The 115343-nt window shown below is 62.2% G+C and carries 95 protein-coding genes, 4 tRNA genes and 1 other annotated feature (2 of these 100 running past the window's edge); of the genes, 40 read left to right on the top strand and 59 right to left on the bottom strand.

Translation table 11 applies throughout. From position 1 onward, the window contains the following. From C7I56_RS08295 to C7I56_RS08280, 4 genes are all read left to right on the top strand, one after another. Positions 1 to 658, top strand: partial view of a sensor histidine kinase gene (locus C7I56_RS08295; protein ID WP_106640099.1) — the 3' portion only. Its footprint begins 470 nt before the window's first position; the window shows 658 of its 1128 coding nt (coding positions 471–1128); the start codon falls outside the window, past its left edge; it ends in the stop codon at positions 656 to 658. After that, entirely contained in the window at positions 655 to 1407 is a 753-nt protein-coding gene (locus C7I56_RS08290) for a LytR/AlgR family response regulator transcription factor (protein ID WP_106640098.1), read from the top strand. The genes C7I56_RS08295 and C7I56_RS08290 overlap by 4 nt, the downstream gene beginning before the upstream one ends. Positions 1408 to 1600: 193 nt before the next feature. Then, entirely contained in the window at positions 1601 to 9043 is a 7443-nt protein-coding gene (locus C7I56_RS08285) for an autotransporter outer membrane beta-barrel domain-containing protein (RefSeq protein WP_158703056.1), read from the top strand. A gap of 146 nt (positions 9044 to 9189) precedes the next feature. Beyond that, positions 9190 to 9266, top strand: a tRNA-Arg gene (locus tag C7I56_RS08280). Positions 9267 to 9673: 407 nt separating this feature from the next. On the opposite strand, the gene C7I56_RS08275 is transcribed toward C7I56_RS08280, so the two are convergent. From C7I56_RS08275 to C7I56_RS08255, 5 genes are all read right to left on the bottom strand, one after another. Further along, a complete protein-coding gene (locus tag C7I56_RS08275) occupies positions 9674 to 10648 on the bottom strand; it encodes an alpha/beta hydrolase (RefSeq protein WP_106640096.1) in 975 nt (324 codons plus the stop codon). Beyond that, the gene (locus tag C7I56_RS08270; protein WP_106640095.1) at positions 10648 to 12879 is read right to left on the bottom strand and encodes a TonB-dependent receptor; all 2232 of its coding nucleotides are present in this window, start codon (positions 12877 to 12879) and stop codon (positions 10648 to 10650) included. Before C7I56_RS08270 ends, C7I56_RS08275 begins: the two co-directional genes overlap by 1 nt. 123 nt (positions 12880 to 13002) lie before the next feature. Further along, positions 13003 to 13368 (bottom strand): helix-turn-helix domain-containing protein, encoded by a 366-nt coding sequence (locus C7I56_RS08265; protein ID WP_106640094.1) that lies wholly within the window; start codon positions 13366 to 13368, stop codon positions 13003 to 13005. Between the two features lie 165 nt (positions 13369 to 13533). Beyond that, positions 13534 to 18777, bottom strand: a complete 5244-nt coding sequence (locus C7I56_RS08260) for a beta strand repeat-containing protein (protein WP_158703055.1) — start codon at positions 18775 to 18777, stop codon at positions 13534 to 13536. Positions 18778 to 18801: 24 nt separating this feature from the next. Continuing rightward, entirely contained in the window at positions 18802 to 20538 is a 1737-nt protein-coding gene (locus C7I56_RS08255) for a ShlB/FhaC/HecB family hemolysin secretion/activation protein (RefSeq protein WP_158703054.1), read from the bottom strand. Between C7I56_RS08255 and C7I56_RS12340 the strand changes: the two genes are divergently transcribed. Then, positions 20532 to 20762 carry a hypothetical protein gene (locus tag C7I56_RS12340; RefSeq protein ID WP_158703053.1) on the top strand — a complete coding sequence of 77 codons (231 nt, stop codon included), beginning with the start codon at positions 20532 to 20534 and terminating at the stop codon, positions 20760 to 20762. The genes C7I56_RS08255 and C7I56_RS12340 overlap by 7 nt on opposite strands. Before the next feature lie 39 nt (positions 20763 to 20801). Here C7I56_RS12340 and C7I56_RS08250 read toward each other — a convergent pair. Then, positions 20802 to 20878: transfer RNA gene (locus C7I56_RS08250), tRNA-Arg, on the bottom strand. Positions 20879 to 20934: 56 nt separating this feature from the next. Here C7I56_RS08250 and C7I56_RS08245 point away from each other — a divergent pair. Then, positions 20935 to 21663 carry a queuosine precursor transporter gene (locus C7I56_RS08245; protein ID WP_106640091.1) on the top strand — a complete coding sequence of 243 codons (729 nt, stop codon included), beginning with the start codon at positions 20935 to 20937 and terminating at the stop codon, positions 21661 to 21663. Positions 21664 to 21730: 67 nt separating this feature from the next. Continuing rightward, positions 21731 to 22150 (top strand): hypothetical protein, encoded by a 420-nt coding sequence (locus C7I56_RS08240; protein WP_106640090.1) that lies wholly within the window; start codon positions 21731 to 21733, stop codon positions 22148 to 22150. Positions 22151 to 22247: 97 nt separating this feature from the next. Here the strand turns inward: C7I56_RS08240 and C7I56_RS08235 are convergent, their stop codons facing one another. From C7I56_RS08235 to purS, 3 genes are read right to left on the bottom strand one after another with little or no spacing between them, the layout of a single operon-like run. Beyond that, a complete protein-coding gene (locus C7I56_RS08235; RefSeq protein ID WP_106640223.1) occupies positions 22248 to 22991 on the bottom strand; it encodes a Crp/Fnr family transcriptional regulator in 744 nt (247 codons plus the stop codon). Continuing rightward, positions 22936 to 23601, bottom strand: coding sequence for a phosphoribosylformylglycinamidine synthase subunit PurQ (gene purQ / locus C7I56_RS08230; RefSeq protein WP_106640089.1), 666 nt, complete (start codon positions 23599 to 23601; stop codon positions 22936 to 22938). Before purQ ends, C7I56_RS08235 begins: the two co-directional genes overlap by 56 nt. A 14-nt stretch (positions 23602 to 23615) precedes the next feature. After that, positions 23616 to 23852, bottom strand: a complete 237-nt coding sequence (gene purS, locus C7I56_RS08225) for a phosphoribosylformylglycinamidine synthase subunit PurS (protein WP_106640088.1) — start codon at positions 23850 to 23852, stop codon at positions 23616 to 23618. A 213-nt stretch (positions 23853 to 24065) separates the two neighbouring features. Between purS and erpA the strand changes: the two genes are divergently transcribed. The 3 genes from erpA to C7I56_RS08210 all read left to right on the top strand — a co-directional run bounded on the left by erpA (position 24066) and on the right by C7I56_RS08210 (position 25905). Next, a complete protein-coding gene (gene erpA / locus C7I56_RS08220; RefSeq protein WP_106640222.1) occupies positions 24066 to 24401 on the top strand; it encodes an iron-sulfur cluster insertion protein ErpA in 336 nt (111 codons plus the stop codon). 140 nt (positions 24402 to 24541) lie between these two features. After that, positions 24542 to 25321 (top strand): exodeoxyribonuclease III, encoded by a 780-nt coding sequence (gene xth / locus C7I56_RS08215; protein WP_106640087.1) that lies wholly within the window; start codon positions 24542 to 24544, stop codon positions 25319 to 25321. A 77-nt stretch (positions 25322 to 25398) separates the two neighbouring features. Then, entirely contained in the window at positions 25399 to 25905 is a 507-nt protein-coding gene (locus C7I56_RS08210) for a DUF2239 family protein (RefSeq protein WP_106640086.1), read from the top strand. Between the two features lie 4 nt (positions 25906 to 25909). Here C7I56_RS08210 and C7I56_RS08205 read toward each other — a convergent pair whose 3' ends face one another. The 6 genes from C7I56_RS08205 to lptF form a co-directional block, all read right to left on the bottom strand. Beyond that, on the bottom strand, positions 25910 to 27046 hold the full coding sequence (locus C7I56_RS08205; RefSeq protein WP_106640085.1) for a GNAT family protein: 1137 nt from the start codon (positions 27044 to 27046) through the stop codon (positions 25910 to 25912). A 282-nt stretch (positions 27047 to 27328) separates the two neighbouring features. Beyond that, positions 27329 to 28213, bottom strand: coding sequence for an AraC family transcriptional regulator (locus C7I56_RS08200; RefSeq protein ID WP_106640084.1), 885 nt, complete (start codon positions 28211 to 28213; stop codon positions 27329 to 27331). Between the two features lie 72 nt (positions 28214 to 28285). Then, positions 28286 to 29083, bottom strand: a complete 798-nt coding sequence (locus tag C7I56_RS08195; protein WP_106640083.1) for a MipA/OmpV family protein — start codon at positions 29081 to 29083, stop codon at positions 28286 to 28288. 74 nt (positions 29084 to 29157) lie between these two features. Then, positions 29158 to 29874 carry a sterol desaturase family protein gene (locus tag C7I56_RS08190; protein WP_106640221.1) on the bottom strand — a complete coding sequence of 239 codons (717 nt, stop codon included), beginning with the start codon at positions 29872 to 29874 and terminating at the stop codon, positions 29158 to 29160. A gap of 208 nt (positions 29875 to 30082) precedes the next feature. Next, positions 30083 to 31177 (bottom strand): LPS export ABC transporter permease LptG, encoded by a 1095-nt coding sequence (gene lptG / locus C7I56_RS08185; RefSeq protein WP_106640220.1) that lies wholly within the window; start codon positions 31175 to 31177, stop codon positions 30083 to 30085. Continuing rightward, positions 31177 to 32382, bottom strand: coding sequence for an LPS export ABC transporter permease LptF (lptF, locus tag C7I56_RS08180; protein ID WP_106640219.1), 1206 nt, complete (start codon positions 32380 to 32382; stop codon positions 31177 to 31179). The genes lptG and lptF overlap by 1 nt, the downstream gene beginning before the upstream one ends. 132 nt (positions 32383 to 32514) lie before the next feature. Between lptF and C7I56_RS08175 the strand changes: the two genes are divergently transcribed. Genes C7I56_RS08175 through C7I56_RS08165 form a run of 3 tightly spaced genes read left to right on the top strand, consistent with a single transcriptional unit; the run spans position 32515 to position 34873 of the window. Continuing rightward, entirely contained in the window at positions 32515 to 33009 is a 495-nt protein-coding gene (locus C7I56_RS08175) for a DUF2141 domain-containing protein (RefSeq protein ID WP_106640082.1), read from the top strand. A 2-nt stretch (positions 33010 to 33011) separates the two neighbouring features. Then, positions 33012 to 33983 carry a diacylglycerol kinase family protein gene (locus tag C7I56_RS08170; protein WP_106640081.1) on the top strand — a complete coding sequence of 324 codons (972 nt, stop codon included), beginning with the start codon at positions 33012 to 33014 and terminating at the stop codon, positions 33981 to 33983. Beyond that, on the top strand, positions 33980 to 34873 hold the full coding sequence (locus tag C7I56_RS08165) for a hypothetical protein (protein ID WP_106640080.1): 894 nt from the start codon (positions 33980 to 33982) through the stop codon (positions 34871 to 34873). The genes C7I56_RS08170 and C7I56_RS08165 overlap by 4 nt, the downstream gene beginning before the upstream one ends. Here the strand turns inward: C7I56_RS08165 and C7I56_RS08160 are convergent. The 6 genes from C7I56_RS08160 to C7I56_RS08135 all read right to left on the bottom strand — a co-directional run bounded on the left by C7I56_RS08160 (position 34830) and on the right by C7I56_RS08135 (position 41572). After that, positions 34830 to 36839, bottom strand: coding sequence for an ATP-binding protein (locus C7I56_RS08160; protein ID WP_106640079.1), 2010 nt, complete (start codon positions 36837 to 36839; stop codon positions 34830 to 34832). The two genes, C7I56_RS08165 and C7I56_RS08160, sit on opposite strands and share 44 nt — an antisense overlap. Positions 36840 to 37045: 206 nt before the next feature. Continuing rightward, positions 37046 to 38248, bottom strand: coding sequence for a serine palmitoyltransferase (gene spt / locus C7I56_RS08155; RefSeq protein WP_106640078.1), 1203 nt, complete (start codon positions 38246 to 38248; stop codon positions 37046 to 37048). A gap of 130 nt (positions 38249 to 38378) precedes the next feature. Then, the gene (locus C7I56_RS08150; RefSeq protein WP_106640077.1) at positions 38379 to 38630 is read right to left on the bottom strand and encodes an acyl carrier protein; all 252 of its coding nucleotides are present in this window, start codon (positions 38628 to 38630) and stop codon (positions 38379 to 38381) included. Positions 38631 to 38826: 196 nt separating this feature from the next. Then, positions 38827 to 39732, bottom strand: a complete 906-nt coding sequence (locus tag C7I56_RS08145) for an NAD-dependent epimerase/dehydratase family protein (protein WP_106640076.1) — start codon at positions 39730 to 39732, stop codon at positions 38827 to 38829. A 28-nt stretch (positions 39733 to 39760) separates the two neighbouring features. Further along, entirely contained in the window at positions 39761 to 40795 is a 1035-nt protein-coding gene (obgE, locus tag C7I56_RS08140) for a GTPase ObgE (protein WP_106640075.1), read from the bottom strand. A 183-nt stretch (positions 40796 to 40978) separates the two neighbouring features. Further along, complete coding sequence (locus tag C7I56_RS08135) at positions 40979 to 41572, bottom strand: TetR family transcriptional regulator (protein WP_106640074.1); 594 nt, start codon at positions 41570 to 41572, stop codon at positions 40979 to 40981. A 43-nt stretch (positions 41573 to 41615) separates the two neighbouring features. Between C7I56_RS08135 and C7I56_RS08130 the strand changes: the two genes are divergently transcribed. After that, a complete protein-coding gene (locus C7I56_RS08130) occupies positions 41616 to 42473 on the top strand; it encodes a metal-dependent hydrolase (protein ID WP_106640073.1) in 858 nt (285 codons plus the stop codon). 103 nt (positions 42474 to 42576) lie between these two features. Here the strand turns inward: C7I56_RS08130 and C7I56_RS08125 are convergent, their stop codons facing one another. The 4 genes from C7I56_RS08125 to hspQ all read right to left on the bottom strand — a co-directional run bounded on the left by C7I56_RS08125 (position 42577) and on the right by hspQ (position 44655). Further along, positions 42577 to 43134, bottom strand: a complete 558-nt coding sequence (locus C7I56_RS08125) for a GNAT family N-acetyltransferase (RefSeq protein ID WP_106640072.1) — start codon at positions 43132 to 43134, stop codon at positions 42577 to 42579. 172 nt (positions 43135 to 43306) lie between these two features. Further along, on the bottom strand, positions 43307 to 43576 hold the full coding sequence (gene rpmA / locus C7I56_RS08120) for a 50S ribosomal protein L27 (protein WP_106640071.1): 270 nt from the start codon (positions 43574 to 43576) through the stop codon (positions 43307 to 43309). Positions 43577 to 43620: 44 nt separating this feature from the next. Then, entirely contained in the window at positions 43621 to 44058 is a 438-nt protein-coding gene (gene rplU, locus C7I56_RS08115; protein ID WP_106640070.1) for a 50S ribosomal protein L21, read from the bottom strand. A 216-nt stretch (positions 44059 to 44274) separates the two neighbouring features. Then, complete coding sequence (gene hspQ / locus C7I56_RS08110) at positions 44275 to 44655, bottom strand: heat shock protein HspQ (protein ID WP_245409637.1); 381 nt, start codon at positions 44653 to 44655, stop codon at positions 44275 to 44277. A 116-nt stretch (positions 44656 to 44771) separates the two neighbouring features. On the opposite strand from hspQ, the gene C7I56_RS08105 reads away from it, so the two are divergent. The 6 genes from C7I56_RS08105 to C7I56_RS08080 all read left to right on the top strand — a co-directional run bounded on the left by C7I56_RS08105 (position 44772) and on the right by C7I56_RS08080 (position 49662). Next, a tRNA-Ser gene (locus C7I56_RS08105) sits at positions 44772 to 44861 on the top strand. A gap of 66 nt (positions 44862 to 44927) precedes the next feature. Then, positions 44928 to 45323, top strand: a complete 396-nt coding sequence (locus tag C7I56_RS08100) for a DUF2946 family protein (protein ID WP_245409636.1) — start codon at positions 44928 to 44930, stop codon at positions 45321 to 45323. Between the two features lie 128 nt (positions 45324 to 45451). Then, positions 45452 to 45790, top strand: coding sequence for a TonB-dependent receptor (locus C7I56_RS08095; protein ID WP_106640069.1), 339 nt, complete (start codon positions 45452 to 45454; stop codon positions 45788 to 45790). An 8-nt stretch (positions 45791 to 45798) separates the two neighbouring features. Further along, positions 45799 to 47130 carry a PepSY-associated TM helix domain-containing protein gene (locus C7I56_RS08090; protein WP_245409635.1) on the top strand — a complete coding sequence of 444 codons (1332 nt, stop codon included), beginning with the start codon at positions 45799 to 45801 and terminating at the stop codon, positions 47128 to 47130. A gap of 195 nt (positions 47131 to 47325) precedes the next feature. Then, entirely contained in the window at positions 47326 to 48336 is a 1011-nt protein-coding gene (locus C7I56_RS08085) for a hypothetical protein (protein WP_106640067.1), read from the top strand. Between the two features lie 312 nt (positions 48337 to 48648). Further along, positions 48649 to 49662 (top strand): hypothetical protein, encoded by a 1014-nt coding sequence (locus tag C7I56_RS08080; protein ID WP_158703052.1) that lies wholly within the window; start codon positions 48649 to 48651, stop codon positions 49660 to 49662. A gap of 69 nt (positions 49663 to 49731) precedes the next feature. On the opposite strand, the gene C7I56_RS08075 is transcribed toward C7I56_RS08080, so the two are convergent. Next, entirely contained in the window at positions 49732 to 50847 is a 1116-nt protein-coding gene (locus C7I56_RS08075) for a helix-turn-helix transcriptional regulator (RefSeq protein WP_106640065.1), read from the bottom strand. Between the two features lie 254 nt (positions 50848 to 51101). On the opposite strand from C7I56_RS08075, the gene C7I56_RS08070 reads away from it, so the two are divergent. Then, positions 51102 to 56951 carry an autotransporter domain-containing protein gene (locus C7I56_RS08070; RefSeq protein ID WP_106640064.1) on the top strand — a complete coding sequence of 1950 codons (5850 nt, stop codon included), beginning with the start codon at positions 51102 to 51104 and terminating at the stop codon, positions 56949 to 56951. Between the two features lie 89 nt (positions 56952 to 57040). Here the strand turns inward: C7I56_RS08070 and C7I56_RS08065 are convergent, their stop codons facing one another. From C7I56_RS08065 to C7I56_RS08010, 12 genes are all read right to left on the bottom strand, one after another. Continuing rightward, complete coding sequence (locus tag C7I56_RS08065) at positions 57041 to 57751, bottom strand: type II secretion system protein N (protein WP_106640063.1); 711 nt, start codon at positions 57749 to 57751, stop codon at positions 57041 to 57043. Then, positions 57751 to 58236, bottom strand: coding sequence for a type II secretion system protein GspM (gene gspM, locus C7I56_RS08060; protein WP_106640062.1), 486 nt, complete (start codon positions 58234 to 58236; stop codon positions 57751 to 57753). The genes C7I56_RS08065 and gspM overlap by 1 nt, the downstream gene beginning before the upstream one ends. Then, the gene (gene gspL / locus C7I56_RS08055; RefSeq protein ID WP_106640061.1) at positions 58233 to 59318 is read right to left on the bottom strand and encodes a type II secretion system protein GspL; all 1086 of its coding nucleotides are present in this window, start codon (positions 59316 to 59318) and stop codon (positions 58233 to 58235) included. The genes gspM and gspL overlap by 4 nt, the downstream gene beginning before the upstream one ends. Beyond that, positions 59315 to 60313: a type II secretion system minor pseudopilin GspK gene (gspK, locus tag C7I56_RS08050; RefSeq protein ID WP_106640060.1), complete on the bottom strand. Its 999-nt coding sequence runs from the start codon at positions 60311 to 60313 to the stop codon at positions 59315 to 59317. Before gspK ends, gspL begins: the two co-directional genes overlap by 4 nt. Further along, positions 60310 to 60978, bottom strand: coding sequence for a type II secretion system minor pseudopilin GspJ (gene gspJ, locus C7I56_RS08045; RefSeq protein WP_280951959.1), 669 nt, complete (start codon positions 60976 to 60978; stop codon positions 60310 to 60312). Before gspJ ends, gspK begins: the two co-directional genes overlap by 4 nt. Beyond that, positions 60975 to 61310, bottom strand: coding sequence for a type II secretion system minor pseudopilin GspI (gspI, locus tag C7I56_RS08040; protein ID WP_245409634.1), 336 nt, complete (start codon positions 61308 to 61310; stop codon positions 60975 to 60977). Before gspI ends, gspJ begins: the two co-directional genes overlap by 4 nt. 100 nt (positions 61311 to 61410) lie before the next feature. After that, complete coding sequence (gene gspH / locus C7I56_RS08035) at positions 61411 to 61866, bottom strand: type II secretion system minor pseudopilin GspH (RefSeq protein WP_158703050.1); 456 nt, start codon at positions 61864 to 61866, stop codon at positions 61411 to 61413. Beyond that, positions 61838 to 62299 carry a type II secretion system major pseudopilin GspG gene (gspG, locus tag C7I56_RS08030; RefSeq protein WP_425352386.1) on the bottom strand — a complete coding sequence of 154 codons (462 nt, stop codon included), beginning with the start codon at positions 62297 to 62299 and terminating at the stop codon, positions 61838 to 61840. The genes gspH and gspG overlap by 29 nt, the downstream gene beginning before the upstream one ends. 27 nt (positions 62300 to 62326) lie before the next feature. Further along, positions 62327 to 63553, bottom strand: coding sequence for a type II secretion system inner membrane protein GspF (gspF, locus tag C7I56_RS08025; RefSeq protein ID WP_106640055.1), 1227 nt, complete (start codon positions 63551 to 63553; stop codon positions 62327 to 62329). Continuing rightward, on the bottom strand, positions 63546 to 65084 hold the full coding sequence (gene gspE, locus C7I56_RS08020; RefSeq protein WP_106640054.1) for a type II secretion system ATPase GspE: 1539 nt from the start codon (positions 65082 to 65084) through the stop codon (positions 63546 to 63548). Before gspE ends, gspF begins: the two co-directional genes overlap by 8 nt. Next, positions 65081 to 67225, bottom strand: a complete 2145-nt coding sequence (gspD, locus tag C7I56_RS08015) for a type II secretion system secretin GspD (RefSeq protein WP_106640053.1) — start codon at positions 67223 to 67225, stop codon at positions 65081 to 65083. Before gspD ends, gspE begins: the two co-directional genes overlap by 4 nt. A gap of 3 nt (positions 67226 to 67228) precedes the next feature. After that, positions 67229 to 67972 carry a type II secretion system protein N gene (locus tag C7I56_RS08010; RefSeq protein ID WP_106640052.1) on the bottom strand — a complete coding sequence of 248 codons (744 nt, stop codon included), beginning with the start codon at positions 67970 to 67972 and terminating at the stop codon, positions 67229 to 67231. A 276-nt stretch (positions 67973 to 68248) separates the two neighbouring features. Between C7I56_RS08010 and C7I56_RS08005 the strand changes: the two genes are divergently transcribed. Continuing rightward, positions 68249 to 69736 (top strand): MFS transporter, encoded by a 1488-nt coding sequence (locus C7I56_RS08005; RefSeq protein ID WP_199792372.1) that lies wholly within the window; start codon positions 68249 to 68251, stop codon positions 69734 to 69736. Beyond that, the gene (gene trhO, locus C7I56_RS08000; protein WP_106640051.1) at positions 69733 to 70551 is read left to right on the top strand and encodes an oxygen-dependent tRNA uridine(34) hydroxylase TrhO; all 819 of its coding nucleotides are present in this window, start codon (positions 69733 to 69735) and stop codon (positions 70549 to 70551) included. Before C7I56_RS08005 ends, trhO begins: the two co-directional genes overlap by 4 nt. Positions 70552 to 70642: 91 nt before the next feature. Here the strand turns inward: trhO and C7I56_RS07995 are convergent, their stop codons facing one another. The 7 genes from C7I56_RS07995 to C7I56_RS07965 all read right to left on the bottom strand — a co-directional run bounded on the left by C7I56_RS07995 (position 70643) and on the right by C7I56_RS07965 (position 78759). After that, positions 70643 to 71074, bottom strand: a complete 432-nt coding sequence (locus tag C7I56_RS07995; protein WP_106640050.1) for a VOC family protein — start codon at positions 71072 to 71074, stop codon at positions 70643 to 70645. A gap of 65 nt (positions 71075 to 71139) precedes the next feature. Continuing rightward, positions 71140 to 71379: a hypothetical protein gene (locus C7I56_RS07990; RefSeq protein WP_106640049.1), complete on the bottom strand. Its 240-nt coding sequence runs from the start codon at positions 71377 to 71379 to the stop codon at positions 71140 to 71142. Next, a complete protein-coding gene (gene eda, locus C7I56_RS07985; RefSeq protein WP_106640048.1) occupies positions 71376 to 71990 on the bottom strand; it encodes a bifunctional 4-hydroxy-2-oxoglutarate aldolase/2-dehydro-3-deoxy-phosphogluconate aldolase in 615 nt (204 codons plus the stop codon). Before eda ends, C7I56_RS07990 begins: the two co-directional genes overlap by 4 nt. After that, complete coding sequence (gene glk, locus C7I56_RS07980) at positions 71987 to 72958, bottom strand: glucokinase (protein ID WP_106640047.1); 972 nt, start codon at positions 72956 to 72958, stop codon at positions 71987 to 71989. Before glk ends, eda begins: the two co-directional genes overlap by 4 nt. Beyond that, complete coding sequence (gene edd / locus C7I56_RS07975) at positions 72955 to 74778, bottom strand: phosphogluconate dehydratase (protein WP_106640046.1); 1824 nt, start codon at positions 74776 to 74778, stop codon at positions 72955 to 72957. Before edd ends, glk begins: the two co-directional genes overlap by 4 nt. A 159-nt stretch (positions 74779 to 74937) precedes the next feature. Beyond that, positions 74938 to 76398, bottom strand: coding sequence for a glucose-6-phosphate dehydrogenase (gene zwf / locus C7I56_RS07970; RefSeq protein ID WP_106640045.1), 1461 nt, complete (start codon positions 76396 to 76398; stop codon positions 74938 to 74940). Positions 76399 to 76731: 333 nt separating this feature from the next. Then, positions 76732 to 78759, bottom strand: coding sequence for a glycoside hydrolase family 97 protein (locus C7I56_RS07965; RefSeq protein WP_106640044.1), 2028 nt, complete (start codon positions 78757 to 78759; stop codon positions 76732 to 76734). Positions 78760 to 78845: 86 nt separating this feature from the next. Here C7I56_RS07965 and C7I56_RS07960 point away from each other — a divergent pair, with 86 nt between their 5' ends. Then, the gene (locus tag C7I56_RS07960) at positions 78846 to 79862 is read left to right on the top strand and encodes a LacI family DNA-binding transcriptional regulator (protein ID WP_199792362.1); all 1017 of its coding nucleotides are present in this window, start codon (positions 78846 to 78848) and stop codon (positions 79860 to 79862) included. An 11-nt stretch (positions 79863 to 79873) separates the two neighbouring features. Here C7I56_RS07960 and C7I56_RS07955 read toward each other — a convergent pair whose 3' ends face one another. Both C7I56_RS07955 and C7I56_RS07950 read right to left on the bottom strand, forming a co-directional pair. Then, a complete protein-coding gene (locus tag C7I56_RS07955) occupies positions 79874 to 81502 on the bottom strand; it encodes an alpha-glucosidase family protein (protein WP_245409649.1) in 1629 nt (542 codons plus the stop codon). Between the two features lie 5 nt (positions 81503 to 81507). Then, a complete protein-coding gene (locus C7I56_RS07950; protein WP_106640042.1) occupies positions 81508 to 83340 on the bottom strand; it encodes an alpha-amylase family glycosyl hydrolase in 1833 nt (610 codons plus the stop codon). Positions 83341 to 83724: 384 nt separating this feature from the next. Here C7I56_RS07950 and C7I56_RS07945 point away from each other — a divergent pair, with 384 nt between their 5' ends. From C7I56_RS07945 to C7I56_RS07925, 5 genes are all read left to right on the top strand, one after another. Next, positions 83725 to 86433 carry a TonB-dependent receptor gene (locus C7I56_RS07945; protein ID WP_199792361.1) on the top strand — a complete coding sequence of 903 codons (2709 nt, stop codon included), beginning with the start codon at positions 83725 to 83727 and terminating at the stop codon, positions 86431 to 86433. 171 nt (positions 86434 to 86604) lie between these two features. Beyond that, a complete protein-coding gene (locus C7I56_RS07940) occupies positions 86605 to 87915 on the top strand; it encodes a sugar MFS transporter (protein ID WP_106640041.1) in 1311 nt (436 codons plus the stop codon). Positions 87916 to 88021: 106 nt separating this feature from the next. Beyond that, positions 88022 to 90541: a CHASE3 domain-containing protein gene (locus tag C7I56_RS07935; RefSeq protein WP_106640040.1), complete on the top strand. Its 2520-nt coding sequence runs from the start codon at positions 88022 to 88024 to the stop codon at positions 90539 to 90541. Then, positions 90541 to 90909 (top strand): response regulator, encoded by a 369-nt coding sequence (locus tag C7I56_RS07930; protein WP_106640039.1) that lies wholly within the window; start codon positions 90541 to 90543, stop codon positions 90907 to 90909. The genes C7I56_RS07935 and C7I56_RS07930 overlap by 1 nt, the downstream gene beginning before the upstream one ends. A gap of 288 nt (positions 90910 to 91197) precedes the next feature. Further along, a complete protein-coding gene (locus C7I56_RS07925) occupies positions 91198 to 91470 on the top strand; it encodes a hypothetical protein (RefSeq protein WP_245409632.1) in 273 nt (90 codons plus the stop codon). 4 nt (positions 91471 to 91474) lie between these two features. On the opposite strand, the gene C7I56_RS07920 is transcribed toward C7I56_RS07925, so the two are convergent. Further along, positions 91475 to 92971, bottom strand: coding sequence for a SulP family inorganic anion transporter (locus C7I56_RS07920; protein WP_106640038.1), 1497 nt, complete (start codon positions 92969 to 92971; stop codon positions 91475 to 91477). A gap of 64 nt (positions 92972 to 93035) precedes the next feature. After that, positions 93036 to 93091 (bottom strand) — a sequence feature (sul1 is cis-regulatory element that is thought to sense ions involved in sulfur or methionine metabolism; They are found in Alphaproteobacteria). Positions 93092 to 93438: 347 nt separating this feature from the next. Here C7I56_RS07920 and C7I56_RS12335 point away from each other — a divergent pair. From C7I56_RS12335 to C7I56_RS07905, 4 genes are all read left to right on the top strand, one after another. After that, positions 93439 to 93606 carry a hypothetical protein gene (locus C7I56_RS12335; RefSeq protein WP_158703049.1) on the top strand — a complete coding sequence of 56 codons (168 nt, stop codon included), beginning with the start codon at positions 93439 to 93441 and terminating at the stop codon, positions 93604 to 93606. Between the two features lie 100 nt (positions 93607 to 93706). Further along, complete coding sequence (gene pspA / locus C7I56_RS07915) at positions 93707 to 94381, top strand: phage shock protein PspA (RefSeq protein WP_106640213.1); 675 nt, start codon at positions 93707 to 93709, stop codon at positions 94379 to 94381. Between the two features lie 23 nt (positions 94382 to 94404). Beyond that, positions 94405 to 94773: a PspC domain-containing protein gene (locus C7I56_RS07910; RefSeq protein ID WP_342587704.1), complete on the top strand. Its 369-nt coding sequence runs from the start codon at positions 94405 to 94407 to the stop codon at positions 94771 to 94773. Between the two features lie 30 nt (positions 94774 to 94803). After that, the gene (locus C7I56_RS07905) at positions 94804 to 95037 is read left to right on the top strand and encodes a hypothetical protein (RefSeq protein ID WP_106640037.1); all 234 of its coding nucleotides are present in this window, start codon (positions 94804 to 94806) and stop codon (positions 95035 to 95037) included. 173 nt (positions 95038 to 95210) lie between these two features. Here C7I56_RS07905 and C7I56_RS07900 read toward each other — a convergent pair whose 3' ends face one another. Further along, positions 95211 to 95696: a SixA phosphatase family protein gene (locus tag C7I56_RS07900; protein WP_158703048.1), complete on the bottom strand. Its 486-nt coding sequence runs from the start codon at positions 95694 to 95696 to the stop codon at positions 95211 to 95213. A 146-nt stretch (positions 95697 to 95842) separates the two neighbouring features. Between C7I56_RS07900 and C7I56_RS07895 the strand changes: the two genes are divergently transcribed. From C7I56_RS07895 to C7I56_RS07885, 3 genes are read left to right on the top strand one after another with little or no spacing between them, the layout of a single operon-like run. Beyond that, complete coding sequence (locus tag C7I56_RS07895) at positions 95843 to 97114, top strand: 3-methyl-2-oxobutanoate dehydrogenase (2-methylpropanoyl-transferring) subunit alpha (protein ID WP_106640035.1); 1272 nt, start codon at positions 95843 to 95845, stop codon at positions 97112 to 97114. A gap of 5 nt (positions 97115 to 97119) precedes the next feature. Beyond that, positions 97120 to 98124 carry an alpha-ketoacid dehydrogenase subunit beta gene (locus C7I56_RS07890; protein WP_106640211.1) on the top strand — a complete coding sequence of 335 codons (1005 nt, stop codon included), beginning with the start codon at positions 97120 to 97122 and terminating at the stop codon, positions 98122 to 98124. Between the two features lie 5 nt (positions 98125 to 98129). Further along, complete coding sequence (locus C7I56_RS07885) at positions 98130 to 99437, top strand: dihydrolipoamide acetyltransferase family protein (protein ID WP_106640034.1); 1308 nt, start codon at positions 98130 to 98132, stop codon at positions 99435 to 99437. 14 nt (positions 99438 to 99451) lie between these two features. Here C7I56_RS07885 and C7I56_RS07880 read toward each other — a convergent pair whose 3' ends face one another. Beyond that, on the bottom strand, positions 99452 to 100105 hold the full coding sequence (locus tag C7I56_RS07880; RefSeq protein WP_106640033.1) for a YoaK family protein: 654 nt from the start codon (positions 100103 to 100105) through the stop codon (positions 99452 to 99454). Positions 100106 to 100150: 45 nt separating this feature from the next. Then, entirely contained in the window at positions 100151 to 100453 is a 303-nt protein-coding gene (locus tag C7I56_RS07875) for a hypothetical protein (protein ID WP_106640032.1), read from the bottom strand. A gap of 213 nt (positions 100454 to 100666) precedes the next feature. On the opposite strand from C7I56_RS07875, the gene C7I56_RS07870 reads away from it, so the two are divergent. Both C7I56_RS07870 and C7I56_RS07865 read left to right on the top strand, forming a co-directional pair. Continuing rightward, positions 100667 to 101089: a hypothetical protein gene (locus tag C7I56_RS07870; RefSeq protein WP_106640031.1), complete on the top strand. Its 423-nt coding sequence runs from the start codon at positions 100667 to 100669 to the stop codon at positions 101087 to 101089. Between the two features lie 180 nt (positions 101090 to 101269). After that, the gene (locus C7I56_RS07865; protein WP_106640030.1) at positions 101270 to 103585 is read left to right on the top strand and encodes a transketolase family protein; all 2316 of its coding nucleotides are present in this window, start codon (positions 101270 to 101272) and stop codon (positions 103583 to 103585) included. Here C7I56_RS07865 and C7I56_RS07860 read toward each other — a convergent pair. Next, the gene (locus C7I56_RS07860) at positions 103582 to 104631 is read right to left on the bottom strand and encodes an AI-2E family transporter (protein WP_106640029.1); all 1050 of its coding nucleotides are present in this window, start codon (positions 104629 to 104631) and stop codon (positions 103582 to 103584) included. The two genes, C7I56_RS07865 and C7I56_RS07860, sit on opposite strands and share 4 nt — an antisense overlap. A gap of 80 nt (positions 104632 to 104711) precedes the next feature. On the opposite strand from C7I56_RS07860, the gene C7I56_RS07855 reads away from it, so the two are divergent. Next, positions 104712 to 104912: a hypothetical protein gene (locus tag C7I56_RS07855; RefSeq protein WP_106640028.1), complete on the top strand. Its 201-nt coding sequence runs from the start codon at positions 104712 to 104714 to the stop codon at positions 104910 to 104912. 59 nt (positions 104913 to 104971) lie between these two features. Here the strand turns inward: C7I56_RS07855 and C7I56_RS07850 are convergent, their stop codons facing one another. From C7I56_RS07850 to C7I56_RS07825, 6 genes are all read right to left on the bottom strand, one after another. Next, the gene (locus C7I56_RS07850; protein WP_106640027.1) at positions 104972 to 108421 is read right to left on the bottom strand and encodes a TonB-dependent receptor; all 3450 of its coding nucleotides are present in this window, start codon (positions 108419 to 108421) and stop codon (positions 104972 to 104974) included. A 182-nt stretch (positions 108422 to 108603) separates the two neighbouring features. Then, positions 108604 to 110664 (bottom strand): transglycosylase domain-containing protein, encoded by a 2061-nt coding sequence (locus C7I56_RS07845; RefSeq protein ID WP_106640026.1) that lies wholly within the window; start codon positions 110662 to 110664, stop codon positions 108604 to 108606. Positions 110665 to 110749: 85 nt separating this feature from the next. Next, a tRNA-Thr gene (locus tag C7I56_RS07840) sits at positions 110750 to 110825 on the bottom strand. Between the two features lie 16 nt (positions 110826 to 110841). Then, complete coding sequence (locus C7I56_RS07835; RefSeq protein ID WP_106640025.1) at positions 110842 to 111693, bottom strand: hypothetical protein; 852 nt, start codon at positions 111691 to 111693, stop codon at positions 110842 to 110844. A 43-nt stretch (positions 111694 to 111736) separates the two neighbouring features. Next, entirely contained in the window at positions 111737 to 113044 is a 1308-nt protein-coding gene (locus tag C7I56_RS07830; protein WP_106640024.1) for a mechanosensitive ion channel, read from the bottom strand. Continuing rightward, positions 113041 to 114387, bottom strand: a complete 1347-nt coding sequence (locus tag C7I56_RS07825; RefSeq protein WP_425352380.1) for a replication-associated recombination protein A — start codon at positions 114385 to 114387, stop codon at positions 113041 to 113043. The genes C7I56_RS07830 and C7I56_RS07825 overlap by 4 nt, the downstream gene beginning before the upstream one ends. A gap of 94 nt (positions 114388 to 114481) precedes the next feature. On the opposite strand from C7I56_RS07825, the gene C7I56_RS07820 reads away from it, so the two are divergent. Further along, the gene (locus C7I56_RS07820) at positions 114482 to 115030 is read left to right on the top strand and encodes a PadR family transcriptional regulator (RefSeq protein WP_245409631.1); all 549 of its coding nucleotides are present in this window, start codon (positions 114482 to 114484) and stop codon (positions 115028 to 115030) included. Between the two features lie 168 nt (positions 115031 to 115198). Here the strand turns inward: C7I56_RS07820 and C7I56_RS07815 are convergent, their stop codons facing one another. Next, positions 115199 to 115343 carry the final stretch of a glycosyltransferase family 4 protein gene (locus C7I56_RS07815; protein WP_106640022.1) on the bottom strand. It continues 1034 nt past the right edge of the window, so the window shows 145 of its 1179 coding nt (coding positions 1035–1179); the start codon falls outside the window, past its right edge; its stop codon occupies positions 115199 to 115201.

Below are 115343 nucleotides of genomic sequence, written 5' to 3'. Positions count from 1 at the left end.
GGAACGGGAAAGGCAGCTTCTGGAGGCGCGGAGCATGGCGCAGGAAGCGCAGCTCGCTGCCCTTCGCCTTCAGCTCAATCCTCATTTTCTGTTCAATACGCTCAACGCGATTTCATCGCTCATTGTCACCGAGCGGACGAAGGATGGGGAGGCCATGCTCGGCAAGCTTTCGACATTCCTGCGCACGGCACTCTCGGCCGACGAAAGTGGTGAAATCGCGCTGGAGCAAGAGCTCGACACGCTCCAAACCTATCTTGAGATCGAGGCGGTCCGGTTCGGCGACCGGCTCGCCATAGACTTCCACATTCCCCGCGAATTGAGCGACGCCCTGGTCCCGAGTTTTATTCTGCAGCCGTTGGTTGAAAATGCAGTGAAACATGGCGTGGCGCGCACGTCCGATCCCGTGTTGATCGAGGTGTCCGCCGAACAACAGGGCAATGATCTCGTCATGAAGGTGCGCAACACAGGCGGGCCCGCGGTGCCGGAACCCATCCAGAAATTATCATCGTCCCGAAAAGGGATCGGTCTTGTCAATCTCGCAAAACGGCTCGATGTCCTGTACGGGCCGAAAGGAACAATCCACGCCCGCGCGATTGGGGGCGGCTTCGTCGTCGAGGTGAGGCTCCCCATTCTGCGCGCGTTTGAGGAGGCCGAGTGAGAATTCTTCTTGTCGACGATGAGCCGCTCGCGCTCGAACGGCTCCGTGCCTTGTTTCGTGATGTTCCGAATGCCGAAATCGTCGGCGAGGGATCCAATGGACGCGAAGCGCTCGATGCGATTGCGGCTTTGAAGCCGGATCTCGTGATGCTCGACATCCAGATGCCGGATTTCGACGGGTTGACCGTCGCAAGGATGATGCCTGCCGAGGAGCGGCCCGAAATCATCTACATCACCGCGTTCGGGCAATATGCCGCCGATGCGTTCACTGTAGAGGCCAGCGATTATCTGCTCAAACCCGTCCAGCCGGACCGGCTGCGGCAGGCGATCGAGCGAGCGAAAAGGCGGCGTTATCTACGTTCGCTCGATGATGTACCCGCGCAGGCGCCGCCTTCCGTTGTTCCCGCGAAGGACGACCGTGCCGATGAAGGCATTTGGGTGCCGACGCGGGATGCGGCGTTGTTCGTGCCCTTTGCATCGGTCGACTGGATCGAGGCGCAGCGCGATTATGTGATCCTGCATACGTCCACCCGCAGCCATATCGTCCGGATTGCGATGCGTGCGCTGGAACAGCGCCTCGCGGGCGACGATTTGATGCGCGTCCATCGCTCCGCCTTTGCACGGCCAAGCAACGTGCGAGAGGTGCGTCGGCTTGGCCGTGTGATCAACGGTCTGGTGATGCGGGATGGTGCGGTCGTGCCTGTCGGGCCCAATTATGCCAGCGATGTGGCGCAGAAACTGGGCTTCTAGCAACTGCCGTCGCGAAACCTTTAACCCGTTCGGCTTTTCAATCGCTTAGCGGGTAACCCGGGTTCGGGCTTCGTCGCTTATATTATGCCTTCGTCGCAAGCAGCCTCACAACCAAATCCGTTGGGCTAGGTGCGGTCTGATCCCTCGTGCCCGAAGCACGAGTCATATTCAGACCAGACTAAGGGGCCCCACCGTGAACACTTCCAGCGCTTCTTCCGTTCGTCCGTCCGCCCGTGGCCGCTCGGCCCTCCTTCTCGGTGCGGCTCTGCTGCCTCTTGCTATGGGTTCTGCTGCGCATGCGCAGAGCACTGCGATCGTGCTGGAAGAAGGCACGAATGCGGGAGACGTCGTTCTGGACGGTGACGATAATTTGGTTGTCGATATTTCGCGCGTGACCCCGGAAGATGCGATCCTCCATTATGACAGTGATCCTGCTCTTGCGGACTCGATCACGAATGCGGGCGGCAACGACAAGATTTGGCTCCGCGCCACTGAAACGCAGACCGTGCAGATTGTTCGGCCGCGTACAGCAGGAAATCAGCCCAATCCGGTGCATACTGCGGATGGTCTCGCTACGTTCAACGGCGGCACAGTTTATGAAGCGCGCGGCGTGGGAACGGTCCTGACGCTGCAAAACAAAAATTCATCTGGCCAGGATGTTTCTGCGGACCTGCTAACCCCGATACGGATCGCAGGCGATGGAACCGTGGACATCACTTTCTCTATCACCTCAGCCAATCAGGCGGGAAATGAAGATCAGGCGCTTTATGTCGAAAAAAATCTCGACAATGATGAGCGTACGCTAAATGTCATCCTTACGGATCTGATTGTATCGGGCGGGATTAGCGACAAGGCGGCCATCGACGTCACGAATGCTAAAAGCCTGACATTGCGGGGCGAAAAAGACACGCTCTACATAAGGACTGGAACTTCCGTCGGCATCGAAGGCGGCGAGGCTGACATCTACATTGACAAAGATGTGGTTCTTCAAGCCTTTGGCAGCAATTCGACTCACGCGATGATCCGCAGTTCCGGCAAAGTGGTTAGCCGGACGAGGAGCTTTAATGCGGCAAATGGCGGCGTAAATCAGCGCGCGGTGGGTGTTGAGCTCATCGGTGGGCAATTCTATAATTTGAACGCTGAAAATAATGCTGGAACAGATGGGTATTTAGCGGAAGTCCTTGCGACCGGAAGCGCAGTTGCGATGACCAGCGACGACAATTATGTCGAGAATTACGGACTTCTTCAAAGCAGCTATGATGCCGCGATCTCAAGCTATGACGGCACTGCCGTCACGCGTAATGGTATCTATAAAGTCACGAATGGCACAAAGACCTTTGCAGGTCAGATTGTCGGCGGCATGGTGGGCGGTCAAAAGGTCGCCTATCAGGACAAGGGTAGCGCGGTCGACTTCCTCGTCAATTCGGGCACGATCGACGGCCATATCGATTTCGGCTTCGGCGACGACATGTTCCTTTATACCGGCGCCACCAATGGTGTGACCGGAACCATCGATGGTGGCGATAACGGCTATATCGACGGCTATGGTAAGTCATTTAGCGCCACTGCGACGCATGCTCTCGACAACAATATTCTCGGCAACGGAAATATTGGCTTCGAAATGCATGGCATCGAGGCGCGGGGTCTCGGCACGACGGTCACTGTTACCAGCCCAGCCGGCACGCCGCTGAGTGCCGGTTTGATGCTCATCGGCGACGGCACGGTGATAAATGAAGCGAGTATTACCGCATCAGATTTTTACGGCATGTATTTGCGTTCGATCGCGAATGTTCCAAGTGCGCTTCGCGTCGTCAACAAAGGTGACATCAGCACAGAAGATGATGGCGTTTTCAGTGAAGGCGGCGTCGCCAGTTTCCATAACGAGGCACTGATCAGCGCGATTGGGAGCGGCTCCAGTGGCGTGGAATTTTCGATTATACCAACCAGTCAAGTGCCTACGCTAACTTTTAACAATAGCGGCACGATTGAAGCGACCTGGGTAGACGGCGAGATAGCCGCTTACTTCGCAATCGAGGATAACAGCGATGCTGTGGCACTTAATTTCGTGAATTCGGGAACGATTAGAAGCACCGGCCGTGCGTCATCTTATAGTGTTTACGGCGGAACAGCCGTCAGAATAGACGACTATAGCAGTAACGGGGCCCGCGTCCGCTTTGTGAACAGCGGAACCATTCAGGCGAATGGCAGGGGGTCTAGCGCACTGGACCTGGGCGGGATCGTCGATGCTGCCAATACCAGCCTGATTGAGGCCAACGGTATCGGCTCAGGCGCCGTGGGTTTTGGGGCTTCTGCGGATAATGCAACCTCCACCTTCTTGAACAGCGGTACAATCAACGCGAACGGCGGCATGTGGATTGAGGACTTTGGGCGTGGGCGTAGGGTGGCGACCGCCATTTACACTTACGCTGCCGGGGAAGGAAGCAAGTCGGCCGTGACCAACGAGTCGACTGGGGTTATTTCAGCGACCGGTGCTGGTTCCACGGCTATTCATGCCAGGGGCAATTCTGAGGACGGCGTATTCACGCTTGTAAACCGGGGCAGGATTCTCGGCGCAGCCGATTACACATTCAATCTTGGCGGCTCTCAAGGCGATATTATCAGTGGTGTGACGATCGACGGCAATGTCCTTGCTGGGGCGATCCACACCAATAGCTCGATCGACATCGTACGAAACGAAAGCGGCGGCCTGATCCAGGGCAATGTCGATCTCGAGGCGATGAACGACGAATTCTACAATTATGGCCGCGTCGAAGGTGACGTCCGGCTTGGTGATGGGGCCGATAAATATATCTATGCAGCTGGCGGTGAACTGACTGGCACCGCTTATGGTGGTGTGAATGGGGGCAGCGATAGCATCCGTGTTGATTTCTCTGTTGCAGGAACGCGGAAGATCGATGCCAGCAAGTTCCTCGGGTTTGAATTTGTAGCCGCAACAGACGACCTGCTGCACAATGAATCCGTTTCGCTTCACGGCGCGATCAACAGTAGTGGATGGAATATCCGCGATATTATCGTGAATATTGACCAGGGCGACACATTATCGTCTGTGGGTGGTGCTAACACCTATACACTTTCGGGCAGCGCAGGGCAGGAAACTGTCAATAATTACGGTACGATCGCGGGTGGCCTGTCATTGGCTGGGGGCGATGACACGGTAACCAATACGGGCTCCATTGGCGGCCCCATCTTCATGGACGAGGGTAACGACCGCGTTACAAATAGCGGGCTTATCAACGGCAATGTGGAAATGGGCGACGACAATGACGCGTTGACCAATAATGTAGGCGGCACCATCAATGGCTATGTCCAATTGGGCAACGGCGATGACGTGGCCACCAATGCCGGTACGATCAAAGATGGGATTGACGCCGGCAATGGCAACAACATCGTAACCAATTCGGGCACGATCAAGGGGGATCTCATCCTCGGCGACGGCAATGACATCGTTACCAATTCAGGTACGATTGATGGCAATGTGGATCTCGGCGACGGCAACGATCGCTACGAAGCTCTGGGTGGCCTGGTCACGGCTAATCACACGATCGACGGTGGCGCCGGTGACAACGACATCTTCATCTTCCGCATGAATGGCAACGATGGCTCGATTCCTGGCGGCTTCACCAACTTCGAATCTTTCGGCGCCTACGGTCCAGGCACACTGACGCTTGCCTTGAATGAAAACTACAACACTATCGAGCTGCTCGAAAACGCCAATCTGACGCTTCAAGACGGCACCGGCACCGTTAGCCTCATCAAGGGCGATGCCACCTCGCAGGTCGTGAAGATCGAGGATGCGGATTTCAATGGCAGCGTCGATCTCGGCGCTGGCGATGATACGCTTGAAATCCTGCTGTCGGGTGCGCTCACCGGACAGTTGGACGGTGGCCTCGGCACCGATACGCTGAAGCTCAACCTCACGGCTGCTTCGTCGATAAACGATCTCTACAATTTCGAGATCGTGAACGTCGCTGGCGCGTCGCCGCTGACGCTGACCGGCAAGCTCGGTCAAGGGCAGCAGATCAATTTCGATGCGGGCGACAATACCTTTATCGTCGATACCGGCGCGATCTTCGAAGGCACGGCCAATGGCGGTGCGGGCAACGACACCATCCAGATCAACACGGGGGCGACCAACAGCCGCACGATCGTCGCGGGCCAGATCGTCAACTTCGAAAATCTGGACGCCAACGGCGCGGGCACGCTCGAGCTCAATGGCGAAGCTTACAGCTTCAAGACGGTTGACGTTGAAGGCAATTTGTCGATCGGCAACGGTGCTTCGCTGGCGTCCGAAGGCGGGGTTGTCTTCAGCGGCAACGGCAACCATCGCCTGACGTTGAACGGCACCGGCAATGTTACGAGCGCGGTCACGGGCGGTACTGGCGTCGACACGCTCGAGTTCGCGCTTGCCGAAGGTCAGACACGCAATATCAGCACGGTCGGCGAAGTCACAGCATTTGAACGGCTCGCGGCGTCCGGCGCTGGTACGCTTAATATCGACCAGAACACGACTTATCAGCAGATTTTCGTGGAAGGCGGCCATATTAATGTCGCGGCGAATAAAACGCTAACGGCTACCATCGGTTTGTATAGCAACAATGACGACAGCTCGCTCTCGATTGAAACCGGGGCCAGCATCATCGGCAATATTGAATTCGGTGATGGCAACGATGTCGTCACTAATGCCGGCACGATCGGCGACCTTTCCCTAGGCCTGGGCGACGATTTCTACTTCGCCCTTGCTGGCAGCCAAGCCGACTCGATCGATGGCGGCGTGGGCGGCAATGACACGTTCGTCTTCCGTCTCGCGGGCGGCGAGGGCGTGATCCCGACCGATGTGACGAACTTCGAATCCTTCGGCGCCTACGGCCCGGGCACGCTGACGGTGAACCTAGATGCCAATCAGGACTATACCGACCTTCGTCTGTATGATCAGGCGAACCTTGTCATCAACGGCTCCAACGGATCGGTTTCCAACGTCATTGGGGACGACAGCGCCCAGATTGTTACGATCAACGGCAACCTGACGGGCGGCGTCGATCTTGGCGGCGGTAACGATACGCTGAACATGAGCCTCGGCGGCATTCTCTCCGGCGCGCTCAAAGGCGGTCTCGGTCAGGACACGATGAACCTCGTCCTGACTGCTGCTTCGACCGTAAACGGTATGAGCGGCTTCGAAGTCATCAATATCGATGGTGAATACAGCTTCACCCTTGCGGGCGATCTGGCTGCCGGTCAGGAGGTCAACTTCCTGGGTGAAGATGACAACGAACTCATCATCGCCGCTGGCGTGAAGTTCGAAGGCAAGGTGAATGGCGGCGCGGGCAGCGATCTGCTGCGTGTCCAGTCCGGTAGCGCCGACAGCCGCACCGTCGTCGCGTCCCAGATCGCCTCGTTCGAGCAGCTGATCTCGGAAGGCGCCGGTACGCTGGCGCTGACCCAGGGCGCTTACACCTTCGATTCCGTGGAAGTGAATGGCGGCAATTTCGAACTGGGCGCGAACACCACGCTCAATTCGGAAGGCGGCGTGACTTTCGACGGCGCGAACAACCGCTTCACGCTGGGCAGCGGTGCTGTCGTCAACGGCGGCGTCGATGGCGGCGCGGGTCAGGATACCCTGGCCCTCGTTCAAGGCGCAGGCACGGTTCGCGTGCTCAGCGCACTCGACCAGCAGGGCTTCGAAACGCTCGAAACCTCGGGTGCGGGCGAGCTCCGGATCGACGAGAATGCTACCTTCACCGGCGGCGTCTTCATTGACGGCGGTACGACGACGATCACCTCGGCTGCGGCGCTCACCGCCGATGTGCAGGGCGGGGCGAATAGCGATACTCTCGCGGTGCTCGGCACGCTCGACGGTAATGTCGACCTTGCCGGCGGCGACGACACGCTGGTCGTGAGCGGTTTTGGCAACATCACTGGGTCGGTCACCGGCGGTGCTGACGGCAATGACAGGCTCGTGTTTAACACGGCTGGCACCTATGAGGTGCCGACTGTCGTGAATGCCGCCGGTCTCGCTTCGTTCGACAGCTTCGAAAGCTTCGGTGTTAGCGGCGGCGTAGTCGCGCTGGAAGGTGCAACCGATTGGACCAACGTGACCGTCACCGGCGGCCGCCTGATCGGTCTTGCCGGTTCGACGATCACATCGGAAACCGCGATCGAGGTTGCACATGGAGCGACCTTCGGGTCGGCTGGCACTGTCAATGGCGACATCAACGTGGCGGGAACGCTCTCGCCGGGTGCGTCGCCGGGCACGATGACCGTCAACGGCGATGTGAACTTCCTGGCGGGCTCGAACCTACTGCTGGAACTTACGCCGGAAGTCAGCGACCTCCTCAACATCTCGGGCAAGATGACGATCGCCAATGGCGCCGCCGTCGATATCACGGGTGTTCTGGAAGGTACGCCGGGCAACACGCTCGACCTCGTCGTCGCGGAAGGCGGCATCGAAGGCCGGTTCACGACGATCAACAAGTCGTCGACCGTGTTCGGCTTCGTCGTCCAGAACGGCAACCGCCTGCAGATCCAGAGCGAGTTCCTGGCCGAGGGTGACTTCCCGAGCAACGTCCAGACGGCGGTCGATTATTCGAACCAGGTTCTGCGCGCCGGTTACGGCATCCAGGCCTTTACCGCCGCTCTCCCGGTTCTCGTGGATGCGCAAGGCAATATCAACGAGGCCGCCTTCGCGCAGCTGACGCCGGAAGCCTATGGCTCGGCCACGCAGATCGGCATCGAGAACAGCTTGCAGGTTGTCGACAACGCCCGCACGCTGGTTGCGACGACGCCCGCCAAGACGGGCCTCTACGGCTTCGCTCAGGCCATGATGACCGGTGCGGAGATCAAGGGTCAGCCCGATACCGGCGCATCGAAGGCGCGTTTTGAAGGCGAAGGCTATTTCGGCGGCGTCGGTTACGGCTTTGCCGAAGGTACGCAGGTTGGCGCCTTCATCGGCAAGATCGACACCGATCAATCGCTGGACCGTCTCCGCACGGAAACGACCAGCAATGGCTTCGTGGCTGGCGTATACGCCGATGCGAAGGTCAGCGGCATCGGCATCCACGGTCTCTTCGCCTATAATGGCAGCGAAGCCGAAACCCGCCGGACAATCGCTGCTGCGCCGAGCAGCGCGCAGGCCAAGTATGACGTGAAGAGCTGGGTCGCCGACCTCAGCGTCGACTATGCCTTCGAAGCCGATGGCTGGAGCGTCGGTCCGAAGGTGGGTGTCACTTACGTCAACACAAAGCGTGACGGCGTGGTGGAAGAGGGCGCCGGGGACTTCGGCCTCACGGTTGAGAGCGGCAGCAAGGACAGCGTGTTCGCCGATGCGAGCGTCGCGGTGTCCCGCACCTTCGCCGTCGAAGGCATGGGCGTGACGCCGTTTGCCGAAGTTGGCGTACGTCAGATGCTGAACGATGGCGACGTACTCGTCACCGGCGGCTTTACCGGCGCCGATGCGACAATGGTTGTGAACGGCGTCGAACGCGACAAGACGGTCGGCCGCTTCAGCGTCGGCTTCGGCCTTGACGTCACCAAGGACGTTCGCTTCCACGCGGGCTATACCGGCGAGTTCGCGGACACCAAGCGTGACGCTTTCCGCGCCGGAGCGGTCATCCGCTTCTAAGGAGGATCCGGGACGATCCGGGCGTTTCGCCCGGATCGTCCCGAGACGCCATCGCCCGATGCGCCGTGTCCCTACACGGATATCAAATAGTTAAAGAAAGCCACTGGCCCCCGCGTGCAGCCTTTGCTAAGCGCCGGGACGGCCCGGCACCCGTAGCTCAGCTGGATAGAGCGCTGCCCTCCGAAGGCAGAGGCCAGAGGTTCGAATCCTCTCGGGTGCGCCATTTTCGTTCAGTTTTGGGCGCCGCTGCTTTCCACTTGGGAACGAACCCCATTTCGTCAGGCTGCACCGAGGGCCTACTAACGATAATCACATCATTAAGCCCGGTTGGCGCGCAGCGTATTCATCGCATTGCAGCCAAGGAATTCCATATGGCGATCCGTTCGGGGCGGAAAATCGATGCTGCTTCGAGGCGTGGGGCCTCCAGATCGTCGCCATTGCGCTGCGTAGCGCCGGGCAGATCCTTACGGATTTAACGATAGCCACCCAAGCGGTCAGACCTAAGTTCGGCCTTGCCGCGGCGCATGTCATATTCGATTGCTTGGAGCTCGCCTCTGCGGTCGTGACCGGTAGCGTGTATTGAAGCCGGTTCGGTTAAAATAAGTGAAGGGGGCCCCACACCCCCTTCACTTAAGTCGCCGTGACGGGTTCGACCCTGCGAACCCACGCGCCGATATTCGAGATTATGTGCTGACCGAGCGCCAATGCCCCCGCGAACAGCACGAAGCCGTGTATCGTGCCCTCCGCGCAAATATATTCGGTGGGGACGCCGGCCGCTTTGATCCGTTCGGCATAAAGGCGGCCCTCATCGACAAGCGGATCGAGCGATGCGGTAACGATCAGTGTAGGCGGAAGCCGGCGTAGCGTTTCATTGTCGGCAAGGAGGGGCGACCCACCGGCTTTTTCCTTCGCGTCGGACCCCGCGAAATATTCCTCTTCCGCCCGCAGGATGTCGAATTCACGCAGGAAGAAGCGTCCGTCGCCCAGAGCCTTGCGGGACGCAAATTCCTGGCGGCTGCTCGCGGTGCAAACCGGATAGACAAGGATCTGCCCGGCGAGCGGTACATCCGTCTGCTGCGCTACGAGAGCGGCCAAGAAGCCGCCCGCGCTGTCGCCGGTAATGATGATCCGGCGCGGGTCGCCGCCAAGCATCTCTGCATTCTCGGCGACCCAGGACAAAGCAGCCATGCAATCATCCAGCGCTGCGGGATGCTTATTCTCCGGCGCGAGGCGATAATCGACATCGACGACGATGCATTGGCCGGCGGCGCTATAAGCGCGCGCCACCCGCTCGTAGCCATCCGGCCCGCCAAGCACCCAGCCACCGCCATGGAGGTTGACGAGGATGGGGTAGGGCGCTCCCCTTTCCTGCGGCCAGTATATGCGCAGCGGGATCGGTCCACCGGGCCCGTCAATCGCGCGGTCTTCGATCTTGCCAACGGGTTCAGGTTCGGGCCCATAAAGCAAGGCCGCCTTGTCGAGCGCGGCGCGCCGCTCCGCCACGTTGGGGTTGAGCGGCGCGTCGGCGAAGTCGACGACCATCCGGTTCAGCAGGGCGGCGGTGTCAGGCTCCGCCACCCGCTGATCGAAGTCGGCCTCGACCATCAGAAGCGCGTACCAAGGGTGACGCGGAAGGTCCGCGGCGCGCCGTAATAAGCGAGCTGATAGCCAAGCGAGTCGGACAGGTCGAAGCCCTGTTCACGATAACGCTTGTCGGTGAGATTCTTGACACCGGCCTGGACGTAATAATGATCGTCCTTGTCGCTCCAGCGCACGAAGGCATCGACCAGCGCATATTTATCTTGCGCCAGCACTTCGCTGCTCGACACAACGGGATAGGTCTTCGAACGGTAGCTGACGTCCGCGCCCGCAGTCAGATCGCCATTGTTGCCGAGGTCGAACACATAGGTCGCGCCAAACCGGGCGCTCCACTTCGGCGCATTGACGAGTTCACGTTCATCGCTGATGTCCACGCCGCCGGGGCCGATATATTCGTCATAATGGGCGTCGAGGTAGCCGAGCGTCATGTTCAGGTTGAGCGCCGGAACGGGCCGCGCCTGAAGCTCTAGCTCAGCCCCGCGAATCGTCGCCGCGCCGGCGTTTGTGAACAAGGCCGTGAAGCCGCCATTCTCGTCCGCCGTGAAGCTCGAAAGCTGAAGGTCTTTATAATCGTTCCAGAAGAGAGCGAGGTTGGCGATCAGCTTGCGGTCGAGCAAGGTGCTCTTCACGCCCACTTCATAGGCCCACAAGGTTTCGGGATTGTAGGGAACCGCACCGTCTTCATTGTTCGCGCGGCCATCAAAACCACCCGATTTAAAGCCGCGGCTGACGCTTGCATAAGCAAGCACGTCGTCGCTTGCTTTGTAATCAATGCCGATCTTCGGCGTCAGCGCGTCCCAATTGTTATCGGTATCGATGCGCGTCACCTCCGCGCCCGTGCCATAGGGAACCGGATAGGGCGCGGTCGCCGCGAAGAATTCCTGCGTGCGGAAGAAATCCTTCTTCTCATAAGTGTAGCGCAGGCCGCCGGTTAGCGAGAGCTTGTCGGTCAGCTCATAGCTGCCCTGTCCGTAGACCGCGACGCTGCGATTATGCTGATCGTTCAATGAGGCGCTGATAAATTCGATCACCGGCCCAAAAATGCCGCTGATCGTCACGTCTTTCTCGTCGAAATAGTAAATGCCAGCGACCGCGTTGAACCGGTCGCCACTGTAATTCAGCTGGAATTCCTGGCTGTACTGGTGCTGCTGTTCGTCCACATAGGTGCCGAAGATGGCGAGCGGCGTGGCGTCGAGATCGAGCTCGGTCGCATAATCCATTTCGCGATAGGCGGAGATCGACTTCAGCGTCAGCGCGTCCGAAACATCCCATTCGCCGGTCAGGGAGACGCCGAACGTGTCGAGATCACTGAGGCCGTTGAAATTGGCATCTACTTCGAACGGGTCGTCGAGCGTTGCCGGGTAAAGGCCAAATACGCTCGTGGCCCGGGCCGGTGTGCGCGAATGATCAGGGCGGTCGCGCGACGCATCGACGTTAAGGCGGAAACGCACGTCGCTGCTCGGCCGGAATTCGAGCGCGAGGCGGCCGGCGAGCTGGTTTTTGTCGCCATCGTCGCTGCCGTCGAACGCATTGTCGCTATAGCCGTCGCGGCGGCTGTAGGAGATGGCGGCCTTGGCAAGCAGCACGTCATCGACGAGGGCGCCGCCCACGCTGCCCTTCAGTTCGAGCTCGTCGTAGCTACCGTAGGTTGCCTCGGCGCGGTAGTTGAGTTCATTGCTGAGCGGCGAGGATACGAACTTCACCGCGCCGCCGATAGTGTTGCGGCCGTAAAGCGTGCCCTGCGGCCCGCGCAGCACCTCGATCCGGTCGACATCATAAACGGACAGGAAAGCGCCCTGCGCGCGGCCCAGATAGACGTCGTCGATATAAATGCCGACGCCGGGATCGGCAAACGCAAGGCTGTCGACCTGACCGACGCCGCGCACGTAGACGACGGCGTTCGATGCATCACCTTCATGGATAGTGAGGTTCGGAACCGATCCTTCCAGGTCGCCTACGTCGCTCGCCTGCAAATTTTGCAGCGCGGTTTCGGAAAGCGCGGTAACAGCAATCGGCACGTCCTGCAGCCGCTCGTCGCGGCGCTGGGCGGTAACGACGATATCCTCGACTGCCGTACCGCTATCATCTTGGGCCACGTCCGCATTGGCGGTTGTCTCGACCGCAGCCTCTTGTGCTGCGGCGGGAGCGCCGATCAGAATGGACAGGGATAGGAATGAGGTTCCGAGCAGCAGCCTGGAACGGGAAATGGCGGCACCAAGGCCAATAGCTTCTTTCATGGACAACCCCTCCGCGGATCCGCTTCATGCGGCTCTCGTGACGTCAAAGAACACCATGAGCGCGTGCTTGCGAATAGCGAAGAGTTGCAGGAGAAATTGTCCGCAGAATCTGCCGGGATCTATTCAGCTCAACCCGGCTCGCACCGCGGCGAGCGTGCGTTCGAGATGGGCCCGCATCCGTTCTTCCAGCATCGGCGTGGGTTTGATGATCGTCGCACGGCCATCGTCCGCTGTGCGCTCCTTCACCAGAAAGCCGTCGTCCACCGCTCGCTTGATCCGTTCTTCGCGTGTGCGGTTGGAGCCGCTTTTCATCGCCTGACAGGCGGCGCTGATCGTCATCGGTCGGCCACGCCAGTTGGCGATCATGCAGCCGACGAGCAGGTACCAGAATTCCTGCGTGAAATAATCCGGCCGGTTTTCGAACGTGGCGTCCCAGTCGCGGGCGTAATCCTCCAGCGCTTGGGCCCACATGATGATGTCATCATTCATGGCGCCTTGTTAGCGCGTTCCGGGGGAGGAAATCCATCCCGGGAAGGCCGGGAGAAAGTTTGAGCCGTTGCCGCGCCCTGTTCGACGCGGCAACGGCCCATCTTGTTCGATAAATTGGCATTAAAGCGGCTGCCGGCGGATACGTCCGGCAGCCACTCCAGTCTCTTACTGACACTGCCCGCTAAGCTGGGTCGTGCCCTGGCAATCGAAGGCCGCGGCCCACGTGAGGGCACGTGGCTCGTTGCGGAGAACCGCCGCGCGGCCGCCCAGTTCAAAGTTCCGATACAGATCCGGAACCTGCGCCCAGGACGGAATCGACCCGATTTCCAGCGTGTAGGTGCCGCCTTCAAAGGTCATGTCGTAGTTGGGAGACAGGCTGAGCGTGCCGATGCCGATGGCATATTCGCCCGGAGTATAGCCCGGCTCCCGCGCAAGGGCGCCGGTGAAGGCATCGCCCGGCGCAAGGCTGCCGTTCGTGATCGTGTAGGTGAGGCCAGCGGGTGAGAAGATCGTGCCCGTCGCATCATTGGCGCGAATGGCGATCGTGCGCTTGGCGATATCCGCTGTCGCGCCCGGTGCCACCACGGTTTCATAATTGCCCGCATCGTCCCCAGCGAAGGTGAAGCCGCTGGCCGTCGCCGCCTTGTCCTGACCGGCATTCTTGTCGGTGAAGGCGAAGGTGCCGCCGGTGACTTCAAGGTCATCGCCTGCGATCACCCCTTCCATATCGGCAATCCGACCGGTGGCGGAAGTCGTGCCGTCATAGGTCTTGTCATCGACAATGATGCTGACCGTGACGGCCTTCTTCATGATCTCGGCCAAAATCGTTGCCGGGATCGTCACCTCGTAATTGGCGAGATCGTCACCCGAAAGCTGGATACCACTGACGTTCACGGTCTTGCCCTTGCCGGCATTCTTATCGGCGAAGGCATAGCTTCCACCAGTGGCCTCGACATCGTCGCCCGCAATAAGTCCGTCGATGCCGTTGATGCGGCCGGTGGCGGTGGTGGTCTGATCATAAGTCTTGTTGTCGACCGAGACGTTGACCGTCACCGCCTTCTTCAAGATGTCAGCCAGCACCGAGGCGGGGATCGTCACCTCGTAATTGCCAGCATCGGCGCCGCCGATCACGATGTTGCTGATCGTAACCAGCTTGCCCGTCCCCGCATTCTTGTCGCCGAAGCTATAGATGCCGCCGGTCGCGGTGAGATCGTCGCCCGCAATCTTGCCGTCGATGCTCGCGTGACCAGTGGCGTTCTTGGTACCGTCATAGGTTTTGTCGTCGACCGCGACCTGCACCGATACCGCCTTCTTGAAGATGGTGGCGGAGAGCTGATCGGGCACGCTGATCGTGACCGTATAATTGCCCGCATCTGCGCCAGCGAGGCCAAGATTTTCGACCGTCACTTTCTGCGTCCCGGCGTTCTTGCTGGCGAAGGTCAGCTTGCCGCCAACTTCGACGACATCGCCCTGCACTAGGCCGTTGAGGCTGGAGAAGCTGCCAGTCGCCTGCGTCGTGCCGTCATAGGTCTTGTCTTTGATGGCGACGGTCGCGGTCAGCGCCTTTTTGGCGACCGTCACGCGGCCCGCATTGTTGAACGCGAACTTGTAGCCAGCGTTCGATACCAACGAACCCTGCCCGATCTCGATGACGTAAGGACCGCCAGCAACGGAAGCCCGCGCCGTCGCGCCGAGCGAAGTGAGCAGCGGACTGCCCGAAATCACGTCCGCGAGCGTATCGCCCAAGAACGCGCCTGCAACGCCTTCATGGAGGCCCGACACTGTATAGCGCCCGGCAAGTAAAGCGGCGATATCATCTCCATAGGTCTTCGCGTAATCGATCGAAGTGAAGGTCAGCGTCGGCCGATATTTGAAAACATAATGACTACCGCTGCCGACGGCGTCACTATTTTCCCAGCCCCAGATTGCGGTGTTACCACTGTCGAGACCCCCATAAACATTCCCTTCAGGCGTATTAGAATAAATGCGCCAATAGCCGTCTACAACAACTGCATCTGCGCCGGCATTATTGATGAAATTTTGGAAAGCACCGAGATGGACGTAACGCCCAAAGACAGAACTCCCAGCGGCTAGCGTCAGATTTCCATCCGTTGATAACAAAATGTGCTGACCGAGCGCCGAAATATCACCGGAGACGAGCAAACCATCCCCGATATTTTTGATATAGGAGTTACCGGAAGCGGCGAAGTCGCCAATCTCCTTGATCTTGTTGCTACCCTCCAAATTCACGGATCCCAGATTACGACCGGTCAGCTTATCGAGAGTAACCGACGTATCCGTCTGCTGCACCACCTTCGCGCCTTCGAGGTCCAGCGTGGCCGCCTTGATATTTCCGCCCAGCGCCAGCAAGCCGCCTGTGCTCGTGGACAGCGAAATATCGTGTGCATCAAGTGCGCCTAAGTCGGCTCCATATCGGCCAAAGATTTTGATGTTGCCGTTGGTCTGATTGGCCGTGATGGACGTACCATCCGCCATCTCCACTCCGCCGTGCGAGCTGATATCAACGTTTCCGCCAGCCTTGATATTGCCGCTGATCTCCACGTTACCCCCACCGGCGAGGCTGACATTCAAATTCCGGCCGGCCTCGGCACCGCCCATTCTGATGTTGCCACTTCCACTTGCGGACGGTCCGGCCAAGGTGATGTCCGTCGCCGCAAACAAATTCCCCATCGTCAGGGAGTCATTTGCGGTGATGGAGATACTTCCGTTCGAAGATCGCACATCGCCAGCATAGAAGTTGGAGCCTGTGGCGGTAACGTTGCTGCCCGCCGCGATATTGCCTTGGACACTAACATAGCCGTCTAGCGAAACACTTCCGCTGGCCGAAACATTACCGTGAATTTCCAGCCCATTATTGGCACCCGCCAAATTAACGGATCCGGCTGATACCTTGATGTTGCCAGTCTCAATGGACCTAGCGTTGATGTTCAAGTCCATCCCAAGGTCAGCATTACCTATAACGACAGAGGCAAGAGATGATTGCCGGAAGAAAAGCTGGTATGCACGCACGTTGCCGAGTTTGATGGATTGCTGAGGCGTACCCCCTTCGATGGCGAGCCCGCCATATCCGTCGCCGTCATCTCCACCCACGATCTGGGTGGTTCCGTCCGCGAAGAAAATATCGGCTGCCGAGTCCATGGTGAGCCTCCCGCCCAGGCCACGATTCCTGTTCGCCTGAAGTGTCAGCCCCTCGCCGCCGACGATGCTGCCAACGGTCGACTTAAGCGTGATGGCATTGCCAGCCCGCTGCACTTCAGCGTCGGCATCGCCGCCAAGCGAAATGGCGAGCGCGGTTATGTCATAATTATTGCCCACATCGACATTGCCATCGACACGCGCAGAGCCACTTGCGCCTATACCGAAATCGCCGCCAGTCTTGACGTCGCCGGTCACGACCACATTGCCTGATCCGCCGGTGTTGATTGCCGCGCTGCCCTTGGCGTCGATGCCCTGAACATTCGCGTCGCCATTATAGGCACGGACTACGACGGTGCTGCCGGTCGAGGTGAGCTTCTGCGCGGTAACATTTTGACCATCAAGGAAGATGCTCGCCGCCGTCATGTCGCCCGCAAGAGCTACGTTTGAGGCCGCCACTTCCGCGTCCCCGCCCGCCGTAATCAGGCCCCCCGTAAAGGTGCCAGATCCGGCAGCCGTAAAATCGCGGACAGCTGCAACATTGCCAACCGTTATATTTCCCGAACCCCCTGTGGTGACACTAATCGAGTTACCTGACAAATCCCCCAACGTGGCATTTCCATCTCGTGCGAATACATCAAGCGTGCCCGTAGCGGACAATTTCTTGCTTGTTACATTCTTGGCATCGATAGATATACTGGACGCGCTTAAGTCCGTATCAATCTGCACTAAATTATTAGCAGACAGTTCAAGATTATATGTGGCAGCTACGTCTGGTCCGGACAAATTTATGTTGTTGGCCACAAGGGAGCCATAGCCTACATTTAATCCACGGATCGTCATGTCGCCCACAGCGGTCATATCGAATAACCAGCTTTTCAAGCTATCAATATCGATGTTTGACCCAGATTTTATTAGGACCTTATTGCTTCCACCATCGATGGTAGAGATGGAAACACTTCCAGGAACGTCAATCTGAATACCGAATCTTGCAGTTAGAGATCCGCCAGAAATATTCTGTGCAGTTTGCGGTGAAAGAGTTGATATAATAACGTCATCTCTAGACGCTATAGCGCCGAAAGAAAGAGACTCATCATAGCGGATAGATGTCCCAAAGGCACTATTGTCATATAGACTCCCGATATTGATCGTATCGCCATATATCGTCACCGCATAAGTTGACGAAAGATCAGAGATCTCAAGATCACTTCCATATATGGTTGCAACGCCGGCATTTATTTTACCAAGGAGATACTGATTCCCCGTGGATTGGCTATAAAAATTGCCTGTTATTTCTGACCCACTTCCGACCGCGATGCTAACGCTATTTCGGCTGTCGGTATCGCTTGGACCGTCGATGCGAGCCGATGATCCTTTGCCGCCTTGCAAATGTACACCCCCGCTCCAGTCTGCCACTGCACCGGTTGCCTTAATGACGCTGTCTTCATTGATGTTAAGAAGAGCGTTATTCACGCCCGCTTTCGAGAAAAACCCAGCTATTACGCTTTTTCCCGTAATATTGCTGCCCAAGGTCATCGCGTTAGCGACACTTGTTCCACGGTCGATCCGGAAAGCGAGAGGGCTATTGGCTGTTCGCGTCACCGTAATGTCTTCGCCTGCCACGATGCCCACATCGCCTTGCGCGGTCAGATCTCCTGCAGATGATATCTGATTGGCGAGAAGGACGAGGTCGCCAATATCCCCACCACCTCCCGTATTGAGAACCGCGCCGGGCGCCACAACAATGCCCCGGGTGCTTCCGACCGGGCTGGTGAAGCGCAACGCGCTGTTACCATTCAAAAAGTCGTTATCGTTGGTCAGGTTAAGTGTACTCGCTACCAACGCGCCAACATTAACCCTAGCGGACGATCCGAACACGATACCGTTCGGATTAATGATATAGACGGAAACGTTCTTTCCCGACGTAACCTCACCGAAGATATTGGTGATATTGCTGCCTTGTACTCGATTCAAAATCGAGATGTTCGGGGCATTGACACCATTAGCATGACTATAATTTGCCCGGTAGCCGTTCGAAACGTTGAAGTCGTTCCAATTGATAATCGCGTTACCGCTCGCAACAACGTCAAGCACATTGCCGTTAACCTGTGGGTTCGGGTTGCCGACGGTCGAATTTATCGTGCCAAATCCTGTCATCACCTGCGCAGCAGCAGGCGCAGCCGCGAAGGCGGCGACGCAAAGGGCGGTGGATAAAGCAAGACGACGGCGGAGGGCGGTGCGGTTGGCGGTCATGGGATATACTCCGGAAAGCATGGCTTAGCGTGCAGCTGGCGAGAATTGGGCGGTGAGCGAAAGGAGCAGGCGGTCGCCGACTGGGCGCGTGTCGCCTGGGAAGGCGCGGTCGAGCGGGCGGGCATAGGTGCCCTCCAGGAACAGACCCTGCGGCAGCGAAGCTCGCATCCCGAAGCCCACAGATCCGAAGCTCCGATCCGGCTCCGTCGCCAGGGCGCCATTGCGCGCGAAGCGATCATGGTTCCACAGCCACGCTTGGTCATAGAAGGTGAATACTTCCGTCGCGACATTGGCATCGCGATAGGTTGCGCCGCGCAATTCCGCGCGCAGGCCGATCGCTTCGTCGGCGCTGGCAAGGCCCGGATCGTAGCCCCGGCCAATGGTGAGCGTGCCGATCGAGAACTTTTCGTAATTAAGGAGCGGCGCATTGGACACCTGCGCGCGCGCCGCGCCCGCGAGGCTGAAGATCGAGCCGAGCCCGATCTGGCCGTCCAGGTCGGCGCGGGCAACCAGCGCATTGGGATTTCCGTAGAGCGAAGAAGGCGTATACCCGCCTTCATAGCTATCGAAGTCGAAGCGATCGGTCGCGCCGAGGATATCCAATCCCTTGCGGATCTCGATCCCGCCCGAAAGCGCATAGCCGAAGCCCGTGACCGAAGGCCGGACAAGGTTGCCCGAAAGACGCCCGAACAATACGCGTATCTTGTCCCGCGTGAGCGGCAGGACGCGGCCGAAGTGAAGACGCGTGCGCTGTTCGGTGAAATCCAGGCCACCGGTGACGGTGACATTCTCATTCACCGTGCGCAGCAGCGGCGAGGACGCCGCAAGTGTTACGGCCAGCGAGCGGGAGCGAAGGTCCAGCCCGCCAATGTCGGGGCGCGACCAGGCATAAGTGAAGCTGCCCTCTAGCCGGGTGCCTTCGTCATCGATGCCCATAGAATGGCCGACTTGGAGAACCCGTTGCTCCTCGAAATCCAGCGTCGCCGAACCGCCGACATAGGTGATGTCGGCCATCCCGGTCACGCCATAGGCTTCGGCGCGGACGAACGCCGTCTCGCGGCCGATCGCCTTGCTGCTGTAATTCTGGACGTTGCCGACGATCGCATATGGGCGATAGGCGACCGTCAAAGTCCCGGCGACTTCGCCGATGCCCGTGCCGGAAGGCGCAAGCGTCAGCTGAACATCGAGACCCGGAACATCGCCAGCAAGCAGGAGAACGCGTTCGGCCTCGCGCTCGTTAAAAGGGTCGATATTCTTCAATCGCTCGACTCGCGCCGCGATCAGCTTCGTATAGCGGCCGCCGGCCTCGCCCACGACCTTCACGTCGACCAGCTTGGCGGATACGACGGTCAGCGTCAGCGCGCCGCCATTATCGATATTCTGTGGGGGAATCTGAACCGACGCGACATAGCCCGCGTCGATCAGGATGCGGTTGGCTTCGTCGCGAATGTCGCAAACCTGCACAACCGATTGCGGCCCTCCTTGCGCGCGAAGGCCGGAGAGCAGATTGGCCAGCTCCGGCGCGAGCGGCGCACCGTTGATGCCAGTGAACTGCACTTGCCCAATCGCGACCTGCGCCGTGGAATTTTCAAACGGACAGGCAACTTCGCGGAAGGCCTTGCGGCTGTCGACGCGCACCTCGGACGATTGCGCCTCGCTGCGCGGCACCGGCGGCAGAACCTGCTCACGACTTGGCAGGGCACCGGGCGGAGGCGTCGGCGCGGCCTGCGCCAAAGCGACACCTGGATTGAGGAATGCCACGCCAGCAAGCAGACACGCGGCAGAACGCGCGCGCGCAAAAGAAAACATCGCCGAACGCGGCGCAAAATGGTTGCTCGTCACAATTACAATCCACCCCTGATGAGCCCGAAACGATCCGGACTGGTTCCAGGATGGTTCGTCCGGCGAAATGCACGCGACGGCAAAGAGAGATCGACAAAATCGGAATTGCTGCGACCAATCCCGAATGGCTCAAAAATCTGTGATCTTCCGGGGATTTAACCGGACAGGGGAGCTGCCTGAAATGGCGCGCCCGGCAGGATTCGAACCTGCGGCCCCAAGCTTAGAAGGCTCGTGCTCTATCCAACTGAGCTACGGACGCGTTAGCGCCCCTCTAGCGCGCTTTGAGGCGGAGTGAAACTGCGCTAATTACCACCCATGAATGGGGGCAAGATCAGGTCGGTGGAAGGCGCGGCGCTTGGGGAGCGGCGTTATTTCGATTTTGTGATGGCGGCGTTCGTCACTATCCTCCTTCTGTCCAACGTGATCGGCGCCGGAAAGGTGGCGACAGTCGACTTGCCCGGCATTGGCGACTGGCCGTTCGGGGCGGGCATCCTCTTCTTTCCGCTTTCCTATGTGATCGGCGATGTGCTGACCGAAGTCTATGGCTATGGCCGGGCGCGGCGGTGTATCTGGGCGGGCTTTGCGGCCTTGCTGTTCATGGCCGCGATGTCGGCCATCGTCGTGGCGCTGCCGCCCGCCGCGACATGGACGGGGCAGCAGGCCTATGAGACGGTGTTCGGCCAGGTGCCGCGCATCGTGTTTGCGTCAATCATCGCATTCTGGGCTGGCGAGTTTGCGAACAGCTACGTCCTTGCCCGCATGAAGGTCTGGACGAAGGGGCGCTACCTCTGGACCCGCACGATCGGATCGACCGTGGTGGGCCAGGGGATCGACAGCCTGATCTTCTACCCGCTCGCTTTTTACGGCCTTTGGGACAACCAGACCCTGCTAATCGTCCTTGCCACCCAATTCGCGCTGAAGGTGGGCTGGGAGGTTTTGCTCACCCCCGTCACTTATGCCGTTGTCGGCTGGCTGAAGCGGCGGGAGGGCGTGGACGTTTACGATACGGGCACCGATTTCACTCCGTTCAAAACCACCGTTTGACGCCCGTCAAAGCGGCTCGGGCCCGCTACGGATAATCCCTTCTCAATAGACGAGAAGGAGTTTCGAAATGTCGATCCATCAGCCAGTCGCCGCTCTTCACGAAAAAGCCACGATCGTTCCGGTGGCGCGCCCCAATCGCGGCGAGCGGGCGTTCGACATTCATCCGGCCGTTCATGTCATGCTGCTCGGCGCCTATCTGTCCTTTGCGGGCATCCTGATGACGGCGTTTATGGGCGACGACCTGAAGGTTGCCGCCGGTATTATCGTGGTCGGCATCCTCTCGCTCTTTATCACGCCTGCCTGGTGGAGCCGCGTCGTACCGGACGATGGCGCGCGCAAGCAAAGCTGGGCCGAGTTCTTGTCCGAAGGCGTCGAATGTATCACCGGTAAGTTCACCGCCGCGCAGGCACTGGCCCAGATCATGGTCCTGCCCGCTTTGATGGTCGGCCTGGCCATGGTCTTCGCGCTGATCAAGGCGACTTTGTAAGTTGAGTTGATCCACATAACCGCTAGTCCTGAGCCTGTCGAAGGACGGTTCCAGCTGGATCGGGCTTCGACAAGCTCAGCCCTAGCGGTGATGGAGCTTAGGTAGCCAGGCGTTCGAGGGCAGGGAGATCGCGGATCGCAAGGCCGCGAAGCCCCTGCCTTTCGATCGCTCCCGCCTGCTCAAGCTCGGTCATGCGGCGGCTCACGGTTTCGATGGTGGTGCCGATCAGGCTCGCCATCTCTTCCCGCGACAAGGGCAGTTCGAAATCGGTAGCGATGCCGCATGGCGACGTGCCCGCCGCCCGAGCAAAGGCCAGGATGAGGCCCGCGAGGCGCGCCTTGATATCGCGGCGCCCGATGAGGCCGGTGAGCGCGCGGGACGCGTCGAGTTCGGCAAGCGTGCGGTCGAGGATCGATCGGGTAAGCGCTGGATGCGCCGCCATCAGCCTTTCGAAATCCGCGCGGGGGAAGACGCACATGGTGCTTTCCGTTAGCGCAATAATCTCGTGGCTATTGGTCGGCGTGAAGAGCTGGCCGAGGAAACCGGCGGGGTGGATGAGGGCGAGGATGCGCTCGACCCCGTCGCCGTCGATGGCGGATAGCTTGGCCGCACCGGAAACGAGCGTTCCGCAAGCATAACTCGGCTCGCCGGCCGCGAAGATCGTCTCCCCGCGTTGGAAGGTGCGGGTGCGGCCGATACGAGAGAGGTCTTCAAGCTCGCGCTCGTTCAGGGCCGCGCAGACGGCGCTGTCGCGGACGGCGCAGGTGGCGCAGCGATCCGGCCGGTCAGCCAAGGGCTTCGAGCAGGCCTTCAAACAGGCGGCGGCCGTCGGTGCGGCCATGGGCGCGCTCGATCATCCGCTCCGGATGCGGCATCATGCCAAGGACATTGCCGGCTTCGTTGAGGATGCCCGCAATGTTGCGCTTTGAGCCATTCACCGCGCAATTGTAGCGGAATGCCACGCGGCCTTCGCCTTCGAGACGGTCGAGCGTCTCTTCGTCGGCCGTATAATTGCCGTCGTGATGCGCGACGGGAATGACGATCTCTTCGCCCGCTTCGTAGCGGCTGGTGAAGGCCGACTGGCTGTTCTCCACCTTCAGATCCACATCGCGGCAGACGAAGGAGAGGTTGGCGTTGCGCATAAGCGCGCCCGGCAGCATCCCGGCTTCGGTGAGGATCTGGAACCCATTGCAGATGCCGAGGACCGACACGCCCTTGTGAGCCGCGTCCTTCACCGCCCGCATGACCGGCGAACGTGCCGCCATCGCGCCGGAGCGCAGATAGTCGCCATAGGAAAAGCCACCCGGAACAGCGATGAGATCAAGCCCTTCCGGAAGCGCCGTTTCGCGGTGCCAGATCATCGCCGGTTCCTGTCCGCTCACGTCGCGCAGCGCCACCTGCAAGTCTCGGTTGCAATTGGAACCCGGGAAAACGATGACGGCGCTTTTCATGGGAACGGGCTCCTTCAGGCCGCCAGGCGTTCGATGCGGAAATTCTCGATGACGGTGTTGGCGAGCAGCTTCGTGCACATGCCTTCGATATCGGCATCGCTGACGCTGTCCGCAACGTCGAGCTCGATCACCTTACCCTGGCGCACGTCGTTGACGCCGGAAAAGCCGAGGCCTTCCAGCGCATGGTGAATGGCCTTGCCCTGGGGATCGAGAACGCCGTTCTTCAGCGTGACGAAAACGCGGACCTTCATGCGCGAACGCTCCTTTGCCGGGAATGGGCGCTCTATGGCGGCTGGCGGGGATTCTGACAAGCGCTGAGAGGGGCTTTCCAGAGCCGCCCCACCACCGCTAGTCCTGAGCTTGTCGAAGGACGGTCCCAGCTCGTTCCGTCCTTCGACAAGCTCAGGACTAGCAGATTAAGGGACAATCTTGTGAGCGTGCTCTTCATCCCCTATCTCCGCATCATGAGCGAAACAGCGCAAATCGCCCTCACCCCCGCCGCCGCCGCCCGTGTCGCGGCGATCGCGAAGAAACAGGACAAGCCCGCCATCCTCCGCCTCGCCGTGGACGGCGGAGGCTGTGCCGGTTTCCAATATCGCTTCGGCCTCGCCGACAGCATCGAGGCGGACGATGCGGCCACCAGCCAGGACGGCGTGACTTTGGTGGTGGATGCGATCAGCCTCGATCTCGTGCGCGGATCGGCGGTGGACTACGTCGAATCCCTTGGCGGCGCCTCCTTCCAGGTAAAGAACCCGCAAGCGGCGTCCGGCTGCGGCTGCGGCACCAGCTTTTCCATCTGACCCAGCGCGCATCGGCCGGCTTTTTCCGCGCCTGGGGCAGCCAATGCCTCCTTCATCTGTTGCTCTCATTAAGCAAATGGAGGTTCACTCCAAACGGTATGGGGTGACGAGGTCTGATCCAGCCGCTACGTTCCCGGCCCATGAAGATCGCCACTTACAATGTGAACGGCATCCGCGCCCGCCTGCCGCGCCTCCTCGAATGGCTGGAGGAGCAGAAGCCTGACGCCGTCTGCCTTCAGGAGCTGAAGTGCGACGACGACAATTTCCCCATCGCTGACATCAAGGCGGCGGGCTACGGCGCCGTCTGGCATGGGCAGAAGGGCTTTAACGGCGTAGCGATCCTCGCTCGCGATGCCGAGCCTCAACTCTGCCGTATGGGCTTGCCCGGCGATCCCGACGATACGCATAGCCGCTATATCGAAGCCGCGGTGAACGGCGTCATCATCGGCAGCATCTATCTACCCAACGGCAATCCGGTAGGCACGGAGAAGTTCGCCTATAAGCTCGCCTGGTTCGAGCGGCTTCGGGCGCATGCCGCAGAACTCCTCGCCGCCGAAGTGCCGGTGGTCCTCGCAGGCGATTACAACGTCATCCCCACCGATCATCCCGACGACGTCTTTTCCGCTCGCGCCATGGCGAAGGACGCTCTGATGCAGCCTGAAAGCCGCGCCGCATTCCGCACCCTCGTCCATCAGGGGTGGACCGACGCGATCCGCGTTCGCTATCCCGTCGGCGCCGTCTACACCTTTTGGGATTATACGGCGGGCGCGTGGCAGCGCGACGCGGGCTTTCGCATCGACCACCTGCTGCTGAGTCCGCAGGCCGCCGACCGCATGGCCGATGCCGGTGTGGACAAGGATTATCGCGGCCGCGAAAAAGCATCGGACCATGCCGCGACGTGGGTGGTGCTGAACGACTAGCGCCTATCGGATTTTAACCCGGATTTAATTGACAAGAATTCTACCCGGATATATTGATCTCCGGCAAAGGAGATCCCATGTCCACCGTCACCGCTTTTTTTGAGGGCCGCATCATCGCTTCGGGAGAGAAAGCGGCCGTCACGCACCGGATTGAAGATGGCTACGCACAGGCCGACTTTGCTGCCATCGATATCTTCGACGATGCGACGGGTGCACGGATTGACGCGGATTATTGGGATGCGGGCAAGACAGCCCCGGCGCGCGGCCGCGGTCGCCCCAGTCTTGGCGTGACGCCGCGCGAAGTGACCCTGCTTCCCCGCCATTGGGATTGGCTCCGGCGGCAAAAGGGCGGCGCATCAGCCGCGCTTCGCCGCCTCGTCGATGACGCCATGGCGGCGCCTGCCACGCCAGAAGCACGGCGCGACGCCGTCTACCGTTTTCTCACCGCCACCTCCGGCGATCGTTCGGGTTATGAGGAGGCGATCCGCGCGCTTTATCGCGGCGAAGCTGCACGGCTGACGGATATCATCGGGCCCTGGCCGGACGACATCAAAAGCTATGCGATGCGCCTGCTCGGCGACTGACGCCTCACAACACCTTTTCGTAAATCCGGTAGACCTTGTTCACGCGGCTATCGATCGTCTCGGCGATGGCCTTCATGCCCTGATTGTCGTCAAGAACCCAGCCAATCTCGCCGCGCGATGCGCCATATTTGGCGAGGGCGTCGCGGCGAATATATTCGATCATCATGAAGGCCAATTGGCTGGCAAGGCGGCTTGCCTGGAGGCGCTTCACAACCCCCATCAGCGGCACGCGCATCGTCCGCACCTGCGGCTTGTGCAGCCGCCACAACAGCTTCGCCCAGCCGAAGGGCAGCAGCCTGCCGTTCAGATCGCGGGTGAGCTCGTTGAGATCGGGCAAGGTCATCATGAAGGCGACCGGCTCTCCCTCCACCTCCGCGACGCGGATCAGATCCTCGAACACGATCGGCTTCAGTTTCTTGCCAGCATATGCGATTTCCGCATCGGTTAGCGGCACGAAGCCCCAATTGTCCGACCATGCATCGTTCAGGATGCCGAGGATCAATGCCGCTTCTTCCGCGAAACGGCTCTTATCGACGCGGCGGATGGTAATGCGGGCATTGCGTTCGCCACTTGCGACGATCTTCTGCACGATGGGCGGGAAGTCCTTCGTGATGTCGAGTTCGTATGTGTAGAGATCCTTGACCCCGGCATAGCCCGCCGCTTCGACCCATGCTGCATAATCCGGGCGATGGTGGCCCATCATCACCGTAGGCGCATGGTCCGCGCCTTGGACCAGAAGGCCCGGTTCGTCCCATACCGACAGGCTGAACGGGCCGAGCGCCCGGCTCATGCCTCTTTCCCTCAGCCAATCTTCCGCCTGGGCGATCAGGGCCGCGCCGGTGCCGGCATCACATGCTTCGAACATGCCCCATTGGCCGGTCCCGGCACCCATAGCCTCAAGCACCAGCCGGTCGATCTGCGCCGAAATCCGCCCCACCACCTTGCCGCCGCGAAAGGCGAGGAAGAATTCGGCCTCCGCATGTTCGAACCACGGATTTTTCTTCGGATCGAGAAGTCCGTGAGCTTCGTCCTTAAGCGGCGGCACCCAATGCGGATCGTCCGCATAAACGTCCCAGGCGAAATCGACGAACATGTTGCGGTCGGCCTTGCCGCGGACCGGGCGGATGATGAGATCGCTCATGGCGCATTGCCTAGCCGCTCTATGGGGCGCTGTCACGAAGGCTTGTAGCCGCGTGTGTCATGCCCCAGCCCATCCAGGCTCATCGGCGCGTGCCCACCCCAATCTCACTGAGAACGCCATTTCCCACAACCGCTAGCCCTGAGCCTGTCGAAGGGCGTGTGCAACGCGCGATCCACACGGGCTTCGACAGGCTCAGCCCTAGCGGATTGATTTCAACGGTTGAGTGAGGAGAGGGATCGGCTACGCGGCCGCTCTCCTCACGCTATAACCCGCGAAGCAGCCCTACGCGATCGGCAGGAAGATGTCCGTCACCGCTTCATGCTCGGGAACGTCGGGAAAGAAGCGGACGCGTTGCGCAAAAGGCGGAAAGTCCCGCAATTCCTGCCCGCTCTCGGGAAGCCATTCGCCATAAAGGTATGCGAAGGCTGGCTGAAGATTGTCGCTCGACCCGGTCAGGCGCAGGACTGCGCAGCGGCCCTCGGGGATCGTGCCGATTTCAATGTCATCGGCATTAGCCGTGAAATGGGCGGTAACGCCTGCGCACAGGCTCATCCGATAGCCCGCAGGCGGGGTGCTGTCCGGATCGTCGTGAAAGATGTTTAAGGTCGAGCTTTTGCCGGGATGGAGGCCATTGGCCCGCCGCCAGTCGATGAAACGGCGCACCGTATCTCCGATGCGGCGCGGATCGCCGCGATGCTCCATCATCGCAACATGGGTTTCCGGAAAATCGATGATGCGTACGTTATCGACGGTAAGAGATTGTGTCATGATTGTACTCCTGGCTTGTGTGAGCGGCGCGGTGGCCGCGTGCCAGGGGGACCAATCGGGCTCTGCGCGAAACGCGCTCGGACTTTGGCCGAGGCGCTGGCGAAATGCGCGCGAGAACGCCTCCGGCCCCTCATACCCGCTGTCGAGCGCAATCGCCGTGACGCTTTCACCCTGCCGAAACGCAAGCCGGTAGGATGCGCGTTTCAGGCGCAGAAGCTGGACGTAGCGGTGTACGCCGATCCCGAAAAGCGCCGAAAATTGCCGCTGGAAATGGTAGCGTGAGAAGCAGGCCACGCCGCTCAAGCGATCGACGCTAAGATTCTCGTCCAGATGCGCGTCAATATGAGCAAGCACCCGCTCCATCCGCGCGCGGTAATGATTGGCGATCTTCGTTTCCATCGGCCCTGTCCCTGACACGGGGCCGGTTTAGGCGCCAGCGGGGAGCAACGCCTGACCGATGGTGCGGACCTTCTACTTGGTCCAGTTAAAGGTGTAGGTAACGGCAAGGCCGCCGGAAAACTGGTCGCGCGAGCCAAAGGCGCGGACGATCGGGGAGTCCGCCGCATCGCCCACCAGGCGGTCGTATTTCGCGTAGCTGTAAAGTCCCCATCGCGGCGTCAGCTGATAAAGGAAGCTCGCCGAAGCACCAGCCGTCTGTATGCCGCCGCCGGGACGATAGGCGGAGAGGCCGGTCCGCACGCTCTCCTCCGGCGTCACGCCGAAATAGGCGCGGTGATAGCGGCCATTGGCGAGCGTCACGCGCGGGCCGATCGAGAAGAGATAGTCATCGCCATCGCGCATGATATAATCGCCGCCCACGACGCCAATCCAGCCGTCGTGCCCGCCAATGCCGCGCCGGGCTTCGGCACGCAGACGGAAATTGTCCGAAAGGTAATAATCGGCGCCGACGCCCGCTTCGAACGTCGCCTTCACCTTGTCGAGCGGTGCGCCGACTTCATCCGGTTTACGGCTGCCCTCATAATTGAGGATCGGGCCGATCTCGAACCCGTTTGTGCTGATGACGGGAATACCGAAGCTTTCGTCAGGCGCCTCAAAGCCGAATGTTTCGCCCGGACGGGCGCGGCCAACATCCCAAAGTGGGCGCCATCTTACCTCGTCCGCGCCGGGATAACTTGGTACGACCTGCGCGCCGACCCCGATCCGGACACGCGTCGTATCGCCTTCGTCCTGGGCGGCAGCGGGCCCGCTCAACAGGAAAAGGGAAGCAGTGAGAGCCAGAGCGGCGGCGAGGGGGCGTTCGTTGTTCATGGCGCGCTGAACGGACAAAGCGACACTTCGTTGCGTTGCGGAAACCAAAAATACGCGGCCCCCGCCGCCTTGCTTTATCCGCGCTGGCGCGGGTGGCCCGTGGCAACGCCGCCGGACAGCTGAGCAACCTTGGGATATTGCTGCGCGACCTCCGGCGTGTAGCCGAGGTTGAAGACGGTCGGGCTTTTTTCCGGACGCTCGGCGCGGTCGTAATGCGTACCGAACAGCTTGTCCCAGAAGAAGGTGGTGATGCCGTAATTTCCATTTTCGTCATGGAAATGGTGGGCCATGTGCTTCTTCTTCATCTCCGCCAACCACTTCGACTTCGGCTTGTAGGCCAGATGCTGAATACAGTGGCAGAATTCGTAGAAGCAGGTGGTGAGCAGGCCGGTTGCAAAGGCGATGGCCGCACCGCTCAACCCTGCATTCCAGAAGCTGCCGATCCAATAGCCAAGCGGCGCGGTGACAAGCGCGATTGTCGGCAAGGTCGTGTGAAGCGCGCCGAACAGCACTTCCAGGTGGTTCGGATCCTGATGATGATCGTAATGGATGCGCTTCCAGGTTGAGGCCAATGCGGGCACCTTGAACATCCAGCGGCTATGCAGCACCCAGCGATGCAGCAGATACCAGGCCAGTGGATAGGCCAACATCGAAACGCCAACGGCAAGAAGTGAGGGGACGATCGGCGCCGGGTGCGAAACGAAGAAGGCCAGCGCGATCGCCGACAGCGACAGATAGGCGATGATCGCCGGATATTGGAAATAGGCGACGACCAGCTCTTTCAGCGTCATCTTGTCGAGGTGGTGCGACCGGTTCCAGAAGCCGGGACGCAGGGTTTCGGCGCTTTTCACAACAAATCCTTCACGTGTCGGCCCCGGCAATTGCCACTTTATGCGAGCCCATATGTGTCTTCGTCATGAAATGGCAATAAGGCAGCAATAGGACGAAAGTGGGGATTTCCGTGGGTGTTGCGTGAGAGACTCAGTGGGATAGCACCCGTCATTCCTCGGTCCGCACCAGCACCGTTTCGCCGATCAGCAGAAACAGGAAAAACGGCGCCCACGCCGCGAGCACCGGTGGGTAAGCCCCGAAATTTCCCATCGCCAGCGCGAAATTGTCGACCACGAAATAGGCGAAACCCAATGCCATGCCCGCCACGGCGCGAATGAAGAGCTGGCCGGAACGGGCAAGGCCGAACGCCGCGATTCCGGCGAGGAGCGGCATTAATACTGCAGACAGCGGACCCGACAGCTTGTGCCATAAACCCGCTTCCAGCGGCCCTGTCGGCCGACCCGCGACTTTAAGGTCCGCAATTGCGGCGCGAAGCGTCATGAAATCCATCTCCCCCGCATCGACGCGGGCGAGGGTGAACTGGTCGGGCTCCGCATCATTGGGAAGGTCGATCGCCGCAGCCTGCGTTTCCGTGCCCGCCGTCACGTCGAAGCGGCGCGCCTGCTCAAGTCGCCATCCTTGATTGACGGGAACGCCCCGCTGCGCCTCGATGATCGCGCGAAGCGTCCCGCCCTCGCGCTCATAGACTTTCACGTTGGCAAGCCGCGTCGCCGCGCCTTTGCCAGTGACCTCGCCAGCAAAAATTATGTCGTCGCCATGGCGCACCCAGACGTCGGTCAGCGTGCCGCTGTCAGGCGGGACCGGGCCGTAATCCACCTTCGTCCAGCGGTTGAGCTCGGCCGTGGCGCGCGTCACCACACGTTCCTGAAACACGAAGGTGAAGGCGGCAATGCCCAGGCTCGCGACCATCAAAGGCGCGATGATCTGGTGGGCCGATATTCCGGCGGCCTTCATGCTCACCACTTCGCTATTCTGGTTGAGGGTCGCGAGGGTGATGAGCGTGCCGAGCAGCACGGAAAAAGGCAGGAAGCGGGAAACGAGCTGAGGCACACGTAGCGACACATATCGCCATAGCTCCGGATCACCGTTGCCCTCAACGGCGAGGATCTTTCCGGATTCGCCGAGAAGGTCGAGCGTCTGCAGGATGATGACGAGGGCGGCGAGAACCGCGAGGCTTCGCAATACGAACAGCTTCGCCATGTAGAAGGCGATGCGTTTCGACGGGAAGAAATGAACATTCATCATGCCGTGGCGGCTCCCCGGCGGAAGCGGAGTTTCAGGATCGAACCGATCGCCTTGCCAACCTTGGCGGCCCCTCTTTCAAGCGCGCCGATCGGCTGGCCGCCCGGCTTGTACGCGAGGGTGTGGAACATCCACAGGATGAGCGCCGCAAACAGGAAGAACGGCACCCAAAGGGCGATGATCGGGTCGATCCGACCCTGCGCGCCCATCTGCTCGGCATATTGGTTCACCTTGTGGTAGGTGACGACCATTACGATCGACAGGAAGATGCCAAGGCCCGACGTCGACCGCTTCGGCGGTACCGCCAAGGCGACGGCAAGGAGGGGGAGGAGGAGCATCATCGCCACCTCCACCACCCGGAAATGGAAATTGGCGCGTACTTCGTCCCGGCGATCCTCGCTCACCCGGTCGTCCCGCCCGATCCGCATCAATTCCGGGATCGTCAGCTCGACATCGCCATCGCCCCGGTTGCGAAACGCTTCGATTACCGGAAGGTCGATGGGGAGATCGTGATTGGCAAAGCTGAGCACGCGCGGAACCCTGTAGTCCGGCGCGTCATGGACGAGGCGGCCGTCCTTAAGGCGCAGGAGGATCGTGTCGGGATCGTCGGTTGCAAGGAACTGGCCCTCGTCGGCAGTCACCGCGAGCGTCTTGCCATCATCGGAATCCGCGCGGACGAAAACGCTGTAAAGGCGCCGCCCTTCATCGGCGGTTCGCTCGATCCGCACGGTCATCCGCTTGCCGAGATTGGTGAATTCGCCAACCTTGATCGAAGCGCCAAGTGCGCCCGATCGCAATTCGTAGCGTAACCCCTCATAGGCATAACGCGCATAAGGCTGCACGAAGCCCACGATGGCGAGGTTGAGCGCCATTAACGCGAAAGTGTAGAGATAGGGCGCGCGAAGCAGCTGGCCATAACCCAGGCCGACGCCACGCAGCGTATCGAGTTCCGACGATAAAGCGAGCTTGCGGAAGGCAAGCAGGATGCCCAGCATCAGTCCGATGGGGATGCCAAGCGAAAGATATTCGGGGATGAGGTTCGCCAGCATCTTCCACACGACGCCGACAGGGCCGCCCTCAGTCACCACGAAGTCGAAAAGGCGCAGCATCTTGTCCAGGAGCAGAAGCATGGCGGCGAGAACGAGGGTCGCAAGCAACGGCACCGCAATCAGGCGGGCGAGATAGCGGTCGATTTGCGTGCCAATTCTCAACTTTTAGACGTCCCTTGACCACATTTTGGCCGCAACCTTCACCCACTTTGAAAGCTCAGGGGGCTGAGTCAACTCGGCGATCACGCCAACAGGCGGGTGGCTATAGCTTCCAGGAGCGTCTTGGTCATGTTCAAACTGATGTCCCTCGCCGCAGCGGCTATGCTGCTTGCGGTTCCGGCCGCGGCGCAGAGTGCCGTCGGCTCCGACGCGGCATCGTGCAACAGCGGCAACGGCCCTGCCGTTCTCGTCAATGTCAGCGGCCTCAAGAACAATGTCGGCAAGGTGCGGGTCCAGCTTTACGGCAGCAATCCGGCCGATTTCCTTGCCAAGGGCAAGAAGATGCGCCGGGTAGAAGTGTCCGCGCGCGGATCATCCATGCCGGTCTGCATCGCGGTGCCCAAGGCCGGCCGTTATGCGATCGCGGTACGGCATGACGCCAATGGCGACGGCAAATCGGGCTGGAGCGATGGCGGCGGCTTTTCTGGCAACCCCAATTTATCCCTGACCAATTTGAAGCCAGCTTACAGCAAGGTCGCGTTCAACGCCGGCGAAGGCGTGACGCGGATCAACGTCGTGATGAACTATCGCAACGGCCTTTCGATCAGGCCAGTCAAGGGATAAGAATGGCTAGAGTCGCGCTCCTTTCCAATCCGCGGTCGACGGGAAATAAGTCCCTGCTGCCGGAGGTGCGGAGCTTTTGCGCGCGGCACGAAGACATCTTCCATTATGAGGTGGAAGATGTGAGCCAGATCGGCCTTGCGCTGCGAACTATTGCTCGTGTCGATCCCAAGGTGCTGGTCATCAACGGCGGCGACGGCACGGTTCAGGCAGCCCTGACCGAACTTTACCAAGGCGGGCATTTTGGCGATGCCCCGCCGCCGGTCGCCGTTCTTCCCAACGGCAAGACCAACCTGATTGCCCTCGATCTCGGCGCTGTGGGCGATCCGCTCACCGCGCTTGAACGGGTACTGGAAATCGCCCGCGCCGATCTTGCGCCGCATATCGTCTCACGCGAGCTGATTTCCTTGTCGGGTGGCGCAGCGGCGCGGCCTGTGCTCGGCATGTTTCTGGGCGGCGCGGGATTGGCCGATACGATCCTGTTCTGCCGCCACAAAATCTATCCTTTGGGCCTTCCAAACGGGTTTAGCCACGCGTTGACGGCATTGGCTTTGTTTCTGTCCCTGTTCCTGGGCCTGCGCTTCGCCTTCCTGCCGCCGCGCCCGAAGCCGGTCACGATTTCCGTCATGCGGCAAGGCCAGATCCAGGGACGCTTCGCCTTCATGATGGTAACGACGCTGGAGCGGTTGCTGCTCGGCGGCCATACGCCCCAAGGCGGCGGCAAGAAGGGTGCGCTTCAGATGCTGGTTGTCGAGGGCCGTTTTGCCGCCATGGCCCGGGCGGGCATTGCCGCGATCATGGGCAAGCTCGGCCGCCGTCACTTGACCGGCGTCCATGTCCAGCGCGGCGACGAAATCTTGATCGAGGGCGATCATTCCAGCGTGATCCTCGACGGCGAATTGTTTGAGGCGAATGACGGCGCGCCGATCATCCTCAAACATACCGCGCCGGTGCCTTTTCTCCGCCTCGCGGCGTGACCCCGGCCCTGACGTCCCTCGTCGCGGCGGAGCTTGCCGAGCCCGTCCAGCCGCGCGTTGCAGCGATGGCTGAGGCGATCGCGGCCCTCTATCCGGGTGCGGCTCGTGCCGTTCTCTTCTACGGCTCCTGCTTGCGCACTGCCGAGCTCGATGGGCAGATGCTCGATTTCTACCTGATCGTTTCGGATTATCGCGCCGCTTATGGCCGCCGATGGCTGGCGACGGCGAACAGCCTCATCCCGCCCAATGTCTTCCCTTTCGAACATCATGGGCTCGCCGCTAAATATGCGGTGCTGAGCGAGGCGGATTTTCAGCGCGAAACCGGTTTGGACGCCCGAAGCGTTTCGGTCTGGGCCCGCTTCGCGCAGCCCGCACGCCTAGTGTGGGCGAAAGATGATGAAGCGCGACAGAAGGTGGTCGAAAGCGTCGCGCAGGCTGCACCCACCTTGTTCGAGTTCACCCTGCCAATGATCGCGGATAACGCAGAACCGGCGCCGGATGATGTGTGGAAGCGCGGTTTCGCATTGACCTATGGCGCGGAATTGAGGGCCGAGCGAAAGTCGCGCTCATCTGACGTCGTCGAAGCGGACCGGTCGCGCTACGAACAATTCGGCAAGGCCGCCCTTGAGACCGTCAGACGGAACACGCTCCCTTCCCATGACATCATGACGCGGCGGTGGCGGAAGATGCAGCGAAAGGGGAAGTGGCTGTCCGTCCTGCGTCTTGCCAAGGCGAGCTTCACCTTCGCAGGCGGCATCGATTATCTCGCATGGAAGATCAATCGCCACGCCGGGACGAGCATCCGCATCCGCCCCTGGCATCGCAAAGTACCGCTCGTCGCGGCGTTTATTCTGCTGCCTCGGTTGCTGAAGGGACGGGCAATCCGCTGACCCGGCGGGCGAGGGCGGCCTGGACGGCGCTCGCGAGGACCGGGATCGTGAACGGCTTTCGTACGATATCGTAGCCCGCCAGCTCGTCCGCATCGCCGGCTTCGCCAACAAATCCGGTGACGAACAGCAATGCGACATGGGGATATAGCTCGGCAATGGCGCGCGCGAGCTGCGGCCCCGTCATTTCCGGCATCATCACGTCGGTGATGACGAGTGCGATATCACGCCGTCGCTCAAGAATTGCCAAAGCTTCCGTGCCGCCCGAACAGGCGACGGGATCATAGCCCAATTCCTTGAGCGCCCCTGTCGTCGCGCGGCTGACGCGGGGGTCGTCCTCCACGACCAATATGGCCATATTGTCGGGCAGGAATTGTGGATCGGCTCCGCCCTCTTGTACCGGCGCCGTAGCGGATTGGCGCAAGGTCCCTTCTTTAGCGCGCGGCAGCAAGATCGACACGATCGTGCCCACTCCCACGTCCGATTGGATGGCGATGTCGCCGCCGGACTGGCGCGCGAACCCGAATATCTGGCTGAGGCCAAGACCGGTGCCCTTGCCGACGGGCTTGGTGGTGAAGAAGGGTTCGGCGACGCGCGCGAGATGTTCGGGCGGGATGCCGCAACCGCTGTCTTCGACGCTGATCCGCACATAATCGCCCGACGGCAGCTTGCCGACTTCACTATCTTTTAGCGCCACCTGATCGACACCGATAATCAGCGTCCCTTCGCCGCCCATCGCGTCGCGCGCGTTGACGCAAAGGTTGAGGATCGCATTCTCAAGCTGGCTGGAGTCCGCCCAAACGTGCCAAGCATCGACCGGTAATCGCGTTTCCACCACGATCCGTTCGCCGATCGCGCGGTCGACCAGGTCCAGCATATTGCGGACGAGCGCTGCGGGCGCGATCCCCTTCGGCAGCAAGGGTTCAGACCGCGCGAAGGCGAGGAGGCGGCGGGTGAGGGCGGCTGCGCGCGTCGCGCCTTCCATCGCGTGATCGATCTGCATCTCCGCCTCTTCACGCGAGACGCCGAGCTTGCGCTTCGCAAGATCAAGGCCGCCGACGATGACGGCAAGCATATTGTTGAAATCGTGCGCGATGCCGCCGGTCAGCTGGCCGACCGCCTCCATCTTCTGCACCTGATGGAGCTGCGCTTCGGCAGCGGCGCGCTCTGCGGCTTCCTCACGCAGCCGCTCGTTCGCCTCGCGAAGCTCGCGCGTGCGTTCGGCGACTGCATATTCAAGGGCGCCCGCGCGGCGAAATTCGTCATCCGCCTCCCGGCGCGCCGCCAGCCATTGCGAGGCGGCGCGGAAGGCCGCAGCGCCCAAGGCGATAGCGGCAATGGCGATGAAAATGCCGATCCAGCTCAGCCAGTTGGTGAGCTGATCGGCTTGCTGCGCGAACATACTGGTTTCGGCCATGCGCTGGCGCAGTGCCTCTTGCTCGTTGCGCGCGATTTCGTCGAGCTTGCCGCGCAGCGCCGGGCCGGTCTTCGACATGCCCGCCTGATAGAAATAGGGGACACCGCCCGCTTCCTTGCCGCGCGCCGCCTGCGCCGCCGCGGTGGCGAGCTCGGCGCCGCGTTCCTCAAACACCTTTTTAAGCTCGTCGACGCGCGTTGCCTGCGCGCCGTCGCGATTGACGAGCTTCTGCAACTGGTCGATCTGCCGCGCGGCGAGGCGCCATTCATTATAATAGATCGTGCCGGTCGTCCGCTGTTCGTCGAGGACGTAACGGCCAAGCGCCGCCTCGGAGCGGGCGATGCTGGCGTCTACCGTGCGGGTGAGCAGCATCACGTCATAGGTATGCCGCTCCCAATCGAGCGCCCGGTCCCGCGCCTGATTGGTCAGCGTGACCATGGTGACGAGGCCGATGAGCGCGAGGGTAGCCAGAATGGCACCGATGCTCGCCCATCCCCGGCGCCAGCCAGCGGATGGCCCCTCGGCCCGGCCGTCCAGATCCTCGTCAGACATCAGCCCACCTTAACCCAAGCGGCTGGCAAGAGAAAGCGGCGGAAAATCCCCGTATTTCTCGATTGGCCTCAATTGGAAGGCGTCTGAACCGCACGTCTAGCCACAAATGCGTCATTCCGGCGAAAGCCGGAATCTAGTCGGGAATTAAGCGCCCTTTTCGTCATGAGACCCCGGCTTTCGCCGGGGTGACGTGGAAAAGGAGGAGCTTAACCAATAACCCCGGCAATCCGCCCCGCATTGGCGAAACGCTCGAGGATCAGATCGACCTGCTCGTCCGTATGCTCGGCGCAGAGCGAGCAGCGCAGCAGGAACATGCCGGCGGGCGTCGCGGGCGGGCGGGCCATGTTCACATAGACGCCCTGTTCGAGCAGAGCCTGCCAGGTCATCACGGCCTTTTCCTGATCGGGAAGGAGGACGGCGATGATCGCGCTTTCGGCTTCCTTGGTCGCGATGTTATAGCCGAGGTCACGCAGGCCCTGGTGGAGGCGCTTGCTGTTCTTCCAAAGGTGCGCGCGCTTATTCTCCGCATGCATGAGCTTGCGGATCGAGGTCGCGGCGGTCGCGACGACGCTCGGCGGCAGCGAAGCGGTGAAGACATAGGGGCGGCAGACGAGGCGCAGCACGTCGAACTTCGGGTGGTTCGAAACGATGAAGCCGCCGACCGTGCCGACCGATTTCGAGAAGGTGCCGATGACGAAATCGACGTCGGCTTCCACGCCCGCTTCCTCGAACACGCCGCGGCCATTGGCGCCGAAAAAGCCCATGCCGTGGGCCTCGTCGACGGCGATCATGGCGCCATGTTTCTTGGCGACCGCGACCATTTCTTTGAGCGGCGCGATGTCGCCAAGCATCGAATAGACGCCTTCGAGGACGACGAGGCGTCCGCCCTCGGCGGGCAGGCGGCCAAGGCGCTTGTCGAGATCTTCGACGCTATTGTGGCGGAAGCGGACGATGTTCGCGTTACCGAGCGCGCAGCCGTCATAGATGGAGGCGTGGCTGTCGGCGTCGAGGATGATGTAATCGTCCTTGCCCGCAATCGTGGACATGAGGCCGAGGTTCGCCTGATAGCCGGTCGAAAAGACCATGGCGTGCTTCGTGCCGTAAAATTCCTTCAGCGCGTCCTCGCACGCCTTATGGCCCTGATAGGTGCCGTTGAGGACGCGGCTGCCCGTGGTGCCGGAGCCAAATTCGTCGAGCGCCTTCTTCCCCGCTTCGATCACGTCGGGATCGAAGGTCATGCCCATATAATTATAGGTGCCAAGGAGGATGGTTTCCTTGCCCTGGATGATCGCCTGCGTCGGGGAAAGCACCCTGTCCATGACGATGGCAAAGGGATCGCGCACGCCCGTGTCGAGCAGGGCCTGACGCTCGGCGATCAGCGGATCGAATTTGGAAAAGAGATCGGTCATCGTTGGGTTCCGAATGTTGAGCTCTCCCCTTCAGGGGAGGGTTGGGTGGGGGCGATCTGCGACGTAGAGTTCAGAGTCTTCCGGAGACATGCCTCACCCCAACCCCTCCCCTGAAGGGGAGGGGCTATGATTATTCTCCGCCGTTGCGGAGATCTTCAACGGCGTTGACGAGCTGGCCAACGGTTTCGATTTCGGCCTGCATGTTCATGGTGATGAGGATGTCGAATTCGTCCTCGATCGCCGCGACGAAATCCATCACGGTCAGGCTGTCCCATTCAAGGTCGCCCGCAAAGGTAGTGGCTTCGGAAAGCTCGACACCCTTCTTGTTGAACGGTGCGATCAGCTCGCCGACCTTGGCGAAGGTTTCATCTCTATCGGTCATGAACAATCCTTATCGTGTCCTGCCGCCCCCTGCCAAGCGATTTGGGCGAGAAAGGGGCGGGGCGGTGACGATGCGCGGAAAGGTAAAGGCTGCCACCCATGCCGTTCGCCCTGAGCGTGTCGAAGGGCTGTCCTTCTTTCCCGTCGAAAGTGAATGGCAAGCCTTCGACAGGCCCAGCCCCAACGGTATCTTTTCCTCAGAGCCAACCCTGCTGGAGATACCATTCAGCTGTGCCCCTAAGACCGGCGGCCGTACCGATCTGGGGTGTCCACAAGCGCTGCGGCGGCCGTTTGTGCGCGGTCACGACCCAATCGGGGTGGCAGAAATAGCGGACGCGGTCGGCGGTAAGCTTGGCGTTTCCGCGCCGGAACAGGCGGTCGAGGGCCGAGGCGCCGTGGAGGACGGGCTTGGGCACCGAAAGTGTCGTTGCGCGGCGGTCGAAGAGGTGGCCGAGGGTACGCGCAAAGTCGCGATGTTCCCAGCCGCCCTCGCGCCCATCGTCAGGCTCGTAGGTCTGGCCGAGGGATTCTGGGCCTTGGGGAAGAGCGAGGATCAGGCGGCACAGGTCCGCGACGTGAATGACCGAGAAATGGCCTGCGGGCGGCAAGGCGACGAAGCCGCGCTTCGCCATCTTGAATAGTTCCAGCGTTTCCCTGTCGCCAGGGCCGTAGACGGCGGGCGGGCGGATGATCGTCCAGTCGAGACCGGAATCGGCGACGACCGTTTCGGACAGCTTCTTCGACCAGCCATAATCGGAGAGATGCGGCTCGCGCGCGGCGAGGGAGGATATGTGGATGAAGCGCCGGACACCAGCGGCCCGCGCGGCTTCGATCATGTTGGCGGTGCCGGTGACATTCGCCTCTTCAAATTGCCGGCGCGTGCCCGCGATGCGCCCGGCGACGTGGATGACCGTATCGGCATTTTCCACGAGGTGCGCGAGGCTGTCGGGCTTATCGAGGGCGCCTTCAACCCAGGCGATGCCATCGGACGAATCCTGAGCGCGGCGGGTGAGGGCGCGAACCTGATGGCCCTGTTCGACGGCCATGCGCAGCAGATGCTGGCCGACGAAGCCGGTGCCGCCGGTAATGGCGAGGGTGGTCACTCAAATCCTCCCCGTACCGAGGAGGGTTTTAGAGGGGCGACCACTTTGTTTCTTCCTCTTCGCCATCTTCGGCATCCAAGGTCTGGATGTGGGCTTGGAGCGCGTCGAGCACCGCATCCAAACCCGCGCCGGTCGCGCCGGACAGACGGAGCGGGCGAACACCGCATTCTGCTTCCAGTTCGTCGGACAGGGCGTCGAGCAGTTCGTCGTCCATCGTGTCGGACTTGTTCAAGGCGACGACTTCCGGCTTGTCGGTGAGGCCCGCGCCATAGGCTTCGAGCTCGCCACGGACGATGGCATAGGCTTCGGCCACATCCTCGGCATTCGCATCGACAAGGTGAAGGAGAACCCGGCAGCGTTCGATATGGCCGAGGAAGCGGTCGCCGATCCCCGCGCCGTCCGCCGCGCCTTCGATAAGGCCCGGAATGTCGGCCATCACGAATTCACGACCGCGATGGCTGACGACGCCGAGTTGGGGCCGCGTGGTGGTGAAGGCATATTCGCCGACCTTCGCTTTGGCGTTGGTGACGGCGTTGATGAAGGTCGATTTGCCCGCATTCGGGAGGCCGACAAGGCCCGCGTCAGCCAGCAGCTTCAGCCGCAGCCAGACCCAAGCTTCCTCAGCGGGCCAGCCGGTGCCGTGCTGACGCGGCGCGCGGTTGGTGGAAGTCTTGTAGCTCGCATTGCCGCGTCCGCCGTCGCCGCCGCGCAGGAAGACTTCGCGTTGGCCGATCTTGGTGAAATCGAGGAGGACATGCTCCTTGTCTTCCGACAGTACCTGGGTTCCGACCGGCACTTTGATGACGAGATCATCGCCGCCCGCGCCGGTCATGTTGGAGCCAGCGCCGCCCTTGCCGCGCGGCGCCTTGAAATGCTGGGTGTAGCGGAAGTCGATAAGTGTGTTGAGGCCGGCGACCGCTTCGAACACGATGTCACCGCCCTTGCCGCCATTGCCGCCGTCCGGTCCGCCATATTCGATGAACTTTTCGCGCCGGAAGCTGACCGCGCCGGGGCCGCCGGAACCGGACTTCACATAGATTTTGGCTTGATCGAGAAAATGCATGTCAGGTCCGGATATAGGATGTCGTTTGATGCGCGCGAGGGTGAGCCCCTCCCCCTTGATGGGGGAGGCCGGGTGGGGGTGATGTTCGACATAGGGCGGTGAATGTCCCCAGCATCACCCCCACCCAACCCTCCCCCCATCGAGGGGGAGGGCTTCGCCTTCACGGGCGGAGTTGCCGGTTCCTTAGCCTGTTGGCGGCGAAGGAGCCACCCCCAAGGCGTGGAGCAGTTGCGCGCGGGCAAGCAAGCGGGCCTTGTCGCGGGGGAGGGAGAGGGCGTCGGCCATGGGGGCTCCGAGGAGGGAATCGCCAAGCGCCGCCAGCACCAGCCACAAGGTCGTCTCATGCACCGGATGGTCGCCGTGGCCGTCGCCGAGCTGATCGACGAGGGCGTGGATGGCGTCGAGAATGGGTTTGAGCGCTTCATGATTGCCGGACAAGATCATCCAGGCGAAGAGGGCGCCGCCGCCTTCCTTGTCGAACGCGTCGAACGTGCGGTCGACGATCTCCCGGGGATCGGTCGTGCCTTCGCGGGCGCGTTGAACTGCGCCTGCAATGCCTGCGATTACCCGCTCGCTGATGTGCCGGGCGAGCGCGCTCTGAAGGTCCGCTGCCGAGCCGAAATGGTGGAGCAGATTGGCGTGCGTCCGGCCCATGCGCGCTGCGACGGCCTTCAGCGTCAGCGCTTGGGGGCCATCCTCGATCAGCAAGGCGCGGGCCGCTTCCAGCGCCGCGGACCGGCTCTCTTCAGGGCTGAGGCGGGACCGGGTTATTGACATTGATGTAAGTATCTCTCATTTTTCGTCTACAAGGAGATACACGATGGCGCGTGATGCGACACCCTCTGACCTGACGATCACCCCGCGCGACCGCCGCTTCGGGCGGCAGGACAAGACCGCGCGCTGGTGGTTGGGCGGCGATCCCGTGGGGACGGCGCTTTACAATGCTTTGTCCGCGACATTTCCGAAGGGGGAAGCCTTCTTTGTCGAGAGCGTGCGAGCCTTCCGCGAGGGCGCGAGTCCGAAATTGGCGGCGGAGATCAAGGCCTTCGTCCGCCAAGAAGTGATGCACAGCCGCGAACATGTAGCCTTCAACAAGCGCGCGGTAGAGGCGGGATACGATCTCAGGCCCTTGGACGAGCAGGTCGACTACCGGCTCGATATCGTGCGGGTGCGTCACCCCATCGCCGCGCTCGCCGCGACCATGGCACTCGAACATTTCACCGCGATCCTCGCCCACGAATTGCTGCGCGATCCGCGGCACTTGGCCGATGCAGATGCCGAATCGGCGGCGCTCTGGCGCTGGCATGCGATCGAGGAGATCGAGCATAAGGGCGTCGCCTACGACACCTGGATGCACGCGACGAGGGATTGGCCGCGCTTTGCCCGTTGGAAGGTGAAGGCGAAGGTGATGCTGCTCGTCACCCACAATTTCCTGGTCGACCGGACGAAGGGGGCCCTGGAACTGTTGCGGCAGGATGGCCTCGCAGGTCCGCGCGTCTGGGCGCGGCTTTTCTGGTTCGCGTTCGGCAATCCCGGGATGATGCGGAAGATATTGGGCGCCTGGGCGAGCTATTTCCTGCCCGGCTTCCACCCCTGGAATCATGACGACCGCGCGCTGATCGAGCGGGAAGAGAAGCGCCTGTCAGCGGCGCGGTCGTCGGAAGAGGTTTACGCTTAACCCGCCGTTCGCCCTGAGCCTGTCGAAGGGCTGCCCTTCATCTTCCCAAAGCAAAAGAAAAGACAGGTCTTCGACAGGCTCAGCCCGAACGGTGTAGTTTTCATCACGCCGCAATCATTTGCGGCACCAGCTTCAGTTTCGGCGCAGCGCGAAAGGTGCGGTCGAAAAGCTTGGCTGGCGACGCTTGGCCACGGCCCTTGCTGAAGCGGCAGGCGAAGTCGCCCGTCGGTTCGAAGCCCAGCTTCTCGAGCACGCGGCCCGAGGCGGGGTTGTCGACGAAATGCGAGGCGATAAGGCGCTTCAGGCGCAGGCCGTCGCGAGCAATCTCGACCACCGCAGCCGCCGCTTCCGTCGCATAGCCCTGGCCCCAATGGTCCTTCGCGATCCAATAGCCGAGTTCCACTTCGCCACAGTCCGTGCGCGCAAGGCCGGTCGCGCCGATCACTTCAGGCGCGCCATCGGTGCGGCGGGTGATGATGAAGCTGGGGAGCGAGGAATCGCGCGTCGCGGCGATGAAGGCCTTGGCGTCGGTCAGATGATAGGGCCAGGGCGCGCTCGCGAGGTTGCGGACAATCGCTTCGTCGGCGATTCCCGCCGCAAGGGCGGTAGCATCCTCGGCCCAGGCGGGGCGTAACAGCAGTCTGTCGGTTCTTGCGAACATGGATTTCCCTCTCTTCCGTTTTGCCGCTCCATTGGCCCGCGAGGGTTACGAAGCGGCGACAGTTTCGAGGGAGAAATAAAAAAGGGAGAAGGGGGTGGCCCTTCTCCCTCGAATTGGTTCTCTGTTGAGCACCGGGGCCACCCCTTGGGGGCAGCCCGTCATCGGCTACCCTTTATTCAGCCGCTTCGTTCCACATATCAATACATACGAACTTGCGACCAAGCTTACCGTCGCGGAACGCCACGCGACCGCCGGTAAGCGCAAAGAGGGTATGGTCCTTGCCCATGCCCACGTTCGCGCCCGGATAATATTTGGTGCCGCGCTGACGCACGATGATGTTGCCCGGAACGACTGCTTCGCCGCCGAACTTCTTCACGCCAAGACGACGGCCTGCCGAATCGCGACCGTTGCGGGATGAACCACCTGCTTTTTTATGTGCCATCTTGCGTCTCTAACTCTTCGAATCTGTCGTGATGTGCGTGAAATTTACGCGGTCTTATCAGCGGCCGGCTTCTTTGTCGCTGCCTTTTTGGTGGCAGCGGCCTTCACCGGAGCTTCCGCCTGAGCGGTCTCGGCAGCGGGCGCTTCCTTCTTGGCGGCGGCCTTCTTCGGCGCGGCAGCTTTCTGATCGCCGATCGCGGTGATGCGCAGGATCGTATACTGCTGGCGGTGGCCGTTCTTGCGGCGGTAATTGTGCCGGCGGCGCTTCTTGAAGACGATGACCTTCTCGCCCTTCGCCTGCGCGATGATCTCGGCAGAGACGGTGAGGCCGGCGGTCGACTTCAGGTCCGAGCCTTCGCCAGCGAGCAGAACGTCGCCCAGGGAAATGGTGTCACCCGCATTGCCTGCGAGCTTTTCAACGGCGATCTTGTCTCCGGCGGCGACGCGATATTGCTTGCCGCCCGTGCGCACGATAGCGAACATGGGCTTTTTCCAATTACCTTAAAGCTAAACCCGCGAGACAAGGCTGGAGCCAAGAGGCCCCGCGGAAAGCCGGGCTGCTACTTGACGAGTCTGTCCATGTCAACTTCTTCCTCTCCCGTCATTCCGGCGCAAGCCGGAATTTCATGACGAGATTGCACCCTCTCGCCCCGAGACCCGGCTTTCGCTGGGGTGACGTGACGCTTGGTGACGTGAGTATCAGTGCCGATGCTCCGCCCGCAGGCGGTAGCGGCCGTCCTGATAGCCTTCGAACATGCCGGGAATCGCCGGATGCTCGACCGGCTCGTCGCTATCGTCCTCCACCAGATTCTGCTGGCTGACATAAGCGACATAGCTCCCATCGCCATTGTCGGCGAGGAGGTGGTAGAAGGGTTGGTCCTTGGACGGACGGATCTCTTCGGGGATGGCCTCATACCATTCCTCGCTATTGGCGAAGACCGGGTCGACGTCGAAGATTACGCCGCGAAACCCGAAGCGCCGATGCTGCACGACCTCGCCGATCGCAAAACGGGCGTGCGTGACGGGCGGCGCCTTCATGGCGGCTGCGATGTCGATGTAGAAGGAATCGGGCCTGTTCATAGGCTCGATTTAGGATTTGCCACGATTTGCGCAAGGAGGACGCTTGGCAAGCCCGTTTCCATCCGTTAGAGGCCGCCCCCGACCAGCCGTGCGGGCACGCCCGCATCGTTCCTCGCGGAGAGGTGGCTGAGTGGTCGAAAGCACCGCACTCGAAATGCGGCATACGGGCAACTGTATCGTGGGTTCGAATCCCACCCTCTCCGCCAGTCTTCCCAGCGATGCTTGCGGCTTTGGAGTGACACGGCCGGAATGCATGGCTAAGTGGCGCGGTCGTGACCGTTTTGCGCCGCTACCTTTTTCAGCATCGCGTGCTGGCTATCTGGCTGGTTGCGCTTGCGTTGGCCATGAAGGCGCTGATCCCGGCTGGCTATATGCCCGCCGCTGACGGCCAAATGATCGTCCAGCTTTGTACGGAATCCGGACCGGATATGATCGTGGTGGCCGTTCCTGGCCTGAAGCACGGCGAAAGCGGACATGAGAGCAAGGCGGATATGCCTTGCGCCTTTTCCGGCCTGGCAGCGCCATTGCTTGGATCGATTCCGCCAGCCCTGATCGCGGCCGCCATAGTCTTCATACTGGCGCTCGGGCTGCGCCCGCTTATCGCGCCAGTCTCGGCGATAACGCCCTTTCTGCGCCCGCCCTTGAGGGGGCCGCCAGCTTTTTCCTGACCCGGCTACCGGTGGAGACGGGTCGTAGCTGCGCTTCGCGCGGCTCACGGCGCTTCCTCATCGCTTGGCCGGAATGACGTCTCGCGCCGCCAAGCGGCGCATCATCATGTCAGGTAAAGAGGCACTACGTGAAAACTCTTCTCGCCGCACCCGTGGCTTCCCTGCGCGCCGAACTGCTCTACAAACATGCGTCGGGCTTTTACGCCGGACCCAATGTCGAATGGGCGCCCGGCCATCATTATGCGGATAATGCCAACGCTCTGGCCGTAGACTCCTACACGCTGTCGAACCTCAAGGCGGGCTATGACGCGGACGCGCATTGGTCCTTCTACATCGACGGCCGCAACCTCACCGATAAGCGTTATATATCGACCGCCGCCCTCGCCGGGGAAGCGAGCGAGGCATCGGAAATCTTCAACCCGGGCACGGGCCGCGCCGTCTTCGGCGGGTTGCGTTACAAATGGTGAGCGGTGGCATGATGGCAATCGATCCCGCGCCCAACACATCGGCAGCGTTCTACCGCACGATCTGGCGCTGGCATTTTTATGCCGGCCTGTTCGTGCTGCCCTTCATCCTGATCCTGTCTGTGACGGGCGCGGTCTATCTGTTCAAACCGCAGATCGATCGTTGGGAAGAGCGCGCCTATCAGGGCCTGTCCCTGGAAGGCACCGTTTCACCCGAACGGCAATTGGAGGCGGCGCTCGCCTCTAACCCCGACGCCCGCTTCCAATATTATCGCTTGCCCGAAGAAAAGGGCGATGCGGCGATGATCCAGATCGGCCTCCCGGAAGGCGGTCAGCGCGACATCTTTGTCTCGCCGCAGGGCAAGGTGCTGGGCGCAATCGAACCCGGCACCCGCATTTCGGACATGGTGGCGCTGATCCACGGCTCGTTATTGCTCGGCACGTGGGGCGACCGCCTTGTCGAGCTGGCCGCGAGCTGGACCATCGTCCTCATCTTCACCGGCCTCTATCTCTGGTGGCCGCGTCCATTCCGGGCGGCAGGCGCGCTCTGGCCGCGCCTCTCGCTGAAAGGAAGGCCCCTGCTCAAGGACATCCATCGCGTCACCGGCTTCTGGATTGCGGGGCTGGTGCTGGTGATGCTCGCGAGCGGGCTCCCCTGGGCGGGCGTTTGGGGCGGCGCCTTCGATTGGGCGCGCACCGAATTGGGCCTGATCGAAGGGCGGCAGGATTGGAAGATCGGCGCCGGGACGGAGCACGATGCGCACGACCATCATGCCGCGGCGGAAGGCGCCCCGCAGGCCGCGATGCCGCCGGGTCTGCCGCTATCCGCCTTCGTCGTCCGTGCGGAGGCGGAGAAGATGGCGCCACCCGTTCTTATTCTCCCGCCCCACACGCCACAGCGTTTCGGCCCGCCCACGGGCGCGGTCTGGACGGTGAAATCGGAAACGCAGAACCGCCCGCTTGCCCGCCAGATCAGCTATGATCCATCCACCGGCGCGGAGGTCGGCCGCAGCGGATTTGCCGACAAGCACGTCATCGACCGCGTCGTGAGTACAGGCATCGCTTGGCATGAGGGGCAGCTTTTTGGCCTTGCGAACCAGCTGCTTGGCCTCGCGACAGCCATCGTCCTCATCGCGCTCAGCCTGGCGGGCGTCCTAATGTGGCTGAAAAGGCGTCCGCATGGAAAGGTGGGCAGCCCGCCAAGCGGAGGGCGCGTCCAGTCCCGCCGCGCCATCGGCGCTGTTACCCTTCTTGCGGTCATCCTGCCGTTATTCGGCGCGTCCCTCCTCCTGCTTCTTATTTTCGATAAAGCGACATCGGCTCTCGCCCGAAGGCGTTCGTGAACGGCTGCGGGAAAAAGCGGGTACGACATCGTCATGTCATTCTTCGTCGCGCTAACATCGTGCTCGTCGCACAATCGTGCATCCCGCATCTGTGTCCAGATAGGGATGACCGAGAACTCAAGCTCCTAAGTTCTTTGAAACGCAGGAGCCTTTGCAAATAGGCGGCGGTGCCGCCTGAAAGATCGGGGAAAGACTATGATCAAATTCACGCGTTTATTCGGGGCCACATTGCTCGGATCGACCGCCATGCTCCTCGCATGTAGCCCTGCCAGCAGCCAGTCGGGAAGCAAGAGCTTTATCGAGACTAACAAGGCGTCGAACGCAATCGTGGGTGAGTTTCGCCTGCCGAAGGGTGCGGACGTAACCGCCGCTCAAGTCATCCTTTGTCAAGAGCCGGTTGACCAGTGCGAAGGCCGTGAAATCAAGGTGAAGCCGGTTCGCCTGTCGCAGGATCGCACCGCCGCTTATGGCTATGACGATCGTGATGGCGGTTTCGTGGCCAAGGGACTGAACCCAGGCGGCAAATATCAGGTGGTGGTCTGGTACGACGCCGACAACAATGCCGAAGCTGACGTTGGCGATACGTTCGGCACAATGAAAGGCGGCGCGGCTGTTTCCCCTGGTTATGTCGAGCAGATCAAGATGGCGACCAAGGGGTCGTTCCAGAATACTTCGGTCGATGACGACCGCGCGCTGGGCAGTGCTCCGACGATGCTGGTGGGAACCTGGAAAATGCAGGGCAGCGGCGGATCGGAATTGAAGATGACGCCGACCATCAAGATCCAACCGTCGATCTCCGCCGGTGGCGGCTTCGACATGGGCGGCACGATGGGCCCCGGTTCGCCGACCAATACCGTCATCGTCAATGAATATAAGTCGGTGAAGGGCGGCGACCGCGTTCAATCTCTCACGATCAATCCCGACGGATCGTTCAAGTGGATCGTCGATCGCGGCGCGCCGCGCGGATCCTCTTGTGTGGAACAGGTGCATGAGGAGCGTCTGGGCACCGCGCGCGTCAACGGATCCAAGGTTACGCTGGCGATTACCGGCGGCTTTACGACTTTGACCAACCCGTGCGGTGAAACGTTCCGTAACCGGCGTGACGATTTTCCCAAGCGGACGGAGGAATATGACTTCATCCGGAGTGGAAACACTTTGAACTTCAAGGCCTCCGGTGGTGTGAACTGGACGTTCAAGAAGAGCTGACTACGTTGAGTTCGGGAAGGGCGGCATCTCCATCGATGCCGCCCTTCTTTATGAGCAAGCCACGTCTGTGCGCGTAGTAAAACATTGGATGCAGGATCTGATTGAGTAGCGCCAATATGTGCCTGCTGGGGAGAGCTGCTTTGCGATTGCCGTCATCCCGTTCGTCGCGCTAAAATGGTACTTATCGCACATTTATCCACCCGATCACCTTTCCGGATAGCAATGGCTGAGACTTAAGCTCCTAAGCGCTTTGAAACGCGGGAGCCTTTGCAAATAGAGTGGCGGGTGCCGCTCGAGAATCGGGGAAATAATATGATCAAATCTACGCGTTTATTCGGTGCCGCATTGCTCGGATCGACCGCCATGCTCATCGCGTGCAGTCCTGCCAGCAGCCAGGCTGGCGGCAAGAGCTTTATCGACGCCAACAAGGCGTCCAACGCGATCGTTGGCGAATTCCGCGTGCCGGAAGGCTTGGACGTCACCAAGGCGAAAATTATCGCCTGCGAAGAGCCTTTCCAGGAATGTGAAGGCCGCGAAATCAAGGTCAAGGCCGTGCGCCTGTCCGATAGCCCGCAGGCGGGCTGGGGTTATGACGATCGCGACGGCGGTTTCGTCTTCAAGGGCCTCAATCCCGCCAAAAAGTATCAGGTTCTCGCCTGGATGGACGTCAACAACAATGACGACGCGGATGTCGGGGATACTCTGGGCATCATGAATAACGCCGCAGCGGTGCCGACCGGCTACGGCGAGCGGATCAAGATGCTGACCCAGGGCGCGTTTGGCACCACGACCGAGGTCGATGACAAGGGCGCCCGTGGCGGTGCCCCCACCATGCTGGCGGGCACATGGAAGTCGCAGAGCGGCGGCGGTTCGGAGCTCAAGATGACGCCGACCGTCAAGTTCCAGCCCAGCATAGCGACTGGCAACGGTTTGGATATGGGCGGTACGTTCGGCGCTGGTTCTCAGACCAATACCGTAATCGTCAATGAATATAAGTCGGTGAAGGGCAGCGACCGCGCTCAATCGCTGACCATCAATCCGGACGGGTCGTTCAAGTGGATCGTCGATCGCGGCGCCCCGCGCGGCAAGTCTTGTGTGGAACAGGTGCATGAAGAGCGCCTGGGCCAGGCCCGCATCAACGGATCCAAGGTTACATTGTCGATCACCGGCGGTTTTTCGAGCCTTACCAATCCGTGCGGCGAACCGCAGCGCAACCGCCGCAGTCCGTTCCCGAACCGCTCAGAAACCTATAATTTCACGCGGACCGGCAACACCCTGAACCTCAAGGATTCAGGCGGCACCAACTGGACGTTCAAGAAGAGCTGATCCTGCTGGCATCGGAAAGGGCGTGCATCTTATTGATGCCGCCCTTTCTTTTTATCTGCAGCAAACCGCCTAGCGCAGAATCTGGTTGAGGATCGCGACCAGATGGGCCTCGCGATTGACGTCCGATTTGCGGAAAAGACTCTTCATCTGCGTGTTAACGGTGTCGAGCGATGTGCCGCGCCGCATTGCAATCTGCTCGCGGGAAAGTCCGCTGGCGACGGCCAGGGCAACATCGGCTTCGGCCGGCGTCAGGTCCAGCATTTCCATCAAGGTCATCCGCCCCGCCATTTCGCTCGCGCCCGTTGGCTTCGCGACGGCAACCGCGCGGGGTTCGAAACCCAGTGCCCAATCCTGTGGGGGCAGGGGGTGGACTTCGACGATCAGGCTGCTGAGCGGGCCGCAATCGCCGCGCAGGACCACGCGTGTTCCGCCGGGCAGGCCGCTTTCATTTGCGGTAAGGGCGCGGTGGATCGCCGCCTGAAGCCGTCGGTCGTCATCAGCCGTGAGCGCGGATAGCCGCCCGCCCGACACCGTCAACCTCTTGTCCGCGCGAAGGAGCGATGTGGCCGCATTGCTCTGAGCCTGCACGGCCCGCCGCGCGTCGAGAATGAAGGCGGCGGTGTCCATCGCGTCGAACGTACCGGCGATCATCAACGCGCCTTGATGCTTGACGGACTGCTGGAGTTCGACCGCATTCAGTACGAACGGCGCGAGTTCAGCAAAGGCTTGGCGGTCTTCATCGGTGGTCCGCCCATTTTTCTCTGTCCGTAAGGCGGCAAGCCCGACGAGTTGCCCCTTGCCGCGTGCGAGAACCGCCTGACAGCCGTAAAGCATATCGTGGCGATGGGCATAATCGTCGTAGACACGGGAATCGATGCGCGTGCGAACCGCGTCATAATCGGCTTCGTAAGAGATTTCGAAGGGCCCCTTTGAGGCCGCGATGCGGACGTTCAAGTCAGGGTTGCCGCCGCCGATCTCCACGAACTCGCGATGTCCATCCTCCCCCAAATCGGTGATCCAATTGAAAGGAACGCTATTGTCGTCACCGAATATGACGAGTTCGCCACGCGCAGACCGCGTGTGCGACGCGAGCGCCTTCAACGCGCTGTCCCAACCATTATCCTCGAACGGCGCGCGCAGGATCTGCCTGCCGATATCCAGCGCAGTTTGGCTCGAAAGTCTCACCCGCTCCCCCAGGGCTTCAAATCGTCCATCCCCTCAAACTAACCGAAAAATCTTGGAAACACAGATGAATTTGTTCCAACCCGGCGTGTCATTTTCGGACGAAGGCGCGCCTCATACCCTGATCGGGTGATGTTGGCACCCGGAAAGATCGCTAGGCGCTCGGCCTGAGCCCCCAAACCTTTACGGCAGCGGGGTGCCAAATATTTGATCAGTCGTGGAAATCCGGTGGGCGACACCGGCAGTAAGGGGGTTATATGACGAAACTGAATCAGCTTTCGGGCAGCAACAACGTTGGCGCGAACAGCCGCCGCCTGCGAACCCTCCTCGCCGGAACTGCCCTCAGCTGCTCGATTTTCGCGGCACCGGCAGCGGCTCAGGTCATCGACCAGACCTCTGCTGGCGATGTCGAAATCGTAACCCCCAGCGCTACCAGCATCCGCGGCCAATCGACTGGTGGTAACGTCTCGATCACTGCTCCAACTGTCCAGGACAGCGCCACCACTGGGTCGACCGTCTACGCCCAGACCGAAACCGGTAACGCTTCCGTAGACCTTGGCTCGATCACGACAGACGCAAGCGCTATCGAAGTCCGTACAAATGGCGGCGACATCGTGATCGACGTCGATACGGTGAATGCCGGTCAGCGCGGCATTTTTACCCGCACATTGTTCGCTAATCCGGAACAAGGTTTCACAACCGGAAGCACGACCATTCGCGCAGGCTCCGTTACGGCTGCGGCTGGCAACGGCATCGTCGCGCAAGGTTATGCGGTGACACTCGATGCCGATTACGTATCCGGATCGGCGATCCCCACTTATGCGAGCACCGTATATGTAAGCGCGGGCAAGGGTGGTGCCGACGTCGATGTGGGCGAAACCGTCGCCCATGGTTACGGCCAATGGGGCCTCAATGTCTATTCTGACGGCGACGCGCGGGTTGTCAGCGAATCAGTGACGACCGATGGCGAATATGGTCGCGGCCTCTACGTTGTCGTGACCGGAAATGCCGACATTGAGAGCGGCACGGTTTCCACATCTGGCGAGGAGTCGTTCGGCATCTATGTTGAAGGTTATCAAGCCGAACCGGCTTCGATCATCCTGGACAGCGGTACTGTCACGACCACTGGTAATAACAGCACGGCGATTTTCGCGCCGGTCTTCGGGGCAGGCCCGGTTACGATCACCAGCGATGCGATCACCACGTCCGGCACCAATTCCCACGGCATCGTCGTGGCTGCCAATCCCAACCCGACCTATGAATATCGCCCGGTTTCGGAAACCGCCGGAACCGGCGCTCTTTCCATCGTTAGCGGATCGATCAAGGCCAGCGGGCCCAATGGGCGCGGCATTATCATTGATCACCGTGGGCCGATCAGCGTTGAAAGTGAAGCGGTCGAAAGCACCGGCTCGGGTATCTATATCTGGGCAAACGACACGGTTGATATCACCTCCGGAAGTGTCACCACGAACGCGGGCCCCGGCATTGTCGTTTATGGCGGCGCGGGCGACGTCACTGTCGGCAGCGGCACTGTTCTGATCGGCGAGCAGGGCGATGCAGGTATTTACGTCGAAACCTCCAGCGGCGACATCAACATCACCGCTGCGAATACGACGACGACCTCGGTCCCTGTTCTTTACGGTTTCTATGCCGACGCCGTTTCCGGCATCTCCCAAACGGGCAATGTCACCATCATCAGCGGCACCGCGTCGGTTGCAGGCGACTATGCATCGGGCATCGCCGCGCGCGGCGCGACCGTGTCAGTGACGAGCGAGCGCGTTATTTCAAGCGCCGATTTTTCCGGTAACATCTCCGCGACCGCCGTTGGCGAAGGCGGCACGGTAACGGTCGATAGCGGCGCGATCGAAATGACCGGCAATGGCGGCGGCGGCATCGATGCGGTCAGCCAGAAGGGCAAGGCTATCGTTCGCAGCGGAACGATCACCGCGACCAGCAACGAAGCTTACGGAATTCTTGCGCGCGGCCAGGCGGGCGTGGACGTTCTCGCGGACGATATCAATGTCGGACGTGAAGGAATCATCGTTCTCTCGGGCGGTGCCGCGACGGTTACCGCTACCGGCGATATCACCTCCCGCGATCTTTACGGCATCAGTATTCGCGAGGCTGGCATCGCGACCGTCGCGGTTCAGGCAGACAGCACTGTCACCGGTGGCCAGATTGGCATTTTCGCCGGAGGCGGAACGCTGCACCTTACTAACGATGGAGCGATCCGGGGTAACGGAACGCTGGATAGCCTCGACGCGCCGCCGTCGGCCGGTGTGACGCTTGCCATGGGCGACAACCGGATTGTCAATAACGGGACCATTTCCGGCGCGGGCTTCGGCATCTCGACGGCCTATTATTTGAATCCTGAAACCAATGCGCTGGAGCCGCTCGCGACCGGCACGGAAATCACCAACAATGGGACCATCCGTGGTGATGCGAATGACGCGATCCGCCTGATCGGCGGCGGCTCGGTGACCAATAACGGCACGATCGCCGGTGTTGCGGGCGAACTGACCGACGGCATTTCGATGTTCGAGCTCAACGGGCAGGACACGTCGGGCGCGGCGATTGTCGGCACCGTGTCAAACAATGCCGGTGCAACGATATCCGGCTCGCGCCTAGGGGTCATCATTTCGGGCGGCGCGGAAGTAACGAATGCTGGCACGATCACGGGTGGCGTCGCGGCAGCGCTTATCCAGACGCAGACGGCGACGCAGACCGGCAAGACTGCCACTGTCACTAACACGGGCACGATGCGCGGCGGCGATAGCGTCCGCATCTGGGGTAATCTGGACAGCGCGACGGTGGCCAATAGCGGCTTCATCGAAGGAACCGCCGGTTATGGTATCGACCAGGCTTCGGCTGCCGATATGACAATCGAAAATGCCGCTAATGGCCGGATCGTCGGCGCGGGATCAGGCATCGCGCTGCGCTTTGGCTCGACCCAAATTGTCAACGACGGCACAATCCGCGGCGACGGACGCCTAACCCCCGCCGGGCAGGCGCGCGGCGGCGTGATCATCGAATATGGTGAGAATGCGATCGAAAATCGCGGCACTATTTCCGGTGCGGAATACGGGATCGTGACGACCTCAAGCTACGATAGCGCGACGCAGACCACCAGCTGGAACGTTATCAACACCGATATCGTCAACCGTGGTACGATTGCCGGTGAAAATAACGACGCGATCCTGATCTTCGGGAAAGGGTCGGTGGTCAATAGCGGTACGATCCAGGCCTTGGCCGGGTCGGCGTCGGACGGCATTCAGCTCCAATATTACCCTGGCCAGGATAACGGCGAGGAACAGATCGGCGGCATCGTCAATCAGTCGGACGGCACGATCTCAGGCGTTCGCTACGGCATCCTGCTTGCTGGCGGGGGCACGATCGAAAATGCCGGGACGATCACGGGCGGCACCACTGGCGTGGTCCTTTCCAACCAGAACTTTGCCGGAAAGACCGGTTCCCTGCTGAACAGCGGCACGATCAACGGCGGTGTCCTCATCAACCTTGCCGAAGCGACCGCCCAGAACAGCGGGACAATCAACGGCGATTTCGTTTCGCAGGGCGCGATCGAGCTGACCAACAGCGGTACGATAACCGGCGGTGTCACCTTGAGCGCGCTTGACGATGTGATGGTTCTCCAGACCGGCTCGTCGATCACGGGTGCGATTTCGGGCGGGGAGGGGATGGATATCCTTGCGCTCGCCGGGGCAAACGGCGCTCTTACGGCCCAGCAGGCCGTATCGGCCGTCTTCGGCTTCGAGGAACTGCTCGTCTCGTCGGGCTACTGGCTCGCCAACACCGCAGGCGCGGCCAGCCTTTTCGAAAAAGTCACCATCGCGCAAGGCGCGACGCTCGATGTCCGCGAAGTCTCGGTCGGCGGCGGCGCGACGAGCGCGATCGTCACCGAAAATGTCGTCAACAACGGGCTCCTCATCCTCAATTTCAACAGCGACGATCTGGCCGATATCGACTATCTCGCCATTTCCGGCACCGGCGGGGTGACACTGGCGGGTGAGGCGAATTTCGTCGCCGACCAGAATTCGCTCACCTTCACCGGCCTCACCACCATCGCCAACGGATCGCTGACCCTGATGGGCGACGCGCGCCTCACCGGCGATCTCACGACGACCGGCGACGGCACCTTCGTGCTCGGCGAAGGCGGCAGCTTCGAAGGCGACCTCGTCAACAATGGCCGCTTCATCTTCGCCCAGGCCGGCGACTACGACTTCCTCGGCGATTTCTCCGGCACCGGCTCGTTCGTGAAGCGGGGCGACGGCACGCTCACCTTCATGGGCGATTATAGCTATACCGGCACGACCTTGATCGAAGGGGGCACGGTGAGGTTCACCGGCGCGATCGATCCCGAAACCGAAGTCGTTCTGAAAGACGGCGGCACCTTCGACATTTCCGGCACGCCGCAGACCATCGCCGAACTGTCCGGCACGGGCGGATCCATCGTGGTCGACGACAGCGAACTCACCGTCAACCAGAGCGTGAACACGGCGTTCGGCGGCGACATCGCCGGCGACGGTGCGCTCATCAAGTCGGGCAGCGGCCGCCTCAACCTCACCGGCAACAGCACCTATACCGGCCCGACGGTGGTGAACGAAGGCGCGATCGCGGTGAACGGCTCGATCGTTTCGACAGTCCGCGTGAACGAAGGCGGCACCCTGATGGGCAGCGGCACGATCGGCGGCGCGGTTATCACCGGCAACGGCACGCTCGCTCCCGGCAACTCGATCGGCACGCTCAATGTCGCAGGGGACATCAGCTTCGCGGTCGGCTCGATCTTCGAAGTCGAAGTCAACGCCGATGGCCGGAGCGACCAGATTCTGGCAACCGGCCAGGCGCTCATCGACGGCGGGATCGTTTCGGTCATCGCCGAAGCGGGCACCTTCCGTCCCTTCACCGAATATCTGATCATCCGCGCCGATGGCGGCGTGGACGGCGAATTCGATGAGGTACGATCGGACTCCGCCTTCCTCACCCCGACGCTTACCTACAGCGCCAATGAAGTGCGCTTGGAGCTGCGCCGCAACAACATCAATTTCGAAGACGTGGCGCAAACAACGAACCAGGAAAATGTCGCCGCCGCGATCGAAGGCCTCGGCATTACCAACGATCTTTACGCAGACATTTCCCTGCTGACCGAAGCCAGCGCCCGCCAGGCTTTCGATGCTCTGTCGGGTGAAGCTTATGCGAGCCTCGGGTCGAACCTGATCGTCGATGGCCACCAGGTGGTCGACGCCGTGCTCGACGCGGGCCGCGACATGGGCGGCACCGGCGTTTGGGCGCGTGCGCTTGGCGATTGGGGCAGCTTCGATAGCGCGAATGGTGTCGCGGGCGTCGATGGCGATCAGCAAGGCGTAATCGGCGGTGTCAATTTCGGTGCAGGCGGCTTCACCGTCGGTGCCGCAATCGGCGCCACCCGGTCCGATTATCGCTACGGCAGCCGCAGCAGCAATGCGGAGGTCGACACGAAGATGGCCGCCCTCCACGCCGGTTACGGCGCGGGCCCGGTCACCGCCCGGATCGGCGGCAGCTATTCCTGGCACGATATCGAAGCCAGCCGCACCATCGCCTTCCCGGGATTCTCCGAAACCGCCTCGTCCACCTATGATGCAAAGACGACGCAGCTCTTCGGCGAAGTCGGCTATGCAATGCCGATGGGCGCGATGACGTTCGAACCTTTCGCCCGCGTCGAACATGTGCGGATGAAGACGGACGGCTTCACCGAAACTGGCGACAGCGCCGCGCTTTTGGTGGAAGAGGACGTCCGCAAGGTGAACTTCGCCTCGCTCGGCCTCCGCGCAACCGGTTCGATTCCGGCCTCGGCAACGATGACCGTCGAACCGAGCATGTCCGCCGCCTGGCGCCATGGCTGGGGCGACCTTGCGGGTCGCTCGACCGCCGCGTTCGAGGATAGCGACAGCTTCGGCATCACCGGCGCACGCCTGCCGAAGAACGCGCTCGACCTCGATGTCGGCGTCGCCCTCCGCGCGGGCAATGTCCGCGTCGGCGTCTCCTATCGCGGGATGCTGTCCAATCAGTGGAATAGCGACGGCGGCCAAGTCTCGCTCGGCGTCGCTTTCTAAACGGACAAGAGCTGGAAACAGAAAAGGGCGGGGGCCTCGACTCCCGCCCTTTTTGCTGGGTTCTGTCCGCTAAAAAGAAGCGGTCTAGGTTAGAACTTTCCCCGCCGCTCCAGCACGTAGCCACCCGCACCGGCGGTAAATCCCGCAGCGGTCAGCACCGGCGCCATTTCCGGCCCACCGCCAGCAGTCTGAAGTCGCGCTTCATATCGCCCGTCGGCATGAAGCCGGATATCCACTCGCTCGCTCGACCCCGCCGCCAGCGGCAGCAGCAATGCCCCGCCATCGCAGCGCACATCTCCCGAAGGTGAGGGGAGGGCGGGCAACCCCGGCATCGCCGCGAGCGTCGCGCTCACCCGGCCTCCGGCCTTGTCGCACGCTCCGTTCGTAAAGCGCACCGAAACATCGCTCAGCGTCAGCGCCATCAACGGCAAAGGGGCGAACAAGGCTGCGGTGTCGATCCGCGCATTCATGTCGTCGATCCCGCTGCTCGTGCGGGTGACGCTGATACCCCCTTTGACCTGCTCCGGGTTCGCCGGGCTTTCGACGTCCATCCGTGCGCGCAGTGTCAGGAGCGGCAGGATCTGCAGCCGCGCGTCAAGGTCGCCGAGTGGAAGCCCGGTAAATTGCGCTTCGCGGATCGTGCCGCTCCACAGGCTCCCTTCAACCTCCCGCGCAGCAAGGCCTTGTTCGTCGAGGTCGAGCCACGAAACCACGATCCGTAGCGGCAGGAAAGCAGCCAAGGCCGCGATCGTCGCGCAGCCGAAGAAAAGCGAGCGGCCCAGCGGCAGGCGAAAGCGCATCAGCCGCCCTTCCGCGCGAAGGTGGCCTGGACGCTCAATGTCTGGTCCGTATTGGTCGTCGCCGACAGACGCTGCACGGCAACGCCGCGCCGCGCTTCCAATTCGGCGATCCAGGCGAAAAAGGCCTGCGGGCGCACTGCGGCGATGCTGAGCGTTGCGCTGCCGTCCGCGCCGCTGTCGAGCCGGGCGATGGTGAAACCCGCATCGGTCGCCGCGCCGCTTACCACCGCCGCAACCGGGCCAGACGACACGGGCGCTGCCGTCGAATTTAGGCTGCGGATCACCGCCGCCCGCGCCCGCGTTTCAGCAAGTTGGGTGATCGCAACCTCATACCGCCGCAACACATCCGTACGCGCATCGGCAAGCGGACGCACGATCAGCAGCCAGCCCAATGTCAGGCCAAGCGCGAGGGCTAGGCCAAGCAGCATCCTTTGCTCGCGCAACGTTCGGCTCGTCCACCAATCGCGGATCGCGTTTTTCATCATCGCGCCCTCATCGTGATTTCGGTGATCGACCGGCCGCCTTCCATCCGCATCGGCCCGGCTTCCGCGCGCGACAAGGAATTGAGCCGCTGCTGTACGGCGGCAATGCTCCCCGCCGCGTCAGCGTTCACCGTCGCGCGAAGCCCGCCGCGTTCGTAAGCGATTGCCGTCACCTGCACATTGGGCACAGCGCGGATTGCGTCGAATAGGTGCGCGGCGAGTGGCGAGAAGGCACCGCCCCCGCCCAGCGCAGCAAGCCGCGCGTCCAGCGTCGCCGGGCTCGCCCCCGGCGCAACCGTCTGCGCCAATGCCCGCGCTTCCTGCTCGGCGCGGTCGGTGGCAAGGCTTGTCTTGATGATCGCCGCAATCTGGATGGCGCCGGTGACGAGCAGGATGGCGGCGGCCAGCATCGCAATCCGCCGCGCGCGTTTCCAGTCGATCTTCCACCGCCGTCTCTTGGCGAATGGCCCCTGGCGTAAATTGACGGGCAGGGCGGCAAGCGCTGCTGGAAGCCCGGCCTCGAGCGCCGCTTCGTCCATGGGCGTCATGGCCACGCCGCCGGTGACAAGCGCCGCCAGCTCAGGCTCGACGCTATAGGCTTCGGATCGCCCGCGGATCAGCGGCAGCTTGAGGCCGTCATAACGCAGCAACCCCGCGTCCGGCGCGGTCAGCAGGAGCGGGGCGGGCACGATCAGATCGGGGTCATAGCCCGCATCCGCCAGCCTGCCGATCACCTGCGCGACGAGCAGATTGGACGTAAGCGCGACGCAGCGCACGCCATCCTGCTCCGGCCCAACCGCGACATGAAGTTCGTCCACGGATTGCGCGCCAAGTTCGGCCGCGATCATCCGCGCCGCCGCCTGCGCCTGCGGCTCGGACAGGCCGAGCGGCAGTTCGGCCCAATGCAGCGACACGGCATCGCCGGGCAGCACGGCCGCGACGATGCTCTTCTCGCCCTGCGCGTCAGACAGCGGCGGCAGACCTTCCAGCCCTTCGCCGCGTGCGACGACAGCATCGTTCGCAATCCGGAGCCAGCGCTCCGGCCCATCGTCACCCATGAAAAAAAGCAGGATGCCCGCGCTCACTCGTCAGTCCCCCATTGCCGCGCGATCACTCGCGCCGGCGCTTCGCGTGCATCCACCAGGGCCGTTCCGGCCAGCTCCGCTCCCGCCAGCGTCACGTCGAGGCTGAGCTTGAACCAGCCGGTCTTTAGCTGAGGCTGGCTCTGTACGTCCATGGGGAGCGTGATGCCCGCAAGCGCGCCGCCCGTCCAGAAATCGGCGAGGTTCGACCAGCCGCCCGCAGGCCGCTCGGCAATCACCCGGCGGGCGACGTCCAACGGGATCATGCGCGGCTCGAGCATCGAGATGAGGGGCGCCTGCTCCGGCGTCAGCGTATTGACGTTGATCGGCGATAATTCGTGGTCGGGCAGGGCGCACAGATAGGGGCGGACGCGCGCGTAGATGTCCGTCGTCATGCCCTGCACCGCGCGGATCTCGCTCGCATCGGCGAAGGGTGCATTGGCGGGAAGATAGGGTGTGCCGCCACCGCGATAGGCGCTGTCCTCGCCGCCCTGCGGATTGGCCGCGCCGTCGCCGTCAACCCAGTCGGCCGCCGATTCCGCGATGCGCACCGCTTGGCCCTGCGGCACTTCAAGAACCTGCATCAGCCCGGCAAATTGCACGATGGCGGTTGGGTTCGACACCGTGCCCGGTGCACCTTCAGGCGCCGTGGCGAGACTATTCAGATTGAAGCAATTGCCGCCGTCCGTGGCTCGTGCCAGCGCTATGCCGCCTCCGGGCAAAGGGATTTGCCGTTGCTGATCCTGCCAGCCGCTTTGCAGGCTCGTCCGCTCGGACTCCGCAGCGAGCAGGTCGTTCATGGCAAGCAGCATCAGCCGCTCGACGCCAAAAGCATAGGCACGCGCCTGATCGAGCGCGGCGGTGTTGACCGCAATGCTCGTCGCGAGCCGCATCCGTTCCAGCGCCACCGCCGCCAGCGCGCCCATCACCGCGACGAGCAGCAAGACGGTCAACAACGCCGCGCCGCGCTCACCTTTGGGAGGAACGAACCGCTTCATGCGCCGCCCACCAGGAAAAGTTGGCGCAGCCTGCCGTCGCGTTCCGTATCCACTTCCAGCTCCACAGCGCGGGGCAGATCGGTGGCGCGCTCGGCAAGCCAGCGGTCGAGCCACGCGCCATTTGCGTCACGAAAACGCACACGAACCGCGCGCACATTCTGCACCAGCGCCACCGGATCGAGCGGGAAGGCGCCGTCAACATGCGGATAGGCAACGCGCTCAAGCGTCGTTCCGGACAGGCGGTAATCGACTTTTTGAAGCGTGCCGCGCGGCGCGTCTCCGGGATTGTCCCATCCCGCCCGCACGAAGGTGAAGAGAAGCCCGCTGCCATTGCCCCCTTCGAAGGCGGCACGGGGGCGCCCCTCTTCATCGCGGGCAATACGCGGCACGACCTGCGCTAAATCGCCGGTCAGCAGCGCCCCCATACGCCGAAGCCCGCTCAATTCCTCCATCCGTTCCGCCGCCCGGTCCTGCGTATTCACGCTGAACGACAAAAGCGCGACCCCCGCCGCCGACAGCATCCCGAAGATAAGCAAGGCGACAAGCAGCTCCACGATTGTGAAGCCCGCTTCCCGCGCGTTGTGCTCCTGCGAAAGCGGGAGCCCAGGCTTTTGCGCCGTTGGGTTCCTGCTTTTGCAGGAACACCGGGATTGGGCACCCCTCACGCCGGAACATCCGCATCGCGGAAGATGGTCATCCGCGCCGCTTCCGGCCCGGTGGGGCTGCGCACTTCGATCTCGATCTGCTGGATCCGCGCCTCGGGCGAACGGCCGGTCACGCGCGTCCACAGCCAGCGGCGATTGCCGTTCACCACTTCGCCACTCTCTGTCCCGAAGGCGGGCGGCACCGGATCGGTCATCGTCTCGACCGCGATATTGCGCGCCACCATCTGCGCGATGGTCTGATCCCCAAGCCGCGCGGTCGTCGCCACCGTCGCGCCCTCGAGGCGCAGCAGCGCCAGCGCCGCAAGGCTGAAGATCGCCAGCGCGACCAGCATTTCGACGAGGGTAAAGCCTGCCTCTCTTGTGTTCCTGCGAAAGCAGGAACCCAGTCGTTCGGGTTGTGCGGCTAGGCTCCTACTTTCGCAGGAGTACATCTCACGCCCCGACACGGATCGCACCCCCGGCGTCGACGGCCACCGTCGCCTGATCTTCATCCCGGCGCAGGATCAGCCTCGCGGGCTCGGTCAGCCCCGTGGAATCGAGCAAAAGATAGGCAGGGCCATCCGGCGCCGTGCCCACCGTCCATTCATAATGTGTGTAAGGCTCGGCCATCGCCCGCCATTCGCCGCGCGCGCGCTGCTCGAAGCGATAGCCCTCCGCGTCGATCCGCACGATCACCGCGCGCCCGTCGATAATCGCCTTGTCCTGCGCCGCCTTGGCGCGCGCGGCGAAGCGCTGCGCCTCGCTCACCACCGACCCCCGGCTATCGGGCAAGGCGACGACCACGGCGGCGGAAAGCAGGCCCATGATGACGAGCACGACGAGTAGCTCGATCAGCGTAAAACCGCCCTCCGCGCCGCGATCAGTTCGCCCAGGTGCCGATATCGGCATCGTCTCCCTCACCGCCTTCGGCATTGTCGGCGCCCAGGCTATAGATGTCGAACGGCGCCCCGTTCCGGCCCGGCGCCGTGTAGCGATAGGCATTGCCCCACGGGTCGTCGGGCAGCCGCTTCACGAACCCTTCCGCGACCAGCGCCTGCAACCCCTGTTCCCCGGTCGGATAGTTGAGGCGGCTCAGCCGATACATCTCTGCCGCCTGCTCCAGCAGCGCAATATCCGCCTCGGCCTTCTTCACCCGCGCCGTATCCTGCGCGGGCATCACATTGATAACGACCACGGTGGCAAGCAGCCCGATAATGACGATCACCACCATCAGTTCGACGAGGGTAAAGCCGTCCTCGCTCTTACGCTTCCCATCAACGTCATTCCGGCGAAAGCCGGAATCTCGTCGAGATTTACACGGAATCTTCCGCCCCGCGCCCAAGCGACGAACTTTAAAAAAAGAGAACATCTAAAAACCACCTCCGGCGAGGGTATTGAGTTGCAGGATCGGAAGCAGGATCGACAGCACGATGGTGGCGACGATCCCGCCCATGAAGACGATGATAGCAGGTTCCAGCAGCGACAGGGCCGTCGCGGTAAATCCGTCGAACTCGCGTTCGAGATAATCGGCCGCGCGCTCCAGCATCACGTCCAGTTTCCCCGAAGCCTCCCCGCTCGCGGCGAGATAGACGAGCAAAGACGGAAACACGCCCGCCCGCTTCAACGCCGCCGACAGGCTGCCGCCGGTGCGGATCGCCTCGGTAATCTGCGCCGACGCCGCCCGCAGCGCGCGATTGTGCACCGTCTGCGTGGTAAGCTTCAGCCCCTCGAGCAAGGGCAGGCGACTTCCCACCATGGTCGACAGCGTCCGCGCCATCCGCGCGGCGTGAAGGTCGCGGATCAGCCGCCCGAACAGTGGCAGACGGAGCAGCCGCGTATCGACGCCAAGCCGCAGCCCCTCGCTCCGCATTGCCCGCGCGCCAATCACGCCCGCCGCCACGACCCCGGCAATCAGCGCCCACCAATAGCTCGAAAGGAAATCGGAGAGCGCGATGACGATCCGCGTCAGCAGCGGCAATTGCTGCCCCACCGTGTCGAATTGTTCGACCACCTTAGGCACGACGAAGATCATCAGCGCGAACACCACGAAGGTCGCGACGACCGCAAGAATCACTGGATAGGCCAGCGCGCTCAGCACCTTCGACCGCACCTGCGCCTGCCGCTCGAGCAAATCCGCCAGCCGCTCCAAAATCTGCGGCAAGGTGCCCGAACTTTCACCGGCCGAAATCATCGCGCGATAGAGGCCCGGAAAGCTTCCCGCCTCGCGCGCCATCGCGTCGGACAGCCGCCGCCCTTCCGTCACCGCGCCATGCACGTTGAGCAATACCGCGCGCACATGCTCCTGCTCCGATTGCCGCGCGATCGTGCGCAGCGCTTCTTCGAGCGGGCTCACCTGCGTTAAAGTCGCCAGCTGCCGCGTGAACAAGGTCAGCTGTTTCGCCGACAATTTCTTCCGCCGGAACAGTCCATGCGACAGCAAGGATGGCGCCGCACCCTGCGCCGAGGCCTCGATCTTCGTGACGAACAATCGCCGCCCGGCGAGCAAAATCTGCGCCGCTTCCTGCGTCTCCGCGCGCACCGCGCCACGCCGCTCGCGGCCTGCGGGATCGAGCGCGACATAGGCGAAATCAGGCATCGTCCGCCTCGCGCCGCGACACGCGCACCGCTTCCTCCGCCGTCGTTACGCCTTCGCGCACCAGCGCCCGCGCCGCCGCACCAAGGTTCGGCGCATTGCGGAAGGCGTGACTGGCGATCACCGCTTCATCGCCGCCGCTGTTGATCAGGCGCCGGATCGTCTCGTCGATCCGCACCGCCTCGAACACGCCGATCCGGCCCTTATAGCCGGTGTGGTTGCACTCGCCGCAGCCCGTGGCCTTGTAGATGATCGTGCCCGCGTCGAAGCCGAGCAAAGCTCCCGCCGACCCCTCCGCCTGCACCGGCTCCCGGCACGCCGGGCACAGCCGCCGCACCAGCCGCTGCGCGATCACCGCGCGCAAAGTCGAAGCGAGCAGGAACGGCTCCACCTTCATGTCGCGAAGCCGCGTAATCGCCCCGATCGCGTCATTCGTATGCACGGTCGAGAGAACCAAATGGCCGGTCAAGGACGCCTGCACCGCAATATCCGCCGTCTCGCGATCGCGGATTTCGCCGACCATCACCACGTCCGGGTCCTGGCGCAGGATCGCGCGCAGCCCGGTCGCGAACGTCAGCCCCACCTTGGAATTAACCTGCGTCTGTCCGACGCCTTCCACCGCATATTCGACCGGATCTTCGACGGTCAGCAGGTTACGCGTCCCGTCGTTCAGTAGCCGCAAACCCGCATAGAGCGTCGTCGTCTTGCCCGATCCCGTCGGCCCGGTGACCAGCACGATGCCATTGGGCTCCGACATCGCCTCGCGGAACAGCGCATTGATATGCTCGGGCATGCCCAGAACATCGAGGTCGATGCCCGCATTGTCCTTGTCCAGGATACGCAGCACCACCCGCTCGCCCGCGCGGCTCGGGAGCGTCGACACGCGCACATCGAGCAATTTGCCGCCGAGCTTTAAGGAAATCCGCCCATCCTGCGGTATCCGCCGCTCGGCAATGTCGAGCCGCGCCATCACCTTGATGCGGCTCACCACCACCGGCGCCACGTGCGGCGGCATGCGCAGGGTTTCGCGCAGCACGCCATCCACCCGCATCCGCACGAACAGCCCTGTCTCATAGGGCTCGATATGGATATCCGACACGCCCTGCCGCGCCGCGTCGGCAATGATGCCGTTGATCAGGCGGATTGCAGGCGCATCGTCCGCGCTGTCCAGCAGGTCGTCCGCCGTCGGCAAATCGGTGGCGAGTATGGCCAGATCGTCGCCAAGTCCCAGCGACCCCGCCGCGTCCGCCGCCGCCTGCCCGTCCATCGCATAACGCTCGGACAGGATATCGTCGAACTCGGGCGCTGGCGTGAACTGCACATCGAACGGCCGCGCGAGATAGCGGCGCAATTCGATCAGGGCGCGCGGATCGGAACCCTCCCGCATCGCGATGGCCAGATGCCCGTCCTCTTCCCGAAGCAAGGCAACGCCGAAACGCCGGGCGAAGGCATAAGGGATCGTCACCGGCAGCGGCAGGTCCGCCACCGGCAGCGCGTCGTCCGCTATTGCCTCTTCACCCCGGCCGATCTTCATTGCCCCGGTTCGCTCACCGGCACCGGAACGGCCTCGATCACCGTCTGCGTCTGTGGCAGGGCAGGGGCGGGCTGCGGCGCGGCCACCGCGCCCGGCGGCACGGCGCCCATATAATCGCGCACCAGTTCATCGATCGTCGGCTCGCTTTCCGGATCCTGCTGATATTGCATGTTCCGGATATAATCGTAGCGGCGGCCGCTCATCGCCCGAGCATCTTCGGTGGTCTTCAGGATCGTCGGGCGGATGAAGACCATCAAATTGGTTTTCGCCCGCGCCTTGCCCTTCGATTTGAACAGATTGCCGAGCACCGGAAGGTCGCCAAGGAACGGGATCTTCTCGATCGTCCGCCGCTCATTGTCGTCCAGCAGGCCGCCAATGCCGACAATCTCGCCGTCATCCACGGTGATGGTCGTCTCAAGCTCGCGCTTGTTGAGGATGAGGTCTGAAAAATCGCGCGACACCGGCCCGGCGATCGAGCTCACTTCCTGCCGCAGGTCGAGCTTGATCGTGCCGCCTGCATTGATCTGCGGCTTCACTTCCAGGCTGATGCCGACATTCTGCCGCTGAACAGTCCGGAACGCATTGTCGAAATTGTCGGACAGCGCCTCGCCGGTGGTAATCGGAATTTCCTGGCCGACCAGCAGGCGAGCTTCCTGATTGTCCAATGTCATGATCGACGGCGTCGACAGCACGTTCGATTTGTTGTCCGAATTCACCGCGTTGATGATCGCGCCGAAAATCGCATTGCCCGCGCGGAAGCCCATGCCGCCGAGCCCGCCCGGCGAATTCAGGATTTCGCCAACCGCCGCCTGCTGAAGCGCATCGGCAACCGCCGAATTCTGCTGTGTCGTGACAACTTGGCCGTTCACCGTCGTCGTCGTCTTGCGCAGCTTTTCGGCGGCGATTGCGCCCGCGACGGTCAGGATGTTGGGCGACGCGTTCGAATAATTGGTGACGGCAAAGGGAATGTTGCTCCCCTTAAGGCCGGCGAGCAGCAATTGCACGCCAAGCTGCTTGGCCGCATTGTCCGAAATCTCGACGATGATCGCCTCGACCAGCACCTGCTGGCGCCGCGTATCGAGCTGCCGGATCACTTCGCCCAATTGCCGCTGAATGTCGGGCGACGCTGCGATGACGATGGCGTTCGCGCCTTCAAAGCGGGTGACCACCGCGCTCTTCTGCCCGAACACGCTTTCGCCGGTCGCAGGCGCCGCTACCGCGCTGGAGGTGGCGGCTGGCTGCACCGTGCCCGCATTGGTTGTCGCGGATTGGCTGCTCGTGCCCCCGCTCCGCGTCGTGCGGTTGGTGCGCGTCGACGGCGGCGTCACTTGCTGGCCCAGAAGCTGCTGGAGAACGGGCAAAAGCTGCTCGGCATCGGCATGTTCCAGGAACACCACGCGCACTTCCGCCCCGCTCGCCGCGCGAACGTCGAGATCGCGGGCCAGCTCGGCAAAGCGCGCCACTTCCGGTGCCTCACCGCGCAGGGCGAGGGAATTGGAACTGTCGATGGCGACGATCGAAATCGCGGGCCCGCGCTCGCCCCCGGCCAGCTGCGCGAGGGATTCGGCAATCTCCCGCGCCCCGGCATTGTTCAGCGTAACGAGCGTGGTGGTCGCCGTGCTGCGGTCGATCTGCGCGATAAGTTGACGGATGCGGTTCACATTGTCGCCAAAGTCGGCGACCACCAATGTGTTGCGGTTGGCGGTGATCGATCCTTCGCGGCTCACCAGCGGGCGCAAGGTCTCGACGGCGGAAGCCGCGTCGATATTCCGCAGCCGGAAAATCTCGGTGACGAAGCGGTTGGGGCTGACGGTGCTGCCGCCAACGCGCCCGCCCGATGACGCCGCCGTTGCGGACGGTTGGATGCGGAAGCCGCCTCCCGAAATCGGCACGGCAACCAGGCCGTTGGCGCGGAGCGTCGAGAGGACCAGTTCGAAATATTCCGAACGCGACAGCGGCCGCTCGCTCACCACCGAAACCTTACCCTGCACGGCGGGATCGACGACGAAGGTGCGCCCCGTGACGCGCGCCGCATCCTCAACGAAGGCGCGCACGTCCGCTTCGCGGAAATTCAGGACATATTGCGACCAGGCCGGAACCGGCGCCGTCGCGATCAAAAGGCCGATGATGAAACGCTTCATGTGTTACTTTCCGGGCGGCACGGCCGCATTTGATACTGGCCTCAAGGGCCCTACGGCGCGCGTGGTGCGCGGCGGGACGGCATTTGGGGGCGCCATGGTGATGACGGGCACCTGCGAGGATGGGCGCACCGGCACGGGCGGAGGCGGAGAGGGCGGGATTGAAGATACCGACGTTGTGGGGCCGACCACGCCCTGAACAGGCGCCGAAGCCGGGGCAGGGGATGATTGGTCGAGGAACAATTGCTCGTCGCTGCCCGACCGGCTGATCGTCACGCTGTCGAATGCGACGCTCTTCAGCACCACGCCCGGCATGATTTCATCGCCCACCGCGAAACTTCTTTGTTGCCCATCGGGCGTGCTGATGATCGCCGATCCCCGGCCCGACGCCTGATCCTCGCGCACGCCGAACAATTTGATCGCGAGCGCGGTCACCTGCATCGGTCCGCCGCCGCCGTCGAGGCGGAAGAAGGGGTCGAACACGGCAAAGGCCTGCGGATCGATCGCGCGTGGCGGCTGAATACCCGTCGCGCGCCATTCCCCCAACGGCCCCACCGGGGTTGCGAGGGTCCAGAACAGCCGCGCGCACTGGATGGCAAGCAGGGCGAGGAACAGGATTTCAAGGCCGGTATAGACAGTGGTGCGCGGCAAGGATCGCAGGATGCGCAGCGCGGCCGGGCGGAGCGTCACGCGCCGCGCATCGCCCTCACTTTGTTGGCCATCGCCGTCCTGAACCGCGTCCCCGCTCATCGTCTCGTCACGGCCTAGGATGCAAAGATAAGCATTTGGTGACAGTCATAAGACTGTTTTGTGACAGCGATTCGAAGCGATCCCATCTTTTCTCCCCCTCGTGTCTCGCTCTACAAGACCGACTCCCCCGTTGAGCCGAGCGGTTTCGATAGCAAAGCCGCCGCCTGTAGGACATGGGAATCTGCTGGACTTGGGCGCCAGCCTTGGCCAATTTCCAAACTGAATTCGCCGCTTGCACATGTCAGCGGCTTTGAAGGGTGGGGATTTGCCGTGACGATGATGCCGAAGAAAAAGCCGACGCTCGGCTTCTGGGGCCTGTGGAACATCTCCTTCGGCTTCTTCGGAATCCAGATCGCCTTCGCGTTGCAGAACGCGAACGTCAGCCGCATCTTCCAGACGCTCGGCGCCTCGATTGACGAGCTTCCCATTCTCTGGATTGCGGGTCCGGTCACCGGCCTCCTCGTCCAGCCGATCATCGGCTATTTCAGCGACCGCACCTGGGGCCCCTTAGGCCGCCGCCGTCCCTATTTCCTCGCCGGGGCCTTGCTCTGCTCGATCGCCCTCATCTTCATGCCGCACAGCTCGGAATTGTGGATGGCGGCAAGCCTGTTCTGGATGCTCGACGCCTCCTTGAACATCGCGATGGAGCCGTTCCGCGCCTTCGTCGGCGACATGCTCGATGAAAAACAGCGCACCGCAGGCTACGCTTTTCAGACCGTCTTCATCGGCGCGGGGGCGGTCGCGGCCTCGCTCGCCCCCACCATTCTCAACAATGTGTTCGAAGTGTCGAACACCGCCGCGCCCGGCGTCGTGCCCGATTCCGTCAAATATTCCTTCTACTTAGGTGCGGCGATGGCGCTCGGCGCAGTCCTCTGGACCATCTTCTCGACAAAGGAATATTCGCCCGACGAAATGGCCGCTTTCGAGCATACAGCCAACCCTACAGTAACTCACGCCTCGATCATCCCCTCGATCGGCGGCGCACTGCCCTGGATCGTCGCGGGCGCCGCCATTGTTCTGGTCGTCGCTGAATTCGGCCTCGACAACCCGCTCTACATCCTCGGCTTCGGCCTTGCCGCCTTCGGGATCCTGCAGATCGTCAACAATCTCCGCCGCCGCTCCGGCGGGTCGGGCGGCGCCTTGGGCCAGATATTGAGCGACCTTTGGGCGATGCCGCAGACCATGCGTCGCCTCGCGGTGATCCAGTTCCTGTCCTGGTTCGCCCTCTTCATCCTCTGGGTCTACGCCACCCCGATCGTCACCCAGTACCAATTCGGCTCCACCGAAACGACCTCCGCCGCCTATAATGAAGGCGCGGATTATGTCGGCGTGCTCTTCGCCGTCTATAACGGCATCGCCGCCCTCTATGCCTTCCTGATCCCGAAGCTCGCCGCCCGGATCGGCACCGCCCGCCTCCACGCCGTAAACCTCGTTGCGGGCGGCCTCGGCCTCGCCTCCTTCGCGGTGATCGCCGACCCGAACATGCTGATGCTCTCCATGGCCGGCATCGGCATGGCCTGGGCCTCGATCCTCAGCCTGCCTTATTCCATCCTCTGCGGCGCGTTGCCGCAGAACAAGCTCGGCATCTATATGGGCCTCTTCAACATCTTCATCGTCCTGCCGCAGCTTGTGGTCGCGACGGTGATGGGCGCCCTCGTCCGCAACCTTTATCCGCAAGCCCCGGTCATCTCCTTCTTGATCGGCGGCGGCTTCATGGTCGCGGCGGCGCTCGCATCCCTAAGGCTCAGCCGAACCACGAAATGATCCGCGTCACCGCCCTCTACAAATTCACTCCCTTTGAAGACCCCGCCGCGATCAAGGCGCGGCTCGATGACGCCTGCGCCGCAGCCGGGATCAAGGGCACCCTCCTCGTCGCCCGTGAGGGCATTAACGGCACCATCGCTGGAACCCACGAAGGCATCGAAGCGGCGCTCGCCGCGATCCGCGCGCTCCCCGGCTGCGCGGACTTAAGCTTCAAGGACAGTCACGCGCAAACCATGCCCTTCGGCCGCATGAAGGTGCGGCTGAAGAAGGAAATCGTGACGATGGGCGAGCCGGACGTCGATCCGCTGCAGGGCACCGGCCACTATGTCGCGCCGCAGGATTGGAACGCCCTCATCTCCGATCCAGGCACAATTCTCATCGACACGCGCAACGATTATGAAGTCGGCATCGGTACCTTCAAGGGCGCGGTCGATCCCAAGACGGAGAGCTTCCGCGACTTCCCCGCCTGGTTCCGCGCCCATCGCGACGAAATCGCCAAGGCCCCCAAGGTCGCCATGTTCTGCACCGGCGGCATACGCTGTGAAAAATCCACCGCCTTCCTGAAGTCGGAAGGGATTGATGAGGTCTACCACCTCGACGGCGGCATCCTCAAATATCTGGAAACCGTTCCCGCCGACCAAAGCCTGTGGGAAGGCGAATGTTTCGTCTTCGACGAGCGCGTCTCGGTGGGCCACGGGCTGGAACTCGGCACCCACGTCCTCTGCAAGCCCTGCGGCCGCCCGGTCAACGCGGAGGAGCAGAAGTCACCGCTCTATGTCGAAGGCATTAGCTGTCCTGCCTGCCACAGCAGCTAGTTCGTCATTGCGAGGAGCGCAGCGACGAAGCAATCCATCTTGCGGCTAGGTCCGGCGCCGCTGGATTGCTTCGCTCGCAATGACGAGCGGACTAAAAATCGACAGTAACACTCGGCGCGGAACGGTTCGCCTCGCCATGATAGACCGCCTCGATATTATTCCCGTCCGGGTCGAGCACGAAGGCGCCATAATAGCCGGGATGGTAGATGGGCCGCTCACCCGGCGCGCCATTATCCGTCCCGCCATTGTCCAGCGCCGCCGTGTAAAAAGCATCGACCATCGCCTTGTCGGCCGCCTGGAAGGCGAGGTGATGGCGCCCGGTCAGCTTGCCCTGCGCAGCCTCGCTGTTCGCGGTCGAAATGAAGAGCTCATCCGCCCAAAAATAATCGTCCGCCGTTCCGCCGATCGGGATGTCGAGCACATTGAAAACCGCTTCGTAAAAGCGGCGGCTAGCCGGGAGATCCTTCACGACCAGCTGGATATGATCGATGAGCCGCCCGCGATGCAATTGTTGCGCTTCCATTGATAATCTCCGGCAGGAACGTCCCACTTCGAACATCCCGGAAAGCAACCGGTTCCTTGGAGCTGCTAGGCTGGCAGCAGCGGCGGACCGAAGAGCATGATGAAGGGAAGGAGCAATGCTGCCGCCACCGCCACAGCGAAATCGGGGCTGACGATGGCGAGCATTCCGAACAGCGCAACGGGGGCGATGAGCAGAATAGCCGCGGCTTTCTTCCGCCCCCGGCGCAGCCGCTTTCCTGCTGGCACCCAAAACAATGCCAGCATCATCGCAAAGAAAATTGCAGGCAGGAAGACGAAGACGGTCAAACCTGGAGCGCCGCCGCCGCCCGCGCGCTCGCTTCGATCGCCGCGACATCGGGGGCGCCCTTGCCGACGATCCAGCTGCCACCGACGCAGAGCACCGCATCCTCCGCCAGCCAGGACGGCGCCGTGTCGGAGGTGATGCCGCCGGTCGGGCAGAAGCGGACATTGCCGAACGGTCCGGCCAGCGCCTTCAGCGCCTTCAAACCGCCCGATGCTTCGGCCGGGAAGAATTTGAAGCGGTTAAGCCCAAGGTCGAGGCCGCGCATGATGTCGCCCGCATTGGCGATGCCCGGGAGGAAGGGGATGCCGCTCGCAATCGCGGCCCTGCCCAACGGTTCGGTGAGGCCCGGCGACACGATGAACTCGGCGCCCGCATCCACGCTGCGGCGTAGATCCTGTTCGTTAAGGACGGTGCCTGCGCCGACGATGGCGCCTTCCACCTGCCTCATCTCGCGGATCACGTCGAGCGCCGCTTGCGTGCGCAGCGTCACTTCCAGCACCTTAAGGCCGCCATTCACCAGCGCCTGCGCGATCGGGCGGGCATGAGCGGCGTCTTCCACCACCAGCACCGGAATGACCGGCGATGTGCGCATGATCGTCTCAATCTTCGTCATTCGTGAAATTCCCCGGCAAAGGCGGCGGCGGCGCCGAACAGACCCGGTTGGTCATAGGTGATGAGCTTCACCGCCATTTCGTCCATGCGGCGTTCGAACCGGCCCTTGGCAATGAAGCGGTCGGCGAAACCCGAGCGCGGCAGATGGTCGGCGACGCGAAGGCCGACGCCGCCCGCGATCACGACGGCGGATGCGCCATGGGCGAGGGCCAGGTCGCCCGCCACCGCGCCAAGGCTGAGGCAGAAGCGGTCGAGCGCGGCTGCGGCAAGGCTGTCATGCCCTTCGAGCGCCGCCGTCCACAGCGCCTTGTCGTCGCGATATTGCACCTGCCGGTTCTCGATCGCGGCGAGCGCTTCGTAGAGATTGGCAAGGCCCGGCCCGGCGGCGATCCGCTCCACCGACACGCGGCGATAGCGTTCGCGCAGTTTGCCCAAGATTTTGTCTTCAAGCCCGTCCAGCGGCGCGAAATCGATATGACCGCCCTCGGTCTCGATGACATGATAGCGGCCATTCCGCTTCAGCAATTGCGCAACGCCAAGGCCGGTGCCCGGGCCGACGATGCTGATCACGCCCTCTTCGGGAAGGTCGCGCTTGGGGCCACACAGATGCTGGAAATATTCCGGGCCAAGCTGCGCCACGGCATGGGCGACCGCGCCGAAATCGTTGACCAGGGCATAGCGGTCGACGTTCAGCTTTTCCTTGATCAGCGCGGGTCGGATCACCCACGGATTATTGGTGAGCTTCAGAAGGTCGCCCTGCACCGGCCCGGCAAAAGCGATGCCGGCGGCGCGGGGGAGGGGGCGTCCGACGCGGTTGCCGAAATCCTCCCATGCGGTCTGCAGGCTGGCATGTTCGGCGGTCTTCAGTACCACTTCGTCGCCGAGCGATGTCACGCGGCCATTTTCGACCTCCGCCAGCGCGAAGCGTGCGTGCGTGCCCCCAATGTCGACCGCTACGATTTCCGTCACGCTACCTCCTCCATGGCATTCAGCATCGCCGACGCGCCTTTTTCCGCGCTGTCGGCGGTATGGCGCATCAAGGCGAACAATTCTCGTCCGGTGCCGATCGGCGCGGGTGGCGCCTTGGCCGGTTCGCGCGCGTCCAAATCGTCGACCAAAGCCACGATCTCTCCCATTTCAGCCGACATCCGCACGATGTCGCCATCCCGCAGCTTGGCGAGCGGACCGCCACCCAGCGCTTCGGGCGTCACGTGGATGGCGGCGGGCACCTTGCCCGATGCGCCGGACATGCGGCCGTCCGTCACCAAAGCGACCTTGAACCCGCGATCCTGAAGAACGCCGAGCGCGGGAGTCAGCTTGTGAAGTTCCGGCATGCCGTTGGCGCGGGGCCCCTGGAAGCGGACGACGACGATCACATCCTTCTCAAGCTCGCCCGCCTTGAACGCGGCCAGCACTTCATCCTGATCGGCGAAGACCCGCGCGGGCGCCTCGATCGTCCAGCGCGAGCGCTCAACCGCGCTCGTCTTGATGACCCCGCGACCGAGATTGCCCTTTAGGAGGCGCATGCCGCCATCGGGCTGGAACGGATTGCTCGCCGGGCGAAGCATGGTCTCGTCGAGGCTTTCGGCCGCCCCATCGCGCCACACGGCCTTATCGCCATCCAGCACCGGCTCCCGGGCATGATCGGCGAGGCGCTCGCCCGCCACCGTCATGATGTCGTCATGAAGCAGACCGCTCTCCAGCAAAGTGCGGATCGTAAAACCGATGCCGCCCGCCGCCTGGAAATGGTTCACGTCGCCCGAACCATTCGGGTAGACGCGCGCGATCAGCGGCACGGCGGCGGACAGGCGATCCAAATCCTCCCAATCGATCACAATCCCGGCCGCCCGCGCGATGGCGGGCAAATGGATCGCGTGATTGGTCGATCCGCCGGTCGCGAGCAGTCCGACTGCGGCATTCACAATCGCCTTCTCATCCACACACTGGCCAAGTGGCCGATAATCCTCGCCCTTCCAACCGATCTGGCTAAGCCGGTGGACGGCGGCGCGGGTCAATTCCTGACGCAGCTTCGTGCCCGGATTGACGAAGGCCGCGCCCGGCATGTGGAGGCCCATCACCTCCATCATCATCTGGTTCGAATTGGCGGTGCCGTAGAAGGTGCAGGTGCCCGCGCCATGATAAGAAGCGGCTTCCGCCTCCAGCAATTCTTCGCGGCTGGCTTTCCCTTCCGCATAAAGCTGGCGGACCCGCTGCTTCTCCTTGTTGGCGAGGCCAGAGGGCATGGGGCCCGCTGGAATAAGTATGGCCGGCAGATGGCCGAAACGCAGCGCGCCGATCAGCAGGCCCGGCACGATCTTGTCGCAAATGCCGAGCAGGGCCGCACCCTCGAACATGCCGTGGCTGAGCGCGACGGCGGCGGACATGGCGATCGTGTCGCGGCTGAACAGTGAGAGTTCCATTCCCGCCTGGCCCTGCGTCACGCCATCGCACATGGCCGGAACGCCGCCCGCAACCTGCGCCGTCGCGCCGACTTCGCGGGCGAAGAGCTTCATCTGTTCGGGGTAGCGATAATAAGGCGCGTGGGCCGAGAGCATGTCATTGTAAGCAGTGACGATGCCGATATTCATGCCCGCATTGCCGCGGATTGCCGGCTTGTCCTCGCCCGCCGCCGCGAAGCCGTGCGCGAAATTGCCGCAGCTCATGCGGGGGCGGGAAATGCCGTTCTCGCGCTCTGCTTTGATGAGGTCGAGATAACGCAACCGCGAAGGCCGCGACCGTTCGATGATGCGGTCCGTGACGGCCGCGATTTCAGGGTGAAGCTTACTCATAATCTCAAATCTCGTTCGTCCCGAGCCCTTCGACTGCCTGCAAGGCAGGCGCTCAGGATAAACTTCACGCGTCGCGTGAAGTCGAGGGGCGCTGGCACGATCTCCTCACGAACGCCTCTCGACTTCGCTCGAGACGAACGAGAGAGGTGTCCTGCGCGTTTACTCATGCCAACTCACTCCGTCACGCTCGGTGAGCGCGATGGCGGCGTTCGGCCCCCAAGTGCCGGCCGCATAGGATTTGGGGCTTACCGACTTGGCCGCCCAGCCGGTGCGGATCGCGTCGATCCATTCCCACTGCGCTTCGACCTCGTCCCGCCTTACGAACAAAGTGGGGTCGCCCTCGATGAGGTCAAGCAGCAGCCGCTCGTAAGCAATGCGCCGCCGCGTGTCGGCAAAGGCGTTGGCCATGCCAAGGTCCAGCGGCACTTCGCGCAGGCGAATGCCCTGACGATCCAGCCCCGGCTGCTTCGCCATGGTGAGCAGGCGGATATTCTCCTGCGGCTGCAGGTTGATGATGAGCTTGTTGGCCTTCAATGCCGCGCCCTTCGACGCGAAGATGGAATGCGGCACCGGCTTGAACTGGATGACGATCATCGACTGGCGCTGCGGGAGGCGCTTGCCGGTGCGCAGGTAAAAGGGAACGCCCTTCCACCGCCAATTGTCGACATGGGCCTTCAGCGCCACGAAGGTCTCGGTGCCCGACGGCTGGCCGAGCTCGTCAGCATAAGCCGGAACCCCGGCGCCGTCGATCGCGCCCGCCTGATATTGGCCGGTGACGCTGTTCGCCTCGACGCTCGCACCGTCGATCCGGCGAAGCGCGCGCAGCACCTTCACCTTCTCGTCGCGGACTTCGGTGGCGCTGAATTCGTTGGGCGGCTCCATCGCGACGAGGGCGAGCAATTGGAGCATATGGTTCTGCACCATGTCGCGGAGCGCGCCGGTGCCGTCATAGAAGCCGACGCGGCCTTCCAGCCCCACCGTTTCCGCGACGGTGATCTGGACATGGTCGATATGGCTCGCATTCCACAAAGGCTCGAACAAGGCATTGCCGAAGCGCAGGGCAAGGAGGTTCTGCACCGTTTCCTTGCCGAGATAATGGTCGATACGGAACGTGCGCTCTTCCGGGAAAACCGCGGCGACCGCATCGTTGATGTCGCGGCTAGAAGGGAGATCGGTGCCAAGCGGCTTTTCGAGCGCAAGGCGGACATTGTCGCCCGCAAGCCCCGCTTGCTGAAGGCCCGCGATGGTCGCCTTGAACAGAGATGGGGCGGTGGACAGGAAGATGGCGAGGCCCTTCGCGGTCGAACCCACCGCTTCGCTTAGCTTGCCATATTGCGAGATATCCGACGCATCGACGACGACATAGGTAAGGCGGCCGAGGAAGCGGGCGACCGCGTCTTCCTTCAGATAGTCCGCATCGACAAAGCGCTTCAGCGCCTCATTCGCCGCCGCGCGAAAGCCGTCCGTATCCATCTCGCTCCGCGCGGTCGCGACGATGCGGAGGGCGGGCGGCAGCAGGCCGTCGGCGTCGAGGCCGTAGAGCGAGGGCAGCAGCATGCGTTGCGCGAGATCGCCCGTCGCTCCGAAGAGCAAAAGCGTTTCGGCACTGTTCGTGGGCACGCGTCACATCCTTCCCTGACAGGAAATCGAGATCATTCGCCCCGGGCCCCGTCCTGCATCCTCTTATCTGTCATTCCGGGTCACAGCGGGCTTAACCGCTCTGGGCCGTCTGTCCAGCCCCAAACCCCTCTCGTCATTGCGAGGAGCGAAGCGAGGAAGCAATCCATCTGGCCACAAGCCACTGGATTGCTTCGCTTCGCTCGCAATGGCGAGGCGATGAAGCCCTCCCCCTTTGATGGGGGAGGGCAGGGTGGGGGTGATGGTCGAGACAGTCACTGAGCCCCGGCATCGCCCCTCCCCGACCCTCCCTCATCAAGGAGAGGAGTCTTTTTACTAACGCAAAGCCACGAACCGGATCGCCTGACCGCCGCCCGGCGCAAGGTTCAGCGTCAACGTATCCGCGCTCGTCACGTTCTTCTTCTCGATGACGATGCTCTTGCCGTTCGTCTTCCAGTCCGCATCCGGCCCGTCACGATAAATTTCGGCGCGATAACGCTTGCCGGGCGTCAGGAAGGAGAGGGAAGCCGAAAGCGTCCGCGCTTGCTCATCCGACACTGCACCGAGATACCAATTCTCGCTGTTGCGATCCTTGCGAGCAATGGTGACATAGTCGCCGATCTCGCCATTCAGCACTTTGGTTTCCGCCCAGTCGGTCGGCACGTCCTTGATGAACTGAAACGGCTTCATGTTCTTCGCATAATTTTCCGGAAGGTCGGCGACCATCTGGATCGGGCTGTAGAGCACGACATAATTGGCCAGCTGCTTGGCGACCGTCGATTCAAGCGGAAGGCCGCCGCGCCCTTCAAGGCTCAGCACGCCCGGCGTGAAATCGAACGGGCCCGACAGCATCCGGGTGAAGACCAGTTCCGCCTCATGCTCAGGCGGATTGGGCGGCGCGCCCCAGGCATTATATTCCATGCCGCGCGCGCCTTCGCGTGACACCCAGTTCGGATAAGTGCGGCGAAGGCCGGTATCCTTGATCGGTTCATGCGGATTGACCGCGATATGGCGCTTGGCGGCTTCGGTCACGACCCGCAGATGGTGGTTCGACATGAACTGGCCGTCATGCCATTCCTGCCGCGTCGTGCCGTCGGCATTCGGTGCCTTGATCCCGCCCGCGTCCGCAACGTAGCCCGTCTTCACCGCATCGATGCCGAGCTTCTGATAGAGATCGAATGCGGCGCCGAGCTGGCTTTCGTAATTGGCAACGTGGCCGGACGTTTCGTGGTGGCCGATCAGCCGCACGCCCTTCTTGCGGGCGTAATTGGTCAGCCATTCGATGTCGAAATCGGGATAGGGCTTGGTGAAGCTGAAGACCGCGCCATTATTATACCAGTCGCCGTCCCAGCCTTCGTTCCAACCTTCCACCAGCACGCCGCGAAAGCCGTTCTTCGCGGCGAAATCGATATATTTCTTGGTGTTCGCCGTCGTCGCGCCGTGCTTCGGGCCCGAACCCCAGCTTTCAGTGTCGAGATGCATTCCCCACCAGACGCCGACATATTTGTGCGGCTTGAACCAGCTGACGTCGCCAAGCTTGTTCGGCTCGTTGAGGTTCAGGATCACGTTGGAGGATTGATAAAGCGCGGGCGCATCCGCCGCGATTTGGATGGTGCGCCACGGCGTATTGAAGGGCGCGGTGCGCGACACCTTCGGGCCGCCCGATCCCGGTGACAATTCCGCCTTCAGCCTTCGCCCCTCGACACGGCGTAGCCACATGCTGGAATAATCGACGAGCGCTGCTTCGTGGAAAGCGATGTGCAGGCCGCTATCGGTCTTCACCGTGATCGGCGTATGTGCCTGGCTCACCTCGGCGAGCGGGGTCTTGTTGTAGAGATATTCGTAGCGATTCCACTCGCCCGCCGGGATCCACCAGGCCGTGCCCGGTTCGGCGACGTTGAACTCGGTCAGCTCTTCGGAGATGTTCACCTGCCTCAACTGCGGCTGATCGGGAAATTCGTATCGGAAGCCAACGGCATCGTTATAGACGCGGAAGACGACGTCGAGCTGCCGCTTCAATTCCCCGCCCTCGGTCAGGCGCACGCGCATTTCATTGTGATGGTCACGCACATAGCGGCTTTCGCCCCAGGGTTGCTCCCAGGTCGTGTCGGCCGCGCGGATCTGGACGTCGCTGATCGTGAAATAGCGCTCCAGCTTCGTCGCGTCGGTGAGAAGGAAGCCAAGGCGCGACTGGCCGATCACCGGCTTGCCGTCGCGCAGCACCTGATAATCGGGACGGCCTTCGCCGCTAGTTTCGACGATCACGGTCAGGCGGCCGTCGGGCGAGCTGACCTTCGCCGGCGTCTGCGCCAGCGCGGATGTCGACAGCAAGGCGGCCGTCAGGGTGAGGAGGCGTGCGATCATCTCTCGTCCTTCATCATTGTGGGGCTTGAAAATCTTTGCAGAGGCTGCGCAATTCTTCCCATGAAAATCTTTGCAGCAAAATTTGCATGATGGCGCGCCGCAATACGAGGCTGGAAGACATAGCGGCGCTGGCGGGCGTGTCCATCTCCACCGCGTCCCGGGCGCTCAACGACAGTCCATCGGTCAACGACCGGACCAAGCAACTCATCTGGAAGTTGGCGCGGGAGCATGATTATCCCTTCCGCCGCCACATGCCCGCGGGCCCGATCGGCGCGACGGGCACGATCGCGCTTGTCGTGCCCCGCCCGCAGGCGCGCGAGGTGCAACTCGACGATCCCTTCACGCTCGAATTGTTCGCTGGCGTCGGCGATGCCGCGCGGGAAAGGGGGTGCGACCTCGTCGTCAGTCATTTCGCGCCGACCAGCTATGATGACCTGCTCGCCGCGATGACCACCAGCCGTGCCGACGGCGTCATCTTCCTTGGCCAAAGCTCCCTCCACGCCGCCTTCAACCGCCTGTCCGAAACGGAGGGGCGTTTTGCCGTGTGGGGCGCGCAGCTGCCGGATCAGGCTTATTGCTCGGTTGGCAGCGACAATTTGCTTGGCGGGCGCCGCGCCACGCTGCATCTCGCCCGACTCGGCCGCAGGCGCATTGTCTTCCTTGGCGACAGCGAAGCGCCGGAAGTGCAGCAGCGTCTGCGCGGCTATTTCGAAGCGTTGGACCAATCCGGAATCGCCCACGACCCGGCCTTGCTGGTGCCTGCCCATTTCACCGTGGAATCGGGTGAAGCGACGATGGACTCCCTGCTTGCGCGCGGCATCGCGTTCGATGGCGTCGTCGCGGCATCCGACCTGATCGCTCTTGGCGCAATCCGATCCCTGCTCCACCACGGCCGCACGGTTCCGGAGGATGTGTCCGTCGTCGGTTATGACGACGTGCCCTTTGCCCGCTACAGCCGCCCGGCGCTCACCACGATCATGCAGGATACCGCGCGCGCCGGACGCCTGCTCGTATCCAAGCTGCTCGATGGCGGCGGCGTTGGAGACATCAGATCCGAACGCATGCCGACCGATCTTATCGTGCGGGAATCCTGCGGCGGCTGACCGGCCCGTCATCAGCGGCGGGCGATATAGCCTGAATGGGGTGGCAAGGCCGTGGCCGTGCCCCCGCCAATGCTCTCCATGATCGTCCAGCCTTCGGGCAGTGTCCATCCTGCCGCGCTTTCGCCGAGGTTGAACACGCAGAGCAATTGTTCGTCGGCATAAGCGCGTTCGAATGCCAACACAGGCTCGGCCGCCTCAACGGGCTCGATCGATCCATAGCGCAGCGCCGGGAGCGTCTTCCGCAATGCGATCAAATGCCGGGTGTAGTGGAGAAGGCTGTTCGCATCCGCCTGCTGACGGTCGACGGCCAGCGGGATATGCGCGGGATCGACGGGCAACCATGGCTCGACCGGCGAGAAACCGGCCTGCGGCGCATCCGCCTGCCACGGCATGGGCGTCCGTGCACCATCGCGGCCCTGGCTTTCCGGCCAATTGGCAATGGCTTCGGGATCCTGAAGTCGTTCGAACGGCACGTCGGCCTGCGGCAGGCCAAGCTCTTCGCCCTGATAGAGGAAAACATTACCCCGTAGCGCCATCAGCAGCAGCATCGCCTGCCGCGCAAAGGCGTCTCGGTCTCGTGCGCCAAGCCAGCGCGAAACGACGCGCGGCGCATCGTGGTTGGAAAAAGCCCAGCTCGGCCAGCCCTCGCCCTCAACCTGCGGCCACATGTCGATTGTCTCGCGGATGAGGGCGGACGTCACCCCCTTCGAATAAAGGAAGTTGAAGCCATAGGCGCTGTGCAGGTGATCGTGCCCGCGCGTATACAGGCGCATTTCCTCATTGGCCTGTTCACCGCCCACTTCCGCCACGGTGAAGCGGTCGCCGTCATATGTGTCCAACAACGCCCGCACCCGCGCCAGGAATTTGGGAATGTCGGGATGCGACTGATTGTGGAAATGATGCTGGAAATCGAAGGGCAGCACGCCGCGCCCGAAGCCCTTCGGCACCGGCGGATTGTCGGTCAAAGCCGGATCGTGCATCGAAAAGTTGATCGCATCCAGCCGGAAGCCGTCGACGCCCCGGTCCAGCCAGAAGCGCGCGGTTTCGAGCAACGCCTCCTGCACTTGCCGGTTATGCACATGCAGGTTCGGCTGGCTCGACAAGAAATTATGCAGATAATATTGGCCGCGCCTTGTGTCCCACGTCCAGCAGGGGCCGTGGAAGACACTGAGCCAATTGTTCGGCGGCGAACCGTCCGGCTTCGCATCGGCCCACACATACCAGTCGGCCTTGGGATTATCGCGGCTCGACCGGCTTTCCTTGAACCAGGCGTGCTGATCCGACGTGTGCGAATAAACCTGGTCGATCACGACCTTGAGGCCCAGTTCGTGCGCCCGCGCCAGCAGCGCGTCGAAATCGGCGAGCGTCCCGAAGATCGGATCGACGTCGCGATAGTCCGCGATGTCGTAGCCGAAATCCTTCATCGGCGATGTGAAGAAAGGCGACAGCCAGATGCCGTCCACGCCCAGCGAAGCGACATGGTCCAGATGCGCGGTGATCCCCGGCAGGTCGCCCACCCCGTCACCGTTGGAATCCGCGAAACTGCGCGGATAGATCTGGTAGATGACCGCGCCCTTCCACCACGGCTCCTTGCCCGCAATGGTGCCGGTCAGGCCTTCGGGTGCCGTGTCGAAGATCAGTTCGCTCACCGTCCGTTCGCCTTGCACACGAGATAGTCGAACGGCGCCACATTCACCTTGACGCTCCCAGGTGCAGTCGAAACCGGCGCGCAAGACCCGTGCAGCGATGTCCAATTGGCCGAGGCCGTATCCACCTGCACATTGGCCGAAACCGGCGTCGCGCCCGTGTTGAATATCACCAAAGTCTCGCCGCCGCCCGACGGCGCCTTGCGGGAGAAAGCGAACAGCCCCGGCGTGTCGCCATAAGCGCGCACCACCTGCTCGCCGGAGCGGAGCGCCGCGTCGCCCTTTCGGATCGCGGCCATTCCGGCGATCGCCTGGTAGACGGGGCTGACGGTGTCGAAATTCGACGCAGCGGTGGATGCAGCTGACCCGACAAGCTTGTTGTCATTATACACCGCGACCTGGCTCGGGAACATGTCCTCGCGCGCATCCTGATCGTGCCCGTCGCCGGAGAAACCCTGCTCGTCGCCATAATAAATGACCGGCACCCCGCGCGAGAACATCAGCATGGCATGGCCAAGCAGGTAGCGCTTCAGCACCTCCTCCTCGCTCGCCTGCGGATTGCCCTGCCGCACGAAGGTCGCGAACCGGCCCATGTCGTGATTGCCGAGGAAGGTCGGCAATTTCCGCGCCGTCGCCTCGCCGCCTTCATACAGCGCGTCCATCTTGAACAAGGTGGCGAGCTTCTCGGTCGGCGCGTTGCGGGCGACAACCTCGCTCACCGCCGACTGAAAGGCGAAATCGAGAACCGTCGGATAGCCGTCCACCCGCGTGAAGCGGGCCAGCGCGCCGGGATCGGGCTCAAACACTTCGCCGAAGATGTAGAAATTCGGAATGCCGCGCGCCTTGGCCCGCGCCTGCATGGCGGGCACGAAGGCCTGCCAGAATTCCGGGTTCACGTGCCGCGCCGTATCGATGCGGAAGCCGTCGATTCCGAAATCGTCGATCCACTGGCCGAAAATCTCGATGAAGCCATCCACCACGCGCGGATGTTCGGTGAACAGATCGTCGAGCCCGGCAAAATCGCCGTAAGTGGAGCTTTCGCCCTTGAATGTCGTGTCTCCACGATTGTGATAGAAAGCGGGATCGTTGAGCCAGGCGGGAACCTTCACCTTCTCCTCGCCCTTCGGGACGTAGGGGGTGTAGGCATAAGTCGGGTCGGTCAGCTTCGCGAAATTTCCGCTCCGCTGCCCCGCTTTGTCGACGCCCTCAAACCCGTCATTGATCCGGGCGCCATCGACCCCGCCTTTGGCCGAATAGGGGTAATCCGCATGGCTGCGATAGGCGCAATCATTCTTCGGGCATTCGCGATATTTGATCACGTCCGCCGTGTGATTGGTGATGATGTCGAGGTAGATTTTGATGCCCTTGGCATGGGCCGCGTCAACGAACCGCTTCATGTCCGCGCGCGCGCCGAAATGCGGGTCGACCTGCGTGAAATCGGTGATCCAATAGCCGTGATAGCCTGATGATTCCTGGCCCGGTTGCCCCTGCACTGGCTTGTTCTTGTAGATGGGGCCAAGCCAGATCGCGGTGATGCCGAGGCCCGAAAGATAATCCAGCCGGTCGATCAGGCCTTTCAGATCGCCGCCATGGTAGAAACCCTTATGCGCCGGATCGAAACCGGTTTTCAGACGATCGCCTTTCAAGCCGCCTTTGTCATTGTCTACATCGCCATTTTCAAACCGGTCCGGCAGCACGAAATAGATGAAATCATCCTCCGGCGCGCGGTCGAGATGCGCCTGGGCCATAGCGGGGGAGGCGGCCAGCGCGGCGCCTGCCAGCGACGAAAATATGATGCCGCGGATGAACCGCGCGGACCGGTGATGACGCATATGTTTTCCCCTCCAGCCGGTTTTGCACCGGCCCATTTGTTCTTTGCAATTATTTGCAGAAGCCTTCTCACTGCGTCAAGCGGGCATGGCACTGCGATTTTTCCAAGTGAATCCAATAATGCTGCTCGCCCAGCTGTGTCTTTCCAGCCACGCCGGAATTGTCCGTAAAATTTGCGGCTTGAATAGCATGTCAAAGATTTGCAATAATTTGCGAGCCGGCGGGAGAACCATGCCAGAGGAGCATGGCGGATCGCTGGCCGGGGGCGCTTACGGGCGGACCATGGAGAGTTTGGACGGCCGCACGCGCTTTTGCGCGCGGGTCGGCCGTGGATGCAATTGGCCGTTCGTGGGGGACATGACGGCCTGTGAACTGGGAGGTTCGCCATGAATTTTGAATTTCGCCGTCTCGCGCTGATGGGCAGCGCCGCGATGATCGCCCTTTCCGCCGCGCCGGCCATGGCGCAGGATGCGGACACGCAGGACGCTGCCGCCGCGCAGGACGCCGCAACGCCGGAAGAGGGTGAGGAAGAAATCGTCGTCACCGGCTTCCGCGCCGCTCTGGAAAGCGCGGTCGCAACGAAAAAGGAAGCCAACCAGATCGTTGAATCGGTCTCGGCTGAAGATATCGGCAAGCTTCCCGATGCGTCGATCGGCGAATCCATCGCGCGCCTGCCGGGCCTCACCGCCCAGCGCCTGTTTGGCCGCGCGAACTCGATCGCCATTCGCGGTGCCAGCGCCGACCTCTCCTCGACCACGCTGAACGGCCGTCCGCAGACGTCGACCGGCGAACAGCGCAACGTCGAATTCGATCAATATCCGTCGGAAATCGTCAGTCGCGTCGACGTCTTCAAATCGCCGCAGGCCAGCCTTGTCCATCAGGGCTTGGTCGGCACGGTCGACATCCGCACCATTCGCCCGCTCGAATATGGCAAGTCGCTCCTCGCCTTCGGCGCGCGGGGCGTTTACACCGACCTTGGCAAGCTCAATGCGGATTCCAATGACATGGGTTATCGCCTGAGCGGCACCTATGTCGGCCAGTTTGGCGGCGACCAGATCGGTGTCGCGCTCTCCGCCGCCTATAGCGACGAACCCTATCAGGTTGAGGATTTCGAAAGCTGGGGTTATGCCGAAGGTCCGGGTGGCACGCCGGTTATCGGTGGCGTCAAGCCGTTCGTGGTTTCGACGCAGCTCGAGCGCCTTGGCCTTCAGGGCACCGTACAGGCCCGCGTCGCCGACACGCTGATGCTCACCCTCGACGGTTTCTACGGCGACTTCAAGGACAAGCAGATCAAGCGCGGCGTCGAATTCCCGCTCTTCTGGAGCAGTGCGGTGCTGACGCCGGATGAGGTCGACGAAGATCTGATCCGCTCTGGCACCTTCACCGGCGTCGAAGGCGTTGTGAACAATCACGGTTACGAGCGGAACTCGAAGGTGTTTTCGGGCGGCCTGAACCTCGCCTACACCGGTGGCGATGGCTGGTCGGCAAGCTTCGACTTCGGCTATTCGCGCACGGATCGCAACGAGCTGACGCTTGAATCGAACGCGGGCACGGGCCCTGGTGGCGGCGTCGGCGCGACCGATACGCTGACCTTCGTCAGCGATGGTCGTGGCACGCGCTTCACCAGTCACCTGCTCAATTATTCCGATCCGAATTTGATGGTTCTTACCGATCCGCTCGGCTGGGGCGGCGGTGCGCCGACGGGGCATCAGGAAGGCTATTATAACGACCGCATCATCGACGATGAGTTGAAGAGCTACGAAATCAAGATCGGCAAGGAATTGGGCGACGGCTTCTTCTCGAAGCTCACCGGCGGCCTCGCTTACACCGATCGCACCAAGTCCAAGACGCCGGAAGAATATTATCTGAACCTCGCCGATGGCGCTCGTTCGTTGGTTCTTCCGGAAGAATATCGTCTGGATCCGACCGACCTCTCCTTCATGGGCATCGGCCCGATGCTCAGCTACGATCCGTTCAAGCTGCTTGCCGACGGCATCTATGTGAAGGTTCCGAACGTCAGCAAGGACGTGCCGGCCAAGGCCTATTCTGTCACGGAGCGGATTATGTCCGCTTATCTGCAGGCCGATATCCAGTCGACCCTTGGATCGGCGGAACTGACCGGCAATATCGGCGTGCTCGCCCAGAATACGGAGCAGAAGTCGCGCGGCTTCATCAATATTGCGACGGCCTCTCTGGTGCCGATCACCCGGGGTGACGATTATTGGGACATTCTCCCCAGCCTCAACCTTTCGCTCCGTTTCCCGAGCGATCTCGTGATCCGCGTTGCCGCAGCCCGCGAAATTCAGCGTCCGCGCTTCGAGGATATGAAGGTCAGCCTCGATTACGGCTTTGACGTCGTAACCCAGCGCATCAACGGCAAGGGGGGCAATCCCTATCTGCGTCCCTACCGCGCTTGGGCCGGCGATCTGAATATCGAGAAGTATTTCGGCACCAAGGGCTATGTCGGCCTGCAGCTCTTCTACAAGAAGCTGTCAACCTACATCTATCGTGAGATCGAACCGTACGATTACACCGGCCTTCCAGTGACCGCGCCGGGCCCGATCCCGACGATGATCGGCTCGCTCGATCGTCCGGTCAACGGGTCGGGTGGATCGCTCTACGGCGCCGAATTGGCTGGTACTCTTCCGTTCGATGTCTTCACCTCGGCTCTCGACGGCTTCGGTTTCACCGGTGGCGTCGGCTACACCAAGACGTCGGTTCAGCCGGGACCGGACGCGGACTCTGAAGATATGCCCGATTATTCGCGCTGGGTGGCGAACGGCACCTTGTTCTTCGAAAAGTGGGGCTTCAACGCGCGCACTAGCATGCGTTATCGCACGTCGTTCCAAGGCGTGTTCACCGGTCAGGGCGGCGAGCGTGAGCTTCGCCGGGCGCTTGCCGAAACCATCGTCGATGCGCAGATCGGCTATGACTTCCAGCCTGGAAGCACGCTCGAAGGCCTGTCGGTCTTCCTTCAGGGCCAGAATTTGACGGACGAGCCATTTGTGTCGGTCGTCAACGACGCCCCGGCGCAGATCCGCAACTATCAGTCCTATGGCCGCCGCTTCATGGCGGGCTTCAACTACAAATTCTAAGCCGTTGAACAGGGAAGCCCCGTCGTACGAAAGTTCGGCGGGGCTTTTTCTATGTGCGGACCATCGCGACCATGGACTTGAACGTCCATTCGATTAAGCTCTCGACATTCGCGATAAACGCGGCACAAAAGCACGCATCTTTTAGAGAGCGTTCACAGGGAGGGTAAGAGGATGGCTTTGGCTCCGGCAAATGGGGCGCGCGCCGCGGCGACGCCCGGCGATGACGCACCGGCGGATCTCCGCATCTTCGTTTTCATTTTGTTTTTTGTCTTTGGCGGCATCACCAGCCTCAACGACGTCCTCATCCCCAAGCTGAAGGATCTGTTCGTCCTTTCGGATTTTGAGGCGATGCTGATCCAGTCCGCCTTCTTCAGCGCCTATTTCCTCATTTCCATTCCCGCCGCCGGGCTGGTGCGCAAGTTCGGCTACATGCGCACCGCGGTGATCGGCCTGCTCACCATGACGGCGGGCTGTCTGTTCTTCATCCCTGCGGCGTCGTCCGGCCTGTTCGTCACCTTCCTCGGCGCATTGTTCGTGCTCGCGGCAGGCATTACGATTGTGCAGGTGGTGGCCAATCCGCTTATCTCGCTGCTCGGCAAGCCGCAGACGGCGCATAGCCGCCTGACCTTTGCGCAGGCGTTCAACTCGCTAGGCACCACGATCTTCCCGATCGTCGGCGCCTCGCTGATCTTGGGTGCGCTCGCCACCGTCGATCCGTCCGCGCTGTCGGGCGATGCACTCACCGCTTATCGCGCCGAAGAAGCGCGTGTAGTGACGCAAACCTATATCGGCCTCGCCATCGCGCTCGCCATCGTCGCGGGCGCGGTGTGGCTGCGCCGCAATCGCCTCGTCGAACAGCCCGCGCCTTCGGGTGGCCTGTTCAAATCATTCGATCTGCTGAGGCGTCCGCGTTTCGCTTTCGGTACGCTCGGCATCTTCCTCTATGTCGGCGCGGAAGTGGCGATCGGCTCCTACATCGTCCTTTACCTGACCCAGAATGACGTGCTCGGCATTGATCAGGTGTCGGCGGGCCATCTCGTCGGCCTCTATTGGGGCGGTGCGATGGTGGGCCGTTTCATCGGCTCCGGCATCCTGCGCGTCTTCTCGCCGGGCAAGGTGCTGACCACCTATGCGTTGGTTAACGTCCTGCTGCTGCTCGTCTCGGCGAACACGGCTGGCACGGTGGCGGGCTATTCGCTGCTGGCGATTGGCCTGTTCAACTCGATCATGTTCCCGACTATCTTCAGCCTCGCTTCGGAAGGGTTGGGGACGCGCGCGGCGGAAGGCTCCGGCCTCCTCGCCACCGCGATCGTCGGCGGCGCGATCGTACCCCCGCTCGCGGGCCTCGTGTCCGACGCATCCTCGATCCGCATGGCCTTCATCGTTCCGGCGATCTGCTATCTCGGCATCGCGGCCTTCGGCTGGTACGCCCGGCGTCCGCACACGGAAGTCGACATGGCTGAGGTGCCCGTACAAATCTGATATCGCAGACAAAACTGTAAAAAGGGGCGCTTTCCGGCCGGAAGCTGGAAGGCGCCCCGCTTCTTTTCGCCTTGCCAGCGAGCCCGGCGGCCTTATCTCTGGCCCGATGTCGCGATCGGTGGCCAGTAGCAGAGTAAAACGCCGCGGACTGGGCTGGCCCGTACTGATCGGCATTGGCGCGATACCGGTGGCCCTGATTATCCTCGGCCTGCTCCTTGCCCAGGAATTCCGCCAGGTGCGGGAATTGCGCCAGACCGCGATCCAATCCTATCAGAGCCGTTTCCAGATCAACGACCTGCTCTCGCTGATGCAGGACGTGGAAACTGGTCAGCGCGGCTATCTGTTGACCGAGGATCCTTCCTACCTTCAGCCCTATCAAACCGCGCGGGGCCGCCTGCGCGATGGTCTTTCCGCGCTGGACGATGAGGCGCGCAGCCGCCCGGCCATCAGTCCGCTTGTCGAGCGTCTCCGTGCGCTTGCAGCGCAGAAAGTGGCTTTTGCCGACGAAGCAATTCGCTTGGGCCAGCAGGGTCAGAGAAGCGCGGCGATCGCCCACGTTCGCTCGGGCCGCGGCAAGATGCTGATGGACGACATCCGCACTCAAATTCAGCGGATGGACGATGCCGAAAAGAACTGGCTCGCCGCCGCTTCGGATCGTGCGGACGGGGCGCGCTATCGCACGCAATTGATGACATTCGGTATTCTCGCCCTGCTGTCCCTGTCGCTGACCGTCGCCGCGATCATGATCGCCCGGACAATGGCGGCCCGTCGCCGCGCTCTTGACCGGTTGGAAGATACGTCGGCCCGACAGCAGGCGATCCTCGACAGCGCGCGCGATGCGATCATCACTCTCAATCCCAGCGGCAGTGTCGAAACCGCGAACCGGGCGGCCGAGGCGATGTTCGGCTACCGCACGGACGAACTCGTCCGCCGCGACGTCGGCGTGCTGTTTGAAGTCGCCCCCGATCAGGGCGCCTCGCAAAGCTTCCTTCAGCGCCTCGGCGTCGCGCCGGACAGTGCGCGTCATTCGGAAGAATATTGGGCGCGGCGCAGCGATGGCGGCACCTTCCCCACCGATGTATCGATCAGCCCGATGAAGCTGGCGGACGGCACGCATTTCGTCGCCATCGTTCGCGACATTACCGAGCGCCGCCAGGTTGAGCAGATGAAGAGCGAGTTCGTTTCGACGGTCAGCCACGAACTGCGCACGCCGCTCACCTCGATCGCGGGCTCGCTCGGCCTTTTGTCCGGCGGCGCGGCGGGTGCTCTTCCCGACAAGGCGGCCCGGTTGATCGAAATCGCCCATTCGAACAGCGAACGCCTCGTCCGCCTGATCAACGACATTCTGGACATCGAAAAAATCGAATCCGGCAAGATGGAGTTCGACGTCCGCCCGATCCTGCTCCAGCCCCTACTGCGTCAGGCGGTTCAGGCCAATCAGGGCTATGCCGATTCCTTTGGGGTGCAGCTGGCACTCGAGCCTGGCGATGAAGGCGCGAAGGTGCTCGCCGATCCCGATCGTCTGATGCAGGTGGTGACGAACCTCGTTTCCAACGCGATCAAATTCTCGCCCAAGGGGGAAGTGGTACGCCTTTCCACCGCTCCACTCGACCGCCGCTATCGCGTCACGGTGGAAGATCGCGGCGACGGCATCCCGGAGGCGTTCCGCGCCCGTATCTTCTCCAAATTCGCGCAGGCCGACAGTTCGGACGCGCGGCAGAAGGGCGGCACCGGCCTCGGCCTTTCGATCGTCAGGGAAATCGTCTCGCGGCTGCGCGGCTCCGTCAGCTTCGACACGGTGGAGGGCGAGGGTACGGTCTTTCACGTTGATCTACCCTGCGGCACGGACGGCGCGCTGCCCCGCCGCGCCGAACAGCGCATCCTTATCTGCGACAGCGACGCTGCCTGCGCCGCGCAGATCGAAGAGGCACTCGGCGAAGTGGGCTTTGCCTGCGACATCGTCGACAGCGCCGACGCCCTGCATGCCCGCCTGGAAGAGCAGCGTTATGCCGCGATCATCCTCGACCTGCTGCTGCCGGACGAGGATGGAATCGGTCTGATCCGGAGCCTCCGCGCCGATCCACGCCACGCGGCCACGCCGATCATTGTCGTTTCCACCCATGAGGACGATGTGGAGGGCGAAATTTCGCAGGCCCTTTCCGTAGTCGACTGGCTGCAAAAGCCGCTGCCGCTCGACCGGCTCATTGCCCGCGTTCGCGACGTGCTCGACCTTGGCGCCAATGGCCAGCCGCGCATACTGCATGTCGACGATGACCCCGACGTGCTGAACATCGTCGCCACCGCATTCGACCGTCGCGCGATCGTCCATTCGGTCCCGGGGCTGGAAACCGCCCGCGCCGCGCTTGCCAAGGACGATTTCGATCTCGTCATCCTCGATCTCGGCCTTGCCGACGGATCGGGGCTCGAGCTGCTGCCGGACCTGCGCCGCGACGATGGCAAGCCTATTCCAATCGTTATCTTCTCCGCTCAGGATGCCGACCCGCGCCTCGCCCGCGAGGTCGATGCGGTGCTCACCAAATCGCGAGCCAGCCTTGGGCGCCTTGTCGATACGGTCGAAGTGCTGGTGACGGCCCCGCCTGGCGATGCAAGCAGAAGGACAGGTTGATGCCGACGCGTATTCTCTATGTCGATGACGAGGATGATATTCGCGAAGTCGCCTCGCTCGCGCTTGAACTCGATCCGGATCTGCAAGTGCGCACCGCATCCTCGGGGGCCGAAGCGCTTGCGACCGCCGCGGAATGGCAGCCCGAACTTATCCTGCTCGACGTGATGATGCCCAATATGGACGGGCCGACGACGCTCGGCAAATTGCAGGCTGATCCCGCGACCGGCACCATCCCCGTCGTCTTCATCACCGCCCGCACACAGGCGCATGAGGTGGAAAAGTTCAAGGCACTCGGCGTCAAAGGCGTCATCGCCAAACCCTTCGATCCCATGAGCCTAGCCGCCCAAGCCAAAGGGTATCTGGCTTAATCGTCTATCTGCCTCTGTCCCCGGTCAAAGCTGGACCAAAGGCGTCACCCCGGCGAACGCCGGGGGTCTCGGGACGAATAGGCGCTCTCCCGCCACGAGATTCCGGCTTTCGCCGGAATGACGATATGTATGCTAAATCCGACGAAACGAGCCTACCCACCCGACGGACAGCCGGAACGGCGCGCCTGTCCCGCTCGTTCCTGTCGAAATCCTTTACAAAAATTTAACCATATCGAACAGGAAATGGCGCGAAACCGCAACTGGTCTGGAAATTGCTCAAAGCCTGGCATGTGGACGCGACTTGCCGGGCTCTTCACGATCAAAAACCGCTTCGAAGCCTTTGCGATCATCTACGCCCTCGCGCTCGGCGCGACGAGTCGCGGTGCCGATTATATCGAGCATTATCCAGGCCTCCCGGGAATCTTGCTCTTCGCGGCCTGCACCGTCGCGGTGTTCATGGCGGGCGGCAAGATATTGGACGCGGTCCGCCCGCCTGCCATCCGCATGATCCGCCGTGGCCCCTTCCGCGCTCCGCCCATCCAGCAAACGGTGATCGACTAATCCGTCAGTGCGGCACGGCGCCGATCTCGACACCGGTCTTGTCGTACAAGGCGAACTTGTCGATGATGTCGGCGCTCGCGCGATTATAGCCGACCACCTCGACGGACCGGCCTTCGCGGCGCAAACGGGCAACAATCTTGTCGAGCGCGCCAACGCCGGAAATGTCCCAGAAATGCGCTGCCGATACGTCGATCAGCACGTTTTTGGCATCATCCTCGACCTGAAAGGCGCGGGTGAAGCGGTCGACAGAGGCGAAGAAGATTTGCCCGGTCACGCAATAGGTGGCCTTGGTGCCATCGGCGGACAGGCTGCGCTCGACTGCGAACATGCGCTGGACCTTGGCAGCGAAGAAGATGCCAGACAGCAACACACCCGCCAGCACGCCGAGCGAGAGGTCGTGAGTGGCGACGACCACGACCACTGTCGTCACCATGACGACGGATGACGTTGCTGGATGACGGCGCAGGTTCGGAATCGAATTCCAGCTGAACGTCCCGATGGATACCATGATCATCACCGCGACGAGGGCGGGCATCGGAATCTGCCCGACAAACGGCCCCAGCACGGCAAGCAGGAATAGAAGGAAGGCGCCAGCGACGAAAGTCGACAGCCGCCCCCGCCCGCCCGACGTTACATTGATCACTGACTGGCCGATCATCGCGCAGCCGCCCATGCCGCCGAAGAAGGCCGCGACGATATTGGCGCTGCCTTGCCCCGCGCATTCCCGCTTCTTGTCGCTCTCCGTGTCCGTCATGTCATCGACGATCTGCGCGGTGAGGAGCGATTCAAGCAGGCCGACCGCGGCCATGGTCAGCGAATAAGGCAGGATGATCCGTAGCGTGTCGAGGGTCAGCGGCACATTGGGAAGAGCAAAGGCGGGAAGCCCTTCCGGAAGCGCGCCCATATCCCCCACTCTATTGACTGACAGTCCCATGCCGATGCTGATCGCGCTCAGCACCAGGATCGCGACGAGGGGGGAGGGGACGGCCTTGGTCAGGCGCGGGAACAGGTAAATGATGGCAAGCCCGCCCGCGATCATCGCATAGGCTTCCCAGGTTACGCCGGTCAGCTGCGGCAATTGCGCCATGAAGATCAGGATGGCGAGCGCGTTGACGAAGCCGGTGATGACCGATCGCGACACGAACTGCATCAGGAGGTCGAGGCGGAGGAGGCCTGCGACGATCTGGATAAGGCCCATGAGTATGGTGGCCGCGAACAGATAATCGACGCCATGATCGCGCACCAGCGGCACGACGACCACGGCCACTGCCGCCGTCGCGGCGGAAATCATGCCGGGGCGCCCGCCGGTAAAAGCGATAACGATCGCGATCGCGACGGAGGCATAAAGGCCGACGCGCGGATCGACGCCCGCAATGATCGAAAATCCGATGGCTTCTGGAATGAGCGCGAGGGCAACGACGATGCCCGCCAAAATGTCGCGGCGCATGCCGGGGCCGTCGCTAAACCACTGGCTGCGGTAATTGGAAAAAGTCTCGGTCATAGGGAAGTCCACATCAAGGCACATGGCGCCGCATGAGGCGGCGTAAAGGTTCTAACATGTGTGATGTTATCCGGCGGATCGGCGGCCGGAATAGCCACCCGGATTTTCACCGGGTCCATGCGAATGCGCGCCTCTTAACCGGGATGGCGGGCAATGCAAGCATGTGCTTGGCGCTATATTCCCTGCCCCCAAGTCCAATTCGTCACCCTGAACTTGTGTCAGGGTCCATCGTGACACCATCGCGATGTCACCGGCATGGATGCTGAAACAAGTCCAGCATGACGTTAAAAAGTGCGTCCCGACATTTGGGATATTTTCCCAATGAATGGCGGATGAATATTCAATAGTTCAAGTCGAACCCCCATTTCACCAGCTTTTCCGCCGCTTTCCGCATTTGGCACGGCTCTTGAAATGCTGTTGGCAAGCCGCCGGACTGGCGGATCAGACAGGGTTAGGGAGCCAAGACGATGATCAACTTCAAAAGTGATTTCCAACGGACCGCCACCGCGATTTTAGGCACGTTCGTCCTCACCACCACTTTCGTCGGCGCCGCGATCGGCCCGGCCCGCGCGGTTGAAACCGCGCCGGTCACCTACGCCGCCGCCGCTCAGAATACGGGTCACGTCAATGCCTGACGTGATCACGGTCGGCCGGGCGGATCTGATCCCGTTCTTCATCCCGCAGGGTCAGAGCCCCCGGCTGGCGGAATCTGGATTTTTCAAGGAGTTTTCACTGATGGGCATCTTCACCAGAACACGCGACATCGTCGCCGCCAATGTGACGGATCTGCTCGATCGGGCCGAAGACCCCGCCAAGATGATCCGGATGATCATTCTCGAAATGGAAGAAACTTTGGTCGAAGTGCGCGCGTCCGCGGCGCGCTCGATCGCCGACCAGAAGGAACTGCGCCGCCAGATCGCCAAGCTCGACCGGATCCAGGACGGATGGGTCGAGAAGGCCGAGCTAGCCCTTTCCAAGGATCGCGAGGATCTTGCCAAGGCCGCGCTCGTCGAAAAGCAGAAGGCTGCGGGCATGGCCGAAGGCCTGGAGGCTGAAATTCACGTTCTCGAAGACGCGCTGAAGGCATCGGAAGCGGATATCGCCAAGCTACAGACCAAGCTGCGCGAAGCCCGCACTCGCCAGAATGCGATCCAAAGCCGGATGGAAAGCGCCCACAACCGCGCCCGCCTCCGCGAGCTCTATTCCGGCGCGAAGACGGAAGAAGCCTTCAGCCAGTTCAGCCTGCTCGAACGCCGCGTCGACCTCGCCGAGGGTCATGTCGAGGCGCTCGCCCTCGCCGCGCCTAAAACTCTGGACGAAGAAATCGCCGAGCTTCGCAACGAAGAAAAGATCGAAGCCGAACTTGAGGCGCTGAAAGCGCGCCATATCGCCGCCGGGGAAGCGGCCTGAAACAGGATCAAGGGAGAATGATAATGACTACCCGCCCCAAATTCGCACTCGATAAAGCCAATGGTAAATGGATGGGCGTCTGCTCCGGCATCGCCCGCACGATGGGCTGGGATGCGACGCTCGTCCGTGTCGGCGTCGTCGTCGCCACCTTGCTCGGCGGCTTTCCGTGGACGTTGATCGCTTATGTGCTGACTGGCTGGCTGGCGCCCAAGGCCGCCCGGGCCGATTGGCAGCGCGATCCCCGCTTCGACCTCGAACGGCCCGTCGCCCGCACCTCGGTCCGCGACGTGCAGACCGACATGCGCGACATCGACCGCCGCCTCGCCAGCGTCGAACATTATGTCACCAACACCAACAGCAGCCTCGCGCGCGAAATCGAAGAACTACGCTGAAGGCTTAAGGATCAATAGGGGAGAAAGACAATGAGCGATCCCTTCACCCTCATCACCGTCGCGACCGCCAGCCTCTCCGGCCTCGGCATCGCCGCCTTCGCTGGCCTCAAGGGCTGGCAGGGCTGGCTCGACCTCAAGCGGCTGGAGCTGGCCGGCCACCGTCCCGACGGGCACGGCCAGACGGCCTTCGAGCGGATCGAGATGGCGGACCTTAAGGAACGCATCCGCAAGCTCGAAACCATCGCGGAAGTCGTGGACCTTTGAACACGCCCACTTTCGTTACACCCTCTTATCCGTTCGTGCTGAGTAGGGGCTGAGCGAAGTCGAAGACCTGTATCGAAGCACTCCGCTTGGAAATCCTTCGATACGCCGGTTCGACAAGCTCACCGGCTACTCAGGGCGAACGGAAAAGATGGGGCGGGATACAAGAAAAGTGATCAGCGGATCCTATCCCGAGCGGTCGTGCCGTCGCGCTCGACCTTCCAAATGTCTCCAAAGTCGGGGTGGGAGAGGGGAGCGGGCCGCTCCCCACCCAGCCCCGCCACGATATCCGGCACGGTATTGCTGTGCCCCACGACCAACACCGGCCCAGCCTCCGCCTTCATCATCGCCACCAGCCCCGCCGTGTCCTTGGGATCGTACATCTTGGGCGTCAGGCCGAGCTTCGCGGCAAGCGGCGCCGCCGTCTGCTGCGTCCGCTTTGTGGAATTGACGTAGATGACGGCAATACCCCCCTTGTCGAACCGGTCGGCGAGCAGCCGCGCGTGCCGCTGGCCTTCTTCCGTCAGATCGGGATCGGTCGAGCCTTCGGGCGTATGGAGATGGCGCACGACGTAGAAAGCGGGTGCCGGTTGCGGCGGAACGCTCGCGCAGCCGCCGAGAATCACCAATGCGAATGCGCCAATCAGACGTGACAGGATCATGGCTGGAAGCCCTTCTCTTCTTTGCCGTTTCGTCGCGGAAAAGCGCGGCTTTGGCAATGGCCGCGCACAAGGGATGCATCGGCCAAAAAATCTGCTAGGAGGCCCCATCAACGGCCGCTTGAAGCCGGCCGCGAAAGGGATAGAGGATGACAAGCAGCAACGAGCGCCGCAACCGCCCGGCGCTCTCTCTCCATGTACCGGAGCCCGATGCGCGTCCCGGCGAAGAGGTGGATTTCAGCGGCGTCGCGATTCCGGCTGCGGGCAGCGTCGCCCGCCCCGACATCAACGTCGCGCCCGCCGACATTCGCGACCTTCCTTACACCCTGATCCGCGTCCTCGACGACGATGGGAAGGCTGTCGGCCCCTGGGATCCGCGCCTCGACGCAGATACTTTGCGCCGGATGCTTCGCGACATGGCGATGGTGCGCGTCTATGACGAGCGCATGTTCCGCGCCCAGCGGCAGGGCAAGACGAGTTTCTACATGAAGTCGCTTGGCGAGGAAGCAGTGGCGGTGGCCGCAGCCCATGCGCTCGACCGCGACGACATGTGCTTCCCCACCTACCGCCAGCAGGGCCTGCTCATCGCGCGCGATTATCCGCTGACCGAGATGATGTGCCAAGTCTATTCCAATGCGGGCGACAAATTGAAGGGCCGCCAGCTTCCGATCATGTATTCGGATCGGGAAAAGGGCTTCTTCACCATCTCCGGCAATCTCGGCACCCAATATCCGCAAGCCGTGGGCTGGGCGATGGGGTCGGCGATCAAGGGCGATAGTCGCATCGCCGCCGCCTGGATCGGCGACGGCGCGACGGCGGAAGGCGACTTCCACAATGCCGTCACCTTCGCGGGTGTCTATCGCGCGCCGGTGGTGCTGAACGTCGTGAACAACCAGTGGGCGATTTCCAGCTTCTCCGGCATTGCGGGGGGCGAACTCACCACCTTCGCCGCGCGCGCCGTGGGCTATGGCATTCCGGGCCTACGCGTCGACGGCAACGATCCGCTCGCCGTCTATGCCGCGACCCGCTGGGCGGCGGACCGCGCCCGCTCGAACCTCGGGCCGACTTTGATCGAACTCTTCACCTATCGCGTCGAAGGCCACTCCACGTCCGATGATCCCTCCGCCTACCGGCCGCAGGGCGCGGGCGCGAAATGGCCGCTCGGCGATCCGTTGATGCGTTTGAAGGCCCACCTCATCGGCCTCGGCGAATGGGATGAGGAACGCCACCAACAGCTCCTCGATCAGCTTGGCGAGGAAGTGAAGGCGGCGCAGAAGGAGTCCGAGAAGCTCGGAACCCTCGGCGGCGAAGCGGCGCAGAGCGTCGAATCCATGTTCGACGACGTCTTTGCCGAACTGCCCTGGCACTTACAGGAACAGCGCGAACAAGCGCTCGCGGAAGCGGAGGCGAAGCGCAAATGACCGTGATGAACATGATCGAGGCGCTGAACAGCGCCCACGACGTGATGATGGGGCGCGACCCGGACATCGTCGTGATGGGCGAAGATGTCGGCTATTTCGGCGGCGTTTTCCGGGTCACCGCGGGCCTCCAGAAGAAATATGGCAAGACCCGCGCCTTCGACACGCCCATCGCGGAAGGCGGCATTGCCGGCACCGCGATCGGCATGGCGGCTTATGGCCTGAAACCCGTCGTCGAGATGCAGTTCGCCGATTATATCTATCCGGCCTTCGACCAAATCGTGTCGGAAGCGGGCCGCATGCGCTACCGCACGGCTGGCGAATGGACTTTGCCGATGGTGTTCCGCTCGCCCTATGGTGGCGGCATTTTCGGCGGCCAGACGCACAGCCAGTCGCCCGAGGCGCTCTTCGCTCATGTCTGCGGCATCAAGACGGTCATCCCGTCCAACCCTTATGACGCCAAGGGCCTGCTGATCGCCGCGATCGAGGATCCCGATCCGGTGATCTTCTTCGAACCCAAGCGCATCTATAACGGCCCGTTCGACGGCTTCCACGAGCGTCCCGTGACGCCCTGGGCCAAGCATCCGGCGGCGGAAGTGCCAGAAGGTTATTACACCGTGCCGCTCGGCAAGGCGGCGGTTGCCCGCGAAGGCAATGACGTGACCATCCTCGCCTACGGCACGATGGTCCATGTCGCGCTCGCCACGGCGGAAGAGCAGGGCATCGACGCGGAAGTCATCGACCTGCGCACCATCGTTCCGGTCGACATCGACACCATCGAAGCGTCGGTGAAGAAGACCGGCCGCTGCGTCATCATCCACGAAGCGACCCGCACCGGCGGCTTCGGCGCTGAACTCGCGGCGCTGGTGCAGGAACGCTGCTTCTATCATCTGGAAGCGCCGGTGCAGCGCGTTACGGGCTACGACACGCCCTATCCGCACTCGCTGGAATGGACCTATTTCCCGGGGCCGACGCGCCTCGGCATCGCCCTTAAAAAAGCATTGGAGGATTGACCCTCATGGCGCGCTTCGAATTCAAGCTGCCCGACATCGGCGAAGGCATCGCGGAGGCCGAAATCGTCGCATGGCACATCAAGGTCGGCGATATGGTCAAGGAAGACCAGCAGATCGCCGACATGATGACCGATAAGGCGACCGTGGAAATGGAAGCCCCGGTGTCCGGCAAGGTCGTCTCGCTCGCGGGCGAAGTGGGCGACCAGATCGCCATCGGCTCCGTCCTCGTCGTGTTCGAAACGGAGGGCGAAGTCGCCGCTCCGGCCGAGGAAGAGCGGCACGATACCGTGGCGCTCGGCGATGGGCTGATTGAACCCACACCCGAGATCGAGGAAGCAATCCCCTCCACCCAAGAGACGTTCGTCCCGAGCGAAGTCGAGGGGCGTGTCACAGACACCGAACAGCGCGCCTCGACTGCGCTCGGCACGAACGAGGGTGGTGCGGAAGAGAAGAAGGCGCACGTCCTCGCCTCGCCCGCAGTCCGCCAGCGCGCCCGCGATCTCGGTATCGACCTCGCCCAGGTCCGCACCGCATCGGACCGCGTTCGCCACGCCGATCTCGACGCCTATCTCCTCTACAATGGCGGTTCGGTCTCCGCGCGTGGCTACGCCCCGCGCGCTGACGAACAGGTCAAGGTCGTCGGCCTGCGTCGCAAGATTGCGGAGAATATGCAGGAAGCAAAGCGCCGCATCCCGCATTTCACCTATGTCGAGGAATATGACGTCACCGCGCTCGAACAGACACGGGCGATGATAAATGCGGACAGAGGCAGCAACCCGAAGCTCACTCTGCTCCCCTTCCTCATCACGGCGATGAGCCGGACGCTGGCCGATTATCCGCAGATCAACGCCCGTTATGATGACGAAGCCAATGTCATCACCCGTTCGGGCGCGGTCCATATGGGCATGGCGACCCAGACCGATAACGGCCTCTCCGTCGCGGTGATCCGCAACGCTGAAAGCCGCGACATCTGGGCCTTGGCCGCCGAAATCAAGCGCCTTGCCGACGTCGCCCGCACCGGCAAGGCGACGCGCGAGGAACTCAGCGGCTCGACCATTACCATTTCGAGCTTGGGGCCCATGGGCGGCGTCGTCTCGACCCCGGTCATCAACCGCCCGGAAGTCGCGATCATCGCGGTCAACAAGGTGGAGGAAAAGCCGGTCGTCATCGACGGCGAACTCGAAATCCGCAAGCGGATGAACCTCTCCATCTCTTGCGACCATCGCGTGGTGGATGGCTGGGACGCCGCGAGTTTCATGCAGGATCTGAAGAAGCTGATCGAAAACCCGCTGAAACTGCTCTCGATGCGGTGATCGTTCCGATGGGATCAGGCGCAGCCTGATCCCTCGTCGCCGGGCTCGTTTCGCGTAAAAAACGCTAGGAAAAGGGCTAGCAATGCGGGCGCCCATAACGCCCCAAGGCCAAAGCGGCCGTAGGCGATGCTCCCCAAAACCGCGCCACAGATCAATCCAGTCCAAAGAAATGCGTAAGACAGCCAGGAAAAGCGCGGGCCGCCGAGCAGCGCGACCGTCAGGCGCTGTCCGATCTTCACCAATGCCCCCGTCATGTAGGTCAGGCCGACGGTAACTTCTCCGTTCCGCGCGAAAGTCGCATTTTCCGCGCCCATAGCGAAAGCCATTGCAGGAATTGCGACGACGGCCAAATCCGCCATGCCTGCCGCACCGGCCGTCGAAAGGAGGGCGGCGATCAACATCAGCACCACGGGCCGACGTCGGGGGCCAGCCAGATGGCCCGCTAACGATCCGCCGATCACGCCGAGAAGGAAGGTGAAAATGAGAGCGCCTGCCAAGGCCGCTTCGCTCGCTCGTTCGGCAATTCCGACGGCCAGTCGGGTGGAATTGCCACTCATGAACGAGACGAAATAGCCGTCCAATTCGATGAAGCCCACGGCATCGACATATCCGGCCAATGCTGAGAGCGAGATGGCCAGCAGCCGCGCGTTTCTGTCATATCGATCCACATTGCTCGTCTAGCCGAAGAGGAGCGGGAAGATCAAAGCGGCCGCTCAGCCGGGCGCGATCTCATCGCGCTTCGCTGTGGGTACAGGACGGCAGGCGCTCTCGTCAGGGATGACGGCGCGGCGAAGCTCTTCCACGATCTTCATCGCGCCGGCCATTGACCCTACAGGGGCATCAAGGCCGAGCTTAACGGCGACGCCCGCCATGATCGTCTCGGCCTCGTCGAACGCCTGGCAGAAGAGAGGAGCGAGATCGGCGCGGTCGACGACGATGCGACGGAACACGGACATCAAAACGGCCTGAAGCGCGATCACTTCGGCCTTCACCAGCTCGGCTTCGGCTTCGTCCATGGCCTGACTCCCTGTCGATTGGATCAACCCACAGATATGTCCAAAGCTCCACCGCGCGCGGCTGCAACCGTCACGTCATCCACCCATAAACAACCTCGGTAGGGCCCAGCCTGTCGAAGCTCGGCTATAACCATCCTTCGGCCATCAGTGCCAGCGGGTGGGAGAGCAAAAACCATTTTCCTACAGAATGGTCATAGGCTTAGGTTCACCGCCATGGACGACCTTCCCGATTTCCTGCGCTTCACGCCTGTCTCCACGCGCGCTCGCCACGATGGCTGGACGGCGGACGCGCAGCGCCGCTTCATCATCTCTCTGGCACGCGGTGACGGCCCGTCCGTCGCCGCCCGTCGCGAGGGGAAGAGCCGCCAGACCGCTTATGCGCTGCGCAGGAAGCCCGGCGCTGAAAGTTTCGCCGCCGCCTGGGATGCCGCTCAGGATTTTGCCTGTGGCATCGGCGTCGCGCTGGAAGCCGCATTGCCGGGCATGCGGGACGATGTGATGCTCGTTCCTCGCTATTATCGCGGGCGCCTGATCGGCTTCGTCCAAAGGTCCGATCACCGCGCCCTGTTCCGCACTCTGAGCGCGCTCGAGCGGGCGGCGGAGCGGCTGGACACGACCGAAAACTGTCAAAACTGACAGTTTCGTCGTGCGAAAGCATCAACACTGTCAGCTTCCGCGCCCCGCCGCTCTCCACGTCATTCCGGCGAAAGCCGGAATCTCACTTCTCTTTAAAAGGCTAGAAGAGATTCCAGCTTTCGCTGGAATGACGTGTTTTGTCCTCTGCACCTTCTGCGCAAATAACGCTAAAGCCGCCTGATGCTCACGAAAACCGCGCCCGACCTTGAAGCCCTCCGTCTCCTCGACGATCGCCTGCGTTGGCTGTCCTCCTGGACAATCCACAACGCCAATCACATCCGCGAGAGCGTGGATGGGCTGAAGGTGGGCGGCCATCAGGCAAGCTGCGCGTCGATGACCGCGATCATGGCCGCGCTCTATTTCCATGCGCTGGGCCCCAACGACAAGGTCGCGGTGAAGCCCCATGCCGGGCCGGTGCTCCACGCCATCCACTATCTGCTCGGTTCACAGAGCCTGGAGCAGCTTCAGAATTTCCGCGGTTTTGGCGGGATGCAAAGCTATCCCAGCCGGACCAAGGACAAGATTCCGGTCGATTTCTCCACCGGTTCGGTCGGCCTCGGCGTCGCGATCACCGCCTTTGCCTCGCTGATCCAGGATTATCTCGTCGCCCACAATATGCTGGCGCCGGAAGAGACGGGCCGCATGGTCGCGCTGATGGGCGATGCGGAGCTCGACGAAGGCAATATCTACGAATGCCTGATCGAGGCCTATAAGCACGACATCCGCAATTGCTGGTGGATCGTCGATTATAACCGCCAGTCGCTCGACGCCACGACCGCCGACCGCATGTTCCGCCGCTTCGAGGAAATCTTCGCGAGCTGCGGCTGGCGCGTCGTCACGCTGAAATATGGCAAGGCGCTGGAAGCCGCGTTTGAGGAGACAGGCGGCGCGGCCCTCCGCGACTGGCTCGAAGCCGTGCCCAATGCCGATTATGCCGCGCTCTCCTATCTCGGGGGCGCGGCGTGGCGCGAACGGCTGTTGAACGACGCGCCGGACGTGAAGCCGATCCTCGACGCACGCGACGACGATGCTCTCCACTCCCTCCTGACGAACCTCGGCGGCCACGACATGGCGGCGCTCGTCGAAGCCTTCGACGGCGCGCAGGACGATGTGCCGACCCTCTTCATCGCTTATACGGTGAAGGGGCAGGGCCTACCCTTCGCGGGCCACAAGGACAATCATGCTGGCCTGATGAACCCCGGCCAGATTGCCGAACTCCGCAGCCGTATGGGGATCGCAGAGGGCGACGAATGGGCGCCTTATGCGGGCCTCGGCGGCAACAGCGCGGAAGCTGTGAAGACTGTGGTCGAACGCGCCCACATCGCCCGCGAAAAGCGTGCGCGTCCCTGGAATGTCGCCGACGTCCCGGCCATCGCGCCGCCTGCGGGCGAGGAGCAATCGACGCAGGCCGCGTTCGGCAAGATTTTGCTCGATCTCTCCCGCGCGGGCGGGGCGCTCGCCGACCGGATCGTGACGACATCGCCCGACGTCACCGTCTCCACCAATCTCGGCGCCTGGGTGAACCAGCGCGGCCTGTTCCGGCGCGGCGAGCTTCCCGACGTCTTCGCCAAGGCGAAAATCCCCAGCCCGCAAAAGTGGAGCGGACACCAGGCGGGCCAGCATGTCGAGCTCGGTATTGCGGAAAACAACCTCTTCCTGATGCTCGCCGCCATGGGCCTCGCGGGCGATTTGTTCGGCGAGCGGCTTTTCCCGATCGGCACCGTCTACGATCCCTTCATCGCGCGCGGCCTCGATGCGCTCAACTACGCTTGTTATCAGGATGCGCGCTTCATGCTCGTCGCGACCCCGTCCGGCGTGACGCTCGGGCCGGAAGGCGGCGCGCACCAGTCGATCAACCCGCCGCTCATCGCGATGGGCCAGCCGGGACTGCGTCATTACGAACCCGCCTTCGTCGACGAACTCGCCTTGTTCATGGAAGAAGGCTTCCGCCTGATGCAGCGCGAAGATGGTGAAAGCATCTATCTCCGTCTCACCACGCGCAGCATCGCGCAGATTGATCGCCCGGACGAGGCGTGGAAAACCGACGCCATCGCAGGCGCCTATTGGCTCCGCGAACCCGCGCCGGGCGCCGAGGCCGCCATCATCTATTCCGGCGCCATCGCACCTGAAGCCCTTGTCGCATGGGAAGCCTTGAATGACGACCTCCCCGGCCTCGGCCTCCTTGCCGTCACCTCGCCCGACCTCCTCCATCGCGGCTGGAGCCAGGGCATGGCCGGACGTTGGGCGGGCGGCGATGCAGGCCAAAGCCACATCGAAAAATTGCTCGCGCCCTTGTCGCGCAATGCGGGCCTTGTGACCCTGCTCGACGGCGCACCCGCCGCGCTTTCGTGGCTCGGCGGCGTCCACGGCCATCGCGTCAGCCCGCTTGGGCTCGATCGTTTCGGCCAGACCGGCAATCTGGGCGACCTCTATCGTTATTACCGCCTCGATGTCGATGCGGTGGTGGACGCGGTGGCGGAGCTGCTTATCCGCTAGCGCACTTTCTCGCCCGGTATCGGTGTCCGGGTGTGGAGGGCGGTGCGGATATAGAGCCGTTTCACCATCACATAGATGACGACGAGCAAGGGGGCCGCGACGAGGATGCCGGGTACGCCGAACAGCAACCCGCCGATGACGAGGGAAAAGAGGAGCAGGGCAGGGGGCAATGTCACGGCACGCTGCTGGACCAGCGGTTCGAGAAGGTTACCCTCGATCTGCTGGACCAGAAGGTAAAGCCCGATCGTCCACAACGCCGCCTCCGGGCTGACCGCGATGGCGAGAAGGACGGCGGGGATCGCCGATACGATCGGCCCGAGGAAGGGTACGAATTCGAGAATGCCGGAAAGGAGGCCAAGGGTAAGAGCCGCAGGAATGCCGATAATCGACAGGCCGATGAAGGTCAGGATGCCGACCGTCACCATCGATACCAGCCGCCCGAGCAGCCACAGCCGCAGCGCCTTCCAGCTATCGTCCAGCGCGCGGGCGGTAAGGCCCCGGCCCCGCGGCGGGATCATCTTGATGACGCCCCGCCGGTAAAGGTCCGGCTGGGCCGCCAGATAGATGCCGCCGAACAGGACAAGCAATGTGTCGGCAAGGCCATTGCCGAAGGAAAGGGCGAGACCGCCAATGTTGGACACGACACCGTCGCCCCGCCCGACACCCGCCATCCATTGCCGGAGCGGATCGGCAAGGCCGATCGGCTCCAGCCGCTGAAGCAACTGCTCCCACGCGCCCGGGATTGTCCGTTGCAACGTGCTCGATTGCGCAACGATCTCCGCGCCGAACAGCCACATGGATGTCGCGAACACCGCGATGACGATAAGCACCGAAATGCCGAGCGCCACACCGTGCGGAACGCCCAGCCGCCGCCCGATGGGGTTGGCGAGAATGCGAAAAATGACGGCGACCAGGACCGCCGCGAAGATGAGGATCAAAACGTCGCGCAGCGCCCAGAATAAGAGGGCGAGGCCGCCGATGAGCAGGGTCAGCGCCAGCCGCTCGATATATTCACGGTGGCTGATCTTGGGCTTCGGCTCGGCCATCCCTCGTCCTTTCGCGGAACAATAAGCGCCGGTCCGGCGCTTTTCCCGCAAATGCCACAATCGGTTCGACGGAGAAACATATGCTTGGAAAGATTGCCAGCGCCTTCATCGGCAAGAAGCTAGCCGGTCGCAACGAAGGCGGCCGCGGCGCCCTCATCGGCCTGGCCGCCCCCATGATCGCCCGCCGCGCCTTCGGCCCATTGGGGCTCGCCTTGGCCGGCGGTTATGCAGCGAAGAAAATCTACGACAAACGCCGTGAGCGGACGACGACCCGCGTCTAAGGCAAAAGAAAACCGGCGGTGGTCGCCCACCGCCGGTTTCTCAATCGACAATCTGCTACTTAGAACTTGTAGCTGACGCCAACCTTCAAACGCCAAAGCGACGCGCTCGTCTTCAGGGCGTTATCATCTTCATAAGTGCCGCCGTTGAATGTGCGAATGATGTACCTACCATCCGCATCAACGCCCGCCGGGAACGTCCTGGTGTCGAGCTGAGCGAGATCCTGGAAGCCCTGGGTCGAACGGCGGCGGAAGGTGTTCCAGCTGCTGTCGAGCAGGTTCAGGAAGTTGTCGACCATCCCGTAAACTTCGATCGTGTCACGACGCCCGAAGAGACCCTGCGGCCCCGGCAACTCCTGGGAGAAGCGCAGATCGAGATCGAAGAACCAATCGTTCTCGCAAGTATTGCGAGCAATCGTACGGCCCCGATAGTCGTTGTCGCAATCGATGGTGCCGAGGAAGTTCACCAGCTGAGCGACAGCTTCCGGGTTCGACGACGGCGACAGGTTCGGATCGTCCACACCGGTCGGGATGTAAAGCAGCGCATTGTCGCTACCCGACGCCGAAGCGTTGAACACGCCGCCGCCAGTGTAGGTCAGGCTGTACGGACGACCGGACCGCGCGACAAAGGTGAAGCCAAAGGTCGTATCGTTTTCACCAAAGAATTGCTCGCGGAACGTGGTCGACAGCGTGAAGTTGTGCTTCGTGCTGTAAAAACCGGTCGATGCCGCCGGATCCTGCCGATCGAAAGCTGCGACGTTGTCGTAGTTAGAGCCGGCAGTGGAGTTGAAGAAGTTACGGCGGTCCTTCGCATCGGTATAGGCATAACCAAGGGCGAAATAGACGTTGCCGCCCTCAGTGAAGACGCCGCGACCGAAGTTCTTCGACAGCAGGAACGAGGCGATCTGACTGTTATAGCTGCCTGCATTGGTCAGCATCAGTTCGTCGACACGTGCTGTGGAGAAGCAAGCGGCATTGATGTTCTGGTAGACAGGCGGCGAGCCGGTCGCCACCAATTCGCCCGTGCAGCCAGCGCGGTCCAGATCGATCTGCCGGTAGATGGGACGGCCGTCGATGGTGTAGCCGCCATCCCCGAGGCGCGTGTCGACTGCCTGGGCGAGATCGACGACCGAGAAGGGGTTGCGATAACGGCTCCAGATATAGTCGAGATTGACCCGCCAACCGCTGAAGAAGCCTTCGCCAAAGTTCAGCTCGCTCTCGATGCCGAGGTTGGCACGGAGAACCGTGGTCATCTTCAGATTGGGATCAATCGACTGCGTCGAACCTTGGCCGACGGCCGCACTGGCCGAGGCAGCGTCCACAACGCATTGGGGAATTCCGGTGAAGACACCGTTGACTACAACGTCGACCTGAGTGGTCGCGCTCTGCGCCGGGCATCCGGCCGACTGGAGCGTTCCCTGGGCAAAGGTGCTGCCATCATTCTGGAAGGCATTACCGAACCACACCAGCGGATCACCGCCGGAGAAGATGCCGACGCCCGCACGAACCTGCGTCCGTGAGAAGACGCTGAAATCGTTTACGTCATAGGTCGCGGCAAGACGGGGCAGAACAACCGGATCGATGTTGCTGAAGCCCGTATTGTTGACGATCCCGTAACGGTTGACGAAATTCTGATTGAGTTCGGGACGGTCGCCGTCATACCAATCAGCGCGAACGCCCATAACAACGTTCAGGCTGTCATTTACGCGCCAATCGTCCTGCGCGTAGACCGAATAGATGCTGCGCTGGAATTGAGCCGCTGCGTCGGTGACGTCGCCGCTGGCGGTGAAGTTGCCGAACGCGCCTTCCGTTGCGCCGCCGGTGACTTGATCCGGGAACGTACCCGTCGTGTTATTGCCCGTGCCCGGCGACAGAAGGCCAGCCTGGAGATCGGCAATGTTGCGGAACACGAGAGTGCCGGTGGCATTGGCAACATACAGGTTGAATACGTCGGCCTTGTTGATCTCGGCACCAAACTTCACCTGGTGGTCGCCGAAGTCGACGTTCATGCTGGCTTTATACTGCTCGATGGTCGAACGCAGATCGTTCGCCGTCCGGTTGATGCCCGGTCCTGCCAGAATGGTGCCTGCACGACCGCCGTTGGTGACGCCGACGATGATGCGCGGGATCGGATTATCCGACTGCGCTTCGCCGCCACCAACCGGATCCTGGCGATCCTGGATTTCCGAACGCGAGTAACGAAGCTCGGTGGAAATCTGGTCCGTCCAGTTCGAATAGAGACGACCGGAATAATAGTCCGAAACGCTGCCATGGCGCAGGAACGTGTTGATGCCGGTCAGCTGCGCCGAATTCTGGTTGCTGGTAAAATAGTCGTCGGTGCGGACTTCTGCCTCTTCGAGATGCTGATAGGTCGCTTCGAGACGGTGGTCGTCATTGATCCGAAGATCGGCGCGGACAAAATAACGCTCATTCGTAAACGGCTGAGTCCGCGGAATTTCGCCGGTTTCGATGCCGTAGGTGTCACGAAGGATTGCTGACACCTGATCGAAAGCTTCCTGAGTGATCGCTGTGAACTCAGTCGAGAAGCGCGGATTTGCGCCAACGGGGCCCTCATCCAGAGGATCGGACGATTTGTGCTTTTCATAGGCGCCGAACAGGAACAGGCGATCCTTGATCACCGGGCCGCCAAGCGAAACGCCCCAGCGCTTGTCGGTGAAGCTGGCGATTTCAAGATCTTCACCGGCAAGGCGGTCGCCCTGCAATTCGTCGCCGGTATATTCGAAGAACGCGGAGCCGTGGAACTCGTTCGTACCGCCCTTGGTGACGACGTTGATAGCGCAGCCCGTGAACTGGCCATATTCGACATCGAACGGCGCGAACTGAACCTGCGTTTCGCGGATCGCGTCATAGGGGAGCGGCGTTGAGCTGCGAGCCGAGAAGCCCGTGTCGTTAAGACCGTAAACGTCGCTCTGGGTAATGCCGTCGACAGTGAAGGCGTTACCGCGGTCGTTGCCGCCAAGGCAGGAGATGCGATCGGTATCGCCGTCGTCGCGATCAAGGCTGACACGCGGGTCGAGGCGAATGATGTCACGCACGTCGCGATTGAACGACGGAGCCGCTTCGAGAACTTCCGCACCAAATGACGTACCCGGACCGGTCGCGAGCTGCGTCAGGCCGACGCGCGAACCGGTGACCACGATCACCTCGTCGCCAGCGGTTTCGGCTTCAAGCGCGAAGGTCAGGCGGGTTTCGCCCTGAAGGTTGGTGAAAACCTGCTCAACGGTTTGTCCCTGGAAACGCGGAGCCGTTGCAGTCACCGTGTAAGGGCCGCCCGTGGTGAGGCCACGCGCGGAGAAGGTGCCATCGCCCGTCGTGGTGAAGGTGCGCTCCGCACCCGTGCGGGTGTCGGTGATGACGACGGTGGCGCCCGAAACTGCTGCGCCTGCCTGGTCGGTGACCTGGCCGCCAATTTCAGTCGTGATTTGCTGCGCATAACCCGCGACCGGGATGGCGAGCGCGGTGGTCGCGCAAAGAAGCGAAAGAATTCTCACGTGATGTAACCCCCAAAAAGGTTCGGCCGAGCGCCGGTTCGTCGTCGAGATGTCCGCTGCATGTTGCGGTGCAGCGGGCACGACGCGGCGCCTACGACGATTCTGTGACAGGATTAAGACCTAAGCTGAGCCACTTGAGTCTTAAGAGTCTGGTCTGTGGCTTTGGGGCAACGTTCCGCCAATTATTCCTGTGGAGGAGCAGCATCGGGCTCGTCCTCGCGCGCCGGAGGCGGGGGGGCGATCCTGATCGTTGGCGCCTTTTCGGGTGCTTCGGGATTAACCGGGATCGGAACATTTACCGTTCCGATCGGCGATTCGATCTCCAGATCGATGATCCCTTCTTCCCCACTGAAGATCGCGTTGATCGACGTGTTCCCGTTCACCTCATCCTCGAGGGCTGCGGGCTCCGGCAGCGTCTTGCGGTCAACGCCCAAGGCTTCCCCCATGAAGTCGCGCCAGATGCGGGCGGGGAGGCCGCCGCCGGCGAGGCCGCTGACCGGCTTGTTGTCGTCGCGGCCGACCCAGACACCGACGACAAGATCCTTGGAAAAGCCGATGAAGATGGCGTCGCGGCCGTCCTGTGTCGTCCCCGTCTTGCCATAAGTCGGTTCGCTGAGCGCCGCTGCGCGGCCCGTGCCCTCATTGGCCGAGGCGAAAAGCAGATCGTGCAGCATCTCTGACGTGCATCCCCCGATCCGGCTCTGGTCGCCCCAAAAACGATCGAACCAGCCCTGCTCGGACGCCTCCGGAATACCGTGCGCCTTCACGGGATAGGCGCTCGCCGCAACGGCGGCGTAGGCAGCAGTCATTTCCAGCAGGGTGACCCCAGACGTGCCGAGCGCGATGCTGGGATTGTCGGCAAGCGGACTGGTGATGCCAAAGTCACGCGCGGCCTCGATCACCGCCGGGCGGCCGACCCGTTCGGAAAGCCGTACGGCGGCGACATTGCTCGACGCGGCAAACGCCTGCTTGAGGGTGATCGTCCCGCGATAGCGCCCATCCGAATTGCGCGGCGACCAGTTGCCGATCGTCAGCGGTGCGTCCTCGATCTGGCTGTCCGGGGTCATGCCGTCGCGGATCGCGGCAAGGTAGACGAACAGTTTGAACGTCGACCCCGGTTGACGTTTGGCCTGCGTCGCACGGTTGAACGGGCTGTCCTTATAGCTTTTGCCGCCAACCATCGCGACGACTTGGCCGTCGGGCCGCATCGCGACGAGAGCCAGCTGGTTGGCGCCCGCCCCCGATCGGCGGACGACGCGGTTGGCGAGCGCCTGAAGGCGGCTGTCGAGTGTCGTTTCGATCGTCTGCTCGCCATAGCCCGTGCCTGCTGCGGCGCGAGCCTGAGGGAGCACCCAGTCGGCGAAATAGGTGCCGCTCGGCAGATCCTTCACCGGCCCGAGGTTGAGGCGGGCGGGCTTGGCGCGGCGAGCCTCGGCAGGCGTCAGGGCGCCGGTCTCCACCATCGCACCGATGACGAGTTTGCCGCGGTCCTGCGCGCCCTTCAGATTTTTGGTCGGGGCGAGGCGGGAAGGGGCCTTCATCAGACCGGCCAGCATCGCGGATTGCGCGACCGTCAATTCATCAGGATCGCGGTTGAAATAATGATGGGCCGCCGCGCGGAGACCATAGACGTTGTCGCCGAAATAGGCGTTGGAGATGTAGCGGGTGAGGATTTCATCCTTGGTCAGCCACGCTTCGAGCCACAGGGCAATGGCGGCTTCCTGCGCCTTTCGCCCGAATGTGCGGTCGTTCGACAGGAAGGACATTTTGGCAAGCTGCTGCGTGATCGTGCTGCCGCCCTCCCGCATCCCGCCCGCCTTGATATTGTTCCACATCGCCCGGGCAATGCCGCGCGGATCGATGCCGAAGTGGCTGTTGAATCGCCTGTCCTCAATGGCGAGGAACGCGGCCGGAACGTGATCGGGAAGTTCGGACAATACGACCGGTGCTTCGATGATCGCGCCGCGCCGGGCTATCGGTTTGCCATCCGCCGACATGAGGGTGATGCTGGGTGGTGCGATCGGCTCCAGCGACTTTGAAAGCGGCGCGGTGATGGCGAGCCAGGCGATCAGCAGCGCGAACAGCGCGGAAAACAGGTAGAAGCCGCGCTTCCACCACCGCCACCGCGATTTGCGCGGTGGCGCAAGGTCGAGCCCCGGGCCGGGATAGGGCGGCATCGCGCCGGACGACAGGGTTTCGGGGGAGGGCGGGTAGGCGCTCGCGCCACGGCCGAAAAAACGCATAGGCGTCATACTAAACTGATACAGCGGTGATCGGAAATCCTAAATTTCGCGATGGTCCGCAATTCTGAGCGATTTGAAGGAGGGCTGGTGCCGGGTGTCGGACTCGAACCGACGACCTACCGCTTACAAGGCGGTTGCTCTACCAGCTGAGCTAACCCGGCGCCGCGCCTCCATGCTTCAACGCACGCCGAAGGTCCAGCCCTCTGTACGCGCTATTTCCGGCGTGAGGGCCGCTGGCGCCCAATAAGACGGGTTATCCGCGATGCGGCGAAGGCCTGCTGCGGCGATGAGAACGTCGGTTTCGTGGTCGCTTGGATCGGAGGTGAGCGCCACAGGATCGCTGCCGAGTGCATGCAGCGCGGTGTGCAGTTCGGCGAGCGTGCGTACCTTCCGTCCGCTTCGCCCCGCCATCAGTATGAACACGCGGGTGTAGATTTCAACGACGAGGCTTCCTTCATTCGGCACAGGGTCGAACGGCCAAACCGGCAGCTGACCCTGCAAGCGGTTGAGGAGCCGCATGCCGGCATAGCTCGCTTTGGCGACCTGCGACGCACCGATCGCGTCATAGAGGGTCGATGCCTTGCCTCCACCCAAGGCATTGAAGGCGTGCTCGCAAACGCGGTGATGCAGGAAATCCCTCTTCACGCCGTCCGCCGCGCCGAAATAGAAATGCGGGCGGTGGTGGGTTTCGAGGAAACTTGCGGCACCCAGATCCTCGTCGGAACAGAGAGCGTCGACATAGGCCCAGAAGCTTTTGGCGTCGGCAGGGACGGCCACTTCCCCGGGCAGGTAGGCGCCGCGCTCGGCCATGGGTGGGGCATAGCTGAAGTCGAAGCCGTAAAGGGTCGGTGCCTCCTTGGAGGTGGCAAGGAGCCATTCGAGCACCTCTGCCCGCGACCAGGGCTTGTCGCGGTGGATCAGGCGAGGGGCGCCCATTCCGGCATCGCAAATTGCGACGGCGATGCCTTTGTGGCGTCGCCCCTTCGCACCGGACCAATCGATTGCCGCGAAGCGGGTGAAATCCTCCACTAGTCCCTCCCCTCAAGGGGGAGGGCTTCAGGCATTGGAGCCGTCACACCAATGGTGGCAGGCGGTCGCTTTCCGTCGGTGCGGCGGGAGCCTGCGGAGCGGTTGGCGCCTTCGGTGCCCGATTTCCATCCGTCCACTGCTCCAGCAGCTTGTGCGCCGTGGGCCGCCCGCCAAGACCGAAAGCGAGGGCGCAGGCGACGGCAGCCGATCCGATGATCGACGCAAAGGCGATGATCACGATCTCGTTCGCGAGGCCCATGAAGCGCAGGCCCATGGCGACGGCGAGCGAGATGATCGACCATTTGAGGATGGCGGGAAGCCAGCCTTCGGTGCCCGAATTGGTGACGAGGTTCGACACGATCCGCGCGATGATTACTCCACCCAGGATGATGCCGGTGCCGAAGAGGATGCGGCTGCCGAGCTCCAGAACTTGGGCCAGCATCAGGGCGATGATCGGCGATTGCAGCAGTTCGGCCGCCTTGATCGAGGAGAAGAGGAGGATCGCGATCATCACGACCATGCCCGCCGTCCGCGACGGCGTGGTGCTTTCGGGCGCGAAGCCCAATGCGCTCACTGCCCGATCGAAGCCCATGGACGGCAGGATCTGCTCCACCGCGCTCTTGGCAAGGCGGCCGACCATATAGCCGATGGCGATCAGGATCAGCGCCCCGATCACGTTGGGAATGGCAAGGAGGATCGCGTTCAGCATTTCCGTCGCAGGCACCGAAATCGCCGCGATGCCGAGGGAATCCAGCGCAGCGATGGTGACCGGGATCATGATCAGGAAGAAGATGATGAGGCCGATCGACCGGCTGATCGAGGGGCGCCCGGCCGCGACCGTCGCAGGCGCTTCCGCCGTCGCCGCGGGCGCGGTGCCCGCCGTCTCGACAAGGCCGGTGCGCCGCAGCCAGCCGTCGACATTGGCGGCCAGGAGGGCGGTTTCGACGACGCGCTTCACGATCTTCGCGATGACGAGGCCGATGAAGAAGATGAGCCCCGCCGCAATGACGTTCGGAACGAAGGCGAAAGCGTTGATGGTGAGCTGCCGCACGGGCTCCAGCACCTGCGCAAGGCCCAAAGGCTGAAGGGCAAGAAGGATGCCGACGAGCAGGATGAGCCAGAATGCGATATCGCCAATCAAACTGCCAAGGGTCTTGCCTGGCTCCGCTTCATTGTGACGCTGAAGGGCGGGAATGCGGTCCACCATCTTGGCGATCGCCCATTTGGCGGCACGGGCGAGAATGTAGGCGACGATGAGGATGGCGAGGGCGCCGAGGACGCGGGGCAGCCAGACCTCCGCCTCATGCTGCCACACGGCTGTTGCCGGTTGTTCTTGCGGATAGATCATCATCTGCTTTCCCCTTTTTCGTCATTCTCGCGCATTTCCGCGCGCCGCGCATCCCAATAAGCGATCCGTTCCGCGATCTTCGCTTCAAACCCGCGTGGAGATGGCTCGTAAAAAGTCTGCGCGCTCATTTCCGCTGGCCAATAATTGTCGCCGGAAAAGCCTTCCGGTGCATCATGATCGTAGCGATAATTCTTCCCATAGCCGACTTGTTTCATCAGCTTGGTTGGCGCGTTCAAAATATTTTTCGGCGGCATGAGCGAGCCGGTATCGCGAGCCGAACGAAAGCTCGCCTTCTGGGCGACATAGGCTGCATTCGATTTGGGCGCCGTGGCGAGATAGAGGCACGCCTGGACGATGGCGAGTTCCCCTTCCGGAGAGCCGAGGAAGTCGTAGGCGTCCTTCGCGGCCAAACATTGGACCAGTGCCTGCGGGTCGGCGAGACCGATATCCTCGGAAGCGAAGCGGACAAGGCGGCGGAGCACGTAAAGCGGCTCCTCGCCCGCGACCAGCATCCGCGCCAGATAATAGAGTGCCGCCTGCGGATCGGACCCGCGCAGACTTTTATGAAGCGCGGAGATCAGGTTGTAATGACCCTCGCGGTCCTTGTCGTAAACGGCCATGCGGCGGTGGAGCAAAGCGGACAAGGCGGCGGGATCGAGCGGTTCATCGAGCTGGACCGAGAACAAAGTCTCTGCCTGATTGAGCAGGAAGCGGCCATCGCCATCTGCGGTAGCGACCAGCGCGTCGCGCGCTTCCGCAGTCAAGGGAAGGGGGCGCTCCATCAGCGCCTCTCCGCGATCAAGAAGCTGGCATAAAGCTTTGGTGTCGAGCCGGTTGAGGATCAGTACCTGCGCACGAGAAAGAAGGGCCGCGTTCAGCTCGAAACTGGGATTTTCGGTGGTGGCGCCGATAAGGACGACAGTACCGTCCTCGACATAGGGCAGGAAGCCATCTTGCTGGGCACGGTTGAAGCGGTGGATCTCGTCCACAAACAGCAGGGTCTGCCGTCCGATCCGCGCATGGTCTTTCGCCTCGGCGAACACTTTTTTAAGATCGGCAACACCCGAAAAAACCGCGGAAATCGCCACGAAGCGCATGCCCACGGCATCGGCTAGAAGGCGGGCGATCGTCGTCTTGCCGGTGCCGGGCGGACCCCACAGGATGATGGAACTCAAGCGCCCCGCCGCGACCATCCGCCCGATCGCGCCGTCCGGCCCCGTCAGATGTTCCTGGCCAACAACATCCTCCAGCTGTCGCGGCCGAATGCGATCGGCAAGCGGTGCGCCAGCCGGCGTCTCGTTCCGCAGCGCAGAAATTTGCGGGTCGTCGGGGAAAAGATCAGGCACCGCCCAGATATAGACGCAGCGTCTCAGTCCGCAACTCCCTTGAATCTATCTAAGATATATCTTAGATATGCGTCGATATGAAGGAGGCTGAAAAATGCGTTTTGGACAAAGCATGGGTACATGGGCCTTTGGCGGCTGGGGTGAAGGGCATCGCGGCGAGGGCCGCGGACGGCGCCATGGCGGACGGCGGATGTTCGACGGCGGCGAGCTGCGACTCGTTCTCTTAAAGCTAATCTCGGAACAGTCGCGCCACGGTTACGACCTCATCCGCGCGATCGAGGAGATGACGGGCGGCCATTATGCGCCAAGCCCCGGCGTCATCTATCCAACTCTCACCATGCTTCAGGATATGGGACATATCGAGGAGGCGCCCGCGGAGGGATCGCGCAAACTCTTCCGCGTGACGGACGATGGCCTGAAATATCTGGCCGCAAAGGCGGATGAAGTCGATGCGCTGACCGAACGCCTGAATGCCGTCGGTGCGCGGCAGCGGCGTCATGGCGCCACGCCGGTGGGACGCGCCATGACCAATCTTGGCGCCGTCATCTCTCACCGCCTGCATCAGGAGGATATGCCCCACCAGATGCTTCACGACATGGCGGAGATCATCGATGAGGCAGCGCGGCGGATCGAACGGCTATGAACGATAGTGCAGCCGAGCAGATACGGACCAACGACGTCCTCGCCCGCCACCTTAACCCCTTCGCTTTCCGCGAGGCGCCACTGAGGTTTAATTGGCGGTACGAGGCATAACAGCGCTACGGAATGCCAATCGCTGGCCCTCGCCATCGATCTTAAAATAGGCGAAAACCTAAGGGACCGGGCTCGTCGGCGGGCGGCCTGCTGAGCCGTGCTCGCGGATCACGCGGATATAGGCGTCGACAAGGGCCTGGTTAACCTCGTCCCAGCCATAATGGGCGGTGATCTGGCGGCCGGCAGCGCCTGCGGCTTTTCGA

It is taken from the genome of Allosphingosinicella vermicomposti (assembly GCF_003012815.1).
Lineage (GTDB): Bacteria > Pseudomonadota > Alphaproteobacteria > Sphingomonadales > Sphingomonadaceae > Allosphingosinicella > Allosphingosinicella vermicomposti.
The sequence above is the reverse complement of the archived record's forward strand: the minus strand, read 5'-3'. Positions and strand labels throughout refer to the sequence as shown.

Excerpts from the sequence above, each read along its gene's own strand:
- C7I56_RS08275 (WP_106640096.1), bottom strand. The coding sequence starts at position 10,648 with ATGGTCGAGGCCGACTTCGATCAGCGGGTGGCGGAGCCTGACACCGCC.
- C7I56_RS08270 (WP_106640095.1), bottom strand. The coding sequence starts at position 12,879 with ATGAAAGAAGCTATTGGCCTTGGTGCCGCCATTTCCCGTTCCAGGCTG.
- C7I56_RS08265 (WP_106640094.1), bottom strand. The coding sequence starts at position 13,368 with ATGAATGATGACATCATCATGTGGGCCCAAGCGCTGGAGGATTACGCC.
- C7I56_RS08260 (WP_158703055.1), bottom strand. The coding sequence starts at position 18,777 with ATGACCGCCAACCGCACCGCCCTCCGCCGTCGTCTTGCTTTATCCACC.
- C7I56_RS12340 (WP_158703053.1), top strand. The coding sequence starts at position 20,532 with ATGCCACGCCAGCAAGCAGACACGCGGCAGAACGCGCGCGCGCAAAAG.
- C7I56_RS08245 (WP_106640091.1), top strand. The coding sequence starts at position 20,935 with ATGAATGGGGGCAAGATCAGGTCGGTGGAAGGCGCGGCGCTTGGGGAG.
- C7I56_RS08240 (WP_106640090.1), top strand. The coding sequence starts at position 21,731 with ATGTCGATCCATCAGCCAGTCGCCGCTCTTCACGAAAAAGCCACGATC.
- C7I56_RS08235 (WP_106640223.1), bottom strand. The coding sequence starts at position 22,991 with ATGGCCGCACCGACGGCCGCCGCCTGTTTGAAGGCCTGCTCGAAGCCC.
- purQ (WP_106640089.1), bottom strand. The coding sequence starts at position 23,601 with ATGAAAAGCGCCGTCATCGTTTTCCCGGGTTCCAATTGCAACCGAGAC.
- purS (WP_106640088.1), bottom strand. The coding sequence starts at position 23,852 with ATGAAGGTCCGCGTTTTCGTCACGCTGAAGAACGGCGTTCTCGATCCC.
- erpA (WP_106640222.1), top strand. The coding sequence starts at position 24,066 with ATGAGCGAAACAGCGCAAATCGCCCTCACCCCCGCCGCCGCCGCCCGT.
- xth (WP_106640087.1), top strand. The coding sequence starts at position 24,542 with ATGAAGATCGCCACTTACAATGTGAACGGCATCCGCGCCCGCCTGCCG.
- C7I56_RS08210 (WP_106640086.1), top strand. The coding sequence starts at position 25,399 with ATGTCCACCGTCACCGCTTTTTTTGAGGGCCGCATCATCGCTTCGGGA.
- C7I56_RS08205 (WP_106640085.1), bottom strand. The coding sequence starts at position 27,046 with ATGAGCGATCTCATCATCCGCCCGGTCCGCGGCAAGGCCGACCGCAAC.
- C7I56_RS08200 (WP_106640084.1), bottom strand. The coding sequence starts at position 28,213 with ATGGAAACGAAGATCGCCAATCATTACCGCGCGCGGATGGAGCGGGTG.
- C7I56_RS08195 (WP_106640083.1), bottom strand. The coding sequence starts at position 29,083 with ATGAACAACGAACGCCCCCTCGCCGCCGCTCTGGCTCTCACTGCTTCC.
- C7I56_RS08190 (WP_106640221.1), bottom strand. The coding sequence starts at position 29,874 with ATGACGCTGAAAGAGCTGGTCGTCGCCTATTTCCAATATCCGGCGATC.
- lptG (WP_106640220.1), bottom strand. The coding sequence starts at position 31,177 with ATGAATGTTCATTTCTTCCCGTCGAAACGCATCGCCTTCTACATGGCG.
- C7I56_RS08175 (WP_106640082.1), top strand. The coding sequence starts at position 32,515 with ATGTTCAAACTGATGTCCCTCGCCGCAGCGGCTATGCTGCTTGCGGTT.
- C7I56_RS08170 (WP_106640081.1), top strand. The coding sequence starts at position 33,012 with ATGGCTAGAGTCGCGCTCCTTTCCAATCCGCGGTCGACGGGAAATAAG.
- C7I56_RS08160 (WP_106640079.1), bottom strand. The coding sequence starts at position 36,839 with ATGTCTGACGAGGATCTGGACGGCCGGGCCGAGGGGCCATCCGCTGGC.
- spt (WP_106640078.1), bottom strand. The coding sequence starts at position 38,248 with ATGACCGATCTCTTTTCCAAATTCGATCCGCTGATCGCCGAGCGTCAG.
- C7I56_RS08150 (WP_106640077.1), bottom strand. The coding sequence starts at position 38,630 with ATGACCGATAGAGATGAAACCTTCGCCAAGGTCGGCGAGCTGATCGCA.
- obgE (WP_106640075.1), bottom strand. The coding sequence starts at position 40,795 with ATGCATTTTCTCGATCAAGCCAAAATCTATGTGAAGTCCGGTTCCGGC.
- C7I56_RS08135 (WP_106640074.1), bottom strand. The coding sequence starts at position 41,572 with ATGTCAATAACCCGGTCCCGCCTCAGCCCTGAAGAGAGCCGGTCCGCG.
- C7I56_RS08130 (WP_106640073.1), top strand. The coding sequence starts at position 41,616 with ATGGCGCGTGATGCGACACCCTCTGACCTGACGATCACCCCGCGCGAC.
- C7I56_RS08125 (WP_106640072.1), bottom strand. The coding sequence starts at position 43,134 with ATGTTCGCAAGAACCGACAGACTGCTGTTACGCCCCGCCTGGGCCGAG.
- rpmA (WP_106640071.1), bottom strand. The coding sequence starts at position 43,576 with ATGGCACATAAAAAAGCAGGTGGTTCATCCCGCAACGGTCGCGATTCG.
- rplU (WP_106640070.1), bottom strand. The coding sequence starts at position 44,058 with ATGTTCGCTATCGTGCGCACGGGCGGCAAGCAATATCGCGTCGCCGCC.
- hspQ (WP_245409637.1), bottom strand. The coding sequence starts at position 44,655 with ATGAACAGGCCCGATTCCTTCTACATCGACATCGCAGCCGCCATGAAG.
- C7I56_RS08090 (WP_245409635.1), top strand. The coding sequence starts at position 45,799 with ATGATGGCAATCGATCCCGCGCCCAACACATCGGCAGCGTTCTACCGC.
- C7I56_RS08085 (WP_106640067.1), top strand. The coding sequence starts at position 47,326 with ATGATCAAATTCACGCGTTTATTCGGGGCCACATTGCTCGGATCGACC.
- C7I56_RS08080 (WP_158703052.1), top strand. The coding sequence starts at position 48,649 with ATGATCAAATCTACGCGTTTATTCGGTGCCGCATTGCTCGGATCGACC.
- C7I56_RS08070 (WP_106640064.1), top strand. The coding sequence starts at position 51,102 with ATGACGAAACTGAATCAGCTTTCGGGCAGCAACAACGTTGGCGCGAAC.
- C7I56_RS08065 (WP_106640063.1), bottom strand. The coding sequence starts at position 57,751 with ATGCGCTTTCGCCTGCCGCTGGGCCGCTCGCTTTTCTTCGGCTGCGCG.
- gspM (WP_106640062.1), bottom strand. The coding sequence starts at position 58,236 with ATGATGAAAAACGCGATCCGCGATTGGTGGACGAGCCGAACGTTGCGC.
- gspK (WP_106640060.1), bottom strand. The coding sequence starts at position 60,313 with ATGAAGCGGTTCGTTCCTCCCAAAGGTGAGCGCGGCGCGGCGTTGTTG.
- gspI (WP_245409634.1), bottom strand. The coding sequence starts at position 61,310 with ATGCTGGTCGCGCTGGCGATCTTCAGCCTTGCGGCGCTGGCGCTGCTG.
- gspH (WP_158703050.1), bottom strand. The coding sequence starts at position 61,866 with ATGCCGATATCGGCACCTGGGCGAACTGATCGCGGCGCGGAGGGCGGT.
- gspF (WP_106640055.1), bottom strand. The coding sequence starts at position 63,553 with ATGCCTGATTTCGCCTATGTCGCGCTCGATCCCGCAGGCCGCGAGCGG.
- gspE (WP_106640054.1), bottom strand. The coding sequence starts at position 65,084 with ATGAAGATCGGCCGGGGTGAAGAGGCAATAGCGGACGACGCGCTGCCG.
- gspD (WP_106640053.1), bottom strand. The coding sequence starts at position 67,225 with ATGAAGCGTTTCATCATCGGCCTTTTGATCGCGACGGCGCCGGTTCCG.
- C7I56_RS08010 (WP_106640052.1), bottom strand. The coding sequence starts at position 67,972 with ATGAGCGGGGACGCGGTTCAGGACGGCGATGGCCAACAAAGTGAGGGC.
- C7I56_RS08005 (WP_199792372.1), top strand. The coding sequence starts at position 68,249 with ATGATGCCGAAGAAAAAGCCGACGCTCGGCTTCTGGGGCCTGTGGAAC.
- trhO (WP_106640051.1), top strand. The coding sequence starts at position 69,733 with ATGATCCGCGTCACCGCCCTCTACAAATTCACTCCCTTTGAAGACCCC.
- C7I56_RS07995 (WP_106640050.1), bottom strand. The coding sequence starts at position 71,074 with ATGGAAGCGCAACAATTGCATCGCGGGCGGCTCATCGATCATATCCAG.
- eda (WP_106640048.1), bottom strand. The coding sequence starts at position 71,990 with ATGACGAAGATTGAGACGATCATGCGCACATCGCCGGTCATTCCGGTG.
- edd (WP_106640046.1), bottom strand. The coding sequence starts at position 74,778 with ATGAGTAAGCTTCACCCTGAAATCGCGGCCGTCACGGACCGCATCATC.
- C7I56_RS07965 (WP_106640044.1), bottom strand. The coding sequence starts at position 78,759 with ATGATCGCACGCCTCCTCACCCTGACGGCCGCCTTGCTGTCGACATCC.
- C7I56_RS07960 (WP_199792362.1), top strand. The coding sequence starts at position 78,846 with ATGATGGCGCGCCGCAATACGAGGCTGGAAGACATAGCGGCGCTGGCG.
- C7I56_RS07950 (WP_106640042.1), bottom strand. The coding sequence starts at position 83,340 with ATGCGTCATCACCGGTCCGCGCGGTTCATCCGCGGCATCATATTTTCG.
- C7I56_RS07945 (WP_199792361.1), top strand. The coding sequence starts at position 83,725 with ATGAATTTTGAATTTCGCCGTCTCGCGCTGATGGGCAGCGCCGCGATG.
- C7I56_RS07940 (WP_106640041.1), top strand. The coding sequence starts at position 86,605 with ATGGCTTTGGCTCCGGCAAATGGGGCGCGCGCCGCGGCGACGCCCGGC.
- C7I56_RS07935 (WP_106640040.1), top strand. The coding sequence starts at position 88,022 with ATGTCGCGATCGGTGGCCAGTAGCAGAGTAAAACGCCGCGGACTGGGC.
- C7I56_RS07930 (WP_106640039.1), top strand. The coding sequence starts at position 90,541 with ATGCCGACGCGTATTCTCTATGTCGATGACGAGGATGATATTCGCGAA.
- C7I56_RS07925 (WP_245409632.1), top strand. The coding sequence starts at position 91,198 with ATGTGGACGCGACTTGCCGGGCTCTTCACGATCAAAAACCGCTTCGAA.
- C7I56_RS07920 (WP_106640038.1), bottom strand. The coding sequence starts at position 92,971 with ATGACCGAGACTTTTTCCAATTACCGCAGCCAGTGGTTTAGCGACGGC.
- C7I56_RS12335 (WP_158703049.1), top strand. The coding sequence starts at position 93,439 with ATGATCAACTTCAAAAGTGATTTCCAACGGACCGCCACCGCGATTTTA.
- pspA (WP_106640213.1), top strand. The coding sequence starts at position 93,707 with ATGGGCATCTTCACCAGAACACGCGACATCGTCGCCGCCAATGTGACG.
- C7I56_RS07910 (WP_342587704.1), top strand. The coding sequence starts at position 94,405 with ATGACTACCCGCCCCAAATTCGCACTCGATAAAGCCAATGGTAAATGG.
- C7I56_RS07905 (WP_106640037.1), top strand. The coding sequence starts at position 94,804 with ATGAGCGATCCCTTCACCCTCATCACCGTCGCGACCGCCAGCCTCTCC.
- C7I56_RS07900 (WP_158703048.1), bottom strand. The coding sequence starts at position 95,696 with ATGATCCTGTCACGTCTGATTGGCGCATTCGCATTGGTGATTCTCGGC.
- C7I56_RS07895 (WP_106640035.1), top strand. The coding sequence starts at position 95,843 with ATGACAAGCAGCAACGAGCGCCGCAACCGCCCGGCGCTCTCTCTCCAT.
- C7I56_RS07890 (WP_106640211.1), top strand. The coding sequence starts at position 97,120 with ATGAACATGATCGAGGCGCTGAACAGCGCCCACGACGTGATGATGGGG.
- C7I56_RS07885 (WP_106640034.1), top strand. The coding sequence starts at position 98,130 with ATGGCGCGCTTCGAATTCAAGCTGCCCGACATCGGCGAAGGCATCGCG.
- C7I56_RS07875 (WP_106640032.1), bottom strand. The coding sequence starts at position 100,453 with ATGGACGAAGCCGAAGCCGAGCTGGTGAAGGCCGAAGTGATCGCGCTT.
- C7I56_RS07870 (WP_106640031.1), top strand. The coding sequence starts at position 100,667 with ATGGACGACCTTCCCGATTTCCTGCGCTTCACGCCTGTCTCCACGCGC.
- C7I56_RS07865 (WP_106640030.1), top strand. The coding sequence starts at position 101,270 with ATGCTCACGAAAACCGCGCCCGACCTTGAAGCCCTCCGTCTCCTCGAC.
- C7I56_RS07860 (WP_106640029.1), bottom strand. The coding sequence starts at position 104,631 with ATGGCCGAGCCGAAGCCCAAGATCAGCCACCGTGAATATATCGAGCGG.
- C7I56_RS07855 (WP_106640028.1), top strand. The coding sequence starts at position 104,712 with ATGCTTGGAAAGATTGCCAGCGCCTTCATCGGCAAGAAGCTAGCCGGT.
- C7I56_RS07845 (WP_106640026.1), bottom strand. The coding sequence starts at position 110,664 with ATGCGTTTTTTCGGCCGTGGCGCGAGCGCCTACCCGCCCTCCCCCGAA.
- C7I56_RS07830 (WP_106640024.1), bottom strand. The coding sequence starts at position 113,044 with ATGATGATCTATCCGCAAGAACAACCGGCAACAGCCGTGTGGCAGCAT.
- C7I56_RS07820 (WP_245409631.1), top strand. The coding sequence starts at position 114,482 with ATGCGTTTTGGACAAAGCATGGGTACATGGGCCTTTGGCGGCTGGGGT.